This window comes from Methanosphaera sp. ISO3-F5 (genome assembly GCF_034480035.2).
GTDB lineage: Archaea > Methanobacteriota > Methanobacteria > Methanobacteriales > Methanobacteriaceae > Methanosphaera.
Map to the genome: position 1 here is coordinate 173,015 of NZ_CP118753.2, position 115,343 is coordinate 288,357.

A 115,343-nucleotide genomic window follows, 5' to 3' on the forward strand; every position below is an offset into this window, starting at 1 on the left:
GAAAAAATACAGTATTTTTTAACTAGTACTTTTCGTGTAGAGATTTTGTTGGAGTTGTATGAATCAGATAAAACAGTTAAGAATCTTAAAGAAATTCTTAATAAATCTGAAAGTAATATTTTACATTACTTAAAAGACTTTGAAGATAAAGATCTTATTGAACGAAATAAAGAGTTATACACTTTAACTTCTAAAGGTTATTTCACAATCAGACATATTGTTAAACTAATCAGTAACTGGGGAAGTATTAATTCCAATTTAGATTTTTGGGATAATCATTTATATGATAAATTACCTTTACCATTTGTTTTAAATATGGAATTATGGGATAATTCTTCAATAGTAGAAAATGATAATCTCGATTATAATAAGCCATCCCATGTTTATTCAGAATTAATATCAAAATCTAAGCATATAAAAGTAATATTGCCTGTATTATCCACATATCATTTAGAAGCAATTCTAAATTCACTAGAAAAAAATGATGGAACATTAGACTTAATTACATCTAATATCCTTTTAAAAAATATATATGCCTCCGAGCTTCATGAAAGGTTTTTTAAACTAAAAGGTAAAGGAAAAATCAGATTATGGGCAGTAAATCAGGGAAGTAGATTGAATAAATTTTTAACTTGTACCGAAAAATTTTCATCATTATTCCTAATATATGATAATGGAGTTTATGATGACTCCGTAATGTTATTAAACGAAGATAAAACGAATGTTAAAAAATTAAATAATTTATTTGATTCATATAAAGAAACTACGCATCCTCAATAGAATTTATCTGATCAAATTAATATTTTGAATGAAGGAATACACATGAATAAAATAGTTTTACTTTCAAATTATCTTAGAAAAGAAGGAATGCCAGTAAGTATTAGAAGCACGTCATTAGCAATGGAAGTAGTCGAAACATTAGGTAAATCAATGACAGTTAACGAATTATATAACTCACTGAAAGTAATATATGTTAAAAACCTCGAAGACTATGATAAATTTGACAGAGTTTTCAATAAAATTTTTACAAACGTAAACATAAAATCTAGAAAAAATAACAGAAAAAAACAGGATCATGAAGAAGTAGTACTAGAAGAAGTAACTGGTGAAGACTTAATATTTAATCAAAATGAAGATCTAGACCAACTTGAACAATTATATGATGAAATGATAGAATATAACTCTGAAACTAAAGCATCTCAGGGAAAATTAGTCAATCAAAGTATGTTACTATTAGATAATTTTGATCAAAGATTATTTGAGTTATGCAAAAAACTCAGCAGAAAAATAGCCAATAAACGTTCAAAAAGAAGAAAAAAGAATAACTCGCACCATATTGACATGACTAGAACAATCAGGGCAAACATAAAAAATGGGGGACATATAATGAAATTAATATATGATAAACCTCCGATGAAAAAGACAAAACATATCTTTCTATGCGATGTTAGCGGATCCTGTGAATGGGTTACATCCTGGTTTTTCTTATTATTATACGGATGCATAAACACATTTGATAAAGTAAAAGTATATGACTTTGACAACAGATTAATTGATGTAACAGATTTATTACTAAATGAACACTTTGGAACTATAGGACAAGTAAATGTAGCACAACGTAGCAAGGGAATATTATGTTATGGACAATCAGACATGGTAAAATCATTTAAAGAATTTCTTGATGAGGCAGAAATAACTCATCGTACTGATATCATTATATTAACCGATTGCAGGGACTGGAAAGGAAAACGAGTAAATGGAGTATTAGAAAGTGCAACACTCATGAAACATATGGTACAAAAAGCAAATCGTGTCATAATATTAAATCCTGAAAAGAAAATTAGGTGGAATAATGCCACAAGTTGTGTACAAGACTACGAAGATGTAGGAGTCGAAATATACGAAACTTCTAGTCTTGATAAATTTGAAAAAGTAATAAGTCAATTATAAATTCACCAATCCTTTTTTTAATATTTTTTATTTTAATAGTTAGAAGTAATCTTTTCTTATTTTAAAAGAAGACAATAATAAACTCTCCTGTAAATCACAGATTATAAAATATCGCAGATCCAGCATATTTCTTCTTATTTAAATTTTAACAGAAACTGTATTATAACACACATATAAGACTATTTAATATGTTATAATTATGATATAAGTACTGATATAATTATCTACTTATTCAATAGTAATTCTGGATGTTCTAAGTATTGTTCTACTTTTTCATAGAATAATTTGAAATGATATCCAAATATGAATACATGGCTTGCAGTTAATGAAATAGGGATTTTTCCATCAACTAGTTTTCCCCAAGCTATAACGGGCATTAATTGGTTAGGTGAGGCTATGATGTTGGTCATTGAGTCAAAGTTTATCCAAGGAATGCAAGATAAGTTACATATAGGTAGTATGTCTCTTAATGATGGCTCAACTAGGAATTGATTGTTTTCTATATTTTTTTTCTTATTTTCTATATATTCATTATATTTTTCTAATGATCCTAGTTCTGAAAGAGGGGGGATTTCTATTTCTCTAATGCTATGGTCTTCTTGCATTATTGGACTAATAGCATTTATCTTTTCATACTCGTAGACTTTGCCATCTATTATTCTTCTTTTAAATTCAGGTATTTCATTTATTGCTTCTAAGATGCATGATGCAGTCATGTTGAAGAAAGGTATGTTATTTTTTTTAGAATATGTATATGTTTTTTGAGCATTTACTCTTACTGTCATGGAGTATCTTGATGTTAGAAAATCTTGGAAAGGTAATTCTTCTACTTTAATATCTAATTCTGTTTTAGGATATTGACCCATTTTATTATTCTCCTTTTTGTGCTAAATTATATATACTTTATTTTATAAATAATCATATAATAAATTTAGGAAATTGAGAAATATGTGTATATCAGTAGCAGTATTTGCTTCTTTAATTAGAATATAATATTCGATTTTTTGTTGAATTAATGAAGATTAATTAAAATTTAAATATAAGGGCACTCGCTCGACAATTTTTAAATCAAATACTCACTGTAATCATTCTAAAATGCACATATTTACTTATTTAATGCTATTTTTTTTAGAAGATTATATTATTATTTGCATTGTTATTATATTAAAATATTGTCCATATATTTACTTTTTAATTAATTTTTATTTGTATTTTAGAATTTTATATGTTATTTAAGGAGTAAATTATATGAAAGAAAAATTTTCAAAAAGAGAAGAAACTGAAGGAGTAAATTTATTAAGAGGAAATCCAAAAGAAGCAGTACTAAAATTATCAATACCATTGATGTTATCAATGATGATAATATCGTTATATAATATTATTGACTCTTTTTGGATAGCAGGATTAGGGGCAGATGAATTAGCTGCAGTAGGATTTGTCATACCACTTGAATTTTTAATAATCAGTATAGGAACATCAATGGGTGCAGGTATAACATCTGTTGTATCAAAATATATTGGACAAAAAGATGATAAAATGGCTGATAACTCAGCAACACATTCAGTCATATTGTCATTAATAGTCTCCATAATTGTAACGGTTATATTTACAGTTTTCATGAAAGAATTACTTATTTGTATGGGTGCAAGAGGCATGGCTCTTAATTATGCAATGCAATATGCACGTATATACTTTGTAGGAAGTATATTTGTTGTAATGCCAAATGCTTTATATGGGCTGCTAAGATCAGAAGGAGATAACAAACGTACAATGTATGTAATGGTATTTTGTGCAGTAATAAATATGATACTTGATCCAATATTTATATACTCACTTGATATGGGAATGTTTGGAGCAGCATTATCAACGGTATTATCATTAATAATGGTGCTTTTTGTAATAATCTACTGGATTTACATCAAAAAGGACACTTATCTAAAACCAACATTATCTCACTTTAACTACAAACCGGAAATATTCCGAGATATACTAAAAGTAGCCATTCCATCTATATGTGAGATGATATTTATAACATTTATCACAGCTATGATGCACTTTATAATACTTGCAGTATCAACAACAGATTCAGTAGCAGTATTTGAAAATGGATGGAGAATGGTAACACTTGCAACAGAACCAATGATGGCAATATCTGTTGCATTAATCTCAATAATTGCAACAAACTATGGAGCACAAAAATATGAAAACATGAGGATAGCTTATAATTACTCTATGAAAATAGGAACAATATTAGGTGTACTATCATTAGTAGTATTTTTAGTATTTGCACCACAAATTGCATACATATTCTCCTATGGAGAAACAAGCATAAGACTATTTGAACCAACAGTAGAATTCTTCCACATATTTGCATGGTTCTTCATAGTGTTCCCAGGAGGAGTAATATCCACATATATGTTTCAGGGTCTCGGAAAAGGGACAACGTCTCTTATATTCACAATAATCAGAGAAGCAATATGTGCAACACTGTTTGCAGTACTGTTTGGAGTAATACTAAAATGGGGAATAAATGGAGTATGGTTTGGAATTCTTGTTGGATATACTATTGGAGGATTAATAGCAATAATATCTGCAAATAACTATTTAAATAAACTAGTAAAAGAAAATAAAACAGAAAATACCTCTTAATATTTCCAATCAATCAGTTGGCTACCATTTATAGCCAACTCCAACTCTTTTTTAATTCAATTTTAATTATAATTCTTTGAATACATTTAATTAATAATATTCATTAAGTATATATGATTAAAAATAGGTAATTATTCATATTCCTATCTAAATATAAAAATCGCAAAATGATAAAGAACATCATTTCAAGTAAGAAGATAGAGGGGGGGGGAACTGTAAAACTACCATTTATGCATATTAACAGACTTTGAAGAACTAACAATACATGATACAACAATAAAACCAGATAAAAACCAAAGTGCAAGCATAGAACGAATTAAATGCTACAAACACATAGAATACATAGAAATTGGTGAAATGTACAACATATTCAGTAAAAACGTAGTACTAAGTAAAATTTGATAACTATGCAAACAGCATAACATGACAAAAAAGGAACCAGTACAAGATAAATGTATAAATCCGATTTTGATTATTTTTTGGAAGAATTTGATGATAAATTTAAAAAGGAATGAATAGGATCAGTTTATATGATTATAATATATTATGGAGGCTAAAAATGTCTAAAGAATCTGAAATATTTTTAAGAAAAATGTTTAATTATTTTAAAGAAAATAACTCTAAAGGAAGATATTTACATTATATGCCCGAAAAAGAGTTTTCTGAAATATTGGCACCGTTAACAGATTTTTTCAAAGAAATGGATTATGTTACTTATGATTCTAAAAAAGCTACAATCACGATGATAACTAAATCAGGCCAAGTATATGCTCTTAAAGATATAATCTCTTTTAATAATAATTATTCAGAGGACCTCTGTATTATTGGTGTGGGTAATAAAGTATCATCAGTTAATCATGATGCAGGTGGTGCAGTTATTGGATTTCAAGTAAACATACAGAAATATAAAGAAATTATAGAGGAATATGGTTATGATCCAGACTTTGAAGATAACGATGAAGAATTGGATGAGGAATATATTGACCGTATTTTGTCTTTATTTAAATCAAATAATATTAAAAAGCAAGATATTTAATTATATCTTATTTTTTTAATATTTTCTGTAAATATTTGCTCTATCATCCACATCTATAAATTCAACAAATTTTTTCTTAGTATTAACATAGTATACTATTCTATAGTTTCCAACTCGATATCTTTTACATTTTGGACATTTTTTACTTTTTAATTGTCTATTTGTTGAATTGAATGGATTTTTGGTTATAATGTCTAAACTATTGAGTATATTGTCATATAGTTCTTTATTTGTTTTTGAGTATTTTGATAGCTTTTTTAAGAATAATTTTGTTGGTTTTTTAGAATATTTCATATTGTGCCTTCAGATTCTAATCTTTCTAGTTCTTCATCAATGTTATCAAAGTCTACTTCGATTATATCACTGTAATCTTCATTTTCTATTTTTTCTATGCATTTGTTATAGTAGTCTGCTTGATCATCTTCAAATTCTTCAGAATATTGTTCGTTATGTTCATTAATTAATTTGAGAATAATGTCATTGTATGTATCTTTTTTATTACCTATTTCTGATAACATTGAATGTACTTCTTGTGTTACTTTAATTGTTTTCATCATATTTCTCACTCATTATTATTGTTTACACATTTTATTCTTAGTTTTATTTTTTCTATTATTTATACTTGGTGTACTTTTTCTCCTTCATTTTCATTTTTTCATTACTTTTATAATTTGATATTACTTCATGTATATGTAATGGTTGATTTTTACTATTTTAGTAAGTTTTCTATTTTTCAATATTTTTCATAAAATGAGTTTGTTACTTTTTGTCTTCTGAGTGGTTAACATTTTTTTGTATTACTTTTTAGCTTAAATTCACCTAAAAAGTATTACTTTTTATCTATATTATTTCGTTATACATAGATATAACGAAGTAAACTTTCAAATTTTTCTTTTGATCAAAAATTCTTCCAAAAATAGGGGTAATTTAGATTCATTTTTCATATATGACATATACACCAACAACTTAATATTTCGATTTTCAGACATACATTGCAAGTGTAACTACTATTTTTCTCATTTTCTACTTTATCTTTCCTACTATAAAAAGGAGTATCTTTTTTTCATTTTACTAAACTCGTTTATCCTCTCTAAAAATTTATATTTTTTATATTAATCATAATATTTTTATTTTCTATAACATCAATAATAAAATATAAATAATTTTAATTTTATAATTCTGTAAAATATTAAGTTGATCGTAATGAATTCACGTTTCAGATGAAGTTCATAGAATTATAACAAACATGGATAATAAAAAACAATCTTATAATGACATAATATACTGATAGAAAAAATATGGTCATGGAAGAATTTTCTGAAGAAGAATCTATAATTATTCAATATCTTTAAATAATAGCAACAAGAGATTTTACTGATAAAAACTTAGTCTTATATGAATCATTTTTTTTTAATATTTTTGGATTTGTTGTTCATTTTTTGAATACGTTTTTTGTTGTTTTTATTTTGGTTTTTTGTTTATTTATTTGTTGGGTATTGTTTGTATGTTGTGTTTTATTTTAATGGTTTTGTTTTTATTTTGGTTTTTGGATTTGTTGTTCATTTTTTGAATACGTTTTTTGTTGTTTTTATTTTGGTTTTTTGTTTGTTTATTTGTTGGGTATTGTTTGTATGTTGTGTTTTATTTTAATGGTTTTGTTTTTATTTTGGTTTTTGAATACGTTGAAATTTATATAAACAATTAAAACTATAGAGTTGTGTTTATATGTCAATAAAAATATTTTTAAGTAGTAATCTTAGTGAATTCATCGAGGAACGTTTATTTATTTAAAAAAGTTTAGCTGAAGATCCCTTATTGAAAAATTGGATAACTATATTTTTGTTTGAGGAAGATGTTGAATCATCTTCTCCTCCACCAAAAGATATTTATGTTTCAGAAGTCAGAAATTCTGATATTTATATTGGTTTATTGGGTTATACTTATGGTAATATTACTGAAGAGGGAATATCTGCAACAGAACTGGAATATAACGAATATAAAAAAATAAAATCGGATTATTTTTTCTATGTTAAATGGATGAATAAACGTGAAAAGGAAACAAATGAATTTATCAAGAGAATTCAACAAGAAACAACTTATACAACTTTTGATTCTAAAGAAGAATTGTTAACAGAAATAAAAAAGACAATTATTTCTTATATGAATAAACGACTTTCATCAGACCCTTTTGATGAATCAATAATTAAAAATTCATCATTGGATGATGTGGATATTACATCATATGAAAGATATTTTGATTTTTTAAGTAATCAAGGTTTAAAATCTTTAAAAGGATATAGAGAAAAAACTGAAATTTTACAATATCTTCATGCAGGTGTTTTGATGGGTACCACATTCCATTTAACTAATGCTGGTGCATTATTTTTCAGTAACAATATTAAAAAGTATAATATAGAACATGAAATTAAAATGGTTCGATTTGAAGGAAAAGATAGATTAACTATTATTGATTATCAAGAATCTCATGCACCCATTCCTATTTTATTAGATGATGTTGAAAATTTTTTCAAAAGAAATACGAGGCATGGAGTAATAGTAAAAGGTTTTAGAAGCGTTTCTATCCCAGAGTATCCATTTGAAGCTATTAGGGAAGCAATTGTTAATGCAATTGCTCATAAAGATTATACTATTCCTGGAGATACAATAACCTTTTATATTTACTCCAATAGGATAGAAATAATAAGTCCCGGCAGATTTTTAGTACCTGTGGAAGATTAAAAGGCGATTACAGGTATTCTAATACTTTGGTATATAATAACTATCCATTTCCTATGGACGTTTCAGAGGACTTGAAAGATAAAATAAGAAGCCAGGTAACTGAAATATTAAAAATAAGGGATAAGTATGATGATACATTGGCAAACTTATATGATCCATTAATCATGCCTCCTGATTTGAAAAAGGCTCATGAAAAGTTGGATAAACTTGTTGATAAGTGTTATCAGAGTAAAGCGTTTAAGAATGATGAAGAACGTATGAAGTTATTGTTTAAATTATATTCTGAGTATGGTGCTTAATTATGTGTTCCTCTTTTCAATTTTTTTTTATTAATTCAGTTATAATTTCTATATTTTATATTTATTAATTATTAAGTCACTTATAATTTATGTTATTATTTTATATTTTTTATTAAGTCACTTTAAAAAATTATATATGCTTTTGTTTATAAATACTTATATATTAAGAATTGTATTCTATGTGTGGTTAGTTATGGTTAAACGTTTGCAATATATGGATAAATTAAGTAAATTAATGAATACTGATGATGTAAAAATAATCACCGGTGTTCGCCGATCAGGAAAAACACATTTAATTAAGTCGTTTATGGATGAATTGAAAAGAAGTAATGTTCCTGATGAAAACATTATATATATTTCACTTGAAACAGGAAAGTATAGGCATATTCAGAAGGATACTCAGCTGGATGAGGTAATTTATGATTTAGTAAAGAATAATAAAGGTAAAATATACATGTTTTTTGATGAAATACATAGAGTTAATAACTGGGAGGAAGCTATTAATTCATATCGTGTGGATTTTGACTCAGACATATATGTCACGGGGTCTTATGCTAGAGTGCTTGGAGGAATCAATAGAACTGTATTATCTGGTAGATATGTAACTGTAAAAATACATCCGTTTTCATACAAGGAATACCTTGACTACTATAAAGAAAAAGGATTAACTATTGATATAACAACTGAATTAAAACTATTTGAGGAGTATTTAATTTATGGTGGATTGCCGGGTCATCTGAAATATGAGGGTGGTGATGAAAAAGATGATTACCTGTTGGATGTTTATAATTCCATAATGTTAAATGATATTTTTGATTTAGAGAAGATAACCTCAACAGATTTGTATCGTAAACTAATTGAGTATGTGGTAATTAATATTGGGAACTTGTTTTCTGTAAATTCCATAAAAAAATATTTAAAATCTGAGGGTCGTAATTCTCACCCTGATACTATAATGAATTATATTTTATATGCAACTAATGCTTATTTGTTATATCAAGTTAAACGTGAAAGCATTAAGAAGAAAGAAGTACTTAAAACACTTGAAAAATATTATGTAGTTGATATAGGATTTTATAATTTATTAATTAGTGATGAATTTAGGGATAGAGGTTTTATACTGGAAAACATAGTCTTTCTTGAGTTACTTAGGCGAGGATATGAAATAACTGTTGGAAACATTGCTCATAATGAAGTTGATTTTGTATGTAAAAAAAGAAGAAATAAAATTTATGTTCAAGTTTCTGAGTCATTGCTTGATGTAAAAACAAGAGAACGGGAATTTAAATCATTAGAATTGATACAGGATAATTATCCGAAGTATATTTTAACAATGGATGGATATGATTATTCACGAAATGGTATAAAACATATGAATATACTTGATTTTCTCAAAGATGAAAATATATAATGTAAAATTTTAAAGAGATAATTATTGATGATAGTACTGTGGGTTTTATGTTATTTGCATAATTTATATATATTATATAATTTATATACTTCGTATAGGTGAATTTATGGATGCAACAAGTATAAGGATAAGTAAACTAATAAATAAACGGTTAACTGATTTAGCTCGAAAAAATCAATCATATGATAATTTAATTAATGAAATATTGGATAGGAATGAACGTTTATTTGATTTAAATGATATTGATGAGGAATATGAAAGTCATTTAGAAAATATTATTAAAGAAGATAATTTTAATGAGTATGAAAATGATGAAGAATTTATTAATGCTATGAGAGGTTAATAAAATTATGAAACTAAGAATAAGTAATGAAGCAGAAATTTTTATTCGAAAATCTAAAAATCCTCTTAAAGATAGGGTTATATGTAATATTTTATCCATTTAAAAAGTTTATTATCATAAAAAATATAAAAATATTAAAACAAAAAGACCTTTTAAACGTTCTAGGTGTGGGTATAGGATTATCTTATTTGTTGATGGAAAAGAGGATGCACTAAATATTGTAGATATCATTCATAGAAAGAAGATTTATAAGTAATTATTTTTTTCACATAAAGTTTGTCTAATTTTTATGAAAATAATTTTTCTAGTTAAAAATAATTTACTATGGGTGTGTTATTATGTCTGTAGATAAAAAAATATATTCCTACATATCTATCAAGTAATGTGGATAAATAATTTATAATTTTAATATTTTGGATTTGTTGGTGGTTGTAATGTATTTTGATGAAGCTAATAAACATAGGGAATTTGAGTTTAATCAGGTTCAAAAGAATGTTGATGAATTGATTGTTGAATGTGAAGGTATGTACAGTTCTCTTTTAAAGTATAATGATTTGATTACTTATGAGGAGTTGTATGAATTAACTGATGAGGATAAGGAAAATTTTATAAAAATTAGGGATAGGGCTCATGAGATGGAGCATAGTTTGTTGCATTATAAGGAGGATTTAATTCGTCTTGTGGAGGGTGATGTTGAGTGGTTTTTAACTGATGTTGAGTCTAATGATAATTATTTTGATGATTATCAGAAATCTAATGTCTTTTTTAACTATTTTAGGGCGGAAATTTCTCTTGCATTGTTGTTTGATAAGTTGAAGCAGTTGAATGTTCCTAGAAAGAATGTTTCTGAGTTGCATGTTCATAGTGGTGGGGGTTGTTGTTAAATATTATTTTTTTTTAAAAATATATGTCATGATTAATCATGATAAATTATCGTTATGTTTATATACTCCAAGAACTAAACTAAATATAGAACTGAATATAATGATTAATCATTATAATTTTTTTAAGATATATCATGGTATTTGGTTTTAACTACAATATTGGTGAAAGAAAATGTCAAAATTCACAGGATTCGCAATGAAAAAACTAAACGAAGTTGGATGGGTAGAAAAAGAAAAACCAGAATGTGGTAGACGAGATGCGATAATTAAACCATTAGCATTATCTCCATGTACCTCAGATATACATACAGTATGGGAAGGAGCAATAGGTGACAGAAAAGACATGATTCTAGGACATGAAGCAGTAGGAATCATAGAAGAAGTAGGACCAGACGTAAAAGATTTCAAAGTAGGGGATGAAGTAATAGTTCCAGCAATAACACCAGACTGGGAAGATGAAGCAGCACAAAGAGGATTCCCATCACAAACCACAGGAGCATTAGGTGGATGGAAATTTTCAAACTTCAAAGATGGAGTATTCGGAGAAGTATTCCATGTAAACTTAGCAGATGCAAACTTAGCAAAATTACCTGAAAATGTAAAACCAGAAACAGCAGTAATGCTCTCAGACATGTTCTCAACAGGAATGATGGGATCAGAAAATGCAAAAATAAAACTAGGATCAACAGTGGCAGTAATTGGAATAGGTCCTGTAGGATTATGTTCAGTAGCCGGAGCAAGAAACCTAGGTGCAGGTAGAATATTTGCAGTAGGAACAAGACCAAACTGTGTAAAAGTAGCAAAAGAATACGGAGCAACAGATATTGTAAATTATAAAGAAGGCCCAATAGATGAACAAATAATGGAAGCAACAGATAATGAAGGTGTGGATGCAGTAATTATTGCTGGAGGAAACATGGAAACATGGAAACAAGCAGTAAAAATGGCAAAAGCAGGATCAGTAATATCAAATGTAAACTATCTCAGTGGAGCAGACATAGTTCCATTACCACGTGAAGCATGGGGTTGTGGAATGGCAAATATAGATATAGCAACAGGATTATGTCCTGGTGGAAGAGTAAGAATGGAACGTCTAGCAAGCCTTATAGAATATGGTAGAATAAACCCTGACTCACTCATAACACACAAATTCAAAGGATTTGATAAAGTAGAAGATGCTTTAATGTTAATGAAAGATAAACCAAAAGACTTAATTAAACCAGTTGTTTTATGTGATTAAACAACAACACATTTTTTTTTACTTTTTTTTATTAGGTATTTCCAGTTCAAAACATTACTAACTATTATAATAAAAAATTTTTAATCTTTCATAATTCAAAATAAAACTAGTTTTTTTCATTTCATTAAAAAAAGTATTGGGGGATATTTAATTTTATTCTTCTTTATTCAAATATTTCCTGAATAAGTATGCAAGTATTGATCCTGCAAGATTTTGCCAAACAGAATATAAAGCACCAGGAACGGTTGCAATAGGGTAATTAGGAAAATGTGTTTTTGCCAGACTTGTTGATAAACCAGAATTTTGGAATCCTAATTCAATTGCAACAGTTGTAATTTGTTTCATTTTCATTCCTGATAAATAACCCACAACAAAACCCAATGCTACACCTATAAAATATTGTAATATGATAACTACTAATATTATCCATGAAGCAGTATAAATTGAGTTAATATTCGCACCCAAAACTCCTCCAATTATTAAACATATCACAATTGAAGATACTGCAGGCAAATAATCTTTTAAATTTTCAGTAAAGTCTGGGAATTTGTAATTAACCAGTAAACCTAAGATTATAGGGATGAGTACAATTTGAACTATTGAAATGAACATCTCAATTGGATTAAAATGTATGTGATTTCCGATTAGTAGCACTGTGATTAAAGGTGTTAATAATGGGGATATTACAGTTGATATTGCTGTTAAAGACACACTTAATGCTAAGTCTCCTTTAGCAAGAAATGTGATAACATCAGATGCTGTTCCACCAGGTACTGTGCCTACAAGGATTAATCCTGCAGTTAAAGCAGTATCTAATTTAAATATGTAAGCAAGTGTCAACGCTAATAGGGGCATTATCATATACTGTGCTATTAATCCGACTCCTATCTCTTTTGGTTTTTTGAAAACTTCTGTGAAATTTTCAAATTTTAGGGTTGTACCCATACCAAATAGTATAATACTTAAAAGTAAGTTCATTATATTTATTCCATGAACTTTACCTAATACCCATGAGAAGATATTTGGATATAATAAAGTGATGGCTACAAAAAGTATTACAATTACAAAAAAGTTGTTTTCAATAAATTTAAAAATTCTTTTCATATTATTCTTTATGTGAATTTTAATATATTAACATATTAATTATTTACTGTAATATTGTTCTTTGATAGAAAAGAATGGTGTGTTGGGGTGGGGGTGATAGTTTAATTTTTCATACCAGTAACTTTCTTTAATATTGGTATTTTATTCATCACATATAATATTATTATCGAAATAATTATTGAAATAGTTATTAATAGGGGAATGTTGATAAAAGGGCTAATTTCTAAGTTAAACCAGCCATGGTCTTTTATAAAATCTAAAGGTATGTTAACTATTAAATATATTCCATAAGTATATCCTGCAAATTTAAGTATATATGAATTAATTTTATCAGAATATTTGCCAAATACTTTTTTAAAATTTATATTTTTAAATATTATGAATAATCCCATCATTTTTAAACATGAACCTGGTTCTATATTCCCTACTAAGATATAACTAGTATCTGTTTGGCCGGCTATTAAAGCAGGAATATAAAAACTTAATATCAGTATCAATATTCCTAATAGGAATAGGGTTAATCCAAATTTTTTACTTTTAGTATACTTCGAATCTTTTTTATGCAAATAGTATCCTAGTATGAAGTAACCCAGAGGTCCTGTGAATAAATTCATATAATTTAAGATGTATATTTTATGTTTGAAGAAATTTAATAATAATACTATAAACCATATAACTAGGAAATATTCTATTTCTTTTTCTGAAACATGTTTTATCATCTGATATAATAATGGTAACATTAAATAAAAGGCCACAATCATATAAATATACCAAAATTCTATAGATATCTTCGTAGGATCAGATAATACATTAATTAATTCTATAAAAAATGTGTTTGTTGAATTCACATTAACTAATTGGTGATCAAGTAACACATCTTTCATAAAATAGTAAAATAACCAGAAATAAAAGGGTATCAGTACTCGTTTTAATCGTTGAGGTACTTTACTTAATGGTTCTTCTCTATCTAGCAGCAGCATTCCTGATACCATTATGAATAATAATACTCCAGCTCTTGTTATTGCAGAAGAAAGTATTCCTTGAAACCACATGTTTGTAAAAGCGTGGTGGAAATTTACATAGGATAAAGATAAGTGAATTCCAATAACACATATTATCCCAATTACTCTTAAATAATCAGCGTATATAATTCGTTCCATCATTATCATTTCAAAAATTTTGATATATCTAAAAAAATAATATTTAGCTTTTTGTATATACTTATTTTTAAAGTTAATTTAATATATTTTTTATTATTTTTTAATAATAAAATTCTACTGGAAAATTAAAAACTTCCAAAATATTTTTTAATAATGATTTTAGTATACCATAGAAATTGTAAAGTGGTAATGTAATAAAAATAAATCTTAAAAAATAATCAATTAAATAATGAATTTAGGGGTCTAGATTATTCGTCCTTCAGAAAGCATTTGTAAGTCTGTTTTTGTTGTGTATCCTTGATTAATTATTAAGGATGCTAATAATACAGTTAGTAATGTTGTTTTTTTAACAGATTCTGTTGTATATTTGTGGAAATGTTTTAAATTTAGTCCTTCTTTAAGGAATTTAAAAAAGTCTTCGATATGGCTTCTTACATATTTAATTCTTTTTCTTTTGATTATGTTTTTACAAAATGAGTTTGCTAATTTTATGAATTTACTTTTATTTTCTTTATCTTTTTTGTTTTGTCTGAAATATTCTAATGGACAGGTTAATGCGTTGTTTAGTTTTTCTATGTTGAAATTAGATTTAGTGAGGATTAATGGTTGTATGTGGTATTTTTTTAAGCCTATTTCATAGTTTTCATAACTATAATATCCTCTATCAGCTAGTATTTTATCATTGTGGTGTAATAAGTGGTGTTTTTTCATTTGTTCTAGTATTTCTGGGAATATTTGACTGTCGTGGGGTGAACCTGGGTGTATTATGAATAAAACAGGCATCATAGTATTGTAATCCAGTACAAAAGTTCCTTTAAAGCCTATATAGAAGCCAATACTTGTTCCATGACCCCATTTTGGATCTTTATTTTCAAGATTTTTCTTGGAAATCTTCTTACTATCAAAATTATAATCAACATCCAATGGAGTTGCATCAAGTAAATAAGTATGTGATTGAACTCTATTATTTCTATTAAGATATCTGAGTATTGTATTGATAGTTTTTTCTATTGTTTGGGCAGAAAAACGTCCAATCAGTTCTGTAACCTGAGAAACTGATAACACAGTTTTAACATTAAAAAAAGATTTAACTTCTGGTTTCCTATTTATCTCATCAATGATGTATGAAACCTTTAAATTAAAAAATTGACTAATAAATATAACTTTTAAAGTAAAATTAAACTTATTCAATGGTTTTATACCATTTGAAGCTATTATTTGTTGGATTCTTCTAGAATCAATAATATTAAATATTTCTTCTAACAAACTAGTATATGGGTTGGAATTATCGAAATTTAAACCTAATAACATTTTTCTTCACTAATAATATGTTTATTAAAGGTTTTATTTAAATATTTCGATAATAAAAACCTTTCATAAAAATCCAAGTAAAAACCAAATGTATTATTTTTAACCAAGATTAATTAAATGTTTAATACTAAAAAATAAGCGTTTATAGGTCGTAAAAATATATTACTTTTCTAGACCCCTAAATGAATTAAATTAAATTCCTTAGACATTACATTAAATAAGAATTTAAATAACTGTATTTTTATTCTACTTTAAAAAAATGTCATCATGTAAAAAAATAAGGGGTTAATTAAGAAAATGTGATGGTTATGTCACTTTATAAATATTTATTATAGAATTCAGTTATTTTATCAAAAGGTATTACCTCTAAATTATCATATAAATCAATATGTACTGCATCAGGTATAATCAATAATTCTTTATTATCTCCTTGAAGTTTATCATATTCATCTTTAGAGAAATAACATGAATGTGCTTTTTCTCCATGTATCATAAGAACAGCTGATTTTATTTCATCACTATAATTTATAATGGGCTGGTTCATAAAGGACATTGTTCCTATAACATTCCATCCTTCATTACTGTTTAAACTTCTTGGATGATATCCTCGTTCTGTTTTATAATATGTATGATAATCTTTAACAAATTGTGGAGCATCCTCAGGAACGGGATCTATAACGCCACCTGCTCGTATATATTCCCCATTTTTAAAATCTTCAGTTCTTTGATTATTTAAAGCTACTTTTGCTTCATATCTTGTATCAGCATTATCTCCCTCATCAAAGTATCCATTCGCATTTATTCTACTCATATTATACATTGTACTAGTTACTGTTGCTTTAATTCTTGTATCTATGCATGCAGCATTTAATGCCATTCCTCCCCATCCGCATATTCCTAAAATTCCTATTCTTTCAGAATCTACATTATCGTCATTGGATAAATAATCTACTGCTGCCTGGAAATCTTCGGTGTTAATATCAGGGGAAGCCATATAACGAGGATTTCCTCCACTTTCACCAGTAAATGAGGGATCAAATGCTATTGTTAAGAAACCTTTTTCTGCAAGTATTTGTGCATATAATCCGGAACTTTGTTCTTTTACAGCTCCAAATGGCCCACTTATTGCAATAGCTGGAAGTTTACCTTCATGTTCTTTTGGTTCAAATTTATCAGCTACAAGTGTGATACCATAACGGTTGGTGAATGTTATTTTTTCATGATTTACATTTTCATTTTGCGGAAAAACTTTATCCCATTTTTCTGTAATATTTAGTTCTGTTTTCATATTATTTCCTTCTAATAGTAATATAAATATTTTTTCAGATTATACTATTTTTTTAAATTAATTATACTTTTAATATTGTATTTATTATAAAATGTTTAAGTAGTTAATCAATAATACGCACATTACAAAAGGGAGTTGTCTTTGTTTAATCTGCGATTAATATTATAATCATACTTTTTTTTAATAATTTTTTAATCTGAATTATTAATTATTTAATGAAACTTATTTCATATGTTTTTTCCTAAATTAAAGGCTTCTTCATAATAATATTTAGGCATCATATTAACAGTTCCACAACCTTTACCTAGAATCATACCTAAATTATCATAATGCATATAATCAACCATTTTCTCATAATGCCCTTTAACAGGATTAACTGTGCTGTCATCACTATTCCAACAGGTTGTGATTAGTATGGTTTTTAATCTTTTTGAGCTAATTCTCATAGTTCTTGAATAGAATCTATCTAGTGTAGCTTTAAGAGGGGCAGTCATTGCAAAATAATAAACAGGTGTTGCAAAGACAAGTACATCACTATCTTCTATTGAATTTAATATTTCTGTCATATCATCATTAAAAATACAGTCACCATCCATTCCGCAATGATTACAACCAGTGCATGCATTAATATTAAGATGAGCGGTATCAAAACGTTTAATATTATGTCCTTTTTCTTGAGCTCCTTTAATAAATTCATCAACTAATGTATTTGACGTACCATTTAAATTATAACTTCCGGTTAAAATTGTTATATTCAAATTTTTCAACTCTATTTAAATCAATAAAATTAGTAATTGGTGGGTGGGGATGGGAGATTATTTAACTCATTTCTTTTATAAATATAATGTTTAACTTCTTCTTGCTGCTATAATTGCTTTGTTAGGACATTTATCTACACATATTCCACAATCTACGCATGAGAAATATTTAACAGAGGGTCTTCCTTCTTTATTATCTATTGCATTTGTTGGACAACTTTGAATACATATTCCATTCTCAAGACATTCGTTTACTCCATTACATATATTTTCATCTATCGTTACAGCCATTTAATCACCTAATGTTTTGAAGATAATTGTTCTCCTCCAACACCTATATTATCCGGTTGATTTCCTCTTATAAGTACTGTTATTGATTCTATTGGCATTTCATATGCATCAGCAACAATTTTTGATACTTTTTCTATTATTGCTTTTTTTGCTTCTTTAGTAGCATTTGCTGGCCCATCTATTGTTACAACTGGCATTATATTTCCTCCTATTCTTTTGATACAGGTTTTCCACCCACTCCTATATTTTCAGGACTATTTTCATAAATCATCATAGTAATTGCCTGTATGGGTACTCCAAATTCTTCAGCAACTACTTTTGATGCATCTTCAATCATTGTTTTCTTTGTTTCTTTGCTTAATTTTTTTGATGCTTCAACAGTTATTAAAGGCATATTTATTTCTCCCTAAAAATTCTATTATTATATACTCTGTTTTTGAATGTTATTATTTGTTTTCTATTACATCAAAAATTATTCCATCTTGTAATGTAACATCACATACACATATTTTTTTAATATTAAAACGTATAGCTAATGCTTTTATAATTAATAAACTAGGTATAACTGTATGAACTCTTTCAGAATCTACAAGTAAAGCTGGTTTAAAATTTTCTTTAGTATTGGATGACAATTTTCTAAGTACTTGATCTACTTGTTCTATTGTTAAAACATTACCTTTATCATTTTTAACTTTTAAATGTTCTAATAATTTTTTTATTGTTACACAAGTTTTTCCAATACCATACAAGTATTCTTCAGAATATTCTGGTATATCTAACGAATTTATCCTTTTAATTATTTCTTCTATTATAATTTTCTGTTCTTTTTTGGTAGGATATAATAAACTAACATATTCATTAAAAATGGTCAGTACACCTATAGGTATACTTTTTTGTTCTATTATTTCGGTCTTATTTTTAAAAATTGTTATTTCACTGCTTCCTCCACCCATATCTACAAGAATTCCATCATTTGATACTAATTCAATCCATCTTATAGATTTAAAACTTTGTTCTGCTTCTTCTTCGCCACTTAAAATATTAATATCTATGTTTAATTCGCGTTTAACAATGTCTATAACTTCTTGACTATTTGTTATGTTTCTTAGACTAGCAGTTGCAACATAATATGATTTATTGACATGTAATTTATCAGAATATTTTTTAAACTCTTTTAATGTATCTAGTAAAACTTCAATTCCTTCAGGAGTTAGTTTATTATTTTTTCTGTAAGAAATTAGCCCTGTTGTTTTATCATGTATTATTACAGGTTCTATTGTATTACTGTCATATTCATATATTTTATATTTAATAATACTTGAACCAATATCTATTATTGCATATAACATATTTTCACTAGTTATATATTTGTTTTTTAAGATTTAAAAAAATTAGTTTTTAATATTAAAAAAGGGGGTTTGATGGGGAATAATTATTCCTTATTCCAATTAATTGCTCCGTAGATTACACAAATTATTGTAATTGCTACACAACCCAGATATCCTCCAAGGATCCATGGATCACTAAGTCCTAATATTTCAATCATTGTGCATCACCTGAAACATTTTTAGCATCGAACATTTTTTCAATTTCTTCTTGTTCTTCTTTAGTATTCTGTGTAAGTAATGTTACAACAATTGTCACTATAAATGAAATTGGTAATGCAATTACCATAGGATCTACATATGGCCATGGCATTGCTGTGAATAGGACTGTTTGTCCAGTTAAAAGTTTGCATAATCCTATTCCGGCGGCTTCTTTTTGGTGTGTGAATAGTAAACAGAATAAACTTACTATTGTTCCACTTAGAATACCTGCAATTGCACCTTGCCTTGTGGTACGTTTCCAGAATAATGCACATATATAAACTGGCATGAATGCTGCTGCACATATTCCAAAGAATATTGTTGTTCCCTGTGCAACTACTCCTCCAGGTAATATGAATGCAAGAACTACAGCTAAAATAATACCTATAAGTATACCTATACGTGTGACACTAATGTTATCTTTTTTATCATTATGTCTAGCAGCATATAAGTCGTGTCCTATAGCAGAACCTTGTGAATGGAATTGTGTACTTAATGTACTCATTGCTGCACATAATAATGTTAATGTGAATACGTATGTGAACCATTCAGGCATTGCTGAACTAATGAATGTAGGTATGATCTTATCTACATTTCCTCCAGCTGCTTGTACTGCTATTTGTCCAGTAGTTTGGTAGAAGTAAACATTGGATAATGATCCTACAACATATGCAGAGAATGTTGCAACGAAAATGAATATTCCTCCAATTAATACTGCTCTATTTAATTCACGGTTACTGTTTACAGTCATAAATCTTACTGCTAATTGGGGCTGTGCTATTGCTCCAATTCCTACACCCATTATGATGGAAGTTACTAAGTTCCACCAGAACACACTTCCTACCTTTGGAAATGTTGTCCAACCTGTTGCACCTGTAGCTTTAGCAGTTTCTGGGAATAATGGAGCCATATTGGCTAATGCAGTATGTGCTTCTGTTATACCTCCAAGTATCCAGTAGATACTTATTAGTAAAACAAGCATTCCAAAGAACATTATTACTCCTTGTAATGCGTCCGTGTACATAACACCCTTTAATCCACCAAATATTACATAAAATCCGATGATTATTGCTAATATTATGATTGCAATCTGAAATTCGACGCTCAATGTTGTTTCTAAAAATCTTGCAGCTCCGATTAATACACTTGCTGCATATACTGGCATTGCACAAAAGATTAGTAATCCACTAAAGTATTGTATGAATTTACTGTTAAATCTTCTTGATAAGAATTCTGGAAATGTTAATGCATTTAAATATTTGCCTATTGCTCGTGTTGGTTTACCAAAGAATACGAATGCTATGAATATTCCTACAGCAATATTTAAAAATACTAACCATAGGATACCTAAACCATTTGTACCAGCTAAACCTCCAAAACCTACAATTGCCGCAGTACTGATGAATGTTGCTCCGTAACTAAGTGCCATTATAAATGAACTAGTTTTACGTCCGGCAACTAAATAATCTTCATTACTACTTGTACGTTTCCAAGCAACATAACCAACCAGAACCATCATTGCAATGTAAATTAAAATAATTATTGTTAATAAGTAATTCATTATATCTCCTGATTATGTTACTAAATTTTACTATATTATATTATATATTTACTCTTTTATTACTGTTATTGTAAATCTTTAAACATTAATTAAAAAAAGGATGAATTTTGGAGATTATTTTTTGTTTTTACGATAACTGGAAGGCAGTACTCCCACTTCTTTCTTGAATGCTTTGGTGAATTTACTGCTACTTTTGTAGCCAATCATATTAGCTATCTTTGATATTGGATAATCTGTATTTTTTATTAGTTCTCTAGCTCTGTAGAATTTGTATTCTTTATACCATGTGTATAATGGTTTACCATACATGTCTTTAAAGCAATTTTTTAATGTGGTTAAATTAATACCGTAACTCATGGATAAACTGTCTAATGAAACATAACTGGCTATATTTCGTGATAAAGAATTTTTTATATTACGAACTACTCGTATTGTAGCATCGGAATATGTGCGTTGAACATTCTTTTCATCTTTAACACCATTTTCATAGAGTACTAATAAGCATTCCAATGCTTTTAATTCAAAGAATAATTTTGCAGTTTTTTCTTTTTTAATCTCAAATTTACTGAATTCTTCAATAATTTCAGTTATTCTGTTGGGAGCTTTGAATATTGTACAATTTTCTTTTTTTGCGGATTCAAATAATTCACGTATTATTTCATTGAATTCTTTATTATGTCCTGCAAATTCTTTAAATTGCTTTTTGTTTATTATTATATGGTATAATGTTACGTCACCTATGTAACTGAAAGAATGTGGGTTTAATTCCTTTATATAAACATTAATATATTTTTCTTTAATGAATAGGTATTTATCTGGTTCTAATTCGTATTGACATTGTCCTTGAGCCACATAATTTAATAATAAAGAGTTTTCAGGATGTTCATAGTATAATATGTCATTGTTACTTCTAAATATGTCTATTAAATTTGAATGTTCAACAATTACTGAAATTCCAGGGATTAAATCATAAACAGTTAAATTTATATCACATTTATTGGGAATTTTTATGCGTGTTTTGTGGCCACCGCTTATATTTTCAAATGTTACGTATGATGAAAATTCTTCTTTTACATGTATCTCTTCTGAAGGATATAATTTTTTTTCTGCCATATGGTTTTTCCTCCCTGTTTATTTATTGTTTCATCATAAACCTTATTTATTACTATGTTAGTTATTTATATTAAAAATATCTGTGTGTTGATTATTGTTATTATTTGTTCTTTTTTAATATAAATTTGTTATCATTTGTTAAAATTCAGTAACTAATGTTTATATTCAACTATTTTTATATATTTCTTCTATTTTCATTGATTTTTTGAATAATGGCTTCATGCATTCTTCTAATAAATTCGGCTCTTTCCTCATATTTTAACACATCAAGATAACCTCTAGAAACAAGATTAAATGCGAAAGGAGTAGGAATTGTGGTATTTATTGTTTTAATCACGGTTTTTTTCTCTTCAATCGATTTTAAAACTTCCAAAGCATGTTCAATATCCATATAATCCTCAATAACCTCTCGACGAGCTTCATCTAAAATAGCAAAATGTTCATCAACTTCCTTCACAAAATTTAACAAAATTTTACTAGTAACCTGCTGTCTACCAACACTTTTCTCCCTACCCTTATAACGGCGTAAAATCATCAAAGACCTATTTGCACAATCCCTAAAACGACTAGCTAAAGTTTCTGTTCTATCAATAGCTTTAATCAAAATATCCCTCAAATTCTCACAATTCAGTTCTTCAAACGCTTCTGCACCACCAATTTTAGAATCACTACTTAAATAAAAACCATTATCATCAATACTAATCATAACATCATGATGATAACGTTGAGCAATAACATATGCAACTGCACGACTTAAAGCATCATTCACACGCCTTCCATATAAAGAATGGAAAACAACAAATTTCCTACCACCAAATCCAGTATAATATTCAATTAATAACTTGTTTTTTGATGGAATTTCACTATACAAATATTGTTCAACAAAATAATAATAAATCGAAGTTGCAGAATTATCATCTACATACAAATAATCCTTAATATATTGGATAATATCCTCTTCTGAAACATTCGTAGAAAGTTTCCACTCCATAATAGCCCTAAAATTCTGAATAGAAATTCCAATATCATATGACAAAGGCAGTTGTTCTGAAACCCATGATGGAATCGTAGGAGTACTGCCACTAGGAACAACAGTAACAGTCATCCCCCTAGCATACTTGAACTGGTAAACACGACCACCCAACACAAAAGTATCACCCTTATGTAGTCGTTCCATAAAATCTCCATCAATACTTCCAATAATCTGACCATTACACTTAACTTTTGCATGACTCCTATCTGCAATAGTACCAACATTAGTAGAATAAAGAACACGAGCTAATTTACCTCTTTTACCAAATGTATTATTATCCCAATCTAACCAAATCTTAGCATAAACATAACGTTGTTCTAACTGAGAATATTCTCCGGCAAGATAACGTAAAACCTGTTCATATTCCTCCCAACTTAAATCATGATACGGCATAGCTTGTTTAACAACATGATAAACATGTTTAATGTTCTGTCTTCCTTCAATCGCAATTCCATAAATATGCTGAGCAAGAACATCCAAACAATTAGATGGAATATTAATACGATCAATCTTACCCTCTTTAGCATTTTTAAGTATTAAACTACATTCAACAAGATCATCTCGATTAACAACAACCATCTTTCCCTTAGATTTTTCATGTAAACGGTGCCCACTACGACCAATCCTTTGAAGAGCACGGGAAACAGACTTAGGTGAGCTAATAAGAATCACTAAATCAATATAACCAATATCAATACCTAATTCAAGAGAAGTACTACTAACAACAACCTTCAAATTTCCTGCCTTAAGTTCATTCTCAGTTTCAAGCCTAACTTCCTTCGATAATGATGAATGATGAGCCATAACATTATCAGAATTATAATACTTAGGAAAATGTTGAGTTAATTTATAAGAAACACTTTCAGCTCCACTACGCGTATTTGTAAAAATTAATGTAGTTTTATGTTCTTGAATCAACCTATGTAACAAATTATAAAGTTCATTATTCAATGTATCCTGATCAGTTTCAATAATATTATCAACCGGACACATAACTTTCATATCCAATTGTTTAAGATAATTAACATTAATTATTTCACAATCTCGAGCTTTTCCCCAAGAATATCCTGATAAAAAATTAGCAATTTTCTGAGGAGGACTAACCGTAGCACTTAATCCTATTCTAGTGAAACCACCCGTTAACATATCTAAACGCTCTAAACTAAGACTTAAATGAGAACCTCTCTTGTTCTCAGCTAAAGAATGTATTTCATCAATAATAACATAACGAACACTTTTCAATTTTTCCCGAAACTTCGGAGCAACCAAAAGAATTGACAAAGTTTCAGGAGTAGTAATTAAAATATGAGGAGGATGTTTTAACATTTTAGAACGCTGATATTGAGTAGTGTCTCCAGTACGAACAGCCTGCCTAATACCAACATCATGCCCAGCTATCTTATTAATCCCCTCAATAGGTTCCTCTAAATTTTTAAAAATATCATTATCCAATGCTTTAAGAGGCGAAATATAAATACAGTAAACCTTTTCTTCAAGCATATTCCTCTCACTAAGACTAGTTAACCCAGATAAAATAGCTAAAAACGCAGTTAAAGTTTTACCAGAACCAGTTGGAGATAAAATTAAAATATTTTTTCCTGCATTAATATGGGGAATAGATTGTCTTTGAGCATCCGTGAACGTTTCAAACCTACTTTTAAACCATTTACTAACATAGGGATGCAACAAATTATGGATATGCTCATCATTATATTCAACAGGCAAAATTATCAACTCAATAATTATTTAATTCTTGTTCAACTTCCAAAATATCTTTAATTAATCCAAAAGGATAAACTTCACCTTTTTCAACAGCAAAAACTTCAAAATCTAATACATCTTTAATGAATGGTGAAATAGTTTTTTCATGCAAAACATCAGATCCATGAGTAATTGTTGTAAAAGATGGTAAAACTATTAGATTATAATTCTTCCATTTTCCTTTAAGAAACGCTTTAACTTTTTCAACACGTTCCTGACTTCGAACACCAATACACGGATGTTCATGACCAATTATAATAGTATCCACATCTTCTGGTATTATATCAGGTATTTTATGTCCATGGGTAATCATATAATTATCAATGATAATGAATTCATCTAAAGATAAATCCCTCTTATTCAAGATATACTGAGTAAAATTATCATGATTTCCTTTAATCACCTTTATATCTATAAAAATATCGGATAAATAGTCAATAAAATCTAAAACTTCCTTCCATTCCTGTTTACTAATGCTTCCAAAGTTATGTTTAATATCGCCATTTAAAATAATAGTATCTGCATTAGATTGTTCATGAATGAATTCGATGGCTTCCACTAATTTTTCATATTGATGCTGAGGAATCATCAATCCCTGATTATTCAAAGAAGTTTCATAGCCCAAATGTAAATCAGATATTATAATGGTATTACCTATTTTTAAAGAGTTACCTATTATTTCAGTTCCATAGATATTAGGTGAATTCATAATAATAATATGTTCTTTAACCGTTAAATTTTTTTTTCTTAGTAAAATTGTTAAACAAATAATATTATAAACATTTTGTTATAGATATATAATCATAAATTCATAAACATGTATATACGGAATTAGTTATTATGACAGATATAAATACGATTAAAGAAAATCTTGCTAATGAAAATCATGAAGTAAGACAGGAAGCATGTAAAGACTTAACTGAATATCCTGAAGAAGGAATATCCTTATTAATAGACACTTTCACGGATAAAAATCCTCATGTAAGATTTCAAGCAGCAAAATCATTAGCAGAAATAGGGACTGATGCAATAAAACCATTAATCACTGCTCTAAATTCAGATAATCCTTTAGTTCAGAAATATGTTATATTAGCATTAAAAGATATAGGTGATGATACAGTAGCAGAAGAACTTATCAACGCTTTAAATTCAGAAGAATTTGCTATAAGAAAGTTTGCAGCTAAAGCTCTTGGTGAAATGGAAGTTAAAAGTGCAGTAGATCCAATAATCGAATTATTAACTGATGATGATTGGGGTGTGAGAACTTCAGCAGCTAAAGCATTAGGAGATATCAAAGAAGAAAAAGCAATTGATCCAATTAAAAAAGCCAGACGTGCAGCAACTGGTGATAAAGAATTTAAAAAAGTTGCCAATAAATCAATTAAAAAAATAGAAGCAGAATTAAAAAAAGCTAAAAAATAGCATATCTTTTCTCATAATTCTTTTTTATATATTGTTTCATAAAGATCATTTCTTTTATTTTTAAGGATAGGAATCTGCTCACGAACAGTATTAATAGATTCTGGATCTAAATTACCATAAATAATTTCTTCTTTTTCTTCAGCTTTTGATATTATACGTCCCCAAGCATCAACAATCATTGAATGACCCCAAGCTACATAATACTCATTGTTGATTTGACTGGGTGAAGTTGCAACAACAAATGACTGATTATCAATTGCTCTTGCTCTAATAAGAGTTTCCCAATGAAGAGGACCAGTAGTTTTATTAAAAGCACCAGGTAATAATACTATGTCTGTCTCATGTTGATTCATAATCGTCCAAAATTCATTAAAACGTATATCATAACAAATTGCTAATGAAATAGTGGCAAGATGAGTTTTAACAGTAGTAATAGTATTCCCTGCAGATAATGTGTCCGATTCTGTAAATTTCATTGTAGGCGTATCAATATCAAATAAATGTACTTTCCTATGTTTAGCAATAATTTTTCCTCTATTATCAATAAGGTATGCCGTATTATAAATTTTATCATCTTCAAGTTCAGGAATAGAACCCGCCTGTAAAAGAATATTATTATCTTGGGCAATATCGCACATTTTATTTAATGTGTAACTATTTTCTTCTTCTTCAGCATTTTCAATAAATTTATTATTATCATAGGGTGTATTGAACATCTCAGGTAAAGTTACTAATTCTACTCCATTTGATGATGCTTCTTCAATTAATTCTTTAGCATGTGTTATGTTTGATTTTTTATCGTTAATAACATTCATCTGACAACAAGCAATTTTAAATTCATCCATACTAATCAACTAACTTAAATAATTATATAATAATCTATAATTAAAAGGTTATACATATTACCTAGTAATAGGTGAAAAAATGTATGAAGTTGAAATAGATAGAAATAATTGTAAAGGTTGTGGAGCATGTACTAAAACATCACAATTACTATTTTTGGACGAAACTAATCTAGTTAATATGCAGGGTGGTTTCATTGAAGATGGAATCGTAGAAGGATTAGTAAAATCATTATATGAAATAGAAACACCTGCAAGTATTTGTCCAAAAGATTGCTTCACTGTATATGATGAAAATAGTGGTGAAGAAATAGAAATAGAACGTCATGCAACTATATAATGGGTGTAATAATATGTTAGATTTATTTCCTGAAAATGAAAAAAATGATTGGAAATTATTTATATCTTATCCAAAAGAATGTGATGATTATAATACTTTCATATCACGCTTAGAATCAGCTACAGAAGCATTTAGTTGGGAGGATATTACAGATATTTCTGAAAATAAATATGCTGAAGCTATTGCTGATTGTGATGCTTTAATAGTATTGTCTGGATTGTGGGATGATGATAGAAATTTAATTAAAGAGCACATACGTTATGCTCAAGCATTTAAAAAAGCAATAATTATAATTAGGCCGTATGGTGCTGAAGAAATTCCTACAGAATTAAGGGATGTTGCAACAAAAGTTGTTGGTTGGAATACGGCTTGTATAGTTGATGCAATACTTTTAAGTATAAATGGGGATGATTATGAATTTTTAATGTAATTCATATTCTTTTTTTTAGAAAAAGGAATCCAATGTTGACACGTCTTCTTTAATAAGTGTTAAAGGTGCTTCCATAGGAATAAATTCCATTTGTAATGATTCTAATTCTTCTAATGCATTTGTAGTTATATCTGGAGCTACAATTATTCCTCTAACGAAATCTTTGTTGTCTTTGAAGCAATCAACATATCTTTTTAATTGTTTTACGGCATTTATCCCGGCTTTTCTACTTTTAAATTCAAGTATCATTAATTGTTCTTTAGAATCAGTGCCCATCAAATCTATGAATCCATTTTCTGTCTGATATTCTCGTCTTGTTGGTCTAAATCCTTTTTCTATAAGTTCGGGTTTTTCCCATGCTAAATCAACCATATGTTTTTCATATCCTCTGATTTCAAGATCTTTAGTATCTACACAATTATAATAAGTTACATTATAAATTTCATCTAAAAATACCTTAATTTCTTCGTTAGGTTTAATTTTTTTACTGGTTAGTATAACCCCTTCATCAGTTAATGAGACCTTATTTTTACAACCAGGTGCTTGCCAATTCACTGGATCCAAATTAAGTTCCTGATGAATTGCAAAAGTTCCATCTTTTTTTATTAATATTAATCTGTCTCCACTTTCAAGAATACTTCTGGCTCTACCTTCATATTCAACATGACATTTTGATAAAATAATTAACATGGCCTTTTTATCAAAACCTTCCTGTATTATTTCAAATGCTTCTTCATTATCTGGATTTTCATGACTTTTAAATTTAATTATAATCACTTCTTATTAAATTCCTAATAATACATTTGTAAATAAAAGATTTAATAAATTATGTTAAATATATATTATTATAAAATATAGCAATGTTATGTCATATAATATATGTAGGTGTTTAACTTTGAAAAATATTTTAAAAAGTTTGACAATAATTGTAGCAGCTTTCCTAGCATTAATTTTAACAAGAATAGGAATAAGTTACTTGTTCATTCTAGTAGCATTGGGAATAATAATACCATTTATAACAGAAGATAAAAGAAGTGCAGTTATTTCAGGAGCACTGTATGCAATCATAAGCTACATGTTAAGTTATCCTTCTGGTTTATTCTTAATAAATTACATGCCAAAAATTGATATTCCAATAAAGGTTAGCTTTGTAGAAGTAATATTTAATTTATTCATGGGATTATTAATACCTGTGATAATTGCAGCTGTAATATGCTTCATTTCTGCAATTATTGGAAAATATCTAAGTCAATTATTCAAACAATATGTTGGTAATAACAACACTAAAAAAGATGAAAATAAACATTCATTTAATTATAATAAAGATTTTGAAGAAAATATTGAAACAAATAATAAAGAAGTCAAATATCATACCAGAAAAAGATTAGATGAATTATCACCTATTCAAAAAGCTAAAAATAGAAGAAAATACGAGGAGTAATATATGAAAAAAGTAATAATAGTAGGTGGTGGAACTGGAGGATTAAGTGTAGCAAGAGAACTATCAAAAAATCCAAATGTAACCATTACTATAATAGAAAAAGGCCCATTATCAGAAGTAAAAGATGCATATAAATATTATGATGTATGGGATAAAAATGAAATGGAGTTAATTAAAACAGATCTGGTTGGAGGATCATCATTAGTAATTGCAGGAAACTTTGTACCAACATTAGTAGAAGAATTAAAAGAATATGATATAGATATAACTCCTCAATTAGAACAACTTAAAACAGAAATTGGAATACAAACAATGCCAAAATCTCATGAGGGTAAAATAAATAAACTACTTAAAGATGCAGCAGCAGAATTAGGCTTGGACATGCAAGACATGCCAAAAGGTATTAATCCTAATAAATGCACACAATGTGGTAAATGTGCATGGGGCTGTCCAAATGGAGCAAAATGGAGCAGTATTGAAGATTTGAAAATAGCTCAAGAAAATGGTGTAAACTTAATAACTAACGAAGGAGTTACTGGTTTAATAATTGAAGAAAATAAAATAAAAGGTGTAAAAACAAATAAAGGCAATACTTTCATGGCAGATGTAGTGGTTTTAGCTGCAGGAGGTATGATAACACCAAAATTATTAAGAACAGCAGGAATCAAAGCAGGAGAAACATTCTCAGTAGATCCTTTCATAACAGTAGGAGGATACTTGAAAGGTGCAAATCAAGATCATGAAATTCAAATGAATAAGTTTATTAAATTACCACATATAGTAATTGCATCACACACAAGTCAATTCTTATTACCAAAAATCCAAGAAACACATCCTGATGCAACTTCTGATGATATAATCAGTTTCATGATTAAAGTTCCAGATAATTTAAGGGGTCATGTTTATATGAATGAAGTTGTTAAAGGAATAGACTTTGAAGATGCATCATTACTCGCAAGAGGAGCCGCAATTGCAGGGAATATACTGGTAAAAGCAGGGGCAGATATTGAAAGTTTGTCCTCAACTCATGTAAGAGGAGCACATTTAATTGCTTCAGCACGTATCGGTGAAATCGTAGACAGTAATTTAGAAACAGAAATAGAAAACTTATACGTGGGAGATGGTTCAGTACTACCTGAAGCCCCAGGTCTACCACCAATATATACTATATTAGCATTATCTAGAAGACTGGGCCAATATTTGGCGAATAAATTATAATTAACTTTTAATATGGGCTGTGATAATAGTAAAACTTGAAGCATTAAGAGTAATTTCAATATTATCATAGTTAATATAATAATTTTTTCCTTTTTTTACAACAACACTATTTTCATTTTCTATTAATTTAATACAATACATTACAACATCATCTGTTTTTAAAAGAAGGTTTTTCTTCACCCGTTTAATGCCAAGTTCTGTTGTATGAATTTTTTCTTTATTTTTCAATATTTCATCTTTCATAGGAATCATTTTTTTGTGAAAAAAATGTTGAATAGATTAAAGATCTATTCTTGATATTGTTTTGGCTACTTCGGCCAGTGCTGATTTTTGATCTATTTCTTCAATAATTTTTTTCACTAAATCTAAATCAGCATGTGTTTCAGGATATCTTGGAACAGCAGTACATCCACCATCAGGTATAATGGAAGTTTCATATGTTCCAATTCTTTTAGCTATACTTTCAATTTCAATTTTATCATAAGCGATTAATGGACTAAAAATTGGCATTTTACAATGATATCTTGTCGCTTCAATATTATTTAATGTTTGTGATGCTACCTGACCTATACTACTACCGTCAACAATTGCATTAGCACCTTCTTTTTTGGCCAATTTTTCAGCGGATTGATACATTCCACTTTTACATAAAACACAAGTCATGCGTGGAGGAGCCTCTTTTTGTGCATGTTCTAAGTAGTTTCCAAATTTTATTGAATATACTTTTATATCTTCGCCCATTGAATATTTTCTTAATTTATCAGCATTTTCAAGTACTTTCGGAACAGTTCCTGAACCATAAGGTGTATTGTCACAATGGAGTAATGAAAGTGAACAACCTCTTTTTAGCATTAACCATGCAGCAACAGGGGAATCTATTCCTCCTGAGATTAAGCATACAACTCTTCCTTGACTACCTACAGGCAAGCCACCAAGTCCTTTAATTTTTTCATAATAAATAAAAGTTTTATCATTACGTACTTCAACGTAAACTGTAAAATCTGGATGGGATAAGTTTACCTTAGCATTTGTTATGTCTATCACGATTGAACCGGCATATGCTGCCATTTCTTGGCTTGTGAAATCATGATTTCCAACACGCCTACATTTTGCTGCAAAACTATCTTTTTCTGGATTAAATTTTCCTGAATCAATCATAGGAGGTAATGTTTTCCTGATTAATTCAGCAATTTTTTCTTTATCTGTTATGGTTTCAAAAATAGGGCTATAAGATACAATACCGAATACTCTTCCAAGTACATCTCTTACTTTTTCATCATTTTCATCAGTAATTAATGTTAGTCTTCCTTGGTCATTATCAAATTCACAGTCTAATTCTGTTTTAATATTGGCTATTAATTTATTTTCAAATTTTCTTCTAATTTTAGGACTTTTTACACCGATTTCTCCATATCGTACAAAGTATTTCATTAAGTTATCTCCTATAATTTCGTTATTAATCTGGCCAGGTTATTTAAATCTTTTATTTCATATACTTCAGCACCTGCATTTTGATAATCTTTGACACAACTGGTTGGTGTGTTCCATTTGTTCATAGGTTCTGGGTTAAATATTAGGACTTTTGAACTTTTTGTTACTATTTCTTTAAGGAGTGAAGCACTTTCTAATATACCTTCTTCTCTTTTTCCTTGCCAATCTCTACAATCAGTTAGTATTATAACATTAGTTTTATGATTTAAATGGGCCTTGTTTAGAAATTCTTTAAAAGAATTTGCCATATCTGTTTGGCCATGTATCATTCCTCTTTGTAATTTTTTTAATGTCACTGTTTCGTAGGACAGTTCATAGGATTCCGTTTTTAATGCATCTGTTGTTTCAATTATTTTATTGTCAAATTCATAGCAAGTTATTTTGTCGAATGATTTTTGACAACCATATATTATTGAAAAAAACCAATTGCTAATCCAATCACAAGATCCGCTTACATCATTTAAAAATATATGTTTTGTTTTATTAATTTTTGGTTTATTATATTCAATATCTATTAATTTTCCACCGTTTTTCAAGTTTTTGCGTATTGTTCTGGGCATATTTATGTTGCTTGATTTAAGTAATCTTTTTCTTCTTGCTCTGTTGTTCGCAATTTTTTGTGCTAGTTTTCTACATAAATCTACAATACGTTCATCAAATGTGTTTAGGTGATTGATATCTGTTTTCAACAAATCTTTTTCATGTATTTTATTTTGTTGTAAATTCTCTGCATCAAATTCGGGAGGAATAATCTGGTCTAATGGTAAATCAGTTATTTGTGAATCAGGCATTCCCATAATGTCTTCTTGTTCTATTGCAGGATCTTTAAATGCACTGTCTGAGGTTTCTTTTGTTTTGTGTTTAATTATTTCATCAGGGTCTTGAAATAGTTCTTCAAATATAACATCAAATTTTTCTTCATCATGAGTATCTTTTATATATACACTTTTTAGAGCATTTTGCATGTCTTCTATTTTCGTCGTGTTTTTCATTAATTCCCATACGTCACAAGCTGTTTCGGTGCTTCTTACACTTACGGGTACTCCTTCTTCTCTTAGTTGATTTGATAAAGCAACTATTCTTTCATTAACCATGGGGTTGTCTCCTGATATAATCTTTATATATTTATATGAAATTTATTGTATTTCTATACTTACTTTAACATTGTTATATTTTTGTTTTTTAGTATAATAACTTTCTTCTTTTCAATTACTAAAAATTATATCTTATAACTTAAAAATATAATAATATATTAAATAAATACTTCACATAATCAAAAATTAAAGGATTTATATGAAAAGAGTAGTATTATCAGGAACTGGAAGTGGAGTTGGAAAAACCACTATTTCAACAGGAATAATGAGAGCATTATCAAAAAAACATAAAATTCAATCATTTAAAGTAGGTCCAGACTACATAGACCCATCTTATCATAAAATAGCAACAGGATTTGATGCAAGAAATTTAGATTCTTTTTTCATGTCTGAAGGTCAAATAAGACAATCATTCAAACAGGGAATGAATGCATCAAAAGCAGATTATGGTATAATAGAAGGTGTAAGAGGACTATATGAAGGCATAAGTCCAATCACTGATGTCGGAACAACATCTTCTATAGCAAAAGCATTACATGCTCCCATAATATTAATAATAAACAGCAGAAGTTTAGTTCGAAGTGCTGCAGCAATGACTTTAGGTTTCAAAGCATTAGACAATAAAGTGAATATACAAGGAGTAATATTAAATAATGTTAAAAGCCAAAAACATTACCTAAAAACTAAAGAAGCAGTAGAAACATTATCTAATACAAAAGTATTAGGTGGAATAATACGTGATAAATCAATAACAATGGAACAAAGACATTTAGGACTAATACCAGCAGTTGAAGAAGAAAGAATAAAAGATTTGATAGAAAAATGGGGCAACTTAATAGAAGACAATATTGACTTAGATTTATTAAAAGAGATAATGGACAATTCTCAACCAATTTCAGATACTTATGAACCAATATGGTCAAATAATAAAACAAGAGAAAAAACAAAAATAGGAATACCATTTGACGAAGCATTTAATTTTTATTACAAAGAAAATTTAGAAGCATTGGAAGCAAATAATGCAGAACTAAAATATTTCAGCCCAATACATGATGAAAATATTCCAGACGTAGATGCATTATATTTAGGTGGAGGATACCCAGAAATCTTCAAAAAAGAATTATCATCTAATACATCAATGTTAAAATCAATAAAAAAATTCTCAGAAGATAATCATCCAATTTATGCAGAATGTGGAGGATTGATGTATCTATCAAAATCAATAAACAACGAATCAATGGTAAATGTTTTTCCATACGAATCATACTTAACAAAAAAAGTTCAAGGATTAAGTTATACAATAGCAGAAGTAATACAAGATAATCCAATATTAAAGAAAAACACGCAATATCATGGACATGAATTTCACTATTCTAAAGTAGAATACAAAGGATCTAATAAACAAGATTTTGCTTTTAAAATGAAACGTGGTGTAGGAATCACTGGAAAATATGATGGATTACTAAAAAATAACACAGTTGCAAGTTATATTCATACACATACTTCATGTATACCTGAATTTGCATATAACTTCACACAATCAGCAATAGAAAACTAAAGGAAGTAAAAAAAATATGGTAGTTAAAATAGGAATAATAAAAGTGGGAAATATCGGAACATCAACAATAATAGATTTAATTCTAGATGAACGAGCTGATCGTGAAGATATCGATGTAAGAACTATAGGAACTGGAGCAAAAATGGGACAAGAACAAGTGGAAGAAGTACTTCCAAAAATTTTTGATTATAATCCGGATCTAATTATTTTCATAAGTCCTAACCCTAATGCAAAACAGCCTAGAAAAGCAAGAGAAGAATTATCAAAAACGGATATACCCGTTATTATTGTGGGGGATCAACCTGGCGAAAAAGCAATAAATAAAATGAAAGAAGAAGGATTAGGTTATATTCTCGTACGCGCAGATGCTATGATTGGAGCTAGAAGGGAATTTTTGGATCCTACAGAAATGGCTTTATTTAATGCTGACGTATTAAAAGTTTTATCTATCACAGGAACATTAAGACTAATAACACAAGCTATCGATTCAATTATAGAACAACTCATTGAAAAAGAACCAATAGATTTACCTGAACTAATAGTAAATGCAGAATTAGCTGTATTCAATGCAGGATTTAAAAATCCATACGCCATGGGTAAAGCAATTGCAGCATTTAATATGGCTACAATGGTTTCTGAAATGAACATGAAAGCTTGTTTTAAAATAAATGAACCCGATATTTACATACCTTTAGTAACAGCATCCCATGAATTAATGTCTGCCGCAGCAAAACTTGCTGATGAAGCCAGAGAATTAGAAAAATCCAATGATACTGTTTTAAGAACATCACATGCTAAAGATGGATCAGTATGGGTTAGACAATCATTAATCGATACATATAAATAAAAAAAAGGTGTTACAAGGAAAATTTTCATAATTTTCCTTTAGTACTTAAAATTTGGTCATGAGTAATTTTTGTTGCACTATTCAATGAACGAGCTAAAGATTTAAAAATAGCTTCACAGATATGATGATCATTTTCACCCTCTGCTTTTATATTAATATTCATTAAACCAGTATTAGCAAAAGATTCTATGAAATGTTTTACATTTTCTGAGCTAATATCTCCTATTTTCTGAAATTTAAATTCGGCATCGAACACAGTATAACTTCTTCCACTTATATCAACGGCTACTTGTGCTAAAGATTCATCCATTGGCACAATACTAAAACCCATACGTTCAATTCCTTTTTTATCACCTAATGCTTCTTTAAAACATTCTCCTAATAATAATGCAGTATCTTCTACTGTATGATGGTCATCAACTTCAATATCTCCATTTGCCTTAATATTCAAGTCAAAGAATCCATGTCTACTAAATGAATCTAACATATGATCCAAAAATTTTAGTCCCGTGTCTATGTTACTATTTCCTTTTCCATCTATGTTTAATTCAATTTCTATATCTGTTTCTTTTGTTGTTCTGTTTAATTTTACAATCCTCTTATTAACCAATTTTAACACCTTGTTTCTTATTATTTTATTCTAATTTATATATTAAATCTTTATTTTCAATATATTTAACTACTTTTTGTGTATATTTCTGTAAAAAGGATATTTTGTTTAAATATGATGTAAAGAAGTTTATATCTCTTTTTGTCAATACTTTCAACCTTACCAATGCAATGAGGTAAATTATACCTCCTAAGATAAATCCTATTATAGAACCAATAATTGTCTTCGGAATTATTAATGAAACTACCATTAAAATAATATTTGATGATATAATCATAAAAATATTTGACCATGGGATGGATATGTTGGTATTTTCAATAACAAAATACATAATGATAATCATCAATATACATGTTGTAATAGTAGTTCCTATAGCGGCTCCAATAATTCCTAATAAATATACTAAAACAGTATTTAAAACCACATTAACAATAGTTCCCATTAACAATATATACATGGGTAACCTTGGATGACCAATACCCTGTAATATACTGCTACAAATCATATAAATACTATAAAACGACATTCCCAATACTAAAATACTTAAAACACCAGAACCATTAACATAAACACTTCCAAAAAGCAAAGTAATTAAAGGAGTGCTAAAAACACTAATCAATACACATAAAGGAAGCACAGTTAAAATACTATATCGTAAACAATCAACAACATACTCTTGTAACATTTTCTGATCGTTTAAAGCATACGCCTCAGCAGTAGCAGGCAATAATACTGTTGCCACAGATAATGAAATAACTAAAGGAATTCTTGAAATCGGATCAGCAGCATTATAATATCCTACATCAGTAGATAACATTAAAACACCAATAACTAAAGTTCCAACATCATAAATAGCCATTTCAGATAATGCAGTTATTGCTACAGGCACAGCAAATTTAATCAACATCCATAGTAGATTAATTTCTTCTCTCACACTCAAATTCAAAGAATCTTCTGAAGCAAACATGGGACTAATATATTTTTTATATAGAAAAACTGCCGTAATTGCAGAAACTATAAAACCAAATGCACCACCTAATACAGCACCCATAGCATATAATCCACAATAAACAAATACACATGCAAAAATTATAGTTGCTATTTGTTCTGCCATTCTATTATATACAGTATATTCATTTCTATAAACACCTTGAAAAGCTCCTCTCATAGCACCAACAACCACACTAAACGGGGTTATTAAACTAACAGCTCTTAAAGGCCAAACAACTAATGGTTTATGAAATATGTTATTTGCAATAAAATCTGATGAAAATAACAAGACAATACTTAATAATATAGCCATTAACACCATAAATTTCGTTGCAGTTAAAATAACTTGTCTAGTTAAAGCTTTTTGATCTTTAGCATTATACTCTGCAACATATTTTGAAATTGCTGGGGGTAATCCTCCTGCAGATAATATTTGAAAAATTCCCTGAAAAGGCAATGTTAATCCATATAATCCATATCCTTCAGGACCTAACATTCTGCTCATCAGCAATCGGTTAATGTACCCTCCAACACGGAATAGAAGATTTCCTATTAGTAGTATAAAACTATTTTTAAGAACTTTATTTGTCATGTTATTCATATGTATATTCCATCTTAAAATTAAATAAAATGTTTATATCAGTTTATAAATATATAATTATATAGTTTAGTATATATTTAAAGCTAATTAACTATTTTATGGTAGATTTTTATGAATTACAAAAAGTTTGATTTATTTTCACCAGTAGTATTTGTTATATTGGTTATAGTTTATCTAATCTTTTCAGAAATAGCGTTTCATTATCAGTTAAAAGAGTTAATTGGAGTAAATATTAACACAATTTTCATAATAGCATTAGGTATCATATTTTATTTAGTAGGTTATTATGTATGTAAATATTTTTTAAAAAATAAAGAATTTACAATAGATAAAAATAAAATTGATACAATATTTTCAGAGAAAACGGTTCTATTTCTTGTGGTAACAGGTATAGTTTTACAAATAATAAATTTATTGTATTTAGGTGGAATACCTTTATTCAGTGGTTATTTAAAAGCACATGCTGCTACAAGAATTTGGTTATTGTCCTATTTAATATTCTTACCATCAATAAATCTATTAATAGCAAAATATGATAACAAAAAGTATTACCTATTATTCTTGGTGGGATTGTTATTATTTACTTTGACAGGATATAGAACAACAGTAATGGCAATTGTAATAAGTATATTGATAACCGTATATTATACCAAAGAAATACCTAGAACCTATTTAATATTAGCTGGAATAGGTATTTTTGTATTGTTATTAATAGTAGGTTATGTTGCCGTTAAATCTATAGAATGGCAAAATTGGACATTAAATCCATTAGAATTATTATTCTATAGGGCAGGTTATACATTACAAGTATTAGATCATGCAGTAGGTTTACAGGGAAGTACTAACGGTACATTATTATATAATACATTAACAGGCTTTTTCAAATCTACCGATCCAAGGGTGATAGTTGGTTCCACAACATTAGGTTATGCACATTCAACAACATCTATGATTTTTGGTCCAGCATTATTGGACTTTGGATTATATGCAATGTTATTACAGATGGTATTATTAGGTTTTGTTATGAATTTAATATATATCATTCAAAGATCAGTAGGAAACATATTTGTAGCATTATATGCAATGTTATTCGCACATGTATTAATATGGATTGAAACAGGTCCAACAGATTTAGTGGTTTTATTATTCTTCTTAATATCTTTAATTATCATAGGATATTTTGTAAAAATTAAAAAGGGGGGAAATAAGTGAACATAGCTATCGTAGCAGAGACAGCACCAGCAAAAACATTAATTCCTGTTATTGAAAAATTAGATTCAGAAGTATTGTCTTTAACTCATGGAGATGGGGTTGAAAAACTATTAGAACCTTATAGTTATGAAATTGTTAATATAGGTCAAGGAAGACGTAATACCACTAAAAAAAGAAGTAATTTCACTATAGGGCGATTAGTTTTACAAGATACTATTCACACATACAATGCATTAAAAAATAGGAATTTGGACTTAGTTTTAACATGTGGTAATGCAGGAGATGTACGTAAAGGAATTTCAGCAGCTAAAAAATTAAATATACCTAAAATTCATATTGAACAGGATATATATAATCCTATTGAAATGATTGCATACGCTGATTTAATAACAGTACCAAATACTCATGCTAAAAAATCATTAAAAAAAATGTATGATATTATTAATACAGTAAATATTAAAGGATATCCTCAAGCAGAATATGTTAGCAGAGTGCCTATAATGGAACCTGAAGATATTTATAAACATTATGGGATAAACGATTTTTATGTTTTATTTTTAGGTGGAGATACAAGAAGCACAGATATTCCTTATATTATTCAAGAAGTACAAAAATTGGATAAAATTATTTTAATAGTTCCTTATAGATTTGAAGCTAAATCTATTGCACAATTTGTAACACGAAAAGGTGTGTATATTCTTGATGGTTATGTTGATCTAATAAGTCTTATGAATGCATCACAAGGAGTAATATATTGTGCTGGTATGGGCGTAACTATAGAAGTGGGAGCATTATCTGTACCTTCCGTAAAATTGCTGGGTTTTCATACAGAACATGCTAGTAATGAATTAGCACAATCATTAGGTATTGATGTTATTACTGTTTATGATATGGAGTATGCAGTAAATCGTATGAGAAAACCACATGGGTCTCGTTTGGTTAAAAATGGAATTAAAGCAAGTAATAAAATTGCGGAATTAACAAGGGATATGGATATGTTTGACCAAACATGTGGTGGTAGAAAAAGTTTAAAATTGATTTGGAATCAGAGGAAAAAGTATAGATAACATTTTCTTTTATTTTTTAAGTAAAAACTACCAAAAGATTAATCTTTTGGTGTTTTAATATGGTTAAAATTTTAGTTTTGATACTACAGCTATGTCTGATGCCTTTACAGTTTTTCTTCCTGCATGTTTTGCTATTTTTATGGCATCTTCTGAAATTTCAGTACCTATTTCTTCAAGTACTTTTGTTAGTTCAACTTTTGCATCATCACTTACTCTTTCTGCACCAGCATTTTTTATTAATCTTCCTACTGGAGCTACAGGTATCTCTGACATTTAGGTTCACCTCCATTTATATATTTTTATATAATGTTTTATTATTATATAAATGTATCCTTTATTTTCCTTATTTTTTAAAATAATTTTATTTTTTATTTTAAAAGTATTTTTTGTTTCAATTTTTTATTCTTAATCATTTTTATTAAAATAAAACGGATTTATGTCCTATTTTTAACATATAACTTATTTATTTTATGCTAATTTATGCAATATTTTTAAATAAATATTTGTATGGTTCTATTAAAACTTATTGAAGCAATATCTTAAAAAATAATTTTCATATAATTCTTTAAAATCAGATTAATTATTAATAATTTAATATTAAATAAAAAAAATAGCAGGGGGGGGGGTGAATTATAATGCAATAGGACCATTACTTGGATCAGAACCATATAATAAATCACAAATTTCATATAACTGATCAATACCACGAACTTCATGAGCTTGTAAAGGAATTCTTGCAATAATTTGTCCTTCAAATGTTTCTTCAATAGTATTTAAACGTTTTTCCTGAATCTCTCTTCTAGCTTTACAAAATTCGCAATGATTATTATCCGGCTGTATCTTATTAACTATAATTCCATCAGTATTCATATCATATTTATGTAATGCATCCATTGCCCTACTTGATTCAATAATTGACATTTCTTCAGGAATAAGCACGGTTTTAAATGAAGTTCTTGAAGGATCACTTAATACATCTCTAGCTTTTAAGATTTGTTCTTTTGTCTTGTTTAATTCTTCCATTTCTGCTTGATTTTCTTCATCAGAACCCATAAACGGAATAATATTTTTTAACTTGTTCGCCATTTGACCCAATTGTGTTTTAGTTTTAATTAATTTTCCCATCCATGAATCCATCATCTCAGGGAAAGAAAGTAACCTTAAGGTATGTCCAGTAGGAGCAGTATCAAAAATTACAACATCATATTCATCACTAGTCATATATTCCATAAATTTTTCAAAAGCTGCTACTTCATCAATACCTGGTGAAGAACTCATAACATCTAACTGATCAGAAAACATGCTTAAAGCATCATTATACTTCTGTTGTTGGTTCATTTTATCTTTATATTCTTCCATAGCTTTATCCGGATCAATTTCAATAGCTTCTAAATTTTGAGTAATAGGTGTTGCAACGTGCTTTATAATTCTATCAAAAGAATCTCCTAAGGAATGGGCAGGATCAGTAGAAATGATTAAAGTTTTTTTGTTCATTCGTGCACACCAAAGCGCTGTCGCTGCAGAAACAGTAGTTTTACCAACACCACCTTTGCCTCCAATAAAAATAAATGTTGTACTTTTTTTATTAAATTTAACTAAATCAGTAAATGCCATTCTATTCCTCCAATTATAAATTGTATCATTTCTTTAAATTTTCAATATATAATTAATATATCATTTTAATCAATTAAACTTTTTTAATTAGCATAATTTGGTGTTGTCAAAATGTGTGGTGAAGTTACCTTTTCCATCATAAAATTGCGTTTCGAGAATCCCATCTTTTAAGCTTCAAATTTAGTCTAGATAAAAATCCTCGTAATGTTTTAAATTTATTTTTTAAAGATTTAGGTGCTAAATCACCAAAAATACGTTCAATCCAATTACTAGTACGTTCAATAAAACTATCTTCAAGAAACATAGTTAAATAACGAGAATAAGGACGAATCTTTTTATCAATAATCTCATTAATAACATCCGGAAACTCTTCACGCCTACCAGAGAGATTATCCAATATATCTAAAACTTCAAATCTATTGTTTGATTCATAAATTTGATAAATTTCTTCTAAATATTTTTTATATTCCTTATGAGTCTTTTTTGAGATATTGTTCTCTTTTACATGATTATATAAGTATTTGTTGATGTTTTGTTTGGTGTGGAATTCACAAAATTGGTGTTTGAATCCTAAATCTTGTATTGGTTTTCGATAAGCAATATGTAAGTCAGTTGTAATTGCTTTACGGGGTTGATTAAGAGTAGCATTTCGTAAGAAATTATAAACTTCCGTACTATTTTCTTCTTCAACTATTTTATAATCCACCAATGTTCTATGATGTACATCAAATAATGCAAAGAAATAAACATAATTATCACTAATTTCATCTATTTTAACCCATAAACTATCAAACACATAATATCCAGAATAAGTTTCCAAATTAGACTCATATTTAATAATATAATCGACTATAATGTCCTGTACTTCCTGATAAGATACGCATACATTATGTATTCTTTTCATGATCTCCTGTATTCTACGAACGGGAGTACCACAAATAGCATAATAATTCTGTATTATCTTCATAATACGCTTGGAAACACTGAATTTTCTATCAACTACACTGCTAATATCTGCAGAAAAACCTTTACCACAATTACGACATTCATAACGTTTAATACGAGCATCAACATTACCAAAAACATTTAAAACAAGCTTTTTAGGATAATAACCATCTTCAACAACATGTTTAGAACCACAATGAGGACAATAACTCCTAAATTGAGTAAAAACAACACCATCTTTAGTTTCAAAAACTTTCAAATTATCCGCAATCCGAGATAGCTTAGATTTCACATAATCCTCAGCACAGGAAACTGGAAGATCATCATCAAAATAATTATCCAAATAATCTACAATCAAATCTTTACAATCAACAGATAATAAATTTACACATTCATCATCAGTATTATCTTTTCTAATAACATCAACCAATGGTTCACTAAAAAAACCGTCAAGTTTAAGTTGATGACCAACATAATTAATAATAGGAGAGTTATTTTGTACTTTCATAATATAATATCTCTCCTTTTTACTATAAAAACTTTATTATCGCTTATTTTTTAAAACACGCCCCAAGGGGCGAATAAAACTAGTAAAAATTAACATTTAAAAAGAATTAAAAAAGTATTACTTTTTTGCTAAAAAGTAACTGAAAATTCATCACCACACATTCTGACTACATCCATAATTTTAATACATATTAAACAAATAATTATCTTTAATTACTAAAGGAAAACGAAAAAATGATTGATTTACCAAAGTTTAACCCAGACATTTTTATTGATAATGCTTGTGGTTTTATAAAACAAACAGTAGAAAATGCTAAATGTGATGGCATAGTACTTGGTTTAAGTGGTGGAATTGATTCAGCCGTGGTAGCATATTTATCAGTTAAAGCATTAGGCTCATCTAAAGTACATGCATATATTCTTCCATCAGAAACTACATCCGAACAAGACTTAAATGATGCAATATTAGTTAAAGAAAAACTTAATATTCCTGGAGAAATATTATCCATAGAAGATTTTCATTCAAACTTATTAAAACTATGTAATAACAAAAAATTACCTCAAAAAAACACCAAATTAGCATCTTCAAATATTAAGCCACGCTTAAGAATGAGTATATTATATTATTATGCTACCATTTACAATTCATTGGTTGTTGGCACAGGAAACAAAACAGAACTAAGTGTAGGATATTTTACAAAATATGGTGATGGTGGTGTGGATTTGTCACCTATTGGTGACTTATATAAAGAAGAAGTAAAACTAGTAGCTGAAGCATTACAAATCCCTAAACAAATTATAACAAAACCACCAACAGCCGGATTATTACCAAATCAAACTGATGAAAAAGAATTAGGAATGACATATCCAATAATTGACAGATTATTGTATTTGTATCTTGACAAAATGGAATCTATTCAAAACATATCTAAAAAATTAAATATAGAACAATCAGAAGTAGAACGTATTGTCAACTTATACAATAATTCAGAACATAAAAGAAAACCCGCACCCATACTCAAAAAATAACCTTCACAAAGCCTTTCTTTTTTTATTAAAAAAATAATGATAAATTAAAATATTGTTATTGATATAAATATTAATATTATAAACAATTATTATTTTCATTATAATCAACGAATAAAAATGGAGTTCAATATATGGTTTCTGAATTAGAAAAGAAATGGCAAAAGAAATGGCAGGAAGAAAAATTATTTGAATCAAATCCTGATGACAGAAAAAAAATGTATGTAACAGTAGCATTCCCTTATCCAAGTGGAGCAATGCACGTAGGACATGGTAGAACATACACAGTTCCAGATGTTTATGCAAGATTTAAGAGAATGCAAGGATTCAACGTTTTATTCCCTATGGCATGGCACGTAACAGGAGCACCAGTAGTAGGAATAGCAAAAAGAATTGAAAGAAAAGATCCATGGACTTTAGACATATACAAAAATGTGCACCAAGTACCTGACGATGAATTAAAAAAATTTATAGATCCAGAGTATATAGTAAAATATTTTAGTTCAGAATATCATGAAGACATGACTCATATGGGATATTCCATAGATTGGAGAAGAGAATTCAGAACAATAGATCCACATTATCAACAATTTGTCAGATGGCAAATAAGACAACTTAAAGACAAAGACTTAATAAGAAAAGGATCACACCCAGTTAAATATTGTCCATCTGATGAAAATCCAGTAGGAGATCATGATTTACTTGAAGGAGAAGGTGTGGGAATAAATGAATTAACTTTAATCAAATTCCCTTGTGGAGAAGATTTCCTAGTTGCAGCAACATTCAGACCAGAAACATTATATGGAGCAACAAACTTCTGGTTAAATCCTGATGAAGAATATGTAAAAGTCAAATATAATGATGAAACATGGATAATCAGTAAAGAAGCATATGGAAATATCATCCACCAAAAAGAATCAATGGAAATTATAGAAGATGTAAATCCTAAAGAATACATAGGAAAATCAGTAACAAATCCTATCACAGGGGATTTATTACCAATATTCCCAGCATCATTCGTAAATCCTGATTATGCAACAGGAGTAGTATTTTCTGTTCCGGCACATGCACCTGCAGATTACATAGCATTAGAAGATATTAAAAATAATCAAGAATTAATTGATGAATATAATTTACAAGAACAAATAGACAACATCCAATTAATAAGCTTAGTAAATCTGAAAGGATATTCAGAATTCCCTGCACGTGACTTTATAAAACAGTTTAATGTACAAAGTCAAGATGATGCAAAACTAAAAGATGCAACAAATGAAGCATATAAAACAGAACATGCAAAAGGAATAATGAATGAAAATACAGGTGAATTTGAAGGAAAACGTGTTGCAGATGTAAGAAATGATGTAATTGAAAAATTAATCAATGAAAACATAGCAGATAAATTATATGAGTTTGCCGAAAAACCAGTCATATGTCGTTGTGGAGCAAAATGTGTTGTAAAAGAGTTAGACGACCAATGGTTTGTAAAATATTCTGATGAAGAATGGACTAAAAAAGCATATGAATGTCTCGATCAACTAGAAGTAGTTCCAAATGAATTAAAATCTAACTTCGAATATTATCTTGACTGGCTAGAAGATTGGGCATGTTCACGAAGATTAGGTTTAGGAACACACATGCCATGGGATGAAAAATGGTTAATAGAACCATTAACTGATTCAACAATTTACATGTCCTATTATACTATTGCAAAATATATGAAAGATATAAAACCAGAAGATTTAAATGATGCATTCTTTAACAAAGTATTTTTAAATCAAGATGGTGCAAATGACGGATCAATAAATAAAATTTCACCTGAATTAACAGAACAAATACAAAAAGAATTCAATTATTGGTATCCATTAAATTGGAGATTATCTGCTAAAGATTTAGTTGGAAATCATTTATCATTCCATATGTTCCATCACGCAGCAATTTTTCCTAAAGAATGTTGGCCTAAAGGAATAACAGTATTTGGAATGGGATTACTTGAAGGACAAAAAATGTCTTCATCTAAAGGTAATGTAATATTATTAAGTGAAGCAATAGATAAATATGGTGCAGATACCGTAAGACTATTCTTAATGTCATCCGCAGAACCATGGCAAGACTTTGACTGGAGAGAAAAAGAAGTAAATGGTATAAAAAGAAGATTAGAATTGATTCAAGAATTCCCTGAAAAAATAGAATCATTAATTTGTGAACCATTAAAATTATCCTTAGATAATAAAGTACCAACAGTCACTAAATCCTTGAATAAATGGATAATTAGTCAAATAAATCAGAAAATAGGTATTGCAACTGAAGCACTTGAAGGATTCCAAACAAGAAAAGCATTACAAGCAAGTTTATTCCTATTCAGAAAAGATGTTGATTATTACTTAAACAGAATAACATTAATAGAATCTGAAGAAAAAGAAACCTTAAAATATATAGTTAACACTTGGATAAGATTATTATCACCATTTGTACCATATACTACAGAAGAAATATGGGATAAATATAATGATGATGAAATATTCATGTCTTCAATCGCATGGCCTGTAAAAGATGATTCAGTAATTGATGATAAAATTGAAAAAAGCGAAGAAATGATTCAAGACTTAGCTAAAGATATTAAGGAAATCATTAAAATCACAAAGTCAACTCCTGAAACAGTACATTTATACACAGCACCTGACTGGAAATATGATGTATATGAAATAGCACAAGAAGTTGGAAAACCAAACATTGGTGAAATAATTGGCAGATCCATGAAAGCAAACTTACATGATAACAAGAAGGAATTATCTAAATTTGCAACAAAAGCAGGAAAATCATTTAACAAAATCAATTATGTTGGAAAAATAGATGAAGTAGCAGTAATAAATGATGCTAAAAATTACTTAGAAAGTGAAATAAACGCTAAAATAGAAGTTTATTCAGATCCAACATATGATCCACAGAATAAAGCACAAAATGCAACACCATATAAGCCAGCAATATATTTAGAATAAGGATTTTTCCTTATTTAAACAATTTTTTTTTCATCGAAAAATATAATATTGAGAACCTAGAAATATATAATTAGTATTTTATAAATTTGTTTTAAAATGCCTTGGTAGTGTAGCGGATATCACGAGGGACTGCGGATCCCTTTACCGGGGTTCAAATCCCCGTCAGGGCACTATTTTTATATTATTTTTTTATACTATTTTTTAATCAGAATAAAATTTCTTTTAAATACTTCTTTATAGTATTGTTTATATAATTAGTACTAAAGAATAACATTATTGAGGTATACTATGGTAAACATTGGAATATTAGAAGTGGATGGTGTTTTAACATTATATGAACATTTTGGACATTTACCTACAAATGTAGTAAAATCAGATGGAACAATAGAAAACGGAAAAAAAGCTCATGAAGAATTAGATGGTTTAATAATTCCTGGAGGAACAATAGTTGAATCAGAAACATTAACTCCTGAATTAACAGAAGAAATTAACTTAATTAATGATAATGACGGTTTTATTCTAGGAATGTGTGCCGGTTTTCAAATACTATCTAAAGAAGTAAACGTGGGAAGAAATTCTCCAGTACCAATCATAAGAGAAGGATTAGGATTACTTGATGTAACATTTGAACCACTAATAAATACTAATAAAGTAAATGCAGAAATAGTTGATGACACAACATTATTCACAAAAAATCTTAAAAACACAACAGTCACAGGTTTTCACTGTCATACATACGGACAAATAGAATCAAACGATAAAAATGTAATATATTCTGATATCCAAAGAGCTAATTACAGACACCAACCAAAAAGAGTGCTTTCAGGAGTAACAAACAAAAAAGGAAATATCCTTGGAACAACAGTACACGGACTACTTGATGATAATCCTGCAATAGTAAATAACATATTAGAATATATTGATGCAGCAAATCAATATGATGACATAAAAGCTCGAAATAAAAAACTTCATGAAAAAGTATTTAATGAAATAGCTATCAACACAGGTAATAATTATGTTCCTAAAAAAGCTCATCCAGAAGTACCACCTATGATAATGTTAATGGGAACTGGATCAGAATCAGGTAAAACATTTTTATCAAGTGGAATTGTAGGAGCGCTACGTCAAAGAGGCATACACACTTATGTTATAAAAGTAGGACCGGATATAAGAGATTTATCTCCTTCATTATATGTCAATAAAGAAAAACTAGAAGAGTGGGCTTCTATAAAAATTGGCGATATAGGATGGATGCCTTTAGATCAAATCATAGAACATGTTAAAGGAAAAGGTTATGATTTAGTTTTAATTGAAGGGGTAATGAGTGCTGCCACAGGTTTACTAAATGAAAAAGTTCCTTATTCAACTGCAGAAATAGCATATGCTGGAAATATACCAGTTATAATGGTCTCTAGTGTAAGTAAAGGTGGTATAGAAACAGCAGCTATAGATATTGAAGCACACATTAATCTTCTTAAAAAAATGGATGTAAATACTAAAGGAATAATTCTTAACCGTACTTATGATGATAAAATAGTAAGCCATGTCTCTGATTTTTTATCAAATAAATCTGGAATAAGTAAAAACAATATATGGAGTATTTCTAAGGCTAAAGTTGAAAATAAGGGCAGGGTGCCTGAAGATTATTTACAACTAGAAAATTTCACAAAAGCAGCAATTGATGTTGTAAATAAAGATTTGGATGTAATGAAATTTGTAGAATTAGCTGAAATTCCTAAATTTAGGAATTATTTAACATTTGAAGAAATTGTGGATATTTATAAAAAATAGTATTATAAAAGAATTTTGTTAAATTCTTTTTTTTATATTTCTTCTTTTATAGTTTCGATTTTTTTCTCTAAACTGCCTTGTTTTATTACCATACCTAAAATATTAGACAAGTTTAAGATGTTGTCAACTACTATTAATCCTTTTGCTTGTAATAATGAGTATATAGTTTTCACATTAGAAGAAGGTATGTCAAAAATCTCACCAGTGATGGTTTCCCATTTAGTTTCATATTTGGTGTCCTGATTCTGGTTTTTGAATAATTTTACTTCTTTTGGATAAGCATTGATGATTATTTCATCAGTCTGAACAATTGGTTCAGTAATTTTTGTCTGTTCTATTGTTGATATTTCTATAATCTTTTCGGGTGGTACGATTTTTAAGTATTGATTTTCTCCAATTTTTCTTAACATTGATTTAGTCACAATAGTATGTGTAACTAGTTCATAATCGTCAGTCATTGTATCCCTCCCGGAATACGGTTTAATGTTCGAATGTCCTGTTAATGCTATTAATTGTTTATTAATTTTTTATCAATAGTAATTAACTTATTTATTAAAAATATTTTTATTATTTCTATTTAATATTATTTTTCATAATTTTCATTTATTGTTATATTTACTTTTGAATTATCTTTTAATTCCATCGTATCTCTTAATTTTTCATCTGCAATAAATTCAATTGTGTTAAATTTATGCACGGTTTTTGTTGGAAATAAAATTGCCCCTTTTTTACTGGAAATTTTTTTTAAATCGGATATTCTTGCTTTTAAAAAATAAACATCCCCTAAGTTTTCATCACCTTCAATTATTTTTAATTCATTGTTGTATTCTTCTTTTAAGTTTATTTCGATATCTTTATTTAATTTAATATTTAATGTTCCAGGATATGGTTCAAAACCTAACTTATTCTTGTATTGTTTTTTGTATGTATCTTTTTGCATGAAGTTTCCAGCTTTTCCTAATCCTGAAGTAACTTTACCTTCAAAATTTATCATTGACACCATTCCCATCAAGTATTTTTTTTAAACTAACTTTAAATATAATATATATTTTAAGAAACATAAATATAATTACTTATAGTTTATCAAAAAGTAATTATACATAATTTTATATGATTTATAGAAAAAACTTGAGGGCAAAATAAATGAGCATAAGAATAGCAATACCTTCAAAAGGAAGAATTAGTGGGCCTGCAGTAGAATTACTCGAAAAAGCAGGAATAGGATTAACAGATAACTCCAATAGAAAACTATTTTCACATACATTTGATCCAGAAATAAGTGTAATGTTCACAAGAGCAGCAGATATTCCTGAATATGTGGAAGATGGTGCAGCAGATATTGGAATAACTGGTTTAGATTTAATTAAAGAAAAAAAAGCAGATGTTGAATTACTTGAAGATTTGCACTTTGGTTATACAAAACTTGTAATAGCAGCTCCAGAAACTTCTGATTTCAAAACAGCAGAAGACTTAAAAAATGTTAAAACAGTTGCAACAGAATTTCCTCAATTAACAAAGGATTACTTCACAAATAAAAATATTAACGCAAAAATTTTATCATTAACTGGTGCAACAGAAGTAGCTCCATTAATTGGAGTAGCTGATGTCATATCTGATCTAACAAGTACTGGAACAACACTAAAAATGAATCATTTACGTGAAATAGATACAATTCTTGAAAGTTCTATAATGTTAATAGCTAATAAAGATAGTTTAAAAACAAAATATGATAAAATTGAATCCATCCAAACAGGAATTATAGGAGTTATTCAGGCTGAAGGAAAAAAATTAATCATGGCAAATGTTAAAAAAGAAGACTTGAACGAAATTAAAGAGGCAATGCCTGGTATGGGTGGGCCAACAATATCTGAAATATATGGTAAAGAAGGTATTGTATCCGTTCATGCTGTGATTTCAGAAAAAGATGTATTTGAAACAATAAATAAACTTAGGAAAATTGGAGCTAAAGATTTACTAGTACTTCCAATAGAAAGAATTTTAGAATAAATCAAATAATCTGATTTACATGAAATATATAAAATATCAAACAAAGGATAATAAAGTATTTGTCGGAATATTGGAAGACGAAACTATCTATCGTTTAAACTATGAATCCATTATTGATGCAATTAAGGATGAAGAAGATATCAAAAAATATTATTTGAATAATTTTAAAGATTGTTTAGATGATGTTAAAGTTTTAACGCCGGTTGATCCATCAAAAATAGTCTGTGTAGGATTAAACTATAATGACCATGCAAATGAATTATCTATGAATATTCCCTCAGAACCATTATTATTCTTAAAACCATCAACATCCGTCATAGCACACGAAGAAAACATAATATATCCTAAAGATACAAAAAAATTAGATTTTGAAGCAGAGTTAGGATTAGTGGTATTGTCAGAGATAAATAATAAAAATAATGAGGATGTTTTTGACATAGCATATACAATTATAAATGATGTGACTGCAAGAGATTTGCAAGAAAAAGATGGACAATGGACAAGATCAAAAAGTTTCGACACATTTTGTCCAATAGGGCCTGTAGTTGCTACAGGAATAAATCCTTCAAATTTAAGAATTTGTTCAAAAGTAAATAATGAAATTAAACAGGATTCAAATACGGGGTACATGATTTTTTCTCCAAAAGAATTAATTCATTACATATCTAGTATTATGACATTAAAAGAGGGTGATTTAATAGCAACAGGAACACCCCCTGGAATTGATCATTTAGAACATGGAGATAAAATAGAAATAATTGTTGAAAAAATAGGAATTTTGAGAAATATAGTTAAATAGGAGGAATAAAAGTGAAAATTACTGAATTTACTTGTGATGTGTTAGTTATAGGTTCTGGTGGAGCAGGATGTAAATGTGGAATAGTTGCAAGAAAAAATGATCAAGAAGTGATAATGGTATCTAAAGGATTAACATTTAAATCCGGGTGTACTATGTTGGCTGAAGGAGGTTATAATGCAGTATTCGGATATGTGGATGAAGCAGACTCCCTTCAATTACATATTCTTGACACATTAAAAGGTGGTGCTTTTTTAAATGATTTACACTTAGTTCATGAACTTGTACTAGAATCACCTAAAAGATTAATTGAATTAGAATCTTATGGATGTCTATTTGATAGGCAGGATGATGGTAGATTAAATCAAAGAGCATTTGGTGGTCAATCCTGTCGCAGAACATGTTTTAAAGGTGATCAATCAGGTCATGAAATGATGTTGGGTCTTAAAGAAGAAGTAATACGTGAAGGTGTTAAAACTCACTCAGAAGTAATGATTACAAAATTATTGTTTGATAACAGTCATACAAAAATTGTTGGTGCAATGGGTATCTCCTTAAATGATGGTTCTATAATAGTATACCATTCAAAGGCAACAGTTATTGCATCGGGGGGATGTGGATGGTTATATCCGGTCACATCAAACGCAGTTCAAAAAACAGGTGATGGAATAATCATGGCTTATGATGCTGGTGCAGATATGATGGACATGGAAATGGTTCAATTCCATCCAACAGGAATGGTTTCTCCAAAATCACGTAAAGGGGTCTTAATTACTGAAGCTGTCCGTGGAGAAGGAGGTCATTTAATCAACACTGAAGGTGAACGATTCATGATTAATTATGATCCTCGTGAAGAATTAGCTACACGTGATATAGTAGCAAGGTCAATATATACTGAAATTCAAGAAGGAAGAGGAACTGAAGATGGTGGAGTATATCTTTCGGTTACACATTTACCTGAAGAACAAGTTCAAAAGAAATTACATACTATGGTTCAACAATTTAAAGATGTGGGAGTTGATATAATAAATGAACCAATGGAGGTAGCACCAACAGCTCACCATTTCATGGGTGGAATAAAAATTGATGGAAATTGTGAATCCAACGTAAAAAATTTATTTGCAGCCGGAGAAGCAACATCTGGAGTTCATGGAGCAAATCGTTTAGGAGGTAATGCCTTAGCAGATACTCAAGTATTTGGAAATATTGCAGGAATTCAATCCGCAAAACGTGCCAAAGAGTCCTCATTAGAACAACCAGATGAAAATGAAATTAACGAGGAAATTAACAGAATTTCTGACATTTGGACTGAAGGAACATATGATCCTGAAAGTATTAAAACAGAACTTAGAAAAATAATGTGGGATTATGTGGCAATAGTTAGGGATGAAAAAGGTTTAAAACAAGCTCAAATAGAATTAAATCAATTACAAGAAAAAGTAGAAGATATGAATGTTCCTAGTTACAAAGAATATAATAATAAATTGGTAACTGCATTAGAAGTAATTAGTATGATTAAACTTGCAAAATTAATTGTACAATCTGCATTATTAAGAAAAGAAAGCAGAGGTGCACATTATCGTATTGATTACCCTGAAAAAAATGATGCAGAGTACTTAAAAAGCTTTGTTTTAAATAAAAATAGAGAAGTAACCACAGTAAAACGTGGATTATTCGAAGATTAATCTCCTATAATTTTAAAAAAAAATGATATGATGTATTCACATCATATTTTTTCCTAATTTTTACTAAAGTTTTGGTGTTTAATTATTTTCAATAGCACTCATTGTACTTAAGATTTTATGATCTTCTTCAGGTTTTGCTTGTAATTGTAAACCTACAGGAATATCATTAACAAGTCCTGCTTTCATACTACTTGCAGGAATACCAGTAATGTTTGCAAGTACTGTTAGAACATCATATGCATACATATCCATAGTATCTATTTTCTCACCAATTTTATGAGGTAATTTTGGAACAGTAGGACCTGCGAGTATATCAACATCATTTAATACATTGTTGAAGTCTTTACGTATAAGAGATCTTGCTTGTAATGCCTTATTATAATATTTTCCACTGAATTCTTTCTGGCTGATGTATGATCCAATTTGTATTCTTCTTGCTACTTCTGGACCGCATACTTCTTCAATTCTTTCACCATATTTACGACCATCATATTTTCTGGTTGCTGAAAAGAATTCTACATAGTTAATTAAATAATATGTTGGTAAACCTAAGTCAACATCTCCAAAGCTTAATTCTTTAATTTCAGCACCTAAATCAGACATTTTATCAACAGATTTATTAATGACATCATTAATTTTTGAATCTGTAACATCCATAAATTCTTTAACTATTCCTACACTAGTATTTTCTAATGTTGTATTTGTTGTATCATCAATAAAAGGTGTTGTTTCCTTGTTTAAGGTGGTTGTATCATATGGATCATATCCTGTTATAACATCTAACATTAAACCTATACCAGTAGTGTCATTTGCAAATGGACCTATTTGGTCTAAACTCATTGCTAAATCAAGTAATCCCTGTCTAGATACCATACCATAGGTTGGTTTAAATCCCATTACTCCACAATGTGATGCAGGATTTCTTATTGATCCACCAGTATCAGAACCTAATGCAATATCACACATATCTGCAGCAATTGCTGCTGCTGAACCACCACTAGATCCACCAGGAATATGTCCTAATGCATTAGGATTGTTTGTAGGACCATACATTGAAGTTTCAGTAGAACTTCCTGCTGCAAACTCGTCCATATTGGTCAATCCTACTATAACTCCATCTTCTTCAATAATTTTATTAATTACTGTAGCATTGTAACTTCCCTGATATTCTTTAAGTGTTGGTGATGCAGCAGAGACAATGAAATCTTCAACGTTAATATTACATTTAATTCCTATGACAAGTCCTGCTAATTTTCCAGTTTTTTCACCGCTTTTTATTTTGTCATCTATTTCTTTAGCAACTTTTTGTGCTCTTTCCAGGTCTAATTCAACAAAAGCATTAATTTCATCATTTTTTTCTTCGATAATATTATACTTTTGTTCAAGATTTTCTGTAGCTGTTAATTCTTGTTCTTTAATTGATTTTACTTTATCGATAATTTTCATGTATTCACCTTTAGTAAAAATTCTTGAATTTTCTATATGTATAATATATCTATTTATTCCATCTATTAAATTTTATTTAAACTTAGTGTGTTGAGTAAAAATATTTGATTTTTTAGGTTAAAATTTATATGTATTAAAAATAATATATTATAACAATAACAAGTTTTGTACTATTATACTACAAACTATGATATATGGAATTAATAGTCTTGTACTCACATAAACTATTTCTGACATTTTCTAGTTTAATAATAAATATATAGGGCAGCTTGTTAGCATGTAAATATATTTATCTAAATATTCCTACTAATTCAAGTAGGAATGAAAAACATGTAATAAAATATTGATAGCAAAAAAATTAGTAATACTAAATGTATTATTAATGTATTGAATTTAATTAAAATTAACATTAAAGATAGAGTTTGTTATCAAAAATTGAATTCATGTATAATAATATTATTATAAAAGGTGAACAAATGGATCTTATAGAAAATTTAAAAGCAGCTTTAAACGGTGAAGAAGTAGAAAAAGTACCAGCAATCAGTGCAACTGCAGCAGCAGTAGAAGAAGCATTCCCTGGAGCAAATGTATCCTGGCCATCAGCACACACAGATGCTCAAGAAATGGCAAGATTAGGAATCTCATTACACGAACAAGCAGGATTAGAATGTGCAAGAGTACCTTTCGACTTAACCGCAGAAGCTGAAGCATTTGGCTGTGAAGTAGACTTAGGTGACATGGATAACACTCCAACCTTAAGAACACACGCACCATTCGATGACGTAGAAGATTTAGAAGTACCTGATGACTTTGCAAATCAAGGAAGATTACCTGTAATCATAGAATCAATTGAAATCTTAAAAAATGAACACCCAGAAGTACCTGTAGTAGTAGGTATGGCAGGTCCATTCACATTAGCAGGACACTTATTAGGTGTAGAAGATTTAGTAAAAATGTTAAAAACCGATGCATTTGTAGTAGAAGATGTAGTAGAAGTAGCATTAGATGCACAAACAGAATTAGTAGAAGCATTCAACGATGTTGGTGTAGATGTAATTTGTGTAGCAGACCCAACTTCATCTCCTGAATTATTAAACCCTGATGACTTCATGGACTTCGCACAACCTGCATTAGAAGACTCATCTGGTGAAATGGAAGCACAAAGTATCATCCACATTTGTGGTAACTCACTCCCAATTATGGAAGGTATGTTAGACTCTGGTTTCAACGGAGCTTCATTCGAAGAAGCAGTAAATGTTGAAGAAGCAAGACAAATCCAACAAGATAACGACTTAGAAACAGTTCTTGTAGGTAACATCTCAACCAGTCAAACTTTATTCAGTAAATCAACAGATGAAGTAAAAGCAGAAGTAACTACTGCATTAGAAAAAGGTATAGATGTATTAGCACCAAGTTGTGGTATTGCACCTAAATCCCCATTAGCAAACTTACAAGCATTTGTTGAAGCAAGAGATGCATTTTACGAATAAGTAGTTTCTAACTACTTTATTTCTTTTTTTTATTATATTATGCTATTACTTTTTAAAGATTTTTGCTCTTTTTTTATATAAAACTAATTTTCAACATGTATTTTTTACAGTAATTACTTGACAATTGTCATTGTATTTATTTAATCTTAATGGTCTATTCTATTAATTTTTTTGGGCTATTTTTATTACTTATGTAATAATTTTAATAAAATGAAAGTTTATTAATGTAATACGAATAAGTAACATCTTTTCAATTTTAAAAAAATATTGATTGTAATTTCTAATTTAATTGTATGTGATTCTATTATTTTTACTTTTTTTCAAAATAATCATTTTAACTACTTATTTTATTAATTTAATTCCTAAAAATCCTTTTTTCCAACTTGATTTTTATATTAATTTCATAAAGTTAAATAATACTTTAATGAATTTCAAGTATCTAGTAATAAAATCAACTTAGATATTATATATCGATTAGGGCTAAAGTAATAACTATGTGGGTATAAGATTAAAAAAATTAAGTGGTGAAATTATATGTCAAGAAAAGTATTTACAAAAATGGTAACAGAATCAGCAGACGACATGTTATTTGGGGACACTAAAAACCCTGTAAAACTCGGATTAGACCAAGTAGCAGGTGGAGGAGTAGTATATCCTAACATTAAAGTAGCACCTGCAGAAGGATCAGAAGAAAGTATTGATGGATTAGAAGCAACATCCAAAAACATCGCTTTCGCAGCATGTCAAAGAGCAGCAGATATCGGATTACCAGCAATACAAATAGAAACAGAACACGTACAACAACAATCAATCAGCAGAGAAGCTTCCGAAAGATGTACAGCAGTAACATGGGAAGAACTCGAAAAATTACACGAAAAATATGGAACCGCAGTTTCATTAATGTCAACAGTAGCTGATATGAGAGAAGAAGAAAACGGATTAAGAGGATCTGAATTCGACATCGCTATGGACGAATCATTCGAAGCATGTGCACAAAATGGAGCATCCATGTTATGTATCGAAACCGTTGGTGGTAAAGTAGTATCTGACTACGGTATATCAAGAGGAGACGCAAGAGCAATTCTCTACGGTATCGGTGTATTAGGTTCCAACGATATGGAATACATGTGGACAAAAATCGTAGACATAGCAAAAAGAAACGGAATCGTTCCTGGTGGGGACACAGACTGTGCACAAGCTAACACAGCAATGTTCTTAGCTGGTGGATTCATGGGTAAAAACGTTTCACACACAGTTGCAGCAGTAGCAAGAGCAATTGCAGGAGCAAGAAGTTTAGTAGCTATTGAATGTGGTGCACAAGGACCTACAAAAGACTGTGGATACGAAAACCCTATTGTAAAATCAATCGCTTCCGTACCTATCTGTGCAGAAGGTAAAAACGCAACCTGTGCTCACGCAGACTTAATGGGTAACTTAACCGCTGGTGTATGTGATGTATGGAGTAACGAATCTGTATATAACAGAGAAGAAATGGGTGGACCAACCCCTGGTGTATGGTTACAATCCTTAGGTTACGAATGTGCATTAATGAACACAGCAAAACAAATCGGAACCGCAAAAGCATTAAGAGACTCATACGTATTAGCAGATAAATACCGAGACCCTCAAGGTGTAATCCTTGCATACGATAACGCATACAGAATTGGTGAAGCAATCGTAGCTGACGGTGAAGACAACTACCTCAGAGCACGTGCAGCAGCACTCAAAGCAATGGACTGTATTAACGAAGCTGTAGAAGCAAAACGTATATTCTTAACAAGATTCGAAAGAGACACTCTCGATTCAACTTACAAAACATACGAACAATTACCAGATGACTCTGCAAAATTCTTAAAACAATCTGTAAAACGTTACAGCAGAAAAGTAAAAGAACACGATATAAAACAATACGATTTATAAGCGTGAAATACAATAAAATTTTAATAAATAATTAAGGATGTGTATTCAAATGGTTAGCCCTTTAGAAAAATATTATGAACATTTTGAAAGTATTGAAGATTACGAAAAAATTGCAATAAGATACAACGTTAAAGTAGAAGGTCCAGCTCTCAAACCTGAAGACGACCCAGAAGTAGTTGAAATCTTACCATCAGAAGAAGGAACAAAAAGAACCCTTGCTTTAGATGTATTATACGGTGACAAAGACAAAACCGATGCAGACGTAGAAGCAGCATTAAACGATGGTGAAGATCCAATAGACCTCATTAACAATGCTTTAATGAAAGGTATGGATGGTGTATCTGCTTTATACACTAAAGGTGAATTCTTCTTACCTGATTTAATGTTAGCAGGGGACGCAATGATGTCCGGTGTAGCACTTTGTGAAGCAAAACTCGGACACAAAGCAGATTCCAAAGCAAAAGTAGTATGTTGTGCAGTAGAAGGTGACCCTCACGACATCGGTAAAAACTTAATTGTTATGTTCTTAAACGCAAACGGATACGAACCAATAGACCTCGGTCGTGACGTACCAACACCAGATGTAGTAGCAGCATTAAAAGAACATCAACCAGCAATGGCAACAGCAACAGCATTAATGACAACAACAATGACCGCATTCGGTAAAATTGCAGCATTAATGGAAGAAGAAGGTGTAGATGTACCTATTGGATGTGGTGGAGGAGCAGTAAGACGTGACTTCGTAGAAGAAAGTGCACACTGTTTCTACGGTGTAGAAGCATACCACACACCTAAATTAGCAGATGCTATTGTAGATGACGGAAAAACTTGGGAAGACATCAGAAACGAATACGCTGACATTGTCGGTGAATACGTAGCAGCATACTCCTAAGTACGGGATTGGTAACTCTGTTAAGTTTAAGATAAGTTTAGCGTGTTCTTATCTTAAACATTTTTTTTTAAATTATTTTTAAGATATTTTCTGTTTTTGAATCATTTTTTTAGATTTTCTATTTTTCTCAAATACTATTAATGCAATATTTTCTATCTTTTAATCATTTTAATTTTAATAATTTTTACTAAAATTTGTATTACCTTAATTTTCTTTATTTTAATGTATTACAATCTAATAAAAAACATTATCTAAAAATTCAAAATTTCTCTTATTTTTTAATAAAATTAACTATTTTTAAAGTTTTATTAATTTAATTTATTCTTTATTTTTATTTTTTCATATAAAAATTATTTTTAAAGATTTTTATACATCATATTACAAAGTAATAATTATAAGTATTAACTTACTACTTAAAATTTTAGTAAAGTAATACTTTAGAATATATTTAAAAATATTATGTGGGTATAAATATCTTAATTAAAATTGGAGAAATTATATGGTAACAAAACGTTATACAAAAATGGAAAATGATTCAGCAGATGATGTAGTATTTGGACAAACTAAAAACCCTGTAAAAATGGGATTAGACCAAATTATGGGCGGAGGAGTAGTTGTTCCAAATATTAAAGTAGCACCTGCAGAAGGATCAGAAGAAAGTGTTGATGGACTAGAAGCAACATCCAAAAACATAGCCTTTGCAGCTTGTCAAAGAGCAGCAGATATTGGATTACCTGCATTTCAAATAGAAACAGAACACGTACAACAACAATCAATTAACAGAGAAGCATCTGAAAGATGTACTGCAGTAACCTGGGCAGAACTTGAACAAATGCACGAAAAATATGGAACCGCAGTTTCATTAATGTCAACAGTAGCTGATATGAGAGAAGAAGAAAACGGATTAAGAGGATCCGAATTCGACATCGCTATGGACGAATCATTCGAAGCATGTGCACAAAATGGAGCATCCATGTTATGTATTGAAACAATTGGTGGAAAAGTAGTATCAGATTATGGTATTTCAAGAGGAGATGTAAGAGCAATATTGTATGGAATTGGAGTACTAGGATCAATAGATATGGAATACATGTGGACAAAAATCGTAGACATAGCAAACAGAAACAATGTAGTTCCTGGAGGAGATACAGACTGTGCACAAGCTAACACAGCAATGTTCTTAGCAGGTGGACTAACTAGTAAAAACGTTTCACATACAATAGCAGCAGTAGCAAGAGCAATTGCAGGAGCAAGAAGTTTAGTAGCTATTGAATGTGGTGCAAGAGGACCAACAAAAGACTGTGGATACGAAAATCCAATCGTAAAATCAATCGCTTCCGTACCTATCTGTGCAGAAGGTAAAAACGCAACCTGTGCTCACTCTGATTTAATGGGAAACTTAGCAGCTGCAGTGTGCGATGTATGGAGTAACGAATCTGTATACAACAGGGAAGAAATGGGTGGACCAACTCCTGGTGTATGGTTACAATCTTTAGGATGTGAATGTGCATTAATGAACACAGCAACTCAAATAGGAGTATCAAAAGAACTAAGAGATACTTACACACTAGCAGATAAATACCGAGACCCTCAAGGAGTAATATTAGCATATGATAATGCATACAAAATTGGTGAAGCAATTGTCGCTGATGGTGAAGATATATATCTAAGATCACGTGCAGCAGCACTTAAAGCTATGGACTTAATAAATGAAGCAGTAGAAGCAAAACGTATTTACTTAACAAGATTCGAAAGAGATACTCTCGATTCAACTTACAAAACATATGAACAATTACCAGATAAACAAAGTAAATTCGTTAAACAATCAATAAAAAGATATGGAAGAAAAGTCAAAGAACACGATCCATCACAATATGAATTATAAAAATAAATATAAAGGTGAAATATCATGTCAAGTCCATTAGAAAAATATTATGAACAATTCGAAAGTATTGAAGATTACGAAAAAATTGCAATAAGATACAACGTTAAAGTTGAAGGTCCAGCTCTCAAACCTGAAGATGACCCAGAAGTAGTTGAAATCTTACCAAAAGAAGAAGGAATTAAAAGAACCCTTGCTTTAGATGTATTATATGGTGATAAAGATAAAACTGATGAAGATGTAGCAGCAGCATTAGACGCAGGTGAAGATCCAATTGACCTCATTAACAATGCTTTAATGAAAGGTATGGATGGTGTATCTGCTTTATACACTAAAGGTGAATTCTTCTTACCTGATTTAATGTTAGCTGGGGATGCAATGATGTCTGGTGTAGAAATTTGTGAAGCAAAACTCGGACACAAAGCAGATACAAAAGCACCAATCATGTGTTTTGCAGTAGAAGGTGACCCTCACGACATAGGTAAAAACTTAATTGTCATGTTCTTAAACGCAAACGGTTATGAAGCTATAGATTTAGGTCGTGATGTACCAACAACAGAGGTAGTAGCAAAAGCAAAAGAACATAATCCTGCAATGATGACAGCTACTGCATTAATGACAACAACAATGACTGCTTTCGGTAAAATATCTGCAGCACTACAAGAAGAAGGTATTGATACTCCTATAGGATGTGGTGGTGGAGCGGTACGTCGTGACTTTGTAGAAGAATTTGATCAAACATTCTATGGTGTAGAAGCATACCATACACCTAAATTAGCAGATGCTGTTGTTGATGATGGTAAATCATGGGAAGATATCAGAAAAGAATATGCGGAAATAGTGGGAGAATATGTGGCAGCATATTCCTAAATAATTTAATAAATAGATAATGTTATGTACTTATCTATATTTCATTTTTTTTTTAAAATACTTCTTTTAATTCTTATTGTAATATCCTATTTTTTCTATTATTATTAATACTCCTTAAATAGAGTCATATTTATATCTTAAAAGATACTATATTTAATTAGAGTAAAAGTTATATTATGTTTAAACTATTACTATTAAAATATGCATTAATATATCAAATGAGGATGATTATATGGCAGAAGAATATGCAATAGCAATGGATATAGGTACAAGTGGTATTAGGGCTCAAGCAATAGATTTAGCAGATAACAGTACTATTTCTACAACAGTTACATTAAGACATCCAATACCAGGTGCAAATGTAATGGACCACTTACACTTTGCAGTAAATGTAGGTGGAGACCAAGCTCACCAACTTCTTATAGAAGCAGTAAACAAAGTAGTAGATCAATTAGGTGTAGATAAAACTAAAATAACACGATTTGCAGTATGTGGAAACCCAATTCAATTATCATTATTCCAAAATATTGAAATAAGAGATTTGGCATTTTGGGGAACTAATGCAATGGAAAGGTTAAACATTACTCCACCAAAAAGAAATTCACAAATAGTTAAACCAGCAGATATTGACTTAGACATTAATCCTGATGCAGAAGTATACATACCTCCTGCAATTAAACACGAAATTGGGGCAGATGCATTAGCAATGCTCGTAAAATCTGATGTAGTTAATCGTGAAGGAATATACTTAGTATCAGATTTCGGTACTAATGCAGAAATTGCACTAGTTATTGATGGTGAAATTTATTCATGTTCTGCAGCTGCAGGTCCTGCTATGGAAGGACAAGCAATTGAATGTGGTATGTTAGCATCACCTGGAGCTATATCTGATGTTGCACCAGAAGGTGACGATTGGCAAATAAAAGTTTTAAACGAAAACTTAAAAGTTGTTGATGGAGACGTTATGGATGTAGTAGAAGGTAATGTTATCAAAGAACGTGATAATGATACTAAAGCAAGAGGTATTACTGGTACTGGTGTAATTTCAGCATATAGTTTAGGTACTGAACAGGGTATCATATCAATACCTGATATTAAATCTCCAAATAACCAATTAAATTTACAAGATGATGTATATTTATCTGAAAAAGATTTAACAGAAATTGGTAAAGCATTAGGTGCTTTCAGAGCAGCACATATAACATTATGTGTTGAATCAGGAATAGACTTTGATGATATTGATGCAGTATATATGGCAGGTGCATCTGGATTCTATGTTGATCCTTTAAAATCATTAACAGTAGGTCAAATTCCTGCAAATTCATGGGATATATATCAAATTGGTAACACTTCATTAGCAATGGCAAGGGACATAGTAGAAAATCCAGATTTACTACAAGAATTACAAGAAGTGGCAGATGGAATGCAGGGTAATCACATAACTTTAGCAACTTCAGAAGTATTTGAAAAAATTTATGGTTTAGAATTAGCAGTATGTGAACAAAATATGCCATTATGGAAATATGATGAATGGTTAGAAAGTTATGGTTATGGAAACTTACCTGAATTAGAAGAAGATCCTGAAATCCACAGATTATATGAAAGTGATATTCCTGATATTGGAATAAACGGATTATCTATTATTGAGGAAGTAGGTACCAAACTTGAAAATAAAGTAGAAGGATGTATTAATTGTAAAGCATGTGAAAACGAATGTCCAGAAAATGCTTTAAAAATTGAAGATGGTGTTGCAACAATTCGTTCAGACTATTGTAATGGTAGTGCTTGTTTAAGATGTGAAAGAATATGTCCTGATAAAGTATTCTTATATGAAAAATTATTCTACATCCAAGGAGAAGAAGCAACACAATTATAATTCTTCTCAATATTTTTTTTTATTCTATTTTTAAAGTTGTCATCATGAAAGCTATAGTTTTTGATAATGCAGGTACAATAATTAAAAGAGTAACTGCTTTAAAAGATACTAATTCAAATAAACTAATTTTTGAATCCAATACTATAGGTATGGTTAATAAAAATGATGATAGTTTAATACTTGTTTTTCAAACACCAACAAAACAATTAATCCAGTATGATAAAAAAATAATTGACTATCTTAAAGATAATATTGAAAAATTTGAGATAGGTTATTCAAAAAAGAATTATACGAAACATGATGTTATTCAGGTACTGGAAAAGGACACATCTACTTTTGAGGATATTAGGGAATCTGCATCGTCATTAATAAAAAATTATGATATTGAGATATGCAGTGGATCTGCTTTAATAATTAATATTGGAACAAAAAAAATAGATTATGCCTATACTGCTGGTGGTTTATTTTTTAAGGATACATTAAAGTTATTCAAACAATTAAAGAAATTGGATTATCATATATTTATTGCATCAGGTGACAATAAACAATCACTTTCAAAGATTGCTAAAACTTTAAACATACCTCAAACCAATATTTATGATACATGTAATATGGATTGTAAAGAGAAAGTAATCAGTAAACTAAAAGAAAAATATGATCAAGTCATAATGGTTGGTAATAACACTAATGACTATTCAGCATTAAAAAAAGCAGACATCGGCATCTTAACAACAGAACAAGGAGAAAAACTACCTGAATACTTATTAAACTCTGTTGATTTTGTTATAAATAAAATAAGTGATGTATTAAAAATAATAGAAAAAGGGGATTAAATATTATTTAAAACTTCATTAATGATTTGTTCTTTATCCTCTTCATTCTTAGCTATGACATTCAAGGTGTTTTCTAAAGCTTCACGTGTAGGTGGAATTTCACCCAAAGCAATTAAAGATTCAACCCAATCCACAGTAGCTCTGATTGAAGGTTTTTTAGTCAAATCAAGTTTTCTAATCTTTTGAGTTTTTTCAACAATGTCTTTAACTAAGTTATCATCAGCAATAGGTACTCTTTTATTAATAATTTCAACTTCCCTATCATAGTCAGGATAATCAATGTATAAATATAAACATCTGTCCTTTGTTTCATCAAGTAAAGAACGTTGAGCATTAGAAGTTAAAACTACAACCAGATCATTTTTTAACTTAAATGTATCTAAATCATTAACAGTAATTTCTTTTTCACCCAATGCTTGCAGTAAAAAACTTTCTAATTCTTCATCAGCCTTATCAATCTCATCAATTAATAATACAGAAGGTTTATCATTACTAAAAGCAGTTAATAAAGGTCTTTGTATAAAGAATTCATCAGAAAATATTGTTAAATCTTCCTTATTTTCACGAGCCATCTCCAAATATAATAACTGTTTCTGATAATTCCATTCACCAACAACTTGTTCAAAGGTTATACCTTCATAACATTGTATTCTGAAAAAATCCCTACCAAAACTATCAGCAATAGTTTTTGCAAGTTCGGTCTTACCCGTTCCAGGAGGTCCTTCAATAAGTATTGGTTTTTTCAAAGCAAAGGCTAAAAATAAGGTTGTATTAATTTGATCATTAGAAATATATTTATTCTCTTCTAATTTACTTTTAATTTCTTCAATCTCTTTCATATATTCACCTCAAAGTATTATTGACTTATAGTCATAGGTTCTAATATCTATTTCTTCAGCAAATTTAAATTGAAAAGTTCCACTAATACTTGAATATATCTCTTTAAATTTGTCTTCGATGAATTTGGATTAATTAAATCATAACAAGTTTTGTCTAATAGTATAAGATTACAACCTAGCAAGAATTCAGATCTTATTTTTATCTTTTCTGAATTAATGTTACAATCATAAGCTTTAATATCTAATAAACTATTTATTAATAATACTTTATTATCTTTTTTATCATATATGCTAATGTTAACTATTTCAAAAATCCTTTTTTTGTCAAATATTGTATAATAATCTATTAATTTGATTGCATTATTATGAAAATTACTAATACATACATTACAATCAGAACGTAACTATTGTTCAATATAAAATATACTTCACAGTAATTGTATTATCTTCACATTCTATTAGATATATTTCATGCAAGAGACTATTTTTTGAACAGAGGAGTTTTTAGTTCATGTGATTTAATTTTCTAATCTTCCAAAACTAGTTGATATTTTTCTTATATTTGGTGGTGACATAAAGTGTTTTTCCTATTAATTTATAATACTTTTTTTCTTAAATGAATTTTGTAGGTCACTATTCTTTTATTATTATAATTCTTTTTTCATTTCAAAAGAATAGGATATCTTTCATGTTTTTATTGACCTATCTTTCATTTTTTTTGATAATTTAATTCATATTTAATTAACAAAATTTAAATAGGTATAATTTTATATGTGTATCTTTTAATACATATTAATTAACTTTAAAAAATCTTATGAAAAAACATGAGTCTATTAAATGTAATACTGATATTAATATACATTCTATAAGTAATTGAAAAGTTCATACTTACATTCAAATAGTCAAAAATTAGTATTTTGAATGATACCCGTTCTCTATATTAATTAATAAATAATTGTAAAAAAAAGGGGTGAATGAATGAAATACGCTATTGAAACGCGAGACTTAGTAAAAGTTTATGACAATGGTTTTAAAGCAGTAGATAATTTAAATCTCTTTGTAGAAAATAAAACGATAGGTGGAATTTTAGGTCCAAACGGTGCCGGAAAAACAACATCAATAAAAATGTTAACATGCCTAATACCTAAAACAAGTGGCGAAGCAAAAGTTGCAGGATTTGATGTAACAGAACAGCCAGATGAAGTTCGAAACAGAATAGGAATGGTTCCACAACTGGTGAGTTTATACAAGGATTTAACAGTACGGGAAAATGTCGAATTATGTGCTGACTTTTATAATGTCGATCAAAAAATTAAAGATAAAAAAATTGATGATTTGTTAGAATTAGTAGATATAAAATATGCTCAAAATAAGCTAGTAAAACAATTATCTGGAGGAATGCAACAAAAAACATCAGTTGTAGCAAGTTTAGTACATAATCCAGATATCCTATTTTTGGATGAACCAACAGTAGGTTTAGATCCTACAACTAAAAGAGTACTATGGGATTTAATGGTTGATTTAAATGAACAAGGGAGGACAATCATTCTATGCTCACATGATATGTATGAAGTTGATAAAATATGTGACAGCATAAATATCATAAATAACGGGAAAGTAGTGGCAAATGACACACCACAAGGATTAAAGGATCAACTATTAGAAAATATGCAGGAAAATAATCAACGTATCAAACAAACAATTCATCAATTAGAACAAGAAGGACTTGAAGAAAACAGGGAAGAAATAAATGGACTAAAATCATCATTAACAGATGAAAGTGAAAAAGTCACAGTTATGGTATCAAACATAAATGAAGAAATGATAAATGCACTTGAAAATTTAAGCATAGTAAATGAAGTAAAACATACAGGCAGCGGTCGACTAAACATCAGTTTAAAAAGATCAGAAACATCAATAAATGAAGTCATAACAACTATACTTAGTAAAGATGGAAATATAGCATCTATAAAGACTAATGATCCCACATTAGAAGATGTTTTTGTAGCAATAACAGCAAAAACAAGGAAGGCGATTAAAGATGGAAACTAAAAAAGTATGGTGGATGATAAAAAAAGATTTATTAACATTATGGCGACATAAAGTACAATTCATATCATTAGTATTATTTCCTATCCTCATGATAGCATTATGTGGATGGGGTATGGGAGGAACAGTAGAAAACACTCCTGTTGTTATAGTTAAACAAAGTTCTGGTGAACTAACTGATCTTGTAATAAATTCAATAAAATCAGATAAAACTTTTGAAGTAAAAGACATAATATCTGATCCAGAAGAAGCCAAAAAGAAAGTTGACAAGGGAGAAGTAAGATCTGCTATAATATTATCATCCGATTTTGAAGAGGAGGGTTCACGTAATGCTATACTTTACGTTGATTCGTCAGATCAGATGACCACACAAATGGTAATACCAACAGTTCAAAAAATATTTGCATCAGTATCAGAACAAATAGAAATAACAAAATTGACATCAACTCAGTCTAATACTGATCCATTAACATCAGCTACACAAACAATTAAATTACAAATAAATAAAATATATGGGGAAATAGAATATATTGATTACTTACTGCCAGGAGTATTGGCAATGACTATGTTCATGTCCTCAATGTTAGGTTTAGGAAATTCCATAGCTGGTGAAAGAGAAAGAGGTGAACTTGCCAGGTTATTCATGACACCTACCAGTATATCTTCAGTAATAAGTGGAAAAATTATATCACAGGTAGTTAAAGAAATGTTACGTGCAATAATATTAATCATTTCGGCTATAGTTATATTTAATGTAGTGATAAATGGAAACATGCTTTTATTGTTGTTAGTGATGTTACTTTCGGTACTATGTTTTGTAGGATTTGGAATGATGATTTCAGCAACATCCAAAACACAGGAAGATTATATTCAAATAGTTATGCCAATAGCTATGCCTATGATGTTTATATGTGGAGTTTTCTTCCCTAAAGAGACAATGCCATGGTTATTACAGAAAGTTTCATACATATTACCTTTAACATATTCTAATGATGCATTTCGTGCAGTAATGTTACAAGGAGCAGGTATTGAAGCAGTAGCTATAGACCTATTGGTATTATTAGCATTTACAGTAGTATTCTTTGTAGTTGGAGTAGTAAGATTTAATAGGGATATATAGGAGGAAAAATATGAAAATAAACACTAAAAAACTGAGTATATTCTTCATAATACTTTTTGTATTAATGGGTAGTTTGTCTTCAATATATGCTGAAGATTGGCCAATGTTTCAAAACAATTTAAGACATACTGGATATATTAACCAAGATACTTCCTATTCAACACAAACTTGGACAGTAAATTTAAATGGAGCAATAACTACAAACCCTGTATTGTATGAAGATAAAATTTTTCTAGCAACAGAAAAAGGAACATTATATGCATTAGATGCACAGGATGGAAGTGAAAAATGGACATTTGAGTTAGAAGATCCAATACATTCAAGTCCTGTAGTTTCTGGAGATACTCTATATATTGGTGCAGATGATGGATATTTATATTCTATAAATATTGATGATGGAAAAGAGAATTGGAAATTTAAATCCGGAGATAATATATACTCTTCACCTGCATTAGATTCAAATAATGTGTATTTTGGATCAGATGATGGGAATATGTATGCAATAACAAAAGATGAAGGTAATCTAGTATGGCAATACAAAACGGATGATGACATTAAATCTTCACCTGCAATTCATAATAACACAGTATATTTCGGCTCTAATGATGATAAAATATATGCATTGGATACTGAAAATGGTTCTGTTAAATGGGATTATGATACAGGGGATAATGTTCAATCTTCACCGGCAATTGCAGATGGAACAGTATATGTTGGATCTGATGATAATCAAGTCTATGCAGTTGATGAAGAAACAGGAAAAGAAAAATGGAGTTATAATGCAGGATCATCGGTCAAATCATCTCCTTCAATCGATTTAAGACAGAATACATTATATGTTGGAACAGAAAAAGGTAATATGTTAGCATTGGATACAAGAGATGGTCTTCGAAAATGGGAAGTAAAAACGGGTAGTTCAATAAATACAACTCCATCTATATTTGGAACTAATCTGGCTATTGGAAATTCTGCGGGAAATATGATGATGTTAAATAAATTTACTGGAGAAAAAGTATGGACATATAATCCTGGATATGTTGATAATATTGCTGGAAGTATATCTACTTCATCAGTAACTAGTGGAGGATCATTATTCTTTGCATCTGATGATGGTAATGTATACTCTTTAAATACTGATCAAAAAGTAGGTCCAACAAGTAATTATACATATTATATTATCATAATATGTGTTGTAATAATTGCAGGTATAGTTGGATTTAAAAAACTAGTTTTAGATAAAAGAAGAAAAAACTAACTTTTTCTTTTATTTTTTTCATTAAATTTTATTTTAAAAAATATTTAAAAAATATATAAAAAAGATGGGGGTTATTTTTTTTAAATTAAAATAATTTCTAAACTTATTTACTTAATCTGATTTCTATTGCTGATACGTTGGAGGAGGTTCCTTCGTTTCCAACAATTTCTTCGGTACTGATGTCTATACTTTTTACATCAACATCAGAAATAAATCTGTTTCTTACAATTTCAGCAACATCTACTGCTCTGCTGATAGCACGTCCTCTTGCTTTTAATATTACTTCTGTAACTCCGCTGTTCATTTGTGTAACTACAGCTAAAACGTAGTTCATTACTGGTTTGTTTCCAATGTATACTATATTTTCTTCTGCCATTTTTGTTCCTCCATAAGATATGCTATATCATATAGCTACTAGTATTTATGTAAGTTAATGTATTTAATAATATCTATTATTATTTAATAAATAACTCAATTTCTAAAAAAAAGGGTGGATTAAATAATATTTTAATCCCTTAACATTAAAAGTTTGTTTGTTGAACTTAAAATCGCATCTATACTTGCTTTAACAATGTCTTCATCAGTTGCTCTTCCAGTAGCCTTATTGCCTTCTTCATCAACAGTAATAACAAATACTTCTCCTAATGCATTTGTTCCACCAGTTATAGCTTCAATATGGTACTCTTCTAATTCTATGTGAACAATTTCATTAACTAATGTTTGTATTGCATTTAAAGCAGCATCTACTGGACCAACACCAGTTTCAGCTTTATATTTAATTTTACCATCAAGATCTAATTTTACGGTAGCTGTAGGTAAAGTGCTGTCTCCAGTCATCACATTAATACCTAGTAATTTAATTCTCTCTGTAGTAGGTTTACCTTGTATTGCTTCAGCAATTGATCTTAAATCTATGTCTGTAATAGTTTTTCCGGAATCTCCTAATGATTTTACTTTGCTGAATAACTGATCAAACTGTTTGTCATCTAAATTAATATTATATTCATCAAGTTTTGATTTAATTGCATTAGCACCAGTTAGTTTACCTAAAACTATTCTTCTTTTATGACCTACTTCTTCTGGATAAAATGCTTCATAAGTATTACTGTTTTCTAGAACTCCTTGAACATGAATACCTGCTTCATGAGCAAATGCATTTTCTCCAACTATTGCCTTATTTGGTGGCATTTTAACACCAGAAATTCTTGAAACAGTTTCAGATGTGTTGAATAAGAGTTCAGTGTTTATATTTGTATTGATATTGTAAGCTTTTTTAAGAGTCATAACAATTTCTTCAAGTGAAGCATTACCTGCACGTTCTCCAAGACCGTTTATAGTACATTGAGCTTGTTTTGCACCAGCTTCTATAGCAGCTAGTGAATTTGCTACTGCTAAACCAAAGTCATTATGACAATGTACACTTATAGGTACATGAATAACTTCTTTAATATTTGAAATTAATTCATTCATTTTTGTAGGAATAGTAACTCCCACAGTATCTGGAACATTGATTTTATCAACTTTTGCTTCTTGAACTGCTCCAAATACTTCTAATAAATAATCAAGTTCTGTACGAGTCGCATCTTCACAGGAAAACTCGGCTGTTAGTCCATGATCTTTAATATAATCTACTGCACTCACAGCTTTGTTAAGTATTTCTTCCTTACTCATTTTAAGTTTGTATTCTCTGTGGAGTGGTGATGTTCCAATAAATGTATGGATATATTCTGCATCAGAATCTATTGCTTTATCAATATCTACTGTTAATGCACGAGCTAATCCACTAATTTGTGCATCAAATCCAATTTTTGCTGCTTCTTTAAATGTTTTTTGTTCACCTGGAGAAGCTGCTGGGAAACCCAATTCGATAACATCTACTCCGAGTTTGTCTAATTTTTCTGCTACTATAATTTTCTCATCAGTTGTTATCGTAACACCAGGTGTTTGTTCACCATCTCTAAGAGTGGTGTCATATATCATAACATCTGATGGTGGGTTGAATGTCATTTATTTTTCACTCCATTAATTTATTATAATACTATTATTTTCATCATTTTATTTAACATTATCTACGAATTATTTTAAAATTAAATATTAGTTGAATAATACTTCTTTTATCTTTGTTAGGATATGGAAAGAACTAATGTTGCAAAATTACGAATTCCTGGAGCTAAACCTAATATAAATACGGATAATTTAATCATATGATTTGAAGATACTTCCTTCACATACTCATCAGTTACATATAATATAACTAAAATCATTATAATCTTCAATGGGTACATTATTAAAGCAGTTCCAAAAGAATTTATCATAAAAGTTGGTAAAACATGTTGTTCATAATAACCAAAGAAGTCCATGGCAACGAAGGTTGATGTAGCATCAAATACGTGAGCCGATAAAACTTCCAAATTCCCTTTTTCACCCAATATTTTAATTTTATTTTTAAATATAAAGAATAATGTACTAATAAAAGCCCATAAACACATCTCAAAAACTATAATTTCAACATTCACACCATAATTCAACATTATAATAATGTTGGGAATACAAACAAATAGTCCTGTAATAAAAATTATTTTATAATATTTCACTTTCAAATATTTTTCAAAAATAATGCTAACAAGTAATAATGCTATTGTTAATAAACCTATAAATATATAAATCCCAGGAGTAGCAAGTAAGTGTATTCGGGGATACACATTATTATCCACTAATGCTCTGCTAGTTGAACCAAATATTATGATAGGGATAAGAGGATACATTAACTCAAGAGGATCTTTACCAATTTTATCAAATATTTTTATTATACATAAAATAATTACTCCTAACACTATTCCAAAGATAATGGTGTTAAATACAGTATAACCTGGATGCAAATAGAAAAAATTTTCCTCTAAAAAATCAAGTATCATATACTTATTTATTAACATTAATTTTATTAAAAAATTATGAACATAAAGATTTTAAGTAACTTTATTATTTATTATTTTTAAATATAATTAGTAAAGAAAAATGATTTAGTGGATAATATGAGTGAAACAAATAGCATTTTAATAAAAGATACCACAATTATTGCAGATGAAATATTTAAATCATCAATTCTTGTAGTTGATGATACAATACAAGAAATTAGTTCTTCCTTAAATGATAATGATGCAGATAAAGTATTGGATGCATCAGATAAAATTACAATGCCTGGCCTTATAAATACACATTCCCACGTGGCTATGACCTTATTAAGAGGACATGGAGATGATCAAAGTTTACAAACATGGTTAAATGATTATATATGGCCTAAAGAAGCAAATTTAAATGAAGAATTAGTTTACATGGCATCAAAATTAGCAATGGCAGAAATGATTAAAACAGGTACAACAACATTCAACGACATGTACTTCTTCATGGAAGAAACAGCAAAAGCAGTAGATGAATCCGGAATGAGAGCTGTACTTGGTTATGGTATGATCGATCTATTTGATGATGAAAAAAGAAAAGCAGAACTAAAAGCATCAGAAAAACTAATAAAATCTTGCCATAATACATGTGAAAACAGAGTACAAGTGGCAGTATCACCACATGCACCATACACATGTTCTGAAGAATTACTAAGAGAATCTAAAGAACTGTCACAAAAACATAATCTTAAATTACACATTCACGTATCTGAAACAAAAAATGAAGTGGATGACCTGGTTAAAGATAAAGGAGTAACACCTTTCAAATACCTGGATAACATAGGTTTACTTGATTCAAACACAATAGCTGCTCATGGAGTATGGACAACGGATGAAGAAATGAATATCCTGAAAGAAAAAAATGTTTCAATTGCTCATAATCCTTCAAGTAATACCAAATTAGCATCTGGTATAGCCCCAGTACATAAATATATACAAAACGGAGTAAATGTATCCATAGGAACTGATGGGGTAGCATCAAACAATAACTTAGACATGTTCAGTGAAATGAAATTAACTGCACTACTACAAAAAGTAAATCTATTAGATCCAAGAGTATTACCAACAAAAGAAACATTTAACATGGCAACCAAAAATGGTGCTAAAGCATTAGGAATAAATGCTGGAAGTATTGAAGAAGGCAAATTAGCAGATATTATCCTTGTTGATACATTAACTCCACACATGACTCCTATAAGAAATGCATTAAGCAATATAATATACTCATCATTAGGTACAGATGTTGACACAGTCATATGTAATGGAAAAATATTATTAGAAAACAAGCAATTAAAAACAATAAATGAACAAGAAATAATCAGAGAAGTTAGTGAAAGAGCCTTTGATTTATAATTAAATTATAAAACATTTTATTTTGTTTCCTTTTTAATAAATAATATTTCATGAATCTTAAGACTCATGAAATTAAATTACTTCAGATGTATGCAATTAATTTTTGGAACGCATCCTTTGGAACAAATAATATGTTTCCTTTACCATATTGGTCTAAAACAGTTGCTAATAACTCTGCTTTTTTACCCTTTTTTTCTGTTGCATCAATAATACCATCAACTAAACCTTCTATTGCATCGCCCCTAGTTGCTCCACGTTCATCTTGATCATTACGTAGGAAACTTAAAGAATCTGATGTTACTTCTTGTCCATTTGAATATACTGGACCTACAGTATTAATCATTGCATCAATTGCATCTGGATTTACAACCACAGTTATATCAGTAGTTAAATTTGTATTATACTTAATAATTTGTTTTGCTCGTTTAACTCCTTCATTTAAATCCGAAGTCCATAACGAATCATGTAAATACCATTGATTGGTTCCTTCACTACGTAAATCTGCAGGTGGTGTTAATGAAGGATCATACATACCTCCAGGGTATATGGGAGTTGTTTTACTTAATTTTCCCTTATTTAATTCTAACATAAATGCCATATCAACGGCGCCAACACCTTGCCTTTGTTCAGTAGGGTCAGTACATAATACTAAAATATTATGTTTTCCGCGAAAACTTCCTTTTCCTCCGATATTTGAAAAAATAATTATTCCAACTGTAAGGATGAATATGATTATAATAATTACTATAACAAGTTGTATCTTTTTTTCCAAAAACAATTTACTTCCTTCTTTGCATATAAAGTTTGTCTTTACTAATTGGGTATATATTTTAAGATATTTAATGATACTTTTTTTAGTTAGGAAATATAATATAATAATTAGTAATAAAGGGGATTTAAATGAGAATACCAGAAAATATTAGAAACACTAAAGAATTTCATAAAGTAAGATTAATTAAACATAAACTAGTCGATTCAAAGAATATTTACACAGATAAAGTAAAATATAATGTTAAAGAATTTTTTAGAAAAAAAAGGCATCTAAGTGAAGAACAAAAAAAAGAAATAACATTATTAATTAATAAGGATAACTCAGAAAATACAATCCCTCTTTTTGATAATATTCCTTTAGTATCTATAATAATAGTTAACCATAATGGCGCTTCTCATTTAACAAGATTATTGAAAGTAATCGATGAAACAATACATTTAAAATATGAATTAATTATAGTTGACAATGCTTCTAATGATAATTCTCTAGACATTATAGATCAATATAAACAGTTACCCATTACTTTAATAAAAAACAGAAAGAATGAATCATTTTCATATGCAAATAATCAGGGAGTAAAAATAGCAAAAGGAGACTACTTGTTATTTTTAAATAATGATACTGAACCATTAGATGGATGGCTTAATTATTTAATGAAAACAATGTTATCTAATGAAAATGTAGGTGCAGTAGGTTCAAAATTAATATATCCTGATTGTGATTCATCAAAAATCAATAAAGAGAAATCATATACAATACAACATGCGGGAATCATATTCAAAGAAGGGGATGGTTACATTAAACCATTCAATAGAAATAACTCATCAGAATATGAGGATACTAGAAACAATACAGAAGATGAAGAAATAATAGCAGTAACTGCAGCCTGTTTACTCATAAAAAAATCAGTATATCTTGAAGTTGACGGATTTGACAATCAATACCTTTATGGATATGAAGATGTAGACTTATGTTTAAAATTACATAAAGCAGGATATAAAAACATTTACAATCCAAAATCAGTATTGTACCATTATGAATTTGGTACACAAGAAAAAAACAATAAAACAGAAGTACGTAATAGAAGATTAAGTAATCAGAAAATATTCATAAAACGATGGAATAAATGGTTACGTAAAGAATTAATGAAAAACCTTTTTAACAATGAAGGTATTTTCACGGATAAACCTCTAACAGTTTCATTTGTAGTAACTCAATCAGATGAAAACACAACTGCTGGAGATTATTTCACAGCATTAACATTAGCAAAGCAATTAGAAAAGTTTGGATGGAAAATAAAGTATCAATCAAGATTCAAATCAGATAAACAACGGGACTGGTATTATGTGGATGAGGATGTGGATGTTTTAATATCCATGTTGGATGCATATGATTTATCAAAAGTTCAATGTAAGAATGGATTGCTTGTTAAAATTGCTTGGTTACGTAATTGGTTTGAACGTTGGGTTGAAAATCCATCTTTTTCTAAATATGATATAGTGCTAGCTAGCAGTCAAATAGCTTGTGATTATATTAAAAAAACAACTAGAAAAAATGCGATACTCTTCCCATTAGCATCTGATACGGAAATGTTTAATGAAAATATTCAAAGCAATGAAATTTATGAATGTGATTATTGTTTCACGGGCAGTTACTGGGATGCAAAAAGAGAAATCATAAATTACTTAAATCCGGACTCAATAGATTATAAATTTAATTTATATGGAGCAAATTGGGATAAAATTCCAAAATTCTCACAATATCATAAAGGGTTTGTTAAATATGGGGACATGCCTGAAGTATATTCATCAACAAAACTTGTTATTGATGATGCAAATCATGTAACAAAAGAATGGGGTTCTGTAAATAGCCGTGTATTTGACAGTTTAGCAGCAGGAAAACTGATAATTACAAATGGTTCAAAGGGTAATGAAGAAATATTTGATGGTAAGTTGCCTGAATATCACTCAGAAAAGGAGTTAACTGATTTAATTAATTATTATTTGTCTAACCCTGATAAAAAAGAAGAAAAAATAAAAGAATTAAGAAAAATTGTTCTAGATAATCATACTTATTATCATAGGGCTGTTACATTAAGGGAAATTATTAAAAATTATTATCAAAGACCTAAAATAGCAATAAAAACTCCAGTACCTTCATGGAAAGAAATATATAAATGGGGAGATTATTATGTTGCAGAAGGGCTTGCTGAAGAATTTGAAAAATTAGGTTATTTGGTAAAAATTCAAATGTTATCTGAATGGAATGATTCTTCTGATTCTGATGTTGATACTGTAATAGTTTTAAGAGGTCTTTCACGTTATACTCCTAAAATTCAACATTATAATATTATGTGGAATATTTCTCATTCAGATTTAGTGTCATTAAACGAGTATGAACAGTATGATTATGTATTTGTTGCATCAAAACATTGGACTGAACAATTAAAACCAAGAGTTAATGTGCCTGTGGAATGTATGTGGCAATGTACAAACATTAATAAGTTCTATCCGGAATATAATGAAAAGTATAAATCTGAATTATTATTTGTTGGAAATTCAAGGAAGGTGTATCGTAAAATATTGAAGGATTTACTTCCTACAAAACATGATTTATCAGTATATGGTGCAGATTGGGATGGAATTATTGATCAAAAATATATTAAAGGTGAACACATTTCTAATAAGGAATTGCATCAGGCTTATTCCTCTTGTACTATCTTGCTTAATGATCATTGGGAAGATATGCGTGAAAAAGGATTTATATCTAACCGAATTTTTGATGGTATAGCCTGTGGGGCAAGAATACTTTCAGATCCTGTGGAAGGGTTAGATGAGTTATTCCATGGTATTGTTTATGTATATCATAATAAACAAGAATTAAACGATTTAATAGAGGAAATCACTGCTAATCCAAAAGAGATAGTGTTTGATATTCATGAACATACATATGAAAGCAGAGTTAACCAGTTTATAAAGGTAATTGAATAATTATAAAATAGTAATATATAAAAATATTGTAAAATAAAGATTTTATTAATAGATGTTTATTATAATATGTTATATATTATTTTAAATCAAAGAGGATTAAATTATGAATCAAATTCAAATAGAAGAATTAAATACTTTCAGTAAATACAAATCCTTATTAAGTGAATTGGTTAGGAGAGATATCCGAAACAAATACCGTAATTCAGTATTGGGTGTATTGTGGAGTTTATTAGATCCATTATTATCCATGATTGTATTAACAATAGTATTCTCCGCTCTTTTCCATAGAGTACATGATTATCCAGTTTATTATCTTTCAGGACAATTGGTGTATACTTTATTTAGGGGTGGTTCTACACAAGCTATGAGTAGTTTAATCGGTTCGGCAAATATTTGGAAATCAATATATGTTCCAAAATATTTATATGCTCTTTCAGCAGTTTTATCAAACTTTGTAACATTTGTATTTTCATTAGTGGTCTTATTTGCAATAATGTTAGTTTTACGTGTTGAATTTACAGTTTATATAATATTTGCAAGTTTACCGGTATTTATTATATTGGTCATGGCATTTGGTGTAGGTTTGATACTTGGAACATTAAACGTATTTTTCAGAGATGTGGAACATTTATATTCCGTATTTTGTTTAATGTTAATGTATGCAATGCCAATATTTTATCCTGCAGAGATATTGCCACCACAATTTAAATTTATACAAACATACAATCCATTATACTATTTACTAACTTGTGTAAGGGATTGTTTCTATTATGGTAAGTTATATAGTTTGCCTGAAATAATAATTCCAACAATAGCAGCTTTCATATTATTGGGTATAGGTATATTCATGTTAAGAAGATATCAAGACAGATTCATATTATACGTATAAGGAATGGGAAAATATGTCTAATGAAACGATTATTGAAGTAAATGATGTTAGTATGGAGTTTAATTTAAGTGAACAAAAAACTGACAATCTTAAAGAATTTGTTATTAAATTTCTTAAAAGAGAACTCCACTTCCAATCTTTTTGGGCTTTAAAAAATATTTCATTAAAAATTAATAAAGGAGATAAAATAGGTTTTTTAGGATTAAATGGTGCTGGTAAAAGTACATTGCTTAAAATTATCTCAGGAGTATTGAAGCCAACAAAAGGTGAAGTAAAAATTTATGGTACTATGGCACCACTTCTCGCATTAGGTGCTGGTTTTGATCCAAACTTCAGTGGAAAAGATAATATATTCTTAAATGGTGCAGTTTTAGGTCATTCAAGAGCTGAAATGAATAAAAAATATGATGATATTGTTGATTTTGCAGAGTTAAATGATTTTATAGATGTCCCTGTTAAAAATTACTCTTCAGGTATGAAATCACGTTTAGCTTTTGCTATAGCAACTTCCGTTAATCCAGATATATTAATTCTTGATGAAGTTTTGTCAGTAGGAGATATGTCTTTCCAAAGAAAAAGTAAAGATAGAATGAATAATGTAATGTCTGATGCAACTTTATTGTTTGTTTCACATTCTGTTTCTCAGGTAAGAAATTTATGTGACAAGGCTATATGGTTACATAAAGGTTCAATTATTGCTGCTGGAGAGGTTAATGAAATTTGTGACCAGTATGAAACTTATGTGAAGAATTTATAATTTCTTTTTTTTTAAACTATTTTTAATGGATGTTTTTTCTCATGAATTTTGATGTTAATTCTTTAGTAACAGTTGCAATTCCTAATTATAACAATAAAGAATTATTAAACAATTTACTATTATCTTTAAAAAAATCAATATCATTGTCTCAAGTAATAATAGTTGATAATGCTTCTCAGGATGGGAGTGTTGATTTAATTAAAGAAAAATTTCCTGAAATTAATTTAATTGAGAACAATGTCAATAAAGGTTTTGCATGTGCGGTTAATCAAGCAATACATTTAGTTGAAACAGAATATGTATTCTTATTGAATAATGATACGGTTATTGAGAAAGATACAATACCTAGTTTACTAGAAACTATCCAAAAATCTGATGATATTTTTTCAGTTTCTTCTAAAATGATTCAATATTATAATAAAGACTTATTGGATGATGTTGGTGATGAGTATACTCTTATGGGATGGAGTAAACGAAGAGGATATGGAAAAAATATTTCCGAGTATCCTATAGATGAAGAAGTATTCAGTGCTTGTGCAGGAGCAGCATTATTCCGTATGAATGTCTTCTCAGAGATAGGTTATTTTGATGAAAACTTTGAAAGTTATGTTGAAGACATGGATTTAAGTTTTAGGGCAAGATTGTATGGATATAAATCTTATTATTCTGCAAATGCAGTAGTATATCATGTAGGTAGTGCTGCAACAGGATCTCGTTATAATAAGTTTAAAGTTAAAATATCTGCAAGAAACAATATTTATCTGATTTATAAAAATATGCCTTCGTGGATGAAACTATTAAATGGATTATTTATTATCATTGGAATTTTTATTAAATATCTGTTTTTTTATAGAAAAGGTATGGGTGAAGATTATCTTGAAGGGATTAAAGAAGGACTCAGTACGAAAAACAAATTAGTAAAAACTAATTCTTCATTAAGTAATTTATTGAAAATAGAATATTTATTAATTAAAAATACTATAACTTTTTTGAAATAGGTGTGTCTTATGGATTTATCAATAATAATTGTTAATTATCGTACTTATGAATTAACTAAACAAACTATTAATTCAGTTATTGAAACTGTTATCGATTTAGATTATGAAATTATTGTTGTGGATAATGCATCATGTGATGGTAGTTTAGAAAAATTAATTGAAGATTTTGAATCTTTCAATAATATTACATTTTTAGCAAATAAAACTAATGATGGTTTTGCCGTTGCAAATAACTTAGCATTAAAAGAATCTGTTGGAGATTATGTGCTATTGTTAAATAGTGATGTTATAGTTAAAGAAAATACAATTAATAAATCTTTAAATTTCATAAAAAATAATTCAAATATTGGTATTCTTGGTTGTAAAGTTGTTTTACCTGATGGTACTCTAGATAAAGCATGTAGACGTTCTTTTCCAACTTTTGAAGTTTCATTTTATAGAATGTCTGGTTTATCAAAAATTTTTCCAAACAGTAAAAGATTTAATAGGTATAACCTTTCTTATTTGGATGAAAATGGAACATATCCTGTGGACTGTGTAGTTGGAGCATTTATGCTCATTCGCTCAAATTTGTTAAAAGAATGTAATGGTTTGGATGAATCATTTTTTATGTATGGCGAAGATATTGATATATGTTATCGAATCAAGCAGATGGGATATGAAGTATATTACTATGGTGAATATGAAATTATTCATTATAAGGGAGCTAGTGGTAAAAATAAGAAGTTACTATATGAATTTCATAATTCCATGGAAATATTTTATAATAAACATTATAAAAAACAAGATTCTTTTTTAATAAATGCCCTAACTTATATTAGTATTTGGACTTTATATTATCTAAAATTGTTAGTTTTATCTTTGAAAACTATTTTTTAACATTTCTTTTTTTTCAAACAGAGTGTTGGCATAAATTCGTTTTTGTAATACTCTTTATCTGGATGAAACTTTTTTTAGTATGCTTGTTGCTTATGTATATCTAATTATGTGAAAAATTTCTTACTAAAACCTCCTACTGAGTGCTTACCAGATGCTCTTAGATTAAATTTAATAAAAGTAAGCGAATTAAAAGATGACTCTATAAAACAAGCAATGGATCATTAATAAATGCCGATATAAATGCAGCATGCAATATTATACCTAAAAGTAAGTAGAAATTCCCTAAATAACGACTGTATAAGTGGGCACGGACTGCACCAGGGAAAATCAAAAAAATACAAGACCATTCTAAAAAATAAACAATAAAAGAAATGAATTTCTTACATTTGATTTGAACAAAGACATAAATTTGAGTATTATTTTTTTGAAAAAAAAGGTTAATCTTTTTTAGACTAATACTTTTTTTCTCTTGAAACTAATTTGTGCTAAGTCTCAAACATTTTTATTAAATAGGAACTACATAACTAACTATTATTAAGTGGTAATATGATTAGGGAAAACCAACAATTATTTAATGTATTAAATGTTTTATTTGATATTCTTGTACTAATTGCTTCAACTTTATTTTTAAATTCAAGTATTGCAACAAGAATTATTGGATTTAATTTCAAATTCAATTTTGAAACATTTTTAACATTTTTAATAATTTTAATTCCTACATATATCTCATTGTATTATGTATTCTCATTATATACACCACAAAGAACAAACAAGTCCATTTTTTCAGAAGCTTCAACTATTGGGCAAGTAAATCTTATAGAATTTGTTATATTGTCTGCAGTAACGTTCACTGAAATTTTAGTGTTACCAGAGAATTTTTTAATATTTTTCTTTGTATTAAATTTTTTATTTGCAGTAATTGAACGTGCAATTATACGTTATTTCCTGCGATTAATGAGATCTCGTGGTTTTAACATTAAATATGTACTGATTATTGGTGCAGGAGAAGTAGGTGAAAAATTAGTGGATACTATTAATCAAAATTCTTATCTGGGTTATAAGGTAATAGGATTTTTGGATGATAATATTAAAGAACCAGTAAATGATGTTGAAATAATTGGTACCGTAAATGATTTGGAAAAAATTCTTACATCAAATCAAATTATTGATAGGGTAATTCTTAGTATAGCTCCAAGACATTACAAAACAATTGAATCTTTAATGTTTACTTGTGAAAAAAACGGTGTTAGAGCAGATATTGTTCCAGATTATTATAGATATCTTACAACTCATCCAAATATTGAATTATTGGATGATATTCCATTAATAAGTGCTAGGTACTTGCCTTTGGATATTTTCTATAACAGTCTCATTAAACGAATATTTGATGTTATATTTGTTATCTGTGTTTCCATTGTTATTTCCCCTCTACTCTTCGTTGTAGCAATTATAATAAAAACAACATCTCCTGGACCTATTATATATAAACAGGAGCGTGTGGGTGAAGGAGGAAAAGTGTTTGAAATATACAAATTCAGGAGTATGTATTCTGATAATGAGTATATTGATGATAAACATTGGACTAAGAAAAATGATCCTAGAATAACTCCTGTTGGAAAAATTATAAGAAAATTCAGTATTGATGAGTTACCTCAATTTTACAACATATTGAAAGGAGATATGAGTCTTATAGGTCCAAGACCTGAACGTCCATATTTGGTGAATAAATTTAAGGAATCTGTTCCAAAATACATGATTAAACATCATGTCCGTCCGGGAATGACGGGTTGGGCACAAATTAATGGATATCGGGGTAATACTTCTATTGTTAAAAGGATAGAATATGATATTTATTATGTTGAAAATTGGACTATGTTTTTAGATATAAGAATATTCTTTAAAACATTACCCGCATTAATAAATGATAAAAACGCGTATTAGGTGATTAATTATGAATATTAATTTAAGAGGAAAAGGCATAATATTTGTTCCGGTTATATTGTCATTAATTATTGCATTAATTGTAACTTTAATAAATCAATTTCCATTAAGCTGGGACATTTATACTCATATTAATTATGCATTGGCTTACTTACAGAATGGTATAACTAACACGGATTACTTTTTAAACGCACCTGCAGGAAAAAGTATAGGTTATCCTCCATTGTTCCATATACTTTTAATAATTGTTTCATTCGTAACTGGTTCAGGTTTAGTGGGTGGAGCAAAATTATTACAAATAATATTGGTTGTCGTCAATGTTTTAACAATAACCTATGTTGCATCAGATTTGTATGATGGAAAAACTGGGTTATTTGCTGGTTTGATTTTAATTTCAAGTTTCATGTTTACCCGGTTATTTTTACCGATTCCTGAAACTCTTGCCATGATTTTTTTCACTTTGGCAGTTTATATGTATTATAAGGCTACTATAGAATCAAAAGGAATTTATGCAATATTTACAGCTTGTCTTGCTTTATTAACGTTATTAACACATTTTTCATCTTTTGTATATTTGATGATTTTGTTGGTTGTTTTAATGTTAATTCAATCAGTTACTTTGGGCAATTTTGATGGAATAAAATATTACGTTTATGTTATGATACCAATATTTGCATTGGGATTTGTTGGTTTAATATTTTTATTCTTGTTTAGTCCTGATCATTTTACTCAAGTATTGTCTGGTGTTGTATCAATTATCAACAATCCTTTTGATTTATTTATGGGTCAAGTTGCAATGGGGTTAGAAAGGTATGTTAAGTGTGTAGGAGTGTTATCTTTAATTTTTGCTATTATAGGTTTGTATTTTTCTTTTAAAAAGAAAGAATTTTATTTTGTATCTCTATGGGCTTTGGTAGCATTTTTATTTACTAATTTGCATTGGTTTGGAATACCTGTATATACATTTAGGTTATTATTATACCTTATTATACCTATGGTAATTCTTGGTGGTTATGGTTTATCTAATTTATTGGATTCTGTAAAAACTTCAGACAAAAGGCTTCCTATAATATTGGTTTTAGCTTTAATAATTTTATCAGTAGGTTTATGTATTGTCCATATAAACGATCCTTCTGTAACAATTTTCAGTGCAAACACAGAACAATCAACTTTTCAGATAGCACCACCTACATTAGAAGAACAAGAATTAATAAATTATTTCAAAAACGAAGAACACAACAATAAATCCATATTAATAAATAACTTATACTTTGGAACAGTACTCTCAAGTATGGATGAAATACCTATACATTATCAATTCGATGTTTACACAAACAAATCACTATCAAAATCATCATCAACATCATTAAACGAAGAAAAAATAGGATACATAGTCTATGATAAGAAGTTAATAATGAATAACACATCTGATTATGAATCATTAGATGTAATGTATGTGAATGGTAGTTTTTACCCATCATATTATTTCACCAAAGAAATAACCGAGGATAATTTCCAAAATATAAAATTACCATCAACAGAGAAAACATTTGAAAACAATCGGTTTATAGTATGTAAAGTATATTAGGAGAAAAAAATATGAATATTACAATAATAGGAACAGGATATGTGGGACTTGTTACTGGTACATGTTTCTCCGATATGGGGAATGAAGTATATTGTGTAGATGTACTGGAAGAAAAAATACAATCATTAAAAGAAGGAAAAATTCCAATATATGAACCAGGATTAGAAGAATTAATTAAACGAAATTATGGGCGAGGAAATCTACATTTTACAACAAACCTTAAAGAAGGATTAGATAATTCCGAGCTATGTTTTATAGCGGTAGGAACCCCTATGGGTGAAGATGGAAGTGCAGATTTACAATATGTTAGACAAGTAGCTCAACAAATAGGAGAAACAATTATTCATGATATGATAGTTGTTGACAAGTCAACAGTACCTGTAGGTACTGCAGATGAAGTTAAAACTATCATTAATGAACAACTAGAAAAAAGAGGAGAATCATACTCAATATCAATAGTGTCTAATCCAGAATTTTTAAAAGAAGGAAATGCAGTAAATGACTTTATGCACCCAGATAGGATAGTTGTTGGGGCAGATGATGAAAATGCTATAGAAGTTATGAAACTATTATATGATCCATTTACAAAAAATCATGAACGAATGATAATAATGGATATTAAAAGTGCAGAAATGACAAAATATGCATCAAATTCCATGTTAGCTAATAGAATTTCATTCATGAATGAAATGGCAAATATCTGTGACAAAATAGGGGCAAATATAGATAATGTAAGAAAGGGTATGGGAAGTGACTCCAGAATAGGATCAAGCTTTTTATATCCTGGTTGTGGATATGGTGGAAGTTGTTTCCCAAAAGATGTAACTGCACTAATAAAAACTGCAACCGATTCGGGATATGAGCCAAAATTACTAAAAAGTGTTGAAGAAGTAAACAATCAACAAAAATCCTATTTGGTAAATAAGATAAAAAAAGTTCTAGGGGAAGATCTCACTGGTTTAACTTTTGCAATATGGGGATTAGCATTCAAACCTGAAACAGATGACATGAGAGAAGCACCATCAATAACTATAATAAGAGAATTGTTAGATGCGGGTGCAACAATAAATGCATATGATCCAAAAGCAATGGATGTTGCAAAAGAATTTTACTTTAAAGATTGGGATATTAACTATTTTAATGATAAATATTCCACAATAAAAAATGCTGATATCTTAATTATAATAACAGAATGGAAAGAATTTCGAAGTCCAGACTTCAATAAAATAAAAAGTAATCTGTCTAAAAATATGATATTTGATGGTAGAAATCAATTTAAAAATAGTACAATGCAAAAATTAGGTTTAAAATATTATGCAGTGGGAAAATAGTTCCCATCTGCCTTTTTTTATGTTTGTTCTCCACTTTCAGTATAAGTATTATTTTCGTTTACATTCACATATAAGTGACGTATTTTATATGGTTGGTTGTTACTATCATATAATGTGAATTTAATATCTTTTTTACCACTAGTCATTGTAATGTTAGTTTTAATATTTTTACGTCCATTATTTTTAACTTTAACTTTTTCTTCTTGTAATGTGACGTTATTGGTTTCATTAGTAACTTCTACTTTTACAGTATATTCCATGTCTCTATGTTCATTGTTAACAATGGACATTGTTAAATTTAATACTTCTCCATTTGTAAAATTATAATATCCTTTTTCATCGGGAGTATTGTGTATACCAGAAACTTTAAATGTTGTATTTCCCTGGAATAATGCACTAGGGCTATTTTCACTCCAATTACCTGAAGTAACTAATGCTGCTGATGCTAACACTGCAATTATTGCGACAACAGTAATTAATGTAAACAATCTGTTTATCCGGTAATCATTAAATAACTCATGAGTATTTTTTTCTTTAACTTTTATGTAATACAATGGTAACAATATAATTAATGTAATTACAACAAGCACTAAAGAAACATGTCTCATATTAAGCATATGTTCTATTTGAACTATAATTAATCCAATGATTGATGTAAAAACTAAACTAGCAAATATTGAAATTCCTAAACGTTCACCTAAACGAATTGCATCCTTATATGGATTAAGAATATTTAATAGGAGATATCCAGGTAATAACATGATAAATGGAATACATAAACCGAACCATAATGGTATGACACTAAATGGTGGTACTTCCATTCCAATATAAGAAACGATACAGAATATCACTAACATGTAAATTATACGTTTCAAATGTTTTTCCGCATATTCCTTTGGATTTTCTATTTTACTAATATTGCTTTGTGTTCTTAATCCTGAAGTAATTATTAAAATTATTGCGATTAAAGATAAAAACAATAATATACTACTTGCAGTCATTTTAAAATAATAAACAATTCCTGCACTTATCAACGAAAACAGTAAACCTAGAGGTATGATTAAGGTTACTTTTCGTAAAACTTCTTTAATATCTAATAAGGGATACTTTAATTTTGTTGCTGCAATTCCAACAATGAGGAAGTCTACAGCAAATAACCCTACGAACAAATAAGTATTATTCACTAAATTCAATAAACTTAGAATAAGTGGTATTAGTGTTAATATAAATAAAACAACCAAACTTTTGGATGTTGAATTAGCTATTTTTCTCCCTCCATGAAATCATAATATATTATAATATATTTATTTAAATTCTAATTTTTAAACTTTGTTATTATTTTAATCATATTTTTAAGTCATAAAATTTTTTCATTTAAAAATTAATAATTCTAAATATACTTATTTATAACAGATAAATCATATAATAATATAATTATTTGATAATAAAGGAAAATATTACTTTTTATTTAATCTTAATCTTTAATAATTTTAACTCTTATTTCTATTCTAATAATTACTTATTAATCAAATGATTAAAATTATAAAAAAGAGGATGAAAATTAATGTTAAATGTTGAAACGTTTATCACAGAGAATAAGGGAACAAATGGAATCATAAGACAAAGCAATGAAGATTTCTATGTTGATGAAGTCCCATTACAATTACCTTCCGGAGAAGGACCTAATACATGGTTACACATAGAAAAAAATGGAAGAACAACATTGGATGTAGTATTGGACATTGCACGTGAATTACATCTCAGCCGAAAAAGAACAGGATTTGCAGGAATGAAGGACCGTTCTGCAATAACCAGACAATGGTTATGTATTTCAAATATCACTCCACAAGAATTACCTGACTTTAATGAAATATTACACAACGTAAAAATACTTGAAATAAAACAAAATCAGAAAAAATTAAGAATGGGCCAGTTAAAAGGAAATAAATTCAAAATTAACATCCGAAATACCAATAATCCATCTGAAGATAAACATATAGCAGAAGAAGTCTTAGAATCATTAAAAAAAACTGGTGTACCCAATTATTATGGATATCAGCGTTTCGGCGAAGTAAGATCTACAACACATTTAGTGGGAAAATGTCTTGTAGAAGGTGACATAAAAAAAGCAGTAGATACTTATATTGGACATCCTAACGAAGAAGAACATAATCAGCCATATGAAGCAAGAAAATTATATGATGAAGGAAAACTTGAAGAAGCATATAATATAATGCCAAAAAGTATGAGATACGAAAAATCAATGATTCGTGAATTAATGATTTCAAAAGATAAACATGGAGAATTAGTAGAAAAAGATTATATACGAGCCATAGAATCATTACCAAAACCATTAAAAAGAATGTTCGTTAACGCATATGAATCATACTTATTCAACAAAATAATTAATGAACGAGCAAAAATAGGTATTGACAAATACTTAGAAGGAGATATAATAATCGACTCCGAAGAACGTTGGGTGCATGAAATTAACAAAGAAACAATACAAGATGATATGGATAAGTTTATACTAAACCCAACAGCACCACTACTCGGATCAAAAGTGCCACTAGCAGAAGGTATTCAAGGCAAAATAGAAGAAAAAGTAATTCATGATGAAAACATTCTTAAAGAATCATTTGCATGCCCAAAAACACCAAAATTAGGTAGTCATGGCATAAGAAGAAGTATTCGATTTAAAATAGAAGATACACATGTTGAAGAAATAAATGATGGAATTTCAGTCGAATTCTTCATACCAAGAGGATGTTATGCAACTGCAGTACTACGAGAAATAATGAAAAAAAATGTATAAAAAAAAGTTGGGATGAATAACTATTCATCCTTTAAAATTTCCGGAACATAACCCTTTAAAAGTAAAGATAATGTGATTATAGTCACAGAACTTAAAGCCATAGCAAAAGCACTGAATTCAGGTCTGAAAAAGATATTAAATGGAATTAAGATTCCTGCAGCAACAGGAATTAATATGATATTATACGCAAATGCCCAGAATAAATTAAGTTTAACCCTCGACATAGTCTTTCTACTAATTTGAATACTAGCAACAGCATTCAATAAATCTCCATTAATTAAAATCACATCTCCTGACTCTATGGCAACATCAGTTCCCGTACCCATAGCAACCCCAACATCTGATTTAGTTAAACTAGGAGCATCATTAATTCCATCACCAATGAAAGAAACTATCTTATTCTCATTTTGTAATTGTTTAACATAATCTAATTTTCCTTGTGGTAAAACTTCCGAAACAACATTACTGATTCCAACTTTTTCAGCAATTTTCTCACAAGTATTCCTATTATCACCACTAACCATCGAAGTTTCAATATCCATGGAATGAAGAGTTTCAATAGCATTAATACTATTTTCTTTAATCTTGTCTTCAACAGATATTATTGCCAAAATATTATTTTCATCAGCTAAAATAACACTAGTTTTCAAATCAAGTTCTTCTTTTTCTAAATCCTCAAGGATACTTCCAGGTAAATCAATGTCATATGTATTCATTAACTTTTTATTACCCACATAATATTGAATATCATCTATACTTCCTATAACTCCTTTACCTGTGATATTTTCAAAGTTATCAACATCATATAATTCATATCCCTGTTTATCTTCATTATTAAATAAAGCACTAGATATTGGATGTTGTGAGAACTGTTCTATTGAACGAACAATACATAAAATTTCATCATCACTTTTTTCTGAATAATTAATAATAGTACTAAGAGTAGGTTGACCTACAGTAATTGTACCAGTTTTATCAAGCAACACATGGTTTATTTTATCTGAAACTTCTAAAGTTTCCCCATCTTTAATAAGAATTCCATACTTAGCTGCTAAACCAACACCTACAGTTAAAGCTGTAGGAATTGCAAGACCTAAAGCACATGGGCAAGCCACAACAACTACTGAAATAAAAATACTTAAACTGAATAAAAATGCTTGCCTAAAAATCACATACCATACAATAAAGGAAACTAGGGCAATTAATAAAATTGCAGGAATAAAATATTTAATTATTTTATCAGCTAATTTCTGTATAGGAGGACTTGAATTTTGAGCTTCTTGTACCATTGAAATAATCTGTGACAAAACAGTTTTTTCACTAGTATTTGTGACTTTGAATTTAAATGTTCCTTCCTTGTTTATGGAACCACCTATAACATTTGAACCCACTTCTTTATGGATTGGTTTTGATTCACCAGTTACTAAAGATTCATCAACATAACTGTTTCCATCTATAATTTTTCCATCAAGAGGTATTTTTTCTCCAGGTTTTACTATTATAATATTTCCTTTCAAAACTTCATTGATAGGCATTTTCTCTTGAATTACCTTATTTTCAATATATTTCTCAACAGTAGCCTCTGTTGCTTTAAGTTGTACTAATTTTTTTATAGAATCTGAAGTTTTTCCTTTAGCTCGGTCTTCTAAATATTTACCTAGCATTAAAAATGATCCTAACATAATACTTGTATCATATAACATGAATTCATTAGTTCCTAATAAACCGAATGTACTTATTAAACTAGCTAAAAAAGACACACTTATTCCTAATGAATACATTACATCCATATTTAAATTTTTATGTCTTATAGAAGTTAATCCAGATTTTAGGATAGGATATGATACATAAATGAATGGTAAAATTGATATAGCTAACATTATGTATGATGCATTTGGACCTAAATTAAAGTTTCCAAACATCAATATCATTAATATTGCTGAAAAGAAGAATCCAACAACAATTCGGTATAATTTTCTTTTTTGATTTTCTTCATGTTTTTTCTCAATTACGTCATTGTTAATGGAGCTATTATCATGAATGCCCATGTATTCGTAACCAATATTGTTAATTCTTTCTCCTACATCTTCAATAGTAACTACTTCTGGGTTAAACAGTACATCTGCAGTTTCAGAGACAAGATTAACATGGGTTGAATATACTCCGGGCATTTTTGATACTGCGGAGGTCACGGCTCTTGAACACATTACACAGGTCATTCCTGCTACATTTATTGTTTTTTTTTAATAGTTGCAGGAAAACCTATGGTATCTAAAGAACTTAAAATTTCTTCAACATCAAACTTTTCATCATCATATTTAACTTTAACTTCTTTGGTTTCAAGATTTGCATCAACATTTGTTACTGCTTCATTTGAAGTTAATGTTTTAGTAATTGTATTAACACAAGCATTACAATGCATATCTTCAACTACAAAAGTATCTTCTTTGTCACTCATTTGTTCTTCCTCCTTTATTTTTTATTGAAAAATTTTTTTTAGTCTATACTAAATTTATACTAGGAAGTTTTATAAATATTTATCTAAAAATAAAATAATCTTATTTCTTCATCAAAACAATAATAAACATTGAGTTAACAGGATAAATTAATAAAATAAAAAAAATATATTAAAAAAAGTTAATTTAAGGAAATTAAAGAGTTATCCGCATCTACAGTAATAATTTCATCAGTTTTTAAATAAGTAGTAACATCAACTTCTGGATTATCGACCATAGGAATTTTAGATATTATTGCACCAATAGCAATTATAGGCTCAGCATTCTGACAAATAATTGCTTTAGGAGCAGTTTTATTCTTAGCCATTTGATAAATTACATAAGAACCTACAGTAGATCCTTTACCTGAAGGAATAACTAATATCTTATCAGTAATGCATTGATCATATAATTCATGTTTTTTATCAATCACTAATCCCGTATTTGGATCAACTCCTCCTAAAAAACTAATAGGATCTTTTGTAACTAATAATTCACCAGTATCTTTTCCTTTTGAAATCATTCTACATTTGATGTGTTCGGACATGGTTGGAATACTCCCTTTATAATAAACCTTCTGAACGTATTAAATCCATAAATGTTTTTACATCATCATTTGTTGTTTCTGTTTGTTCGGTTTTTGTTTCTTTTGGTGTTTGTTTTTGTTCTTGTTTTGGTGTTTCTTGTGGTTGTGTTTCTGTTTGTATTAGTCCTTGTTCTCTTAGTGTTTGTGTGAATGATTTTCCGTCATTTGTAATTTTTGTTTGTTCGGTTTTTGTTTCTTTTGGTGTTTGTTTTTGTTCTTGTTTTGGTGTTTCTTGTGGTTGTGTTTCTGTTTGTATTAGTCCTTGTTCTCTTAGTGTTTGTGTGAATGATTTTCCGTCACTTGTTGTTTCTGTTTGTTCGGTTTTTGTTTCTTTTGGTGTTTGTTTTTGTTCTTGTTTTGGTGTTTCTTGTGGTTGTGTTTCTGTTTGTATTAGTCCTTGTTCTCTTAGTGTTTGTGTGAATGATTTTCCGTCACTTGTTGTTTCTGTTTGTTCGGTTTTTGTTTCAACTTTTTCTTTTGTTTCTTTTACTGCTTGTTCTACTTTTGGTTTTGTTTCTTCAATTTTTTCGGATATTTTTTGAGCTTGTATTAGTCCTTGTTCTCTTAGTGTTTGTGTGAATGATTTTCCGTCACTTGTAGTTTTTGTTTCTTCTATTTTGGTTCCGATTTTTTCTTTTGTTTCTTTTACTGCTTGTTCTACTTTTGGTTTTGTTTCTTCAATTTTTTCGGATATTTTTTGAGCTTGTATTAGTCCTTGTTCTCTTAGTGTTTGTGTGAATGACTTTTCATTACTATTTTCTTCTATTTTAGCTTCTACTTTTTCTTTTACCTGAGAAACAACCTCTTTTGCATCTTCTTTAATTTTTTCAGTAATGTTCACTTTTTCTTCTTCAGGTTCTGGTTTTTCCACGACTTCTTCCACGGTTTTATTATCTTCTTGAGGTGCAGCACGTGTTTCTATTTTTTGTTCTTGTTTTTCGATTTCTTTTTCAACTTTTTCTTTTAGTTCAGCTTCTTTTTCTGCTTCTTCTTTTGCTTTTGCTTGAGCTGCAGCTGCTGCTTTTGCTTCCTCTTTTTTTCTTTTTTCTTCATTTTTTCTGATAATAATTTCTGAAATTCCTGGTGCTACACGTCTTTTAAGTTGCATTTTTGCTTTTTGAACAAGGTATGATGTTTTAGTTTTATATGCATTTTTTTCATTTTCAATAATTTCAATTTTTATCTCTTTATCTTGAGATTTTGGTTTTACCTGTGCTTTATGTAAGTTTTGCACTGATCTTGGATTTTTTCCAGAAATATTGTGTGGTTTTTGATTTTCTGGGTTTGCATCCCTAAAATTAGCTTTATTTTCACTCATTTTTATCCCATTCCATATTTTTTCAATATAACTCTTGTACTAATCCTAAAATATAAATAATTCAGTGTTTTTCAGTTTTTTCTTATAAAAATTCCATCTTTTTTTATAATTAAACACTTTATACTTAATTTATTATATGTTATCATGGTTAATTAATTTTCTTATAATTTTTTTCCATGAGAAGTAAAGTATCATTTATTAAAGATATTGTTCATTATTAATAATTATGATTTAATTTCTTTAATAATCTTTCTAAATTGGGATGTGTTATAGTAAATTTTTAAAAAAATAGTTTGTTTGAAGGTGTTAATAACCTACATATGTTGTAAATCTTAATGCGATACAAATTAATGCAATGATTACTGCTCCAATAATTACTTGGTTAGGAGAGAGTTTTATTCCTGAAGTTTCATCATCGAAGTATCTGACTATACCTGCCCCACTTGCAGGTAATGTTTTTTTATTTTTTCGTGCCATTTGTTTACCTCCTATTGTCTTTGCTTACCTCTGTGAATATTTATAGTATATTATATCTTTTATTATATTATTAATTTTGTGTTATTTTTTCTCATATTCTTTAACCATTTTTATTGCACAAAAGTCTCCACACATACTACACATTTCATCGTCACTTGTTTTTGCACTTTCGTAATATTCACGGGCGGTTTCTCCATCAATGGCTAATTCAAACTGTTTATTCCAATCAAAGTTTTCTCGTGCTATGGCCATTTCTTTTTCTTTTCTCATAGTGCTTGGAATTTCTTTAGCAACATCTGCTACTTCTGCAGCTATTTTTGATGCTATTACTCCTTGTTTTACATGTTCTACTGTAGGTATACAAAGATGTTCTGCGGGAGTTACATAACATAAAAAGTCTGCTCCACTTGATCCTGCAATACTTCCTCCTATGGCAGCAGTTATATGGTCGTAACCTGGGGCTATATCTGTAACTAGGGGTCCTAGAACGTAGAATGGTGCATTATCACATATTGTTTTTTGTATTTGCATGTTGGCTTTTATTTGTTTGATAGGTACATGGCCTGGGCCTTCTACCATTACTTGTACGTCATTTTCTTTTGAGCGTTTCACTAATTTTCCTAGTGTGGTTAATTCTCTTATTTGTGCTATGTCTGTTGCATCATGGATACATCCTGGTCTTAATCCATCTCCTAGGGATAGTGTAACATCATATTCTTTACATATCTCTAACAGGTAATCGAAATTTTTGTATAATGGATTTTCTTTTTCGTTGTGCATTATCCAAGCAGCGGTTAATGCTCCTCCTCTACTTACTATTCCCATCAGTCTTTTTGAATCTTTTACAGATTCTATTGAATCTTTATTAATTCCACAGTGTACTGTTATAAAATCTACGCCTTCTTTTGCTTGGTTGGTGATGGTATTAAAGATTGTGTCTTCATCCATTTCAACTATTGCTTTTCCGATATTGGTTGTATCGGCTCCTGCTTCGTAAATTGGGACTGTTCCTAATGGTATGTTTGTATGTTCTCTTATTGTTTTTCTTATTTCATGTAATTTAGGGCCGGTACTTAAATCCATTACAGCATCTGCACCATATTTTATCAATACTTCTAATTTTTCAAGTTCTATTTCTATATCTTCCATTTCTGTTGAGGAACCTATGTTAGCATTTATTTTTGTACGTAAATTTTTTCCTATACCTGTTGGTATGGTGTTGTTTCTATTGTTTTTTGGAATTACTATTTGTCCTTTAGCAATAAGTTTTCGTAATTTTTCTTCACTTATTTCTTCTTGTTTAGCTACATATTTCATTTCAGGAGTTATATTTCCCTTTTTTGCTTCTTCTAGTTGTGTCATTTAGAAACCCCTATTGATATGTTTTTTTTTTATTTTTATTTTCTTTATTTTTCATATCTATTGTTTTTTCTTTTTGTTTATTTTCTTATTTATTTTATTCTTTTATCATTTTTTACCGTAAAGTATATATATTATATTACACATAAATTGTTATGTGCCACTGCCGGGGTGGCTCAGCTGGTTAGAGCGCACGGCTCATAGGGTATTAAGCAAAGCTCTGACTTTTTCCTGGGATACCGTGAGGTCGCGGGTTCGAATCCCGCCCCCGGCACTCATACTATTTATGGTATGAGTATTCTAACTAATTGATATTTTTTTATCAGTTAGGTTTTTACTGTTTTTTTTATATTTTTGAGAGTGTGCAACAATTATTGTGTTTTAGGATAATTGTTATGGGCACTTATATTCAATTTTAATTTTATATTCTATTTTTTAATTTAGATTTATTGTCTTTTTATTGTTTGTTAGTTCTTTTTGTTCTATGTTATGTATTTTTACTATGTTTTGTGCTGTGGCCATGAGTGTTTGTTGCATTTTTGCGTTGTTTACTCCTAGTAGGTGGTATTGTCTGTATTTTAGTGTGTATTTGTTGTATGCGAATCGTGGTTCGACCATTGGCATTCTCTTCTTGTATTGTGCTTGTCCGTTTGGTGTTTCGAATTTATAAGCCAGTAGTTCTTTGGCATCGCTTGTGTAATCGGTTATTACTTTACCTGTCATCTTGTTGGTTAAGCAGATCTTTTTGGATGGGCATTTGCTGCATTCACTGGTGTAATATATTATTCTGTCCGTGTATTTTCCAGGGTAAACTTGTTTAACGGGTAGTATTTTGTTTTCTGGACAGATGTATGCGTAGTTTTCTTCGTCTTTTATCATGTTGTGTTTTCCGTATCCGTCTTTTTTGTTATTGTTGGTTTTTCTTTGGCTGTTTCGTCTTAGACAATCTTTTTGTTTGCCTGCTTGTTCTCTATTTGGCATTAATATTGAGTATTTTCCTTCTTCGTAGATATCGTGTACTGTTTGGTTGGTGTAGTATCCGTTATCGGCTAGTATATCTATGTTTTGCATTATTTGTTCTGATTCTTCATTTGTTAGGTTTAGGGCGTTTTGTAGGTTTGTTTGTGTCTGGTTTATCATTGGTATTAGTTGTTTTTGGTCGTTTCCATCTGTGGTTACGTCTACTGCTATTATTAGTCCGTTTTTGTTGTCTACTACTATTTGTTCGTTGTATCCGGTTTGTGTTATTCCTTCTTTGTTGGGACTTTTACGTGCTTCTGGATCTGTATAATTAACGGTATTTTTACCACTCTTTTCTAGTTCTGTTTTGCATTTTTCTAGTTTTTTTATTTGTTTGTATGCTGTTTCTGGGTGTTCTATGGCTTGTTTTAGTATTTGTTTTCCACAGAAGTTTAAATCATTTTCATCGATGAGTTCATACATTTCTTCGTCAAATTTGCTCTCATCATGCTCCATACTGTTTTTCATCGGTTTATTGCGGTAAGTATCTAATGTTTGTTGTTCTTCATCCACTTCATCTTGTGATTCTTCGTGTTTTATTTTCTTTATTGTTTTTGGTTTTTCATCTGGTTTAACTTTGATATTACGTGCTTCTCGTAGTGCTTCTTTGATTTGTTCTTTGGTATTGTTTGTATTTTGTACTGTTTTGTTTTCTCGGTTTTCTAATGCTTTATTTTCTTCCATATCAGTAATAATGCCTTTACGGATGATATGTAAAAGTTTTAGTACATCTTCATTGGTTAAATTATTATATTTATTGGCATATGCTCGTGTTTTACTTCCATCGATACTAATGCTGTCTAAATCAATTAAATTTTTGTTATGTCCATAATTGATTGTTTCAAGAAAAATTTTTTCTATAATCTCCTTGTGTTCGCGTTTAAAAGCTGCGATAGTGCTGAAAACAGGGGTTTGAAATCCAGCCAAATACATAAACACGATATTCTCACGAACAATACGTTCCAACTTACGACTACTATGAATAGAATAAATAGTACCCAAAATGATGATACGAACCAACATGGCCGCATGATAAGCCTTCTGACCAGGAGTATCAACATACTGAAAATCAATCTCACTAAAATCCACACAATTCACAAGTTTTTCAATAAAAAAACAAACATGATCATCAGGAATCATAGTACGTATATCCTTAGGTAACAAAAATGTCTGACCAATAGTATCTTCTTGTAAAACCATAAATAACAAAACCATTAAATTCAATTCTCTATATAATATATTTATACAACCTTATATATAAATATACCTAAAAAACACAATTAATAAGTAAAATAAAAATTAATACGAAAAATTTATAAAAAAATAATTAAAATCAATGAATTATAATAAAAATAGAAAGATTTAAATTATAAAAAAATTAGTTATGTCTGAGAGTTGTCGCACACCCTCTTTTTGTGATTGTTGCTTGTATTTTTATGTTTTTTATTACATTTTATAACAATTGTTATATAATATATCTTATAAACATATATATAATAAATCTAAACTATTGGAGATATTTCATGACAAAATTGTATGAAGACTTGATTTCAAGACAAATTGAAATTTTTACACAAGAAGAACAAGAAAAATTAAGAACAACTCCTATTGTTGTAGTAGGAACTGGTGGATTAGGTGGCATAATAGTAGAACAATTTGTTCGTGCAGGTTTCGAAACATTAACTATCATCGATCAAGACGTGTTTGATAAAACAAATTTAAACAGACAATTAAGAAGTAATTTAGAAACAATAGGCAAATCAAAAGTAAAAGTAACAAAAGAAGCTGCAGAAAAAATAAATCCAAATGTAAACATTACTGCTTATGATTTAACAATAAATCAACACAATATTTCAGAGATTTTCAAAGGAAATGAAATATTAGTTGATGCAGTTGATAATGTATATACAAGAGTAATGATTTCAAGAGAAGCAAAAAAACAAGGAATGACTTTTGTACACAGTGCTGTTGATAAAACATTAGGTCAATTATCAGTTTTTGAACCGAAATCTCCTACATATGAAGAAGTATTTAAATTAAAATCATTAGGTTATGAATTAGATCAAGTTAAAGATTATTTGTTAAGTTTAAGCATTAAAAAACCGCAAGTTCTCGGAATAACTCCTGCAATTTTTGGTTCTTTAGAAGTTAATGAAACAATAAAATACATATTAGGAAAGGAAAATATTGTTTTAGCTCCTAAAGTGTTACAATGGGATATTTTTGATATTTCTTCATTTAGGATAATTGATTTTTAATATTACTTTTATAAAAATTTTTTTTTGATGATTTTACACTTAGATTTATTTGAGTGTAGGCGACTAGTATTAGTACTAAACTTTCTATTTAACATTTTAATCCGTTTTTAATTTTTTTTTATAAAAATTCTTTAAAATTAGACTAATAACTACACAATTTCAAAAGTATTTTTTTTAAACAATCAATTAAATGAAAAAAAATTAATACTAAGATAATTATAAAATTTATTAAAGTTTCATTAATAAAAATATTAAGGTGAATATTTATGTCTGAACGAGATGACAAAATAGACCAAATAATTAAACAGATAGATGAATATGGCTCTAAATTTTTAAGATTACAGTTTTCTGATATTCATGGTATTCCTAAAAGTATGGCGGTATCACTTAAAAAACCAGATGATGCCGAAGATATAATTAATGATGGGTTATTATTTGATGGATCATCCGTACCCGGTTTTGTTGATATTAATGACAGTGACTTAGCATTAAAGCCAGACATTAATACTTTTTCAACATTACCATGGAGGCCTGAAGATAAAGGAACGGGCCGGTTTATTTGTGATATCTACAATACAGATGGTAGTAATTTTGAAGGTGATCCGAGGGGAGTTCTTAAAAAATCTTTGAAAAAAGCAGATGAAAGAGGATATCAATTTAATATGGGTCCTGAACCTGAATTTTTCATTATTGAACGTGATGAAAATGGAGAGTTCAAGCCTTCAGATGATGCATTTTACTTTGATGTTGAACCACTGGATAAAGGAACCGATTTGAGAAGAGAAATAGTATTAGGATTAGAAAAATTGGACTTTCATATTGAACTTAGTCATCATGAAGCTGCACCAGGACAACACGAAATCGATTTCAGATTTGCTGATGCAATGAAAACTGCTGATGCAGTAATTACTTTCAAACAGGCTATTAAAGCTTTGGTAAGTAATTTAGGATATGATGTTACATTTATGCCTAAACCTTTCTTTGGTGTTAATGGTAGTGGTATGCATTGTAATCAGAGTTTATTTAAGGATGGAAAAAATATTTTTTATGACCCTAATACAGAAACTGGTTTGTCACAGGAAGCTCTTTATTTCATTGGTGGGTTATTAAAACATGCTAAAGCATTGTCTGCTATTTTATCTCCTACTGTTAATTCATATAAACGTTTAGTTCCGGGTTATGAAGCTCCTTGTTATATTGCATATGGACTTAGGAATAGATCTACTCTTTTAAGAATTCCGGCATCAAGAGGTCTTGGTACAAGAATAGAGTGCAGATCACCGGATCCTTCATGTAATCCTTATTTGGCCTTTGCAGTATTGCTTGAAGCCGGATTGGATGGTATGGATAATAAAATTGATCCTGGAGAACCTACAGAATTTAATGCATTTGAATTTACTCCGGAAGAATTGTTAGAAAAAGGTATTGATACTTTACCTACCAGTCTTTGGGAAGCTTATCATTCATTGGAAAAAGATGAAGTTGTCATTAATGCATTAGGGGATTATGTTTATAATCAGTTTTATAACATTAAACGTCAGGAATGGGATGATTATAGGGTTCAAGTATTTGATTATGAACGTGACAGATACTTAAATGTATAATTTTATTTATTTCCTTTTTTTTTTAACAATTTGTTGATATACGGAATGTTCACTTTTCACAGATGTTATCTACTGTAATAAACATTTCAAAATAAATAAAATGAATATAGTTACAAATAAAATATTAAAATATAACTTAATTATTCTAACATTTAAAAGTGAAGATTCAATAATATCTAATCTATAATTTTTTTTACGAGTGATTGTTAGAATAAAACTTAATTAACACAAAATTATTTAATATTAATGACTCTGAGAATACTTTAAAATTTTGATTAATAATGCAACAATTCATACTCTATCTACATATGGAACCACGAATTAAAAAAATAATTTATTATTTATTGACTAATACAATAATATTCTATTAGGATGTGATACTATCACAGTACAACAAGAAACCGATATGAAAATGATGGAAATTTTAAGAATATTATACAATGAAAATGAAATTTTGGGTGCTAAAGTAATTTCTGAAGAATTAAATAATAGAGGATATTCTTTAGGGGAAAGAGCAGTAAGATATCATATGCATATTCTTGATGAAAAAGGTTTGACAGAAAAAATTGGATATAAAGGTCGAAAAATAACATCTAAAGGAATAGATGAACTTAAAAAAGGATTAATATATGATCAAGTGGATTTCACATATTCTCGTTTTCAAGAAAAAATGTATAATGTATCCTTAGATTACAATACTTCAAAAGGATTAGTTATAGTAAATTTGTCTAGTATTAATGAAGTTGATTCAAAAGATATTATAGATGAATTCTTTAAAAATGGGCTGGCAGTAAGTCAAAAATATAATTTTTACGAACAAAATAATGAAACTTATATTGAAACAGTATGTGGAACAACAATTGATGGTGTCTTCCAAAAAAATGGAATAGTTACTAAACCATTATATGGTGGATTATTAAAAGTTGAAGATTATACTCCTATTAATTTCATAGAACAGATATCTTATGAAAAAACATCTATCACTCCTCTTGAAGCATTCACAAGTCATGATAACACGTCAGTATTGGATGTTGCTAATGATGGAACCGGTGTAATTCCCGCAAATTTCAGAATCATTCCAGCGTCTAAACGTGATGATGCAATAAAAATCATTAATAAATTATCTAAAATAGGTGTTGGTGGAGTAATACATGTTGGTGAAGCAGGTAAATCTGTATTGGGAATTCCAGTTCCAGAAAACATGATTGGAATAGTGATTATAGGTGGAGTAGCTCCTTTATGTGCTGCCCAGGAAAGTGGTTATGATTTAAATATCAAACTTGCTGATAGTTTTGCCGAATATAGTCAAATGTCATTAGTTCATAAGAATGTTAAATTACCTCTAAAAAAATGTTCTAAAAAATCTAAACAGAATGTTTCATTTGTTTTAAATAAAATATATAATTTAATATCTAATGTGGATTATGATATTGAATCTTTTACCGGAAATGTTATTTCAAACATATCTTATATTGAAAAAACATTTGTGGATGATGCTATTGAAATATTGGATAATTTATATAAAAATAAACAGGAATACTGTATGGGGAATAATTATGCTCTTGTTGATGAAAAAGATGATAAAATAGGTATAGCTACTATTTGTAGTTTAACTATTGATGGAATTTTAACTAATTATGGAATTAATGTTAATCCAGTTTATAGTGGTATTCTTGATATTTATAAGAAGAACAGACGCTTTATAGAACTTGTATCTTATAAAGGTTCTTCTGTAGATCCTCATGAAATTTTTATCAAAAAAAATATGCATGATATAAATGGTTCTTTATCTAATGATGGTAAGATATTGGCAAGTGTGCATACAGTTCCTTATGTTTCTCGTGATGCAAGTAAAGATATTTTGGATATTATAAAAAAATCTGGTTTCGATGTACTTAAACTTGGTCAAACTAATGAATATATGTATAATGCAAAAATAGAAAAATATCATTTTGGTTATGTTGTACCTGGCGGTTTAAATCCTATAGCTGCTATTAAAGAAGAGGGGATACCTGTTGATGTAAAATCTATAGAAAGGATTATGGATTATTCTTCTTTTGAAGAGTTATAATTCATTTTATATTTCTTATTTTTCCATAGTTTGTTATTATTTTTAATTGTTTTTGTCTCTTTATTGCTGTTTTATATTTTTCCAAGTAATTTTTAAGTATTCCTAAAAATCAATTGATTTAAATACTTTTTTTAATAGAGTTACAGTTATACAATGGTAGGTATTGTTTAAGGAGTAAAATAAAACTTATTATTTGTATAATTGGTGATTTAATATGGTTAATCAAGTTTTGAATAACTTGGTAAATAAAATAAGAGTGATTTAATATGGCAATAATTATTGATACAAGTATATGTCAAGGAGTAGATGCATGTCCAGAACACGGATTATGTATAGAAATATGTGCATTAAATGCATTAGATAATGTTGATGGTAGACCAGTAGTTAATGAGGATGCATGTCCGGAATGTGGTCTGTGCATTATGAATTGTCCAAAAGAAGCTATTTCTAAACCATAAGTTTTATATTTATATTTTTTTATTCTATTTTTAATTTTTATTAATTCATTTTTTTTTTTAAAAAAAGGGGAATTTAAGGGGATTAATTAAGATTTATGTTATTATAACATCTAGTTTATCATCTTTTATAGCGTTTTTAATTTCTCTTGAAATTCTACGACCCATACTCATAACTTCACCAAATTGGATGTATGAGTAAGCTGAACCATTCATGAATGTGTTTGTACCACCATCAATACGAGCACTCATTTCAAATATAACAATTTCACGATCATCATTTACTAGGCATTGTAGACAAAATGGACCGTTCATACCAGGTTTAACTAATTCTTTTGCTGTTTCAACGAGTTTATCACCGTTTTCAAATACTTGTGGTAATAAGGATTCTCTGATTACAACAGGATGGTTTCCACTAACAACATATGATGGACTTAGATTTGCTTCAATTTGTTCTTGGGCTGGAATTCTTACAATTCCATCAATGTTTGTTTCATATCTACTATCCATACCTAGAACTTCTACTTCATCTTTTAAAGCAGAGTAGAAATAATGAATACAGAAGTTTGTTCCACATACATATTCTTCTATATGTGCATCTTTAACATCTTCATCAGTTATCCATCCTCTTGATTTCATTTCATCAATTTTTTCTTGGAATTCATCATAACTTGAGCAGATAAAGTATCCTTGTCCTCCTCTTGCCCCAGGGAATTTGACCATAACTGCTTTATCAATATCTTCAGGATTTTCGTATTTATTTGGCATTCTGATACCTGATTCGGTAATCATTTTTCTTTCTTTATCTCTTTCTGCTTCCCATCTTAGGATGTCACGGTTTCCAAACATAGGTACATTGAATTTGTCTTCAACATTGCTTAAACCAGCATAAGCAACAAATGATCCATGAGGTACAACAATAGCATTCATTGCTTTTAGTTGTTCTTGAACTTCTTCATTTACTATGTCTTTATATTCATCGACAAATATAAATTCATCAGCCACTCCAAATCTTTGGTATGGTACTTCTTTTCCTTTTTCACATACTACTGCTGTTCTGAATCCTTCTTGTTTTGCTCCTCTAAGAATATGTAAAGCTGTGTGACTACCAAGTGTAGCTATTGTAATATTTTCTTTATCATATCCTTCAAGTATTTTATTTATGTCTTCTTTTTTTACTTTTCCCATTTTTTACACCATATATATCATGAATATTAATGATAATTTATATTCATATTTTTGTATATTCTTATTAAAATAGTAATTTATATTTAATTTTATGATTAAAATTTCTGCTTTTAAACAACTAGAAAAATACTAAAAATTTGAATTATATAAATATATTCAAGTTTGAAAATAATGACATAATCAAATTAATTATTTAGTAAGGAGTTTAACATGTTAAAGGTAAATCAAGATCATTGTTTGGGGTGTGGTGCATGTATAATAGTGTGTCCAGTAAACCAGAAAATATGTCCGGAGGTAATTGGAGGAAATGGTCCGGATACAACTGATGTAATTATGTTAGTAGAAAATGGGATTATAAAATTGTTTCACCCCGAAAAATGTATAGGCTGTAGAAGCTGTACAAATACTTGTCCAACTAAGTCAATATATCATGGAGAATAAAAATATGGAAGTAATAATAAACACAGGAACAAGTATCATACAAGCTTTTTATGAGAAAAAAGGTTCAACACTAAAAGATGAGTATAGACAATCTACTGCAGTAGCCTTTATGGATGTAAAGGATATGGAAAAAATGTCACTAAAACCAAGGGATAAAATCAAAGTTCAGACAGATTGGGGCGAAGTTGTATTATTTGTGGATAAATCCCATGATTCTCCTCATGAAGGAATGATTTTTATACCAAAAGGACCTTGGGCAAACATTGTAATCAGTCCCGAAACTTACTGTTGTAACATCCCTACTTACAAGGGTATACCGGCATCTATAACAAAAACAGATGAAGACGTCTTATTAGTTTCACAATTAATGAATAAAACATATAACAAATACAATTTAAGTCCAGAAAACTTATCGGATAAACCAATTTATAAGAAAAAGGAGGATTAAATTCATGGAAACACCAATAACCGATTATGATGAAGAAGTAAAAAATTGTTCTTGTTCTTATTGTGGAAACAATTGTGATGACATAACATATCTGTTAAAAAATAATAACATTGTTGGAGTTCGACATGCATGTCGTATAGGCGCAAGTAAAATAATAAACGATCAAGATCAAAGATTACTAAATCCTATGGTAAGAAATGAAGAAGGACTCCTTGAAGAAACAACATGGGATGAAGCATTAGATAAAACAGCCAAATTATTATATGAAAGCACAAGACCTGTATTATATGGGTGGGGAGAAACATCTGTAGAAGCAATAAAGAAAGGAATAAAAATTGCAGAATTATCAGGCTCAGTTATAGATAATCAATCAACGATATGTCATGGTTCCACAATTCAAGCATTTCAAAATGTAGGACACCCTGTGATGACATTAGGTGAAGTAAAAAACAGGGCAGATGTAATAATATATGTTGGAACAAATCCGATGGATGATCATCCAAGACATTTATCTAGGTACACAACATTTCCTGAGGGATTTTTCAGAAGAAATGGAAGAAATGACCGGACAGTAATAACATTGGATCCTAAATTTACAAATACTGCAAAAGTATCTGATGAATGGATACAATTCAATATGAATGAAGATTATTTATTATTCAATGCATTAAGAACTATTCTTAGGGGAGAAACAATAGAAGAAAATGAAATAGCAGGAGTACCAGTGGAACAATTAAACAAGTTAATAAACATAATGAAAAACGCAGAATATGGCGCATTATTTTTTGGATTAGGCGTATCTCAGACACTAGCAAAACAGAAAAATGTGGATGTTTTAATTCAATTAATAGAAGATTTAAACAGATATTCTAAATGGTCTATGTTACCTATGAGAGGATTCTTTAATGTAAGTGGATTTAATATTGCATTAACCTCTGAAACAGGGTATCCTTATGGAGTGGATTTTTCAAGAGGATATCCTAGATTTATGGTGGGTGAAACAACAACTATTGACTTATTAAATAGAAGGGAACCTGATTTTTTCATGGCGATTTCAGCAGATCCTGGTGTTCAATTTCCAGGATATTCAATACAACACTTAACTCAAATTCCTACAGTACAAATTGATACGCATTGGGGACCATACACGGAATTATCGGATATTGTTCTGCCAAGTACTAGAGTTGGCGTGGAAACAGAAGGAACAGCTTATCGTATGGATTCAATTCCACTGTTCATGAAAAAAGTAATAGATAAACCTGAAAACTGTCATTCAGATGAATGGATTTTAACAGAATTATATAAAAGAGTAGAAACACTAAAAAATGGGGATGAAAACTAATGGAATATGTTCTAAAAAATGGAATAGTATATGATCCAAAAAATAATATTGATGGAGAACAAATGGACATATTCATCAAAGACAATAAAATAGTGGATAAGGTATCAAATAATGCAAAAATACTTGATATAACTGGTAAGTTGGTTATGCCAGGGGGAGTAGACTTACATTCTCATATAGCAGGTCCAAAATTGTCTATAGGCAGATTATATCGGCCTGAAGATATTAGGCGAGGAATCAAACCAGCAACCAAAAATGATATTTCCGGTTTTGAAGCAGGATTCTCATTACCTACTTGTCCAACAATAGGATATCGTTACACAAAAATGGGTTATACTACAGTTACAGAAGCAGCTGTTCCCCCATTAGAAGCAAAACATGCTCATGAAGAAATAAACAGTATTCCTAATTTGGATATTCCTACACTAACATTATTCGGAAACAATTGGTTCATGCTAAAATATGTGAAAGAGAACAGGTTGGATGATTTAACATACTTTATATCCAAATGGTTAAAACTAGCTAAGGGTTATGGTATAAAAATTGTAAACCCCTGTGGAAGTGAAGCATGGGGTTGGGGAAAGAATGTTGACGGACTAGATGATCCTGAACCTCATTGGGGAGTTACTGGACGTGAAGTAATAACATCACTAACAAAAGTCAATGAACGATTGGGACTTCCACATTCAGTTCATGTACATACAAATGATTTAGGACATCCAGGAAATTATCTAACCACATTAGAAACATTTGATTGTGTGAAAGACATAAAAAAGAATAAAAATGTGGATAGAAATCAAGTAATGCATTGTACACATATCCAATTCCACGCCTATAAAGGAACATCATGGAGAGATGTGAGTTCTGGTGCTACAGAATTAATAAATTATATAAATAAGAATGAACACTTGACCTGTGACATAGGACAAATAACTTTTGATGAAACTACTACAATGACAGCAGATGCACCAATGGAATATGATTTATTCAGATTAACCGGACTTAAATGGGCTAATAAGGACATAGAAGTGGAAACCTCTTCCGGCTTAATTCCATCAATATATTCCAAACATGCTCCTGTAAGTGTATTACAATGGGCTGTTGGTTTAGAATTTTTCATGGGAGTGAAAAATCCATGGAAAATAGTGTTAACAACTGATTCACCTAATGCAGGACCATTTATCAGGTATCCTAAAATAATTTCCTGGATTATGAGTCAAGAAAAATTACAGGATATGTTGGATAATGAAGTCCATAATTGGGCAACAAAAAGAACAGACCTGGGCACTTATGACAGAGAATATTCTTGGAATGATATAGCTATAATTACAAGGGCAAGTCCGGCAAAAATACTTGGATTGAATGATAGAGGGCATTTGGGAGTAGGTGCTAAAGCAGATATTTCTGTATATGATATTGATGTAGATAATTTTGATCCAACATTAAAATCCAATTCAGAAACCCTTGAAAATAAATTATTAAACAGTATGTATACTATTAAAGATGGAGAAATATTGGTTAAAGATGGAAACATTGTTAAATTAGTTAAAAGTAATCATATATGGTGTAATATTAATGGTTTAGAAAAAGAAGAAGAACAATTAATTAATAGAATAAAACCGGAGTTCAACAAGTATTATACAATAAAATATGAAAATTATGGGGTTAATGATCATTATATTAAACCAGAAACAAGATTGAATATTAATTATGGTGGTGTCTCCAATGAAAATAATTAATCTGAAAAAGACTGTATCAACAAAAATATCCATAGAATTTGATAATGTTCTTCCGGAATTAATATATGATAAATCTGAAAAAGAAATTGAATCAGTTATAGTTTATTATGGAAACAAGGAAAAAAAATTATCTGACTTCTTTGATATAATAGTGGAAGGAACTTGTGATAATTCTAATGATTGTAAAATAATTATTGACGGTGATTTATCTAGGATAAAGCGAATTGGATATAACATGTCCTCTGGAATTATTGTTGCAAATGGTAATGTTGATTTTCATGTAGGTGCTCTCATGTCTGGAGGTCATATTATAGTAAATGGTAATGCGGAAAGTTATGCTGGTCGAGAAATGTCTGGGGGACTATTGGAAATCAATGGTGATGTTAAAGAATTCTGTGGCTCATCATATGCTGGTGATTGGAGAGGAATGTCTGGAGGAAAAATTGTTGTCAGGGGTAATGCCGGAAAACAGTTAGCAGAGTATATGATGGGTGGTGAAATAATTGTTGAAGGAAATTGTGATATTTTAGCAGGAGTTCACATGTCTGGTGGTTTAATATCTATTGGTGGCAATGTTAACCAATGGGTGGGTGGACAAATGAAAAAAGGAACTATTATAGTTCAGGGTAATCTAGAGAAAATTCTTCCATCATTCAAGTTACAGGAGATAATTCATAATCCTAAAATTAATGGAAATTACTTTATTGGAAAATATGAATTATATTCTGGAGATAATAGTGTGAAAGGTAAAGGTCAGTTATGGCTTAAAAAATAGGATATTATGAAAGTTGAATCAATAATATTAAAAGAGAATCAGTTAACTGAATATGTAGTAAATAATTTTGAGGAAGGAGCTATAGTTGAAATTTCATATAATAGAGTGTTTGTTCCCGGAAAAATTGTGCACGTTTATGATGATGCTACAGTTACTATTCAATTAATGGGTGAATTATTAAATCAAAGGGTGGATATTGATTTTAATGAAGTTAAACACGAGTTATTAGAAATAGTTTATACTTTTAAAGATAAGTCTGTTACATTAATTCTGGAAGATTAAAAAAAAGTTTTAATTGGAAGATTTTGTTTATTCAAGTACTGTATGTCTTGCTTTTAAATCTTCCTCTGTCTGTCCTAAGTTATGCATCATTTGGGCAATTGTTGAATCTAAAAATATTAATGCGCTAATTTCAAAGATAGTTCCCATAGGGGATAATGTTTGATGTTGCCCACTTATTTGACGACGAATATAGTTTGGTTCATCATCTATTTTGGTTCTTCCCTGAAGTTGTACAATAAGATCTGATTCTTTAGCTAAAGTACTGTCTGTGTATGAGGTGATTGCAATTATTTTTGCACCTATACTTTTTGCAATTCCTGTAGTACTTACTATATAACTTGTTTCACCAGAACCTGATATTGCAATTAAACAATCTTTGTCTGTAATTGCAGGGGTTATTGTTTCTCCTACAATGTATACGTTTAGTCCTAAGTGCATTAATCTCATACCGAAGGCTTTAGCAACTAAACCTGAACGTCCAAGTCCCATAATAAAGACATTGTCAACTTCTGAAATCATGTTGGTCATTTTAGTTATTTCTTCTGAACTAACTGATTTTGTGATTTTTGAAACATTTTCAATTATATCATTTAGTGCATCATCATAAATCATGTTTTTACCTACAATAATTAACTTTTCAATTTAACAGATAATGAATATTTTAATTTTATTATCATTAAATTATATGTAAACATTTATATTTACATTTTACTAATCTAATTTTATAACAAGTATATTTGTTGTGTGGTTGATTTTATGGTTGGTAATAAGAAATTAAATCTTGAAATTAATAATGTTCTTTATGATTATAAATTATTTGATACATTAAAATCCGTAAAATTAAATAAATCTCAACGTAAAGCTGCTAAGGATTTGGGTATATCACATACGGTTTTAAATCGTAGAATTATTAATGCTGAGAAGTTGTTGTCTGAGAAGTTGGTGGTTGTTTCAAATAGTGGTTCTCATTTAACAGCGTTTGCATTGAATTTACTTGATGAATATGAATCTTATGAGCGAAGATTGGTTGATGACAATGTTTGGACGATGGCGGGTGGTTTTGTTTCTTGTGAATTTATTCGAGAATTAGCTAAAGCTTATCATTTGGATGATATAAAAATTATTCAAACTGATTTAGAAACATCATTGGATTTGGCACGTAAGGGTATTGTGGATATTGTTGGTTTTGACGATCCGGTACAAGCATATATTCGGAATTTGGAACCTGTTGCTTTGGGTAGGGATAAGTTGATGTTATTGACTCATGATGGTGATGAGTTTAATGATTTGTCTGATTTAAATGGTTTGAAATTTGTTGAGGTTGAGGGTTCTGCTCAAAGACTTGCCTGGACTACTCTTGCTAACTATGATTTGGATTTTGATATAGTTACTTCTGTTGATTCATTCCATGAAGCTATTTGTATGGTTGAACAAGATTCTACCCTATATACTTTTATAAATAACAGTCTGTCATATACATATCTTAATACAAATGATATATTATCCGAAGATACTCGTCATATAATAAGCGCTTTGAATGTTAAAAATAGTGTTGAAGTAGAAAGTTTCCTTAATTTTGCATCACATAATGCACAAAAATTAACTTCTAAATTTGGTTTCGAACCATTATAAAAAAAAATTTGAAGAAATATTATTCTTCAAGTCTGAACCTTTTAATTGCAAAATCCTTATCTAAAGATAATACAAATGAAGCTGCACGAGGACCCTGTTTTTTACCCAAAATTGTTTTATAAATAGCTTGGAAAGCTTTTTGAGGCTTCATACCCAGAGCTTCAAGAACTTCATACATACGATCATGGAATTCAACATCATTATCAAAAGTTTCATTTTCTAAAACATCAGCCAACTGTCTTAAAAACTCTTTTTGTTCATCATTAATTTCAATACGAGGTAATTTCTTCATAACTTGGAATTTAACAAATTTAGGAGCATAAATCTCTAACCAATTGTTAACATATTCTAACCTTTGTAAAAATGTATTTTTATCCCATTCACTTAAATTATCATAACTCACATCTTCTAATCTTGAAGGTAACTGATGATTATTTTTAAGAATTTCATAAATCTTATCGGATTTACCACTAGCAACTTGATAAGCTACTGTTAAGAATCTGTATGCTGGTTGGAATGGCATTTCATCAGGTAATTCATTAATTTGGGATATTTCATATATTTTAGTAAGTTTTTCTTTTTCTTTTTCATTACTTGCTTCTTCTATTCCATATGCAATTCTTTCTACTCTATCATACTGATCCATCAAATCTAAAAATCCCATTTTAGGTGAAAAATCTTTAGGTTTCAATGGTTTATTTCTGAATATGAAATAATTTAAAGTTTCAGGTTTTCCTATTTTCAGCCAAGCCTCTGGACTAAAGAACACACCTTTTGATTTGCTCATAGCATCACCATCAAGTGTTATCCATTCATATGGTACTGGATATGGTGCAGGATAATCAAATATCTCCTCGGATATGATTTTACTAACATCATATGATCCACCACTAGCTGCATGGTCTTTACCGAATGGTTCACAGGTAATATTTAATATTTTCCATCTTGCAGCCCATTCTACTCTCCATGTTAATTTACCTTTACCTGTAGTATAATCCATTTCTCCTTCATGACCACATTCACATTTATATTTTATGGTAGTTCCATCATAGTCATAAGCTTCTGTAGTATTAACTCTTCCACATTCACTACAAATAGGATTATATGGTAACCAATTATCTTTAAGTGGATGTTCACGATATTGATTGAATATTTCTCTAATACGTTCTGCATTTTCTAATGCAATTTTTGTAGCTTCAGTATAAAATCCATTTTTATACATATATGCTCCACTTTTAATTTCAAGATCTTGAATATCAAAAGATTCTAAAGCAGAAGTAAATGGTTTTTGGAAATGTTCAACAAAATTGTCACAACAACCTTCAGGACATGGAATTTCATAGTAAGGTTGTCCGAGGTATTTGTCATATGATTCTGGTAAAGGGTAAGGTACTTTTCTTAGAGGATCATAATCATCAGCTATCCACAGTGTTCTTGCATTTTCACCTAATTTTCTTAATTCTTTACTTACAGCATTTGCAATGAACACGTCACAACTATTACCTATATGTACTGACCCAGATATTGAAGTTCCACTTCCAATTACGTATTCATCTCTTCCTTCTTTACTTAATTCTTCAGCAATTCTTTCAGTCCAATGTTTACTCATCTATATCACAATAATTCCTTTTTTATAAAATTTAAAGTTAACTAATAAATTAAAATAATTTTTAAATAAAAATAATCTATTTTTCATTATATGAAAAAATCATTAATAATATATCTATGTAATTTCTAGTTTATAATTTTATCATAAATAGTCACTTTTTTTAATATTAAAAATATAACTATATAATATATAAAATTTTTAGTAATGTGAATAAACATGTATGTAATAATAGTAGGTGCAGGAAGAGTAGGGCTAAATCTTGCAGAATCATTAATACATGAAGGGTTAAGTGTAACAATAATTGAAAATGATTCTACAATATCCGAAGAAGTAGCAGAGGAAACTAAAGCAATGGTAATTAATGGTGATGCAACAAGTGTACAAATATTAGAAGATGCAGATATATCTGATGCTGATGTTTTTGTAGCTGCAACTGGTGATGATAAGGTTAATCTTTTAGCAGCAGTACTTAGTCAAAGTTATAGTAATATTCAAAAAAGAATTGTCAGAGTAAATGATTTGGAACACGAAAAGGCATTCAAAAATGTTGGAATAGATATTACAGTAAGTCCTGAAGCAGCAGTAGCAAGATACTTGGAAAGAATAATTACTCGACCAAAAATAGCTGATTTAATAGTTTTAGGAAGAGGTTCAACAGAATTACTTGAATTAAACTTAGAAAATAAGAAGTTATTTGGAAAAAAAGTTCTGGATTATAGTCCGACTGAAAATTTTATTGTATGTGCTGTTTATGATGATAATGAACTTGTTATTCCTCAACAAGACACATTATTCAAAGAAAATCAGAAAATATCTGTTATCACAAAATCAAATTATATTCAAGAAGTTACAAAGTTTTTTGCACCATAATCTTTTATTATAAGAGAATGGATTAATAGGAATAATTCCTATTACTTCTCTGCCTATAGGAGGACAGTACTTTTTTTTTTAGTCAAACACTGTTTTTTCAGCTTTATCTAGCCAATTATTAACTATTTTTATTGCACAATAATTACCACACATGGTACATGTGTCATCAGCTTCTGGTGGTCTTTTGTCTCTGATTGCCTTAGCATCATTAGGCCACATTGCATGTTCATATTGTTCTGTCCAATTTAAAGATTTTCTTGCATCAGCCATTTTAATATCTTCTTCTCCAAATCTTTCAAGATCTATTGCAAGGTCTCCTGCATGGGCACCTATTCTTGTAGCTATTACTCCTTCACGTACATCTTCTTTATCTGGTAATGCAAGATGTTCTGCTGGTGTAACATAACATATGAAATCTGCACCATATCTTGCACATTGTGCTGCACCTATTGCGGATACAATATGATCATATGCTGGTGCAATATCGGTTACAATTGGTCCTAGCATATAAAATGGCGCATTTTTACACATTTTCTTTTGTATGTTTATGTTAGTTTCAATTTCATTGATTGGTATGTGTCCTGGTCCTTCTACTATTGTTTGCACTCCTCTTTCTCTTGCCCTGTCAACAAGTTCTCCTAAAACTATTAGTTCTTGTATTTGTGCACGGTCTGTTGAATCAGTTAATGCTCCTGCTCTCATAGCATTTGCCATACTTAAACATACATCATATTCTTCTACTATGTCTAATATTTGATCATAGTTTTCATATAATGGGTTTTCAGCATCGTTGTGCACCATCCATGATGATATGAATGAACCTCCTCTACTGACTAATCCTCCTTTTCTTCCTTCTCTTTTTAATCTTTTTAGTGTTTCTCGATTTACTGAACAATGGATTGCCATGAAGTCTATACCATCTTTTGCTTGTTTTTCAATATTTTTTATCATATCGTCAGGGTCCATGTTTATTGCTGCACCATCATTTTCGATTGCTTCTACGGCAGTTTGGTAAATAGGCACACTTCCGACAGGTTTGTTGGTATTTTTAAGAACAGTTCTTCTGATATGGTCTAAGTCTCCTCCAATACTTAGTTCCATTAGCGTGTCACAACCTGCTTCTTCGGCTACTTTTGCTTTTTCTAATTCTTCGTCTAAGTTGCAGATGTCTGTTGATGTTCCTATTGTAGCATTAACTTTTGTTCTTAAATTTTTACCAATACCTACTGCTACTGTTTCTCTTTGATTATTGTCTGGTATTGCTATGTATCCTTTTGCCACCATTTTTCTTATATATTCAGGATTTAATTTTTCATCTTTTGCAACTTGTTTCATTGCTTCAGTAATGTTACCGTTTCTTGCTTCGGTCATTTGTGTCATTTTTATATACTCCCTTAAATTGTAATTAATTGTGTTCTACACTAAGTTATTATGGCCATAATGAACTATTATTAACTTAGTTTATAGGAGTATTTAAAGTTTTTAAGAGTTTTATTTTAAAATTTAAGTTTAATTTACAAATTAAACAGTTTATTAATTAAATTTTATTGGTGTTTTTCATTTTAATTTATTGAATGGGATATTT

The 115,343-nt window shown here is 29.2% G+C and carries 104 protein-coding genes and 2 tRNA genes (1 of these 106 cut by a window edge); 59 read left to right on the top strand and 47 right to left on the bottom strand.

What is annotated here, in order from left to right:
- Together PXD04_RS12535 and PXD04_RS12540 are read left to right on the top strand one after the other, a co-directional pair.
- On the top strand, positions 1-780 hold the 3' portion of the coding sequence (locus PXD04_RS12535; protein ID WP_323737213.1) for a helix-turn-helix transcriptional regulator. Its footprint begins 42 nt before the window's first position; only the last 780 of its 822 coding nucleotides appear in the window; the start codon falls outside the window, past its left edge; it ends in the stop codon at positions 778-780.
- 42 nt (positions 781-822) lie between these two features.
- Positions 823-1,950 carry a VWA domain-containing protein gene (locus tag PXD04_RS12540; protein ID WP_323737214.1) on the top strand — a complete coding sequence of 376 codons (1,128 nt, stop codon included), beginning with the start codon at positions 823-825 and terminating at the stop codon, positions 1,948-1,950.
- Positions 1,951-2,174: 224 nt separating this feature from the next.
- Here the strand turns inward: PXD04_RS12540 and PXD04_RS12545 are convergent, their stop codons facing one another.
- Complete coding sequence (locus PXD04_RS12545) at positions 2,175-2,816, bottom strand: CatA-like O-acetyltransferase (protein ID WP_323737215.1); 642 nt, start codon at positions 2,814-2,816, stop codon at positions 2,175-2,177.
- Between the two features lie 382 nt (positions 2,817-3,198).
- Here PXD04_RS12545 and PXD04_RS12550 point away from each other — a divergent pair, with 382 nt between their 5' ends.
- Both PXD04_RS12550 and PXD04_RS12555 read left to right on the top strand, forming a co-directional pair.
- A complete protein-coding gene (locus tag PXD04_RS12550) occupies positions 3,199-4,599 on the top strand; it encodes an MATE family efflux transporter (RefSeq protein WP_323737216.1) in 1,401 nt (466 codons plus the stop codon).
- Positions 4,600-5,158: 559 nt separating this feature from the next.
- Positions 5,159-5,635 (top strand): hypothetical protein, encoded by a 477-nt coding sequence (locus PXD04_RS12555; RefSeq protein ID WP_323737217.1) that lies wholly within the window; start codon positions 5,159-5,161, stop codon positions 5,633-5,635.
- 15 nt (positions 5,636-5,650) lie between these two features.
- On the opposite strand, the gene PXD04_RS12560 is transcribed toward PXD04_RS12555, so the two are convergent.
- Both PXD04_RS12560 and PXD04_RS12565 read right to left on the bottom strand, forming a co-directional pair.
- Positions 5,651-5,929 (bottom strand): type II toxin-antitoxin system RelE family toxin, encoded by a 279-nt coding sequence (locus tag PXD04_RS12560; protein ID WP_323737218.1) that lies wholly within the window; start codon positions 5,927-5,929, stop codon positions 5,651-5,653.
- Positions 5,926-6,192, bottom strand: a complete 267-nt coding sequence (locus PXD04_RS12565; RefSeq protein ID WP_323737219.1) for a hypothetical protein — start codon at positions 6,190-6,192, stop codon at positions 5,926-5,928. The genes PXD04_RS12560 and PXD04_RS12565 overlap by 4 nt, the downstream gene beginning before the upstream one ends.
- Positions 6,193-7,474: 1,282 nt before the next feature.
- On the opposite strand from PXD04_RS12565, the gene PXD04_RS12570 reads away from it, so the two are divergent.
- The 6 genes from PXD04_RS12570 (at position 7,475) to PXD04_RS12595 (ending at position 12,551) form a co-directional block, all read left to right on the top strand.
- A complete protein-coding gene (locus tag PXD04_RS12570) occupies positions 7,475-8,374 on the top strand; it encodes a DUF4062 domain-containing protein (RefSeq protein ID WP_323737220.1) in 900 nt (299 codons plus the stop codon).
- 26 nt (positions 8,375-8,400) lie between these two features.
- Positions 8,401-8,673: a type IIL restriction-modification enzyme MmeI gene (locus PXD04_RS12575; protein ID WP_323737221.1), complete on the top strand. Its 273-nt coding sequence runs from the start codon at positions 8,401-8,403 to the stop codon at positions 8,671-8,673.
- 193 nt (positions 8,674-8,866) lie between these two features.
- Entirely contained in the window at positions 8,867-10,084 is a 1,218-nt protein-coding gene (locus tag PXD04_RS12580; RefSeq protein WP_323737222.1) for an ATP-binding protein, read from the top strand.
- Positions 10,085-10,190: 106 nt separating this feature from the next.
- On the top strand, positions 10,191-10,427 hold the full coding sequence (locus PXD04_RS12585; RefSeq protein WP_323737223.1) for a hypothetical protein: 237 nt from the start codon (positions 10,191-10,193) through the stop codon (positions 10,425-10,427).
- A gap of 434 nt (positions 10,428-10,861) precedes the next feature.
- Positions 10,862-11,311, top strand: coding sequence for a hypothetical protein (locus tag PXD04_RS12590; RefSeq protein ID WP_323737224.1), 450 nt, complete (start codon positions 10,862-10,864; stop codon positions 11,309-11,311).
- Positions 11,312-11,483: 172 nt separating this feature from the next.
- A complete protein-coding gene (locus tag PXD04_RS12595; protein WP_323737225.1) occupies positions 11,484-12,551 on the top strand; it encodes an NAD(P)-dependent alcohol dehydrogenase in 1,068 nt (355 codons plus the stop codon).
- 153 nt (positions 12,552-12,704) lie between these two features.
- On the opposite strand, the gene PXD04_RS12600 is transcribed toward PXD04_RS12595, so the two are convergent.
- The 14 genes from PXD04_RS12600 to PXD04_RS12665 form a co-directional block, all read right to left on the bottom strand.
- Positions 12,705-13,655, bottom strand: a complete 951-nt coding sequence (locus PXD04_RS12600) for a bile acid:sodium symporter family protein (RefSeq protein ID WP_323737226.1) — start codon at positions 13,653-13,655, stop codon at positions 12,705-12,707.
- Positions 13,656-13,756: 101 nt separating this feature from the next.
- On the bottom strand, positions 13,757-14,824 hold the full coding sequence (locus tag PXD04_RS12605) for an acyltransferase (protein WP_323737227.1): 1,068 nt from the start codon (positions 14,822-14,824) through the stop codon (positions 13,757-13,759).
- Between the two features lie 234 nt (positions 14,825-15,058).
- Positions 15,059-16,126 carry a transposase gene (locus PXD04_RS12610; protein ID WP_323735456.1) on the bottom strand — a complete coding sequence of 356 codons (1,068 nt, stop codon included), beginning with the start codon at positions 16,124-16,126 and terminating at the stop codon, positions 15,059-15,061.
- A gap of 316 nt (positions 16,127-16,442) precedes the next feature.
- A complete protein-coding gene (locus PXD04_RS12615; protein ID WP_323737228.1) occupies positions 16,443-17,414 on the bottom strand; it encodes an alpha/beta hydrolase in 972 nt (323 codons plus the stop codon).
- Positions 17,415-17,641: 227 nt separating this feature from the next.
- A complete protein-coding gene (locus PXD04_RS12620) occupies positions 17,642-18,172 on the bottom strand; it encodes a flavodoxin family protein (protein ID WP_323737229.1) in 531 nt (176 codons plus the stop codon).
- 90 nt (positions 18,173-18,262) lie between these two features.
- Positions 18,263-18,463 (bottom strand): 4Fe-4S binding protein, encoded by a 201-nt coding sequence (locus PXD04_RS12625; protein ID WP_323737230.1) that lies wholly within the window; start codon positions 18,461-18,463, stop codon positions 18,263-18,265.
- 8 nt (positions 18,464-18,471) lie between these two features.
- Positions 18,472-18,660, bottom strand: a complete 189-nt coding sequence (gene dmpI / locus PXD04_RS12630) for a 4-oxalocrotonate tautomerase DmpI (RefSeq protein WP_323737231.1) — start codon at positions 18,658-18,660, stop codon at positions 18,472-18,474.
- A gap of 11 nt (positions 18,661-18,671) precedes the next feature.
- Positions 18,672-18,857 (bottom strand): tautomerase family protein, encoded by a 186-nt coding sequence (locus PXD04_RS12635; protein WP_323737232.1) that lies wholly within the window; start codon positions 18,855-18,857, stop codon positions 18,672-18,674.
- A 52-nt stretch (positions 18,858-18,909) separates the two neighbouring features.
- Complete coding sequence (locus PXD04_RS12640; RefSeq protein WP_323737233.1) at positions 18,910-19,812, bottom strand: exopolyphosphatase; 903 nt, start codon at positions 19,810-19,812, stop codon at positions 18,910-18,912.
- An 83-nt stretch (positions 19,813-19,895) separates the two neighbouring features.
- Positions 19,896-20,009, bottom strand: a complete 114-nt coding sequence (locus PXD04_RS12645) for a symporter small accessory protein (RefSeq protein ID WP_336470717.1) — start codon at positions 20,007-20,009, stop codon at positions 19,896-19,898.
- The gene (locus tag PXD04_RS12650; RefSeq protein WP_323737234.1) at positions 20,006-21,610 is read right to left on the bottom strand and encodes a sodium:solute symporter family protein; all 1,605 of its coding nucleotides are present in this window, start codon (positions 21,608-21,610) and stop codon (positions 20,006-20,008) included. Before PXD04_RS12650 ends, PXD04_RS12645 begins: the two co-directional genes overlap by 4 nt.
- Before the next feature lie 114 nt (positions 21,611-21,724).
- Positions 21,725-22,723: an AraC family transcriptional regulator gene (locus PXD04_RS12655; protein ID WP_323737235.1), complete on the bottom strand. Its 999-nt coding sequence runs from the start codon at positions 22,721-22,723 to the stop codon at positions 21,725-21,727.
- A gap of 175 nt (positions 22,724-22,898) precedes the next feature.
- Entirely contained in the window at positions 22,899-25,481 is a 2,583-nt protein-coding gene (locus PXD04_RS12660) for an ATP-dependent helicase (protein WP_409988267.1), read from the bottom strand.
- 10 nt (positions 25,482-25,491) lie between these two features.
- Positions 25,492-26,226 carry a metallophosphoesterase gene (locus PXD04_RS12665; protein WP_323737236.1) on the bottom strand — a complete coding sequence of 245 codons (735 nt, stop codon included), beginning with the start codon at positions 26,224-26,226 and terminating at the stop codon, positions 25,492-25,494.
- Between the two features lie 131 nt (positions 26,227-26,357).
- Here PXD04_RS12665 and PXD04_RS12670 point away from each other — a divergent pair, with 131 nt between their 5' ends.
- Positions 26,358-26,939, top strand: coding sequence for a HEAT repeat domain-containing protein (locus PXD04_RS12670; protein ID WP_323737237.1), 582 nt, complete (start codon positions 26,358-26,360; stop codon positions 26,937-26,939).
- Positions 26,940-26,950: 11 nt separating this feature from the next.
- Here PXD04_RS12670 and PXD04_RS12675 read toward each other — a convergent pair whose 3' ends face one another.
- Entirely contained in the window at positions 26,951-27,784 is an 834-nt protein-coding gene (locus PXD04_RS12675) for a carbon-nitrogen hydrolase family protein (protein ID WP_323737238.1), read from the bottom strand.
- Positions 27,785-27,863: 79 nt separating this feature from the next.
- On the opposite strand from PXD04_RS12675, the gene PXD04_RS12680 reads away from it, so the two are divergent.
- The gene (locus PXD04_RS12680) at positions 27,864-28,121 is read left to right on the top strand and encodes a ferredoxin (protein WP_323737239.1); all 258 of its coding nucleotides are present in this window, start codon (positions 27,864-27,866) and stop codon (positions 28,119-28,121) included.
- Between the two features lie 13 nt (positions 28,122-28,134).
- A complete protein-coding gene (locus tag PXD04_RS12685) occupies positions 28,135-28,551 on the top strand; it encodes a hypothetical protein (protein ID WP_323737240.1) in 417 nt (138 codons plus the stop codon).
- A 15-nt stretch (positions 28,552-28,566) separates the two neighbouring features.
- Here PXD04_RS12685 and nucS read toward each other — a convergent pair whose 3' ends face one another.
- Positions 28,567-29,328: an endonuclease NucS gene (nucS, locus tag PXD04_RS12690; RefSeq protein ID WP_323737241.1), complete on the bottom strand. Its 762-nt coding sequence runs from the start codon at positions 29,326-29,328 to the stop codon at positions 28,567-28,569.
- A gap of 118 nt (positions 29,329-29,446) precedes the next feature.
- Here nucS and PXD04_RS12695 point away from each other — a divergent pair, with 118 nt between their 5' ends.
- Positions 29,447-29,992, top strand: coding sequence for a hypothetical protein (locus PXD04_RS12695; RefSeq protein ID WP_323737242.1), 546 nt, complete (start codon positions 29,447-29,449; stop codon positions 29,990-29,992).
- Positions 29,993-29,995: 3 nt separating this feature from the next.
- Positions 29,996-31,210: a GMC family oxidoreductase N-terminal domain-containing protein gene (locus PXD04_RS12700; protein ID WP_323737243.1), complete on the top strand. Its 1,215-nt coding sequence runs from the start codon at positions 29,996-29,998 to the stop codon at positions 31,208-31,210.
- On the opposite strand, the gene PXD04_RS12705 is transcribed toward PXD04_RS12700, so the two are convergent.
- The 3 genes from PXD04_RS12705 to PXD04_RS12715 are packed head-to-tail and all read right to left on the bottom strand — an operon-like array spanning position 31,211 to position 33,795.
- Entirely contained in the window at positions 31,211-31,453 is a 243-nt protein-coding gene (locus tag PXD04_RS12705) for a DUF3781 domain-containing protein (protein WP_323737244.1), read from the bottom strand.
- A gap of 36 nt (positions 31,454-31,489) precedes the next feature.
- Positions 31,490-32,641: a tRNA uracil 4-sulfurtransferase ThiI gene (thiI, locus tag PXD04_RS12710; RefSeq protein ID WP_323737245.1), complete on the bottom strand. Its 1,152-nt coding sequence runs from the start codon at positions 32,639-32,641 to the stop codon at positions 31,490-31,492.
- 11 nt (positions 32,642-32,652) lie between these two features.
- A complete protein-coding gene (locus PXD04_RS12715) occupies positions 32,653-33,795 on the bottom strand; it encodes a VWA domain-containing protein (protein WP_323737246.1) in 1,143 nt (380 codons plus the stop codon).
- Between the two features lie 199 nt (positions 33,796-33,994).
- Between PXD04_RS12715 and cfbB the strand changes: the two genes are divergently transcribed.
- On the top strand, positions 33,995-35,353 hold the full coding sequence (gene cfbB, locus PXD04_RS12720) for a Ni-sirohydrochlorin a,c-diamide synthase (RefSeq protein WP_323737247.1): 1,359 nt from the start codon (positions 33,995-33,997) through the stop codon (positions 35,351-35,353).
- A 16-nt stretch (positions 35,354-35,369) separates the two neighbouring features.
- On the top strand, positions 35,370-36,200 hold the full coding sequence (locus PXD04_RS12725) for a F420-dependent methylenetetrahydromethanopterin dehydrogenase (protein ID WP_323737248.1): 831 nt from the start codon (positions 35,370-35,372) through the stop codon (positions 36,198-36,200).
- 25 nt (positions 36,201-36,225) lie between these two features.
- Here PXD04_RS12725 and hisB read toward each other — a convergent pair whose 3' ends face one another.
- Complete coding sequence (gene hisB / locus PXD04_RS12730; protein WP_323737249.1) at positions 36,226-36,810, bottom strand: imidazoleglycerol-phosphate dehydratase HisB; 585 nt, start codon at positions 36,808-36,810, stop codon at positions 36,226-36,228.
- A 25-nt stretch (positions 36,811-36,835) separates the two neighbouring features.
- Positions 36,836-38,401 (bottom strand): flippase, encoded by a 1,566-nt coding sequence (locus tag PXD04_RS12735; RefSeq protein ID WP_323737250.1) that lies wholly within the window; start codon positions 38,399-38,401, stop codon positions 36,836-36,838.
- Positions 38,402-38,512: 111 nt separating this feature from the next.
- Here PXD04_RS12735 and PXD04_RS12740 point away from each other — a divergent pair, with 111 nt between their 5' ends.
- Entirely contained in the window at positions 38,513-39,613 is a 1,101-nt protein-coding gene (locus PXD04_RS12740; RefSeq protein ID WP_323737251.1) for an oligosaccharide repeat unit polymerase family protein, read from the top strand.
- Positions 39,610-40,680, top strand: a complete 1,071-nt coding sequence (locus tag PXD04_RS12745) for a hypothetical protein (protein WP_323737252.1) — start codon at positions 39,610-39,612, stop codon at positions 40,678-40,680. Before PXD04_RS12740 ends, PXD04_RS12745 begins: the two co-directional genes overlap by 4 nt.
- Positions 40,681-40,743: 63 nt before the next feature.
- Here the strand turns inward: PXD04_RS12745 and PXD04_RS12750 are convergent, their stop codons facing one another.
- From PXD04_RS12750 to PXD04_RS12760, 3 genes are all read right to left on the bottom strand, one after another.
- Positions 40,744-40,953, bottom strand: coding sequence for a histone family protein (locus PXD04_RS12750; RefSeq protein WP_323737253.1), 210 nt, complete (start codon positions 40,951-40,953; stop codon positions 40,744-40,746).
- A 357-nt stretch (positions 40,954-41,310) separates the two neighbouring features.
- Entirely contained in the window at positions 41,311-42,294 is a 984-nt protein-coding gene (locus tag PXD04_RS12755; RefSeq protein WP_323737254.1) for an arsenical pump-driving ATPase GET3, read from the bottom strand.
- Positions 42,295-42,430: 136 nt separating this feature from the next.
- Positions 42,431-43,747: a hypothetical protein gene (locus PXD04_RS12760; protein WP_323736961.1), complete on the bottom strand. Its 1,317-nt coding sequence runs from the start codon at positions 43,745-43,747 to the stop codon at positions 42,431-42,433.
- A gap of 233 nt (positions 43,748-43,980) precedes the next feature.
- On the opposite strand from PXD04_RS12760, the gene PXD04_RS12765 reads away from it, so the two are divergent.
- The 4 genes from PXD04_RS12765 (at position 43,981) to PXD04_RS12780 (ending at position 49,559) form a co-directional block, all read left to right on the top strand.
- A complete protein-coding gene (locus tag PXD04_RS12765) occupies positions 43,981-44,775 on the top strand; it encodes an NAD+ synthase (protein ID WP_323737255.1) in 795 nt (264 codons plus the stop codon).
- A 131-nt stretch (positions 44,776-44,906) separates the two neighbouring features.
- Positions 44,907-47,768 carry a leucine--tRNA ligase gene (leuS, locus tag PXD04_RS12770; protein WP_323737256.1) on the top strand — a complete coding sequence of 954 codons (2,862 nt, stop codon included), beginning with the start codon at positions 44,907-44,909 and terminating at the stop codon, positions 47,766-47,768.
- Positions 47,769-47,866: 98 nt separating this feature from the next.
- Positions 47,867-47,938: transfer RNA gene (locus tag PXD04_RS12775), tRNA-Arg, on the top strand.
- A 118-nt stretch (positions 47,939-48,056) separates the two neighbouring features.
- On the top strand, positions 48,057-49,559 hold the full coding sequence (locus tag PXD04_RS12780; RefSeq protein WP_323737257.1) for an AAA family ATPase: 1,503 nt from the start codon (positions 48,057-48,059) through the stop codon (positions 49,557-49,559).
- A gap of 32 nt (positions 49,560-49,591) precedes the next feature.
- On the opposite strand, the gene PXD04_RS12785 is transcribed toward PXD04_RS12780, so the two are convergent.
- Positions 49,592-50,017 carry a hypothetical protein gene (locus tag PXD04_RS12785; protein ID WP_323737258.1) on the bottom strand — a complete coding sequence of 142 codons (426 nt, stop codon included), beginning with the start codon at positions 50,015-50,017 and terminating at the stop codon, positions 49,592-49,594.
- Positions 50,018-50,142: 125 nt separating this feature from the next.
- Positions 50,143-50,553, bottom strand: a complete 411-nt coding sequence (locus PXD04_RS12790) for a DUF120 domain-containing protein (RefSeq protein ID WP_323737259.1) — start codon at positions 50,551-50,553, stop codon at positions 50,143-50,145.
- Positions 50,554-50,702: 149 nt separating this feature from the next.
- Between PXD04_RS12790 and hisG the strand changes: the two genes are divergently transcribed.
- The 3 genes from hisG to tfrA are packed head-to-tail and all read left to right on the top strand — an operon-like array spanning position 50,703 to position 54,047.
- Positions 50,703-51,566: an ATP phosphoribosyltransferase gene (gene hisG / locus PXD04_RS12795; RefSeq protein ID WP_323737260.1), complete on the top strand. Its 864-nt coding sequence runs from the start codon at positions 50,703-50,705 to the stop codon at positions 51,564-51,566.
- 19 nt (positions 51,567-51,585) lie between these two features.
- The gene (locus tag PXD04_RS12800) at positions 51,586-52,365 is read left to right on the top strand and encodes a fumarylacetoacetate hydrolase family protein (RefSeq protein WP_323737261.1); all 780 of its coding nucleotides are present in this window, start codon (positions 51,586-51,588) and stop codon (positions 52,363-52,365) included.
- Positions 52,366-52,376: 11 nt separating this feature from the next.
- On the top strand, positions 52,377-54,047 hold the full coding sequence (tfrA, locus tag PXD04_RS12805; protein WP_323737262.1) for a fumarate reductase (CoM/CoB) subunit TfrA: 1,671 nt from the start codon (positions 52,377-52,379) through the stop codon (positions 54,045-54,047).
- 78 nt (positions 54,048-54,125) lie between these two features.
- On the opposite strand, the gene gatA is transcribed toward tfrA, so the two are convergent.
- Positions 54,126-55,493: an Asp-tRNA(Asn)/Glu-tRNA(Gln) amidotransferase subunit GatA gene (gene gatA / locus PXD04_RS12810; RefSeq protein ID WP_323737263.1), complete on the bottom strand. Its 1,368-nt coding sequence runs from the start codon at positions 55,491-55,493 to the stop codon at positions 54,126-54,128.
- A gap of 476 nt (positions 55,494-55,969) precedes the next feature.
- Between gatA and PXD04_RS12815 the strand changes: the two genes are divergently transcribed.
- The 7 genes from PXD04_RS12815 (at position 55,970) to PXD04_RS12845 (ending at position 65,256) form a co-directional block, all read left to right on the top strand.
- Entirely contained in the window at positions 55,970-56,983 is a 1,014-nt protein-coding gene (locus PXD04_RS12815; RefSeq protein WP_323737264.1) for an MtaA/CmuA family methyltransferase, read from the top strand.
- Between the two features lie 534 nt (positions 56,984-57,517).
- On the top strand, positions 57,518-58,903 hold the full coding sequence (locus PXD04_RS12820; protein WP_323737265.1) for a methyltransferase MtaB domain-containing protein: 1,386 nt from the start codon (positions 57,518-57,520) through the stop codon (positions 58,901-58,903).
- A 49-nt stretch (positions 58,904-58,952) separates the two neighbouring features.
- Positions 58,953-59,795, top strand: coding sequence for a methanol--corrinoid protein MtaC (mtaC, locus tag PXD04_RS12825; protein WP_323737266.1), 843 nt, complete (start codon positions 58,953-58,955; stop codon positions 59,793-59,795).
- 499 nt (positions 59,796-60,294) lie between these two features.
- Entirely contained in the window at positions 60,295-61,680 is a 1,386-nt protein-coding gene (locus tag PXD04_RS12830) for a methyltransferase MtaB domain-containing protein (RefSeq protein ID WP_323737267.1), read from the top strand.
- Between the two features lie 24 nt (positions 61,681-61,704).
- Positions 61,705-62,547 carry a methanol--corrinoid protein MtaC gene (mtaC, locus tag PXD04_RS12835; RefSeq protein ID WP_323737268.1) on the top strand — a complete coding sequence of 281 codons (843 nt, stop codon included), beginning with the start codon at positions 61,705-61,707 and terminating at the stop codon, positions 62,545-62,547.
- A gap of 232 nt (positions 62,548-62,779) precedes the next feature.
- The gene (locus PXD04_RS12840; RefSeq protein ID WP_323737269.1) at positions 62,780-64,423 is read left to right on the top strand and encodes a methylamine methyltransferase corrinoid protein reductive activase; all 1,644 of its coding nucleotides are present in this window, start codon (positions 62,780-62,782) and stop codon (positions 64,421-64,423) included.
- A 44-nt stretch (positions 64,424-64,467) separates the two neighbouring features.
- Positions 64,468-65,256, top strand: a complete 789-nt coding sequence (locus PXD04_RS12845; protein ID WP_323737270.1) for an HAD family hydrolase — start codon at positions 64,468-64,470, stop codon at positions 65,254-65,256.
- On the opposite strand, the gene PXD04_RS12850 is transcribed toward PXD04_RS12845, so the two are convergent.
- On the bottom strand, positions 65,253-66,095 hold the full coding sequence (locus tag PXD04_RS12850; RefSeq protein ID WP_323737271.1) for a MoxR family ATPase: 843 nt from the start codon (positions 66,093-66,095) through the stop codon (positions 65,253-65,255). The two genes, PXD04_RS12845 and PXD04_RS12850, sit on opposite strands and share 4 nt — an antisense overlap.
- 978 nt (positions 66,096-67,073) lie before the next feature.
- Between PXD04_RS12850 and PXD04_RS12855 the strand changes: the two genes are divergently transcribed.
- Genes PXD04_RS12855 through PXD04_RS12865 form a run of 3 tightly spaced genes read left to right on the top strand, consistent with a single transcriptional unit; the run spans position 67,074 to position 70,519 of the window.
- Positions 67,074-68,147, top strand: a complete 1,074-nt coding sequence (locus PXD04_RS12855; protein WP_323737272.1) for an ATP-binding cassette domain-containing protein — start codon at positions 67,074-67,076, stop codon at positions 68,145-68,147.
- Positions 68,137-69,264: an ABC transporter permease gene (locus PXD04_RS12860; protein ID WP_323737273.1), complete on the top strand. Its 1,128-nt coding sequence runs from the start codon at positions 68,137-68,139 to the stop codon at positions 69,262-69,264. The genes PXD04_RS12855 and PXD04_RS12860 overlap by 11 nt, the downstream gene beginning before the upstream one ends.
- A gap of 10 nt (positions 69,265-69,274) precedes the next feature.
- Positions 69,275-70,519 carry a PQQ-binding-like beta-propeller repeat protein gene (locus PXD04_RS12865; RefSeq protein WP_323737274.1) on the top strand — a complete coding sequence of 415 codons (1,245 nt, stop codon included), beginning with the start codon at positions 69,275-69,277 and terminating at the stop codon, positions 70,517-70,519.
- Between the two features lie 103 nt (positions 70,520-70,622).
- Here PXD04_RS12865 and albA read toward each other — a convergent pair whose 3' ends face one another.
- From albA to PXD04_RS12880, 3 genes are all read right to left on the bottom strand, one after another.
- Positions 70,623-70,895 (bottom strand): DNA-binding protein Alba, encoded by a 273-nt coding sequence (albA, locus tag PXD04_RS12870; protein WP_011405814.1) that lies wholly within the window; start codon positions 70,893-70,895, stop codon positions 70,623-70,625.
- A 131-nt stretch (positions 70,896-71,026) separates the two neighbouring features.
- A complete protein-coding gene (locus tag PXD04_RS12875) occupies positions 71,027-72,526 on the bottom strand; it encodes a 2-isopropylmalate synthase (RefSeq protein WP_323737275.1) in 1,500 nt (499 codons plus the stop codon).
- Positions 72,527-72,642: 116 nt separating this feature from the next.
- On the bottom strand, positions 72,643-73,434 hold the full coding sequence (locus PXD04_RS12880; protein ID WP_323737276.1) for a DUF63 family protein: 792 nt from the start codon (positions 73,432-73,434) through the stop codon (positions 72,643-72,645).
- Between the two features lie 117 nt (positions 73,435-73,551).
- Between PXD04_RS12880 and PXD04_RS12885 the strand changes: the two genes are divergently transcribed.
- Positions 73,552-74,829 (top strand): amidohydrolase family protein, encoded by a 1,278-nt coding sequence (locus PXD04_RS12885; protein WP_323737277.1) that lies wholly within the window; start codon positions 73,552-73,554, stop codon positions 74,827-74,829.
- A gap of 82 nt (positions 74,830-74,911) precedes the next feature.
- On the opposite strand, the gene PXD04_RS12890 is transcribed toward PXD04_RS12885, so the two are convergent.
- A complete protein-coding gene (locus tag PXD04_RS12890; RefSeq protein ID WP_323737278.1) occupies positions 74,912-75,601 on the bottom strand; it encodes a DUF4012 domain-containing protein in 690 nt (229 codons plus the stop codon).
- Between the two features lie 128 nt (positions 75,602-75,729).
- Here PXD04_RS12890 and PXD04_RS12895 point away from each other — a divergent pair, with 128 nt between their 5' ends.
- From PXD04_RS12895 to PXD04_RS12930, 8 genes are all read left to right on the top strand, one after another.
- Entirely contained in the window at positions 75,730-78,591 is a 2,862-nt protein-coding gene (locus tag PXD04_RS12895) for a glycosyltransferase (RefSeq protein WP_323737279.1), read from the top strand.
- A 103-nt stretch (positions 78,592-78,694) separates the two neighbouring features.
- Positions 78,695-79,480: an ABC transporter permease gene (locus PXD04_RS12900; RefSeq protein ID WP_323737280.1), complete on the top strand. Its 786-nt coding sequence runs from the start codon at positions 78,695-78,697 to the stop codon at positions 79,478-79,480.
- Positions 79,481-79,493: 13 nt separating this feature from the next.
- Entirely contained in the window at positions 79,494-80,237 is a 744-nt protein-coding gene (locus PXD04_RS12905) for an ABC transporter ATP-binding protein (protein ID WP_323737281.1), read from the top strand.
- A 41-nt stretch (positions 80,238-80,278) separates the two neighbouring features.
- Positions 80,279-81,235: a glycosyltransferase family 2 protein gene (locus tag PXD04_RS12910; RefSeq protein WP_323737282.1), complete on the top strand. Its 957-nt coding sequence runs from the start codon at positions 80,279-80,281 to the stop codon at positions 81,233-81,235.
- 9 nt (positions 81,236-81,244) lie between these two features.
- Positions 81,245-82,114 carry a glycosyltransferase family 2 protein gene (locus PXD04_RS12915; protein ID WP_323737283.1) on the top strand — a complete coding sequence of 290 codons (870 nt, stop codon included), beginning with the start codon at positions 81,245-81,247 and terminating at the stop codon, positions 82,112-82,114.
- 546 nt (positions 82,115-82,660) lie between these two features.
- Positions 82,661-84,055 carry an undecaprenyl-phosphate glucose phosphotransferase gene (locus PXD04_RS12920; RefSeq protein ID WP_323737284.1) on the top strand — a complete coding sequence of 465 codons (1,395 nt, stop codon included), beginning with the start codon at positions 82,661-82,663 and terminating at the stop codon, positions 84,053-84,055.
- Between the two features lie 10 nt (positions 84,056-84,065).
- On the top strand, positions 84,066-85,643 hold the full coding sequence (locus tag PXD04_RS12925) for a hypothetical protein (protein WP_323737285.1): 1,578 nt from the start codon (positions 84,066-84,068) through the stop codon (positions 85,641-85,643).
- A gap of 11 nt (positions 85,644-85,654) precedes the next feature.
- Entirely contained in the window at positions 85,655-86,974 is a 1,320-nt protein-coding gene (locus PXD04_RS12930) for a UDP-glucose/GDP-mannose dehydrogenase family protein (RefSeq protein ID WP_323737286.1), read from the top strand.
- 17 nt (positions 86,975-86,991) lie between these two features.
- On the opposite strand, the gene PXD04_RS12935 is transcribed toward PXD04_RS12930, so the two are convergent.
- Positions 86,992-88,143 carry a DUF1616 domain-containing protein gene (locus PXD04_RS12935; protein WP_323737287.1) on the bottom strand — a complete coding sequence of 384 codons (1,152 nt, stop codon included), beginning with the start codon at positions 88,141-88,143 and terminating at the stop codon, positions 86,992-86,994.
- Positions 88,144-88,538: 395 nt separating this feature from the next.
- On the opposite strand from PXD04_RS12935, the gene truD reads away from it, so the two are divergent.
- Positions 88,539-89,789 (top strand): tRNA pseudouridine(13) synthase TruD, encoded by a 1,251-nt coding sequence (gene truD / locus PXD04_RS12940; protein WP_323737288.1) that lies wholly within the window; start codon positions 88,539-88,541, stop codon positions 89,787-89,789.
- Between the two features lie 20 nt (positions 89,790-89,809).
- Here truD and PXD04_RS12945 read toward each other — a convergent pair whose 3' ends face one another.
- From PXD04_RS12945 to thiC (PXD04_RS12970), 6 genes are all read right to left on the bottom strand, one after another.
- Positions 89,810-92,008 (bottom strand): heavy metal translocating P-type ATPase, encoded by a 2,199-nt coding sequence (locus PXD04_RS12945; protein WP_323737289.1) that lies wholly within the window; start codon positions 92,006-92,008, stop codon positions 89,810-89,812.
- An 11-nt stretch (positions 92,009-92,019) separates the two neighbouring features.
- The gene (locus PXD04_RS12950; RefSeq protein WP_323737290.1) at positions 92,020-92,247 is read right to left on the bottom strand and encodes a heavy-metal-associated domain-containing protein; all 228 of its coding nucleotides are present in this window, start codon (positions 92,245-92,247) and stop codon (positions 92,020-92,022) included.
- 179 nt (positions 92,248-92,426) lie between these two features.
- Complete coding sequence (locus tag PXD04_RS12955) at positions 92,427-92,831, bottom strand: DUF126 domain-containing protein (protein WP_323737291.1); 405 nt, start codon at positions 92,829-92,831, stop codon at positions 92,427-92,429.
- 16 nt (positions 92,832-92,847) lie between these two features.
- Complete coding sequence (locus tag PXD04_RS12960; RefSeq protein ID WP_323737292.1) at positions 92,848-94,188, bottom strand: hypothetical protein; 1,341 nt, start codon at positions 94,186-94,188, stop codon at positions 92,848-92,850.
- A 306-nt stretch (positions 94,189-94,494) separates the two neighbouring features.
- Entirely contained in the window at positions 94,495-94,665 is a 171-nt protein-coding gene (locus PXD04_RS12965; RefSeq protein WP_323737293.1) for a preprotein translocase subunit Sec61beta, read from the bottom strand.
- 81 nt (positions 94,666-94,746) lie between these two features.
- The gene (gene thiC, locus PXD04_RS12970; protein WP_323737294.1) at positions 94,747-96,027 is read right to left on the bottom strand and encodes a phosphomethylpyrimidine synthase; all 1,281 of its coding nucleotides are present in this window, start codon (positions 96,025-96,027) and stop codon (positions 94,747-94,749) included.
- A gap of 162 nt (positions 96,028-96,189) precedes the next feature.
- Here thiC (PXD04_RS12970) and PXD04_RS12975 point away from each other — a divergent pair.
- Positions 96,190-96,298 (top strand) — tRNA-Met (locus PXD04_RS12975).
- A 161-nt stretch (positions 96,299-96,459) separates the two neighbouring features.
- Here PXD04_RS12975 and PXD04_RS12980 read toward each other — a convergent pair.
- Positions 96,460-98,244: an IS1182 family transposase gene (locus PXD04_RS12980; RefSeq protein WP_323737295.1), complete on the bottom strand. Its 1,785-nt coding sequence runs from the start codon at positions 98,242-98,244 to the stop codon at positions 96,460-96,462.
- Positions 98,245-98,567: 323 nt separating this feature from the next.
- Here PXD04_RS12980 and PXD04_RS12985 point away from each other — a divergent pair, with 323 nt between their 5' ends.
- The 4 genes from PXD04_RS12985 to PXD04_RS13000 all read left to right on the top strand — a co-directional run bounded on the left by PXD04_RS12985 (position 98,568) and on the right by PXD04_RS13000 (position 103,435).
- On the top strand, positions 98,568-99,302 hold the full coding sequence (locus PXD04_RS12985) for a HesA/MoeB/ThiF family protein (protein WP_323737296.1): 735 nt from the start codon (positions 98,568-98,570) through the stop codon (positions 99,300-99,302).
- 266 nt (positions 99,303-99,568) lie between these two features.
- Complete coding sequence (gene glnA, locus PXD04_RS12990) at positions 99,569-100,906, top strand: type I glutamate--ammonia ligase (protein ID WP_323737297.1); 1,338 nt, start codon at positions 99,569-99,571, stop codon at positions 100,904-100,906.
- Between the two features lie 406 nt (positions 100,907-101,312).
- Positions 101,313-102,977, top strand: a complete 1,665-nt coding sequence (locus PXD04_RS12995; RefSeq protein ID WP_323737298.1) for an NrpR regulatory domain-containing protein — start codon at positions 101,313-101,315, stop codon at positions 102,975-102,977.
- Between the two features lie 266 nt (positions 102,978-103,243).
- Positions 103,244-103,435, top strand: coding sequence for a 4Fe-4S binding protein (locus PXD04_RS13000; RefSeq protein WP_323737299.1), 192 nt, complete (start codon positions 103,244-103,246; stop codon positions 103,433-103,435).
- Between the two features lie 93 nt (positions 103,436-103,528).
- Here the strand turns inward: PXD04_RS13000 and PXD04_RS13005 are convergent, their stop codons facing one another.
- Positions 103,529-104,620 (bottom strand): formate--phosphoribosylaminoimidazolecarboxamide ligase, encoded by a 1,092-nt coding sequence (locus PXD04_RS13005; RefSeq protein WP_323737300.1) that lies wholly within the window; start codon positions 104,618-104,620, stop codon positions 103,529-103,531.
- 210 nt (positions 104,621-104,830) lie between these two features.
- On the opposite strand from PXD04_RS13005, the gene PXD04_RS13010 reads away from it, so the two are divergent.
- The 6 genes from PXD04_RS13010 to PXD04_RS13035 are packed head-to-tail and all read left to right on the top strand — an operon-like array spanning position 104,831 to position 109,647.
- The gene (locus PXD04_RS13010) at positions 104,831-105,061 is read left to right on the top strand and encodes a ferredoxin family protein (RefSeq protein ID WP_323737301.1); all 231 of its coding nucleotides are present in this window, start codon (positions 104,831-104,833) and stop codon (positions 105,059-105,061) included.
- Between the two features lie 4 nt (positions 105,062-105,065).
- Positions 105,066-105,509 carry a molybdopterin dinucleotide binding domain-containing protein gene (locus PXD04_RS13015; protein WP_323737302.1) on the top strand — a complete coding sequence of 148 codons (444 nt, stop codon included), beginning with the start codon at positions 105,066-105,068 and terminating at the stop codon, positions 105,507-105,509.
- A 4-nt stretch (positions 105,510-105,513) separates the two neighbouring features.
- Positions 105,514-106,851 (top strand): formylmethanofuran dehydrogenase subunit B, encoded by a 1,338-nt coding sequence (locus PXD04_RS13020; protein WP_323737303.1) that lies wholly within the window; start codon positions 105,514-105,516, stop codon positions 106,849-106,851.
- Positions 106,851-108,590 carry a formylmethanofuran dehydrogenase subunit A gene (locus PXD04_RS13025; protein ID WP_323737304.1) on the top strand — a complete coding sequence of 580 codons (1,740 nt, stop codon included), beginning with the start codon at positions 106,851-106,853 and terminating at the stop codon, positions 108,588-108,590. The genes PXD04_RS13020 and PXD04_RS13025 overlap by 1 nt, the downstream gene beginning before the upstream one ends.
- A complete protein-coding gene (locus PXD04_RS13030; RefSeq protein WP_323737305.1) occupies positions 108,577-109,365 on the top strand; it encodes a formylmethanofuran dehydrogenase subunit C in 789 nt (262 codons plus the stop codon). Before PXD04_RS13025 ends, PXD04_RS13030 begins: the two co-directional genes overlap by 14 nt.
- A gap of 6 nt (positions 109,366-109,371) precedes the next feature.
- Entirely contained in the window at positions 109,372-109,647 is a 276-nt protein-coding gene (locus PXD04_RS13035) for a DUF2097 domain-containing protein (protein ID WP_323737306.1), read from the top strand.
- 27 nt (positions 109,648-109,674) lie between these two features.
- Here the strand turns inward: PXD04_RS13035 and hxlB are convergent, their stop codons facing one another.
- Positions 109,675-110,259: a 6-phospho-3-hexuloisomerase gene (gene hxlB, locus PXD04_RS13040; RefSeq protein ID WP_323737307.1), complete on the bottom strand. Its 585-nt coding sequence runs from the start codon at positions 110,257-110,259 to the stop codon at positions 109,675-109,677.
- A gap of 144 nt (positions 110,260-110,403) precedes the next feature.
- Between hxlB and PXD04_RS13045 the strand changes: the two genes are divergently transcribed.
- Positions 110,404-111,279 carry a LysR family transcriptional regulator gene (locus PXD04_RS13045; protein WP_323737308.1) on the top strand — a complete coding sequence of 292 codons (876 nt, stop codon included), beginning with the start codon at positions 110,404-110,406 and terminating at the stop codon, positions 111,277-111,279.
- 19 nt (positions 111,280-111,298) lie between these two features.
- Here the strand turns inward: PXD04_RS13045 and lysS are convergent, their stop codons facing one another.
- Entirely contained in the window at positions 111,299-112,888 is a 1,590-nt protein-coding gene (gene lysS / locus PXD04_RS13050) for a lysine--tRNA ligase (RefSeq protein ID WP_323737309.1), read from the bottom strand.
- A gap of 216 nt (positions 112,889-113,104) precedes the next feature.
- Between lysS and PXD04_RS13055 the strand changes: the two genes are divergently transcribed.
- Positions 113,105-113,758: an NAD-binding protein gene (locus PXD04_RS13055; RefSeq protein ID WP_323737310.1), complete on the top strand. Its 654-nt coding sequence runs from the start codon at positions 113,105-113,107 to the stop codon at positions 113,756-113,758.
- 78 nt (positions 113,759-113,836) lie between these two features.
- Here the strand turns inward: PXD04_RS13055 and thiC (PXD04_RS13060) are convergent, their stop codons facing one another.
- A complete protein-coding gene (thiC, locus tag PXD04_RS13060) occupies positions 113,837-115,138 on the bottom strand; it encodes a phosphomethylpyrimidine synthase (protein ID WP_323737311.1) in 1,302 nt (433 codons plus the stop codon).
- Positions 115,139-115,343 lie beyond the last annotated feature (205 nt).

Bases quoted from the DNA above. Each gene is read 5' to 3' on its own strand.
- PXD04_RS12540 (WP_323737214.1), top strand. From the start codon at position 823: ATGAATAAAATAGTTTTACTTTCAAATTATCTTAGAAAAGAAGGAATG.
- PXD04_RS12545 (WP_323737215.1), bottom strand. From the start codon at position 2,816: ATGGGTCAATATCCTAAAACAGAATTAGATATTAAAGTAGAAGAATTA.
- PXD04_RS12550 (WP_323737216.1), top strand. From the start codon at position 3,199: ATGAAAGAAAAATTTTCAAAAAGAGAAGAAACTGAAGGAGTAAATTTA.
- PXD04_RS12555 (WP_323737217.1), top strand. From the start codon at position 5,159: ATGTCTAAAGAATCTGAAATATTTTTAAGAAAAATGTTTAATTATTTT.
- PXD04_RS12560 (WP_323737218.1), bottom strand. From the start codon at position 5,929: ATGAAATATTCTAAAAAACCAACAAAATTATTCTTAAAAAAGCTATCA.
- PXD04_RS12565 (WP_323737219.1), bottom strand. From the start codon at position 6,192: ATGATGAAAACAATTAAAGTAACACAAGAAGTACATTCAATGTTATCA.
- PXD04_RS12580 (WP_323737222.1), top strand. From the start codon at position 8,867: ATGGTTAAACGTTTGCAATATATGGATAAATTAAGTAAATTAATGAAT.
- PXD04_RS12585 (WP_323737223.1), top strand. From the start codon at position 10,191: ATGGATGCAACAAGTATAAGGATAAGTAAACTAATAAATAAACGGTTA.
- PXD04_RS12590 (WP_323737224.1), top strand. From the start codon at position 10,862: ATGTATTTTGATGAAGCTAATAAACATAGGGAATTTGAGTTTAATCAG.
- PXD04_RS12595 (WP_323737225.1), top strand. From the start codon at position 11,484: ATGTCAAAATTCACAGGATTCGCAATGAAAAAACTAAACGAAGTTGGA.
- PXD04_RS12600 (WP_323737226.1), bottom strand. From the start codon at position 13,655: ATGAAAAGAATTTTTAAATTTATTGAAAACAACTTTTTTGTAATTGTA.
- PXD04_RS12605 (WP_323737227.1), bottom strand. From the start codon at position 14,824: ATGATAATGATGGAACGAATTATATACGCTGATTATTTAAGAGTAATT.
- PXD04_RS12610 (WP_323735456.1), bottom strand. From the start codon at position 16,126: ATGTTATTAGGTTTAAATTTCGATAATTCCAACCCATATACTAGTTTG.
- PXD04_RS12615 (WP_323737228.1), bottom strand. From the start codon at position 17,414: ATGAAAACAGAACTAAATATTACAGAAAAATGGGATAAAGTTTTTCCG.
- PXD04_RS12625 (WP_323737230.1), bottom strand. From the start codon at position 18,463: ATGGCTGTAACGATAGATGAAAATATATGTAATGGAGTAAACGAATGT.
- dmpI (WP_323737231.1), bottom strand. From the start codon at position 18,660: ATGCCAGTTGTAACAATAGATGGGCCAGCAAATGCTACTAAAGAAGCA.
- PXD04_RS12635 (WP_323737232.1), bottom strand. From the start codon at position 18,857: ATGCCTTTAATAACTGTTGAAGCATCAAAAAAATTAAGCAAAGAAACA.
- PXD04_RS12640 (WP_323737233.1), bottom strand. From the start codon at position 19,812: ATGTTATATGCAATAATAGATATTGGTTCAAGTATTATTAAATATAAA.
- PXD04_RS12645 (WP_336470717.1), bottom strand. From the start codon at position 20,009: ATGATTGAAATATTAGGACTTAGTGATCCATGGATCCTTGGAGGATAT.
- PXD04_RS12650 (WP_323737234.1), bottom strand. From the start codon at position 21,610: ATGAATTACTTATTAACAATAATTATTTTAATTTACATTGCAATGATG.
- PXD04_RS12655 (WP_323737235.1), bottom strand. From the start codon at position 22,723: ATGGCAGAAAAAAAATTATATCCTTCAGAAGAGATACATGTAAAAGAA.
- PXD04_RS12665 (WP_323737236.1), bottom strand. From the start codon at position 26,226: ATGAATTCACCTAATATCTATGGAACTGAAATAATAGGTAACTCTTTA.
- PXD04_RS12670 (WP_323737237.1), top strand. From the start codon at position 26,358: ATGACAGATATAAATACGATTAAAGAAAATCTTGCTAATGAAAATCAT.
- PXD04_RS12675 (WP_323737238.1), bottom strand. From the start codon at position 27,784: ATGGATGAATTTAAAATTGCTTGTTGTCAGATGAATGTTATTAACGAT.
- PXD04_RS12680 (WP_323737239.1), top strand. From the start codon at position 27,864: ATGTATGAAGTTGAAATAGATAGAAATAATTGTAAAGGTTGTGGAGCA.
- PXD04_RS12685 (WP_323737240.1), top strand. From the start codon at position 28,135: ATGTTAGATTTATTTCCTGAAAATGAAAAAAATGATTGGAAATTATTT.
- PXD04_RS12700 (WP_323737243.1), top strand. From the start codon at position 29,996: ATGAAAAAAGTAATAATAGTAGGTGGTGGAACTGGAGGATTAAGTGTA.
- PXD04_RS12705 (WP_323737244.1), bottom strand. From the start codon at position 31,453: ATGAAAGATGAAATATTGAAAAATAAAGAAAAAATTCATACAACAGAA.
- thiI (WP_323737245.1), bottom strand. From the start codon at position 32,641: ATGAAATACTTTGTACGATATGGAGAAATCGGTGTAAAAAGTCCTAAA.
- PXD04_RS12715 (WP_323737246.1), bottom strand. From the start codon at position 33,795: ATGGTTAATGAAAGAATAGTTGCTTTATCAAATCAACTAAGAGAAGAA.
- cfbB (WP_323737247.1), top strand. From the start codon at position 33,995: ATGAAAAGAGTAGTATTATCAGGAACTGGAAGTGGAGTTGGAAAAACC.
- PXD04_RS12725 (WP_323737248.1), top strand. From the start codon at position 35,370: ATGGTAGTTAAAATAGGAATAATAAAAGTGGGAAATATCGGAACATCA.
- PXD04_RS12735 (WP_323737250.1), bottom strand. From the start codon at position 38,401: ATGAATAACATGACAAATAAAGTTCTTAAAAATAGTTTTATACTACTA.
- PXD04_RS12740 (WP_323737251.1), top strand. From the start codon at position 38,513: ATGAATTACAAAAAGTTTGATTTATTTTCACCAGTAGTATTTGTTATA.
- PXD04_RS12750 (WP_323737253.1), bottom strand. From the start codon at position 40,953: ATGTCAGAGATACCTGTAGCTCCAGTAGGAAGATTAATAAAAAATGCT.
- PXD04_RS12755 (WP_323737254.1), bottom strand. From the start codon at position 42,294: ATGGCATTTACTGATTTAGTTAAATTTAATAAAAAAAGTACAACATTT.
- PXD04_RS12760 (WP_323736961.1), bottom strand. From the start codon at position 43,747: ATGAAAGTACAAAATAACTCTCCTATTATTAATTATGTTGGTCATCAA.
- PXD04_RS12765 (WP_323737255.1), top strand. From the start codon at position 43,981: ATGATTGATTTACCAAAGTTTAACCCAGACATTTTTATTGATAATGCT.
- leuS (WP_323737256.1), top strand. From the start codon at position 44,907: ATGGTTTCTGAATTAGAAAAGAAATGGCAAAAGAAATGGCAGGAAGAA.
- PXD04_RS12780 (WP_323737257.1), top strand. From the start codon at position 48,057: ATGGTAAACATTGGAATATTAGAAGTGGATGGTGTTTTAACATTATAT.
- PXD04_RS12785 (WP_323737258.1), bottom strand. From the start codon at position 50,017: ATGACTGACGATTATGAACTAGTTACACATACTATTGTGACTAAATCA.
- PXD04_RS12790 (WP_323737259.1), bottom strand. From the start codon at position 50,553: ATGATAAATTTTGAAGGTAAAGTTACTTCAGGATTAGGAAAAGCTGGA.
- hisG (WP_323737260.1), top strand. From the start codon at position 50,703: ATGAGCATAAGAATAGCAATACCTTCAAAAGGAAGAATTAGTGGGCCT.
- PXD04_RS12800 (WP_323737261.1), top strand. From the start codon at position 51,586: ATGAAATATATAAAATATCAAACAAAGGATAATAAAGTATTTGTCGGA.
- gatA (WP_323737263.1), bottom strand. From the start codon at position 55,493: ATGAAAATTATCGATAAAGTAAAATCAATTAAAGAACAAGAATTAACA.
- PXD04_RS12815 (WP_323737264.1), top strand. From the start codon at position 55,970: ATGGATCTTATAGAAAATTTAAAAGCAGCTTTAAACGGTGAAGAAGTA.
- PXD04_RS12820 (WP_323737265.1), top strand. From the start codon at position 57,518: ATGTCAAGAAAAGTATTTACAAAAATGGTAACAGAATCAGCAGACGAC.
- mtaC (WP_323737266.1), top strand. From the start codon at position 58,953: ATGGTTAGCCCTTTAGAAAAATATTATGAACATTTTGAAAGTATTGAA.
- PXD04_RS12830 (WP_323737267.1), top strand. From the start codon at position 60,295: ATGGTAACAAAACGTTATACAAAAATGGAAAATGATTCAGCAGATGAT.
- mtaC (WP_323737268.1), top strand. From the start codon at position 61,705: ATGTCAAGTCCATTAGAAAAATATTATGAACAATTCGAAAGTATTGAA.
- PXD04_RS12840 (WP_323737269.1), top strand. From the start codon at position 62,780: ATGGCAGAAGAATATGCAATAGCAATGGATATAGGTACAAGTGGTATT.
- PXD04_RS12845 (WP_323737270.1), top strand. From the start codon at position 64,468: ATGAAAGCTATAGTTTTTGATAATGCAGGTACAATAATTAAAAGAGTA.
- PXD04_RS12850 (WP_323737271.1), bottom strand. From the start codon at position 66,095: ATGAAAGAGATTGAAGAAATTAAAAGTAAATTAGAAGAGAATAAATAT.
- PXD04_RS12855 (WP_323737272.1), top strand. From the start codon at position 67,074: ATGAAATACGCTATTGAAACGCGAGACTTAGTAAAAGTTTATGACAAT.
- PXD04_RS12860 (WP_323737273.1), top strand. From the start codon at position 68,137: ATGGAAACTAAAAAAGTATGGTGGATGATAAAAAAAGATTTATTAACA.
- PXD04_RS12865 (WP_323737274.1), top strand. From the start codon at position 69,275: ATGAAAATAAACACTAAAAAACTGAGTATATTCTTCATAATACTTTTT.
- albA (WP_011405814.1), bottom strand. From the start codon at position 70,895: ATGGCAGAAGAAAATATAGTATACATTGGAAACAAACCAGTAATGAAC.
- PXD04_RS12875 (WP_323737275.1), bottom strand. From the start codon at position 72,526: ATGACATTCAACCCACCATCAGATGTTATGATATATGACACCACTCTT.
- PXD04_RS12880 (WP_323737276.1), bottom strand. From the start codon at position 73,434: ATGATACTTGATTTTTTAGAGGAAAATTTTTTCTATTTGCATCCAGGT.
- PXD04_RS12885 (WP_323737277.1), top strand. From the start codon at position 73,552: ATGAGTGAAACAAATAGCATTTTAATAAAAGATACCACAATTATTGCA.
- PXD04_RS12895 (WP_323737279.1), top strand. From the start codon at position 75,730: ATGAGAATACCAGAAAATATTAGAAACACTAAAGAATTTCATAAAGTA.
- PXD04_RS12900 (WP_323737280.1), top strand. From the start codon at position 78,695: ATGAATCAAATTCAAATAGAAGAATTAAATACTTTCAGTAAATACAAA.
- PXD04_RS12905 (WP_323737281.1), top strand. From the start codon at position 79,494: ATGTCTAATGAAACGATTATTGAAGTAAATGATGTTAGTATGGAGTTT.
- PXD04_RS12910 (WP_323737282.1), top strand. From the start codon at position 80,279: ATGAATTTTGATGTTAATTCTTTAGTAACAGTTGCAATTCCTAATTAT.
- PXD04_RS12915 (WP_323737283.1), top strand. From the start codon at position 81,245: ATGGATTTATCAATAATAATTGTTAATTATCGTACTTATGAATTAACT.
- PXD04_RS12920 (WP_323737284.1), top strand. From the start codon at position 82,661: ATGATTAGGGAAAACCAACAATTATTTAATGTATTAAATGTTTTATTT.
- PXD04_RS12925 (WP_323737285.1), top strand. From the start codon at position 84,066: ATGAATATTAATTTAAGAGGAAAAGGCATAATATTTGTTCCGGTTATA.
- PXD04_RS12930 (WP_323737286.1), top strand. From the start codon at position 85,655: ATGAATATTACAATAATAGGAACAGGATATGTGGGACTTGTTACTGGT.
- truD (WP_323737288.1), top strand. From the start codon at position 88,539: ATGTTAAATGTTGAAACGTTTATCACAGAGAATAAGGGAACAAATGGA.
- PXD04_RS12945 (WP_323737289.1), bottom strand. From the start codon at position 92,008: ATGACCTGTGTAATGTGTTCAAGAGCCGTGACCTCCGCAGTATCAAAA.
- PXD04_RS12950 (WP_323737290.1), bottom strand. From the start codon at position 92,247: ATGAGTGACAAAGAAGATACTTTTGTAGTTGAAGATATGCATTGTAAT.
- PXD04_RS12955 (WP_323737291.1), bottom strand. From the start codon at position 92,831: ATGTCCGAACACATCAAATGTAGAATGATTTCAAAAGGAAAAGATACT.
- PXD04_RS12960 (WP_323737292.1), bottom strand. From the start codon at position 94,188: ATGAGTGAAAATAAAGCTAATTTTAGGGATGCAAACCCAGAAAATCAA.
- PXD04_RS12965 (WP_323737293.1), bottom strand. From the start codon at position 94,665: ATGGCACGAAAAAATAAAAAAACATTACCTGCAAGTGGGGCAGGTATA.
- thiC (WP_323737294.1), bottom strand. From the start codon at position 96,027: ATGACACAACTAGAAGAAGCAAAAAAGGGAAATATAACTCCTGAAATG.
- PXD04_RS12980 (WP_323737295.1), bottom strand. From the start codon at position 98,244: ATGGTTTTACAAGAAGATACTATTGGTCAGACATTTTTGTTACCTAAG.
- PXD04_RS12985 (WP_323737296.1), top strand. From the start codon at position 98,568: ATGACAAAATTGTATGAAGACTTGATTTCAAGACAAATTGAAATTTTT.
- glnA (WP_323737297.1), top strand. From the start codon at position 99,569: ATGTCTGAACGAGATGACAAAATAGACCAAATAATTAAACAGATAGAT.
- PXD04_RS12995 (WP_323737298.1), top strand. From the start codon at position 101,313: ATGAAAATGATGGAAATTTTAAGAATATTATACAATGAAAATGAAATT.
- PXD04_RS13000 (WP_323737299.1), top strand. From the start codon at position 103,244: ATGGCAATAATTATTGATACAAGTATATGTCAAGGAGTAGATGCATGT.
- PXD04_RS13005 (WP_323737300.1), bottom strand. From the start codon at position 104,620: ATGGGAAAAGTAAAAAAAGAAGACATAAATAAAATACTTGAAGGATAT.
- PXD04_RS13010 (WP_323737301.1), top strand. From the start codon at position 104,831: ATGTTAAAGGTAAATCAAGATCATTGTTTGGGGTGTGGTGCATGTATA.
- PXD04_RS13015 (WP_323737302.1), top strand. From the start codon at position 105,066: ATGGAAGTAATAATAAACACAGGAACAAGTATCATACAAGCTTTTTAT.
- PXD04_RS13020 (WP_323737303.1), top strand. From the start codon at position 105,514: ATGGAAACACCAATAACCGATTATGATGAAGAAGTAAAAAATTGTTCT.
- PXD04_RS13025 (WP_323737304.1), top strand. From the start codon at position 106,851: ATGGAATATGTTCTAAAAAATGGAATAGTATATGATCCAAAAAATAAT.
- PXD04_RS13030 (WP_323737305.1), top strand. From the start codon at position 108,577: ATGAAAATAATTAATCTGAAAAAGACTGTATCAACAAAAATATCCATA.
- PXD04_RS13035 (WP_323737306.1), top strand. From the start codon at position 109,372: ATGAAAGTTGAATCAATAATATTAAAAGAGAATCAGTTAACTGAATAT.
- hxlB (WP_323737307.1), bottom strand. From the start codon at position 110,259: ATGATTTATGATGATGCACTAAATGATATAATTGAAAATGTTTCAAAA.
- PXD04_RS13045 (WP_323737308.1), top strand. From the start codon at position 110,404: ATGGTTGGTAATAAGAAATTAAATCTTGAAATTAATAATGTTCTTTAT.
- lysS (WP_323737309.1), bottom strand. From the start codon at position 112,888: ATGAGTAAACATTGGACTGAAAGAATTGCTGAAGAATTAAGTAAAGAA.
- PXD04_RS13055 (WP_323737310.1), top strand. From the start codon at position 113,105: ATGTATGTAATAATAGTAGGTGCAGGAAGAGTAGGGCTAAATCTTGCA.
- thiC (WP_323737311.1), bottom strand. From the start codon at position 115,138: ATGACACAAATGACCGAAGCAAGAAACGGTAACATTACTGAAGCAATG.